The organism is Glaciimonas sp. GNP009 (genome assembly GCF_054343755.1).
The window spans coordinates 460899-576241 of the sequence record NZ_JBTGUV010000004.1 but is presented as its reverse complement, the minus strand read 5'-3'; the positions used below and the strand labels follow the sequence as shown (position 1 = coordinate 576241).

General features: G+C 49.5%; 99 protein-coding genes, 1 tRNA gene and 2 pseudogenes (1 of these 102 only partly in view). 61 read left to right on the top strand and 41 right to left on the bottom strand.

Annotation, left to right across the window (positions count from 1 at the left end):
• Window positions 1–4189, top strand: the 3' portion of a protein-coding gene (locus ACXX82_RS03640; protein ID WP_458562439.1) for a hypothetical protein. The gene continues 857 nt to the left of window position 1, outside the view; the window shows 4189 of its 5046 coding nt (coding positions 858–5046); the start codon falls outside the window, past its left edge; the stop codon is at window positions 4187–4189.
• Window positions 4190–4443: 254 nt separating this feature from the next.
• Here the strand turns inward: ACXX82_RS03640 and ACXX82_RS03635 are convergent, their stop codons facing one another.
• Entirely contained in the window at window positions 4444–4794 is a 351-nt protein-coding gene (locus ACXX82_RS03635) for a hypothetical protein (RefSeq protein WP_458562438.1), read from the bottom strand.
• An 841-nt stretch (window positions 4795–5635) separates the two neighbouring features.
• Here ACXX82_RS03635 and ACXX82_RS03630 point away from each other — a divergent pair.
• A complete protein-coding gene (locus tag ACXX82_RS03630) occupies window positions 5636–6403 on the top strand; it encodes a PEP-CTERM sorting domain-containing protein (RefSeq protein WP_322232267.1) in 768 nt (255 codons plus the stop codon).
• Window positions 6404–6601: 198 nt separating this feature from the next.
• Here the strand turns inward: ACXX82_RS03630 and katG are convergent, their stop codons facing one another.
• Complete coding sequence (katG, locus tag ACXX82_RS03625; RefSeq protein ID WP_322232266.1) at window positions 6602–8797, bottom strand: catalase/peroxidase HPI; 2196 nt, start codon at window positions 8795–8797, stop codon at window positions 6602–6604.
• Between the two features lie 334 nt (window positions 8798–9131).
• On the opposite strand from katG, the gene ACXX82_RS03620 reads away from it, so the two are divergent.
• The gene (locus ACXX82_RS03620; protein WP_323507291.1) at window positions 9132–9764 is read left to right on the top strand and encodes a DUF642 domain-containing protein; all 633 of its coding nucleotides are present in this window, start codon (window positions 9132–9134) and stop codon (window positions 9762–9764) included.
• A 411-nt stretch (window positions 9765–10175) separates the two neighbouring features.
• Here ACXX82_RS03620 and ACXX82_RS03615 read toward each other — a convergent pair whose 3' ends face one another.
• The 3 genes from ACXX82_RS03615 to ACXX82_RS03605 all read right to left on the bottom strand — a co-directional run bounded on the left by ACXX82_RS03615 (window position 10176) and on the right by ACXX82_RS03605 (window position 13732).
• Entirely contained in the window at window positions 10176–11315 is a 1140-nt protein-coding gene (locus ACXX82_RS03615) for a porin (protein WP_458562437.1), read from the bottom strand.
• A gap of 331 nt (window positions 11316–11646) precedes the next feature.
• On the bottom strand, window positions 11647–13071 hold the full coding sequence (locus tag ACXX82_RS03610) for a sensor histidine kinase (protein WP_323507412.1): 1425 nt from the start codon (window positions 13069–13071) through the stop codon (window positions 11647–11649).
• Window positions 13058–13732: a response regulator gene (locus ACXX82_RS03605; protein ID WP_322232262.1), complete on the bottom strand. Its 675-nt coding sequence runs from the start codon at window positions 13730–13732 to the stop codon at window positions 13058–13060. The genes ACXX82_RS03610 and ACXX82_RS03605 overlap by 14 nt, the downstream gene beginning before the upstream one ends.
• A gap of 245 nt (window positions 13733–13977) precedes the next feature.
• Here ACXX82_RS03605 and ACXX82_RS03600 point away from each other — a divergent pair, with 245 nt between their 5' ends.
• From ACXX82_RS03600 to ACXX82_RS03590, 3 genes are all read left to right on the top strand, one after another.
• Window positions 13978–14958, top strand: coding sequence for an ABC transporter substrate-binding protein (locus ACXX82_RS03600; RefSeq protein WP_322240126.1), 981 nt, complete (start codon window positions 13978–13980; stop codon window positions 14956–14958).
• Between the two features lie 247 nt (window positions 14959–15205).
• Window positions 15206–16045 carry an ABC transporter ATP-binding protein gene (locus ACXX82_RS03595; protein ID WP_416186768.1) on the top strand — a complete coding sequence of 280 codons (840 nt, stop codon included), beginning with the start codon at window positions 15206–15208 and terminating at the stop codon, window positions 16043–16045.
• A gap of 195 nt (window positions 16046–16240) precedes the next feature.
• Window positions 16241–17095 carry an ABC transporter permease gene (locus tag ACXX82_RS03590; RefSeq protein ID WP_322232260.1) on the top strand — a complete coding sequence of 285 codons (855 nt, stop codon included), beginning with the start codon at window positions 16241–16243 and terminating at the stop codon, window positions 17093–17095.
• A gap of 118 nt (window positions 17096–17213) precedes the next feature.
• On the opposite strand, the gene ACXX82_RS03585 is transcribed toward ACXX82_RS03590, so the two are convergent.
• Genes ACXX82_RS03585 through ACXX82_RS03575 form a run of 3 tightly spaced genes read right to left on the bottom strand, consistent with a single transcriptional unit; the run spans window position 17214 to window position 22737 of the window.
• Window positions 17214–20258, bottom strand: coding sequence for an efflux RND transporter permease subunit (locus ACXX82_RS03585; protein ID WP_322232259.1), 3045 nt, complete (start codon window positions 20256–20258; stop codon window positions 17214–17216).
• Window positions 20255–21325, bottom strand: coding sequence for an efflux RND transporter periplasmic adaptor subunit (locus ACXX82_RS03580; protein ID WP_458562436.1), 1071 nt, complete (start codon window positions 21323–21325; stop codon window positions 20255–20257). Before ACXX82_RS03580 ends, ACXX82_RS03585 begins: the two co-directional genes overlap by 4 nt.
• On the bottom strand, window positions 21322–22737 hold the full coding sequence (locus tag ACXX82_RS03575; protein ID WP_458562435.1) for a TolC family protein: 1416 nt from the start codon (window positions 22735–22737) through the stop codon (window positions 21322–21324). The genes ACXX82_RS03580 and ACXX82_RS03575 overlap by 4 nt, the downstream gene beginning before the upstream one ends.
• A gap of 277 nt (window positions 22738–23014) precedes the next feature.
• Here ACXX82_RS03575 and ACXX82_RS03570 point away from each other — a divergent pair, with 277 nt between their 5' ends.
• Entirely contained in the window at window positions 23015–24055 is a 1041-nt protein-coding gene (locus ACXX82_RS03570) for an NAD(P)H-dependent flavin oxidoreductase (protein WP_458562434.1), read from the top strand.
• Between the two features lie 91 nt (window positions 24056–24146).
• Here the strand turns inward: ACXX82_RS03570 and ACXX82_RS03565 are convergent, their stop codons facing one another.
• Window positions 24147–25052, bottom strand: coding sequence for an AraC family transcriptional regulator (locus ACXX82_RS03565; RefSeq protein WP_322232255.1), 906 nt, complete (start codon window positions 25050–25052; stop codon window positions 24147–24149).
• 99 nt (window positions 25053–25151) lie between these two features.
• Between ACXX82_RS03565 and ACXX82_RS03560 the strand changes: the two genes are divergently transcribed.
• Window positions 25152–25895 carry an SDR family oxidoreductase gene (locus ACXX82_RS03560; protein WP_322232254.1) on the top strand — a complete coding sequence of 248 codons (744 nt, stop codon included), beginning with the start codon at window positions 25152–25154 and terminating at the stop codon, window positions 25893–25895.
• 192 nt (window positions 25896–26087) lie between these two features.
• Here ACXX82_RS03560 and ACXX82_RS03555 read toward each other — a convergent pair whose 3' ends face one another.
• On the bottom strand, window positions 26088–26540 hold the full coding sequence (locus ACXX82_RS03555; RefSeq protein ID WP_322232253.1) for a nuclear transport factor 2 family protein: 453 nt from the start codon (window positions 26538–26540) through the stop codon (window positions 26088–26090).
• A gap of 653 nt (window positions 26541–27193) precedes the next feature.
• On the opposite strand from ACXX82_RS03555, the gene ACXX82_RS03550 reads away from it, so the two are divergent.
• Window positions 27194–27766, top strand: coding sequence for a PEP-CTERM sorting domain-containing protein (locus tag ACXX82_RS03550; protein ID WP_322232252.1), 573 nt, complete (start codon window positions 27194–27196; stop codon window positions 27764–27766).
• Between the two features lie 1024 nt (window positions 27767–28790).
• Here ACXX82_RS03550 and ACXX82_RS03545 read toward each other — a convergent pair.
• Together ACXX82_RS03545 and ACXX82_RS03540 are read right to left on the bottom strand one after the other, a co-directional pair.
• The gene (locus ACXX82_RS03545; protein ID WP_458562433.1) at window positions 28791–30434 is read right to left on the bottom strand and encodes a 3-(methylthio)propionyl-CoA ligase; all 1644 of its coding nucleotides are present in this window, start codon (window positions 30432–30434) and stop codon (window positions 28791–28793) included.
• A 121-nt stretch (window positions 30435–30555) separates the two neighbouring features.
• On the bottom strand, window positions 30556–31452 hold the full coding sequence (locus tag ACXX82_RS03540; protein ID WP_322232250.1) for a LysR family transcriptional regulator: 897 nt from the start codon (window positions 31450–31452) through the stop codon (window positions 30556–30558).
• Between the two features lie 106 nt (window positions 31453–31558).
• Between ACXX82_RS03540 and ACXX82_RS03535 the strand changes: the two genes are divergently transcribed.
• Together ACXX82_RS03535 and ACXX82_RS03530 are read left to right on the top strand one after the other, a co-directional pair.
• A complete protein-coding gene (locus ACXX82_RS03535) occupies window positions 31559–32638 on the top strand; it encodes an amidohydrolase family protein (RefSeq protein ID WP_458562432.1) in 1080 nt (359 codons plus the stop codon).
• A gap of 179 nt (window positions 32639–32817) precedes the next feature.
• Window positions 32818–33588: an alpha/beta fold hydrolase gene (locus tag ACXX82_RS03530; RefSeq protein WP_458562431.1), complete on the top strand. Its 771-nt coding sequence runs from the start codon at window positions 32818–32820 to the stop codon at window positions 33586–33588.
• Here ACXX82_RS03530 and ACXX82_RS03525 read toward each other — a convergent pair.
• Together ACXX82_RS03525 and ACXX82_RS03520 are read right to left on the bottom strand one after the other, a co-directional pair.
• Window positions 33577–33783 (bottom strand): hypothetical protein, encoded by a 207-nt coding sequence (locus ACXX82_RS03525; protein WP_458562430.1) that lies wholly within the window; start codon window positions 33781–33783, stop codon window positions 33577–33579. The two genes, ACXX82_RS03530 and ACXX82_RS03525, sit on opposite strands and share 12 nt — an antisense overlap.
• Window positions 33784–34130: 347 nt before the next feature.
• Window positions 34131–34424: pseudogene (locus ACXX82_RS03520) on the bottom strand (PLP-dependent aminotransferase family protein); the annotation flags it as partial.
• 172 nt (window positions 34425–34596) lie between these two features.
• Between ACXX82_RS03520 and ACXX82_RS03515 the strand changes: the two are divergent.
• The 5 genes and pseudogenes from ACXX82_RS03515 (at window position 34597) to gmtX (ending at window position 36604) form a co-directional block, all read left to right on the top strand.
• Window positions 34597–34767: a hypothetical protein gene (locus ACXX82_RS03515; RefSeq protein ID WP_322232246.1), complete on the top strand. Its 171-nt coding sequence runs from the start codon at window positions 34597–34599 to the stop codon at window positions 34765–34767.
• A gap of 78 nt (window positions 34768–34845) precedes the next feature.
• A complete protein-coding gene (locus ACXX82_RS03510; RefSeq protein ID WP_322232245.1) occupies window positions 34846–35076 on the top strand; it encodes a hypothetical protein in 231 nt (76 codons plus the stop codon).
• A 191-nt stretch (window positions 35077–35267) separates the two neighbouring features.
• A complete protein-coding gene (locus ACXX82_RS03505) occupies window positions 35268–35441 on the top strand; it encodes a Na+/H+ antiporter NhaA (RefSeq protein ID WP_416186767.1) in 174 nt (57 codons plus the stop codon).
• Between the two features lie 144 nt (window positions 35442–35585).
• Window positions 35586–35898 (top strand): annotated as a pseudogene (locus ACXX82_RS03500) (helix-turn-helix domain-containing protein); the annotation flags it as partial.
• Window positions 35899–36016: 118 nt separating this feature from the next.
• Complete coding sequence (gene gmtX, locus ACXX82_RS03495) at window positions 36017–36604, top strand: gamma-mobile-trio protein GmtX (protein ID WP_322232244.1); 588 nt, start codon at window positions 36017–36019, stop codon at window positions 36602–36604.
• An 83-nt stretch (window positions 36605–36687) separates the two neighbouring features.
• Here the strand turns inward: gmtX and ACXX82_RS03490 are convergent, their stop codons facing one another.
• From ACXX82_RS03490 to ACXX82_RS03460, 7 genes are all read right to left on the bottom strand, one after another.
• Complete coding sequence (locus tag ACXX82_RS03490; protein ID WP_322232243.1) at window positions 36688–37464, bottom strand: sulfite exporter TauE/SafE family protein; 777 nt, start codon at window positions 37462–37464, stop codon at window positions 36688–36690.
• The gene (locus ACXX82_RS03485) at window positions 37461–38879 is read right to left on the bottom strand and encodes an allophanate hydrolase (protein WP_458562429.1); all 1419 of its coding nucleotides are present in this window, start codon (window positions 38877–38879) and stop codon (window positions 37461–37463) included. Before ACXX82_RS03485 ends, ACXX82_RS03490 begins: the two co-directional genes overlap by 4 nt.
• A gap of 89 nt (window positions 38880–38968) precedes the next feature.
• The gene (locus ACXX82_RS03480; RefSeq protein ID WP_322232241.1) at window positions 38969–39754 is read right to left on the bottom strand and encodes a GntR family transcriptional regulator; all 786 of its coding nucleotides are present in this window, start codon (window positions 39752–39754) and stop codon (window positions 38969–38971) included.
• Window positions 39755–39778: 24 nt separating this feature from the next.
• Window positions 39779–40573 (bottom strand): ABC transporter permease, encoded by a 795-nt coding sequence (locus ACXX82_RS03475; protein WP_458562428.1) that lies wholly within the window; start codon window positions 40571–40573, stop codon window positions 39779–39781.
• Window positions 40574–40589: 16 nt separating this feature from the next.
• Entirely contained in the window at window positions 40590–41411 is an 822-nt protein-coding gene (locus tag ACXX82_RS03470; RefSeq protein WP_458562427.1) for an ABC transporter ATP-binding protein, read from the bottom strand.
• Window positions 41412–41437: 26 nt separating this feature from the next.
• Window positions 41438–42745, bottom strand: a complete 1308-nt coding sequence (locus ACXX82_RS03465) for a M20 family metallopeptidase (RefSeq protein WP_458562426.1) — start codon at window positions 42743–42745, stop codon at window positions 41438–41440.
• A gap of 75 nt (window positions 42746–42820) precedes the next feature.
• Window positions 42821–43828, bottom strand: coding sequence for a taurine ABC transporter substrate-binding protein (locus ACXX82_RS03460; protein ID WP_458562425.1), 1008 nt, complete (start codon window positions 43826–43828; stop codon window positions 42821–42823).
• Between the two features lie 1008 nt (window positions 43829–44836).
• Between ACXX82_RS03460 and ACXX82_RS03455 the strand changes: the two genes are divergently transcribed.
• Both ACXX82_RS03455 and ACXX82_RS03450 read left to right on the top strand, forming a co-directional pair.
• Entirely contained in the window at window positions 44837–45466 is a 630-nt protein-coding gene (locus ACXX82_RS03455; protein WP_458562424.1) for a Rha family transcriptional regulator, read from the top strand.
• 154 nt (window positions 45467–45620) lie between these two features.
• Window positions 45621–46079 carry a tyrosine-type recombinase/integrase gene (locus tag ACXX82_RS03450; protein WP_458562423.1) on the top strand — a complete coding sequence of 153 codons (459 nt, stop codon included), beginning with the start codon at window positions 45621–45623 and terminating at the stop codon, window positions 46077–46079.
• 286 nt (window positions 46080–46365) lie between these two features.
• Here the strand turns inward: ACXX82_RS03450 and ACXX82_RS03445 are convergent, their stop codons facing one another.
• Together ACXX82_RS03445 and ACXX82_RS03440 are read right to left on the bottom strand one after the other, a co-directional pair.
• A complete protein-coding gene (locus tag ACXX82_RS03445) occupies window positions 46366–46677 on the bottom strand; it encodes a helix-turn-helix domain-containing protein (RefSeq protein WP_416186766.1) in 312 nt (103 codons plus the stop codon).
• Window positions 46667–46996 carry a type II toxin-antitoxin system RelE/ParE family toxin gene (locus ACXX82_RS03440; RefSeq protein WP_458562422.1) on the bottom strand — a complete coding sequence of 110 codons (330 nt, stop codon included), beginning with the start codon at window positions 46994–46996 and terminating at the stop codon, window positions 46667–46669. The genes ACXX82_RS03445 and ACXX82_RS03440 overlap by 11 nt, the downstream gene beginning before the upstream one ends.
• Before the next feature lie 240 nt (window positions 46997–47236).
• Between ACXX82_RS03440 and ACXX82_RS03435 the strand changes: the two genes are divergently transcribed.
• Entirely contained in the window at window positions 47237–47821 is a 585-nt protein-coding gene (locus tag ACXX82_RS03435; protein WP_458562421.1) for a hypothetical protein, read from the top strand.
• 191 nt (window positions 47822–48012) lie between these two features.
• Here ACXX82_RS03435 and ACXX82_RS03430 read toward each other — a convergent pair.
• Both ACXX82_RS03430 and ACXX82_RS03425 read right to left on the bottom strand, forming a co-directional pair.
• Window positions 48013–48088, bottom strand: a tRNA-Asn gene (locus tag ACXX82_RS03430).
• A gap of 128 nt (window positions 48089–48216) precedes the next feature.
• Window positions 48217–49434, bottom strand: coding sequence for an amino acid aminotransferase (locus ACXX82_RS03425; RefSeq protein WP_458562420.1), 1218 nt, complete (start codon window positions 49432–49434; stop codon window positions 48217–48219).
• A 278-nt stretch (window positions 49435–49712) separates the two neighbouring features.
• Between ACXX82_RS03425 and uvrB the strand changes: the two genes are divergently transcribed.
• Both uvrB and ACXX82_RS03415 read left to right on the top strand, forming a co-directional pair.
• Window positions 49713–51806: an excinuclease ABC subunit UvrB gene (gene uvrB, locus ACXX82_RS03420; RefSeq protein WP_458562419.1), complete on the top strand. Its 2094-nt coding sequence runs from the start codon at window positions 49713–49715 to the stop codon at window positions 51804–51806.
• 215 nt (window positions 51807–52021) lie between these two features.
• Complete coding sequence (locus ACXX82_RS03415; RefSeq protein WP_458562418.1) at window positions 52022–52828, top strand: uracil-DNA glycosylase family protein; 807 nt, start codon at window positions 52022–52024, stop codon at window positions 52826–52828.
• A 41-nt stretch (window positions 52829–52869) separates the two neighbouring features.
• Here the strand turns inward: ACXX82_RS03415 and ACXX82_RS03410 are convergent, their stop codons facing one another.
• Entirely contained in the window at window positions 52870–53751 is an 882-nt protein-coding gene (locus tag ACXX82_RS03410; protein WP_322240042.1) for a TetR/AcrR family transcriptional regulator, read from the bottom strand.
• A gap of 354 nt (window positions 53752–54105) precedes the next feature.
• On the opposite strand from ACXX82_RS03410, the gene iscR reads away from it, so the two are divergent.
• The 9 genes from iscR to iscX all read left to right on the top strand — a co-directional run bounded on the left by iscR (window position 54106) and on the right by iscX (window position 60880).
• Window positions 54106–54600 (top strand): Fe-S cluster assembly transcriptional regulator IscR, encoded by a 495-nt coding sequence (gene iscR, locus ACXX82_RS03405; RefSeq protein WP_322240040.1) that lies wholly within the window; start codon window positions 54106–54108, stop codon window positions 54598–54600.
• An 18-nt stretch (window positions 54601–54618) separates the two neighbouring features.
• Complete coding sequence (locus ACXX82_RS03400; RefSeq protein ID WP_322240038.1) at window positions 54619–55872, top strand: IscS subfamily cysteine desulfurase; 1254 nt, start codon at window positions 54619–54621, stop codon at window positions 55870–55872.
• 81 nt (window positions 55873–55953) lie between these two features.
• The gene (iscU, locus tag ACXX82_RS03395; protein WP_322240036.1) at window positions 55954–56358 is read left to right on the top strand and encodes a Fe-S cluster assembly scaffold IscU; all 405 of its coding nucleotides are present in this window, start codon (window positions 55954–55956) and stop codon (window positions 56356–56358) included.
• Between the two features lie 214 nt (window positions 56359–56572).
• Window positions 56573–56896 (top strand): iron-sulfur cluster assembly protein IscA, encoded by a 324-nt coding sequence (iscA, locus tag ACXX82_RS03390; protein WP_108442383.1) that lies wholly within the window; start codon window positions 56573–56575, stop codon window positions 56894–56896.
• 164 nt (window positions 56897–57060) lie between these two features.
• Complete coding sequence (hscB, locus tag ACXX82_RS03385; protein WP_322240034.1) at window positions 57061–57576, top strand: Fe-S protein assembly co-chaperone HscB; 516 nt, start codon at window positions 57061–57063, stop codon at window positions 57574–57576.
• A 36-nt stretch (window positions 57577–57612) separates the two neighbouring features.
• Window positions 57613–58227, top strand: coding sequence for a LysE family translocator (locus ACXX82_RS03380; RefSeq protein WP_458562417.1), 615 nt, complete (start codon window positions 57613–57615; stop codon window positions 58225–58227).
• Between the two features lie 4 nt (window positions 58228–58231).
• The gene (gene hscA, locus ACXX82_RS03375) at window positions 58232–60097 is read left to right on the top strand and encodes a Fe-S protein assembly chaperone HscA (protein WP_322240030.1); all 1866 of its coding nucleotides are present in this window, start codon (window positions 58232–58234) and stop codon (window positions 60095–60097) included.
• Between the two features lie 60 nt (window positions 60098–60157).
• Entirely contained in the window at window positions 60158–60496 is a 339-nt protein-coding gene (fdx, locus tag ACXX82_RS03370) for an ISC system 2Fe-2S type ferredoxin (RefSeq protein WP_322240028.1), read from the top strand.
• 189 nt (window positions 60497–60685) lie between these two features.
• Window positions 60686–60880: a Fe-S cluster assembly protein IscX gene (iscX, locus tag ACXX82_RS03365; protein ID WP_322240026.1), complete on the top strand. Its 195-nt coding sequence runs from the start codon at window positions 60686–60688 to the stop codon at window positions 60878–60880.
• Between the two features lie 167 nt (window positions 60881–61047).
• On the opposite strand, the gene ACXX82_RS03360 is transcribed toward iscX, so the two are convergent.
• The 3 genes from ACXX82_RS03360 to prfB all read right to left on the bottom strand — a co-directional run bounded on the left by ACXX82_RS03360 (window position 61048) and on the right by prfB (window position 64979).
• On the bottom strand, window positions 61048–61722 hold the full coding sequence (locus ACXX82_RS03360) for a glycine zipper 2TM domain-containing protein (protein WP_322240024.1): 675 nt from the start codon (window positions 61720–61722) through the stop codon (window positions 61048–61050).
• 410 nt (window positions 61723–62132) lie between these two features.
• The gene (gene lysS / locus ACXX82_RS03355) at window positions 62133–63659 is read right to left on the bottom strand and encodes a lysine--tRNA ligase (protein ID WP_322240022.1); all 1527 of its coding nucleotides are present in this window, start codon (window positions 63657–63659) and stop codon (window positions 62133–62135) included.
• 215 nt (window positions 63660–63874) lie between these two features.
• A protein-coding gene (prfB, locus tag ACXX82_RS03350) for a peptide chain release factor 2 (RefSeq protein ID WP_322240020.1) occupies window positions 63875–64979 on the bottom strand; the annotation gives its coding sequence in 2 pieces (ribosomal slippage) (window positions 63875–64897 and window positions 64899–64979; 1104 coding nt in all).
• Between the two features lie 223 nt (window positions 64980–65202).
• Here prfB and ACXX82_RS03345 point away from each other — a divergent pair.
• A complete protein-coding gene (locus tag ACXX82_RS03345) occupies window positions 65203–65955 on the top strand; it encodes a hypothetical protein (protein ID WP_458562416.1) in 753 nt (250 codons plus the stop codon).
• Window positions 65956–66054: 99 nt separating this feature from the next.
• Here ACXX82_RS03345 and ACXX82_RS03340 read toward each other — a convergent pair whose 3' ends face one another.
• From ACXX82_RS03340 to ACXX82_RS03330, 3 genes are all read right to left on the bottom strand, one after another.
• The gene (locus ACXX82_RS03340) at window positions 66055–67440 is read right to left on the bottom strand and encodes a TAXI family TRAP transporter solute-binding subunit (protein WP_458562415.1); all 1386 of its coding nucleotides are present in this window, start codon (window positions 67438–67440) and stop codon (window positions 66055–66057) included.
• A gap of 200 nt (window positions 67441–67640) precedes the next feature.
• Window positions 67641–69338, bottom strand: coding sequence for a single-stranded-DNA-specific exonuclease RecJ (gene recJ / locus ACXX82_RS03335; RefSeq protein WP_458562414.1), 1698 nt, complete (start codon window positions 69336–69338; stop codon window positions 67641–67643).
• Entirely contained in the window at window positions 69335–70453 is a 1119-nt protein-coding gene (locus ACXX82_RS03330) for a hypothetical protein (protein ID WP_322240013.1), read from the bottom strand. The genes recJ and ACXX82_RS03330 overlap by 4 nt, the downstream gene beginning before the upstream one ends.
• 139 nt (window positions 70454–70592) lie before the next feature.
• On the opposite strand from ACXX82_RS03330, the gene ACXX82_RS03325 reads away from it, so the two are divergent.
• From ACXX82_RS03325 to lolD, 3 genes are all read left to right on the top strand, one after another.
• Entirely contained in the window at window positions 70593–70952 is a 360-nt protein-coding gene (locus ACXX82_RS03325) for a hypothetical protein (RefSeq protein WP_458562413.1), read from the top strand.
• 237 nt (window positions 70953–71189) lie between these two features.
• Window positions 71190–72455: a lipoprotein-releasing ABC transporter permease subunit gene (locus ACXX82_RS03320; protein ID WP_322240010.1), complete on the top strand. Its 1266-nt coding sequence runs from the start codon at window positions 71190–71192 to the stop codon at window positions 72453–72455.
• Complete coding sequence (gene lolD, locus ACXX82_RS03315; RefSeq protein WP_322240008.1) at window positions 72448–73173, top strand: lipoprotein-releasing ABC transporter ATP-binding protein LolD; 726 nt, start codon at window positions 72448–72450, stop codon at window positions 73171–73173. Before ACXX82_RS03320 ends, lolD begins: the two co-directional genes overlap by 8 nt.
• 21 nt (window positions 73174–73194) lie before the next feature.
• Here the strand turns inward: lolD and ACXX82_RS03310 are convergent, their stop codons facing one another.
• Both ACXX82_RS03310 and bamE read right to left on the bottom strand, forming a co-directional pair.
• On the bottom strand, window positions 73195–74136 hold the full coding sequence (locus tag ACXX82_RS03310; RefSeq protein WP_323506438.1) for a YihY/virulence factor BrkB family protein: 942 nt from the start codon (window positions 74134–74136) through the stop codon (window positions 73195–73197).
• Between the two features lie 132 nt (window positions 74137–74268).
• Window positions 74269–74751 (bottom strand): outer membrane protein assembly factor BamE domain-containing protein, encoded by a 483-nt coding sequence (bamE, locus tag ACXX82_RS03305; protein ID WP_323506437.1) that lies wholly within the window; start codon window positions 74749–74751, stop codon window positions 74269–74271.
• Window positions 74752–75063: 312 nt separating this feature from the next.
• On the opposite strand from bamE, the gene rpsO reads away from it, so the two are divergent.
• Together rpsO and pnp are read left to right on the top strand one after the other, a co-directional pair.
• The gene (gene rpsO, locus ACXX82_RS03300; RefSeq protein ID WP_205320164.1) at window positions 75064–75333 is read left to right on the top strand and encodes a 30S ribosomal protein S15; all 270 of its coding nucleotides are present in this window, start codon (window positions 75064–75066) and stop codon (window positions 75331–75333) included.
• Between the two features lie 333 nt (window positions 75334–75666).
• Window positions 75667–77832 carry a polyribonucleotide nucleotidyltransferase gene (pnp, locus tag ACXX82_RS03295; protein WP_322240002.1) on the top strand — a complete coding sequence of 722 codons (2166 nt, stop codon included), beginning with the start codon at window positions 75667–75669 and terminating at the stop codon, window positions 77830–77832.
• 436 nt (window positions 77833–78268) lie between these two features.
• On the opposite strand, the gene ACXX82_RS03290 is transcribed toward pnp, so the two are convergent.
• Together ACXX82_RS03290 and fdxA are read right to left on the bottom strand one after the other, a co-directional pair.
• Complete coding sequence (locus ACXX82_RS03290) at window positions 78269–79369, bottom strand: NAD(P)/FAD-dependent oxidoreductase (RefSeq protein ID WP_416186894.1); 1101 nt, start codon at window positions 79367–79369, stop codon at window positions 78269–78271.
• Window positions 79370–79617: 248 nt separating this feature from the next.
• Window positions 79618–79941: a ferredoxin FdxA gene (gene fdxA / locus ACXX82_RS03285; RefSeq protein ID WP_322239998.1), complete on the bottom strand. Its 324-nt coding sequence runs from the start codon at window positions 79939–79941 to the stop codon at window positions 79618–79620.
• 396 nt (window positions 79942–80337) lie between these two features.
• Between fdxA and ACXX82_RS03280 the strand changes: the two genes are divergently transcribed.
• The 4 genes from ACXX82_RS03280 (at window position 80338) to ACXX82_RS03265 (ending at window position 85215) form a co-directional block, all read left to right on the top strand.
• The gene (locus tag ACXX82_RS03280; protein WP_323506435.1) at window positions 80338–81291 is read left to right on the top strand and encodes a cation diffusion facilitator family transporter; all 954 of its coding nucleotides are present in this window, start codon (window positions 80338–80340) and stop codon (window positions 81289–81291) included.
• Window positions 81292–81427: 136 nt separating this feature from the next.
• A complete protein-coding gene (pncB, locus tag ACXX82_RS03275) occupies window positions 81428–82618 on the top strand; it encodes a nicotinate phosphoribosyltransferase (RefSeq protein ID WP_322239994.1) in 1191 nt (396 codons plus the stop codon).
• Between the two features lie 111 nt (window positions 82619–82729).
• Complete coding sequence (locus ACXX82_RS03270) at window positions 82730–84148, top strand: sodium:proton antiporter (protein ID WP_322239992.1); 1419 nt, start codon at window positions 82730–82732, stop codon at window positions 84146–84148.
• A gap of 50 nt (window positions 84149–84198) precedes the next feature.
• Window positions 84199–85215 (top strand): 2-hydroxyacid dehydrogenase, encoded by a 1017-nt coding sequence (locus tag ACXX82_RS03265; RefSeq protein ID WP_322239990.1) that lies wholly within the window; start codon window positions 84199–84201, stop codon window positions 85213–85215.
• A gap of 136 nt (window positions 85216–85351) precedes the next feature.
• Here ACXX82_RS03265 and ACXX82_RS03260 read toward each other — a convergent pair whose 3' ends face one another.
• From ACXX82_RS03260 to ACXX82_RS03250, 3 genes are all read right to left on the bottom strand, one after another.
• The gene (locus tag ACXX82_RS03260; protein WP_322239988.1) at window positions 85352–85606 is read right to left on the bottom strand and encodes an acyl-CoA-binding protein; all 255 of its coding nucleotides are present in this window, start codon (window positions 85604–85606) and stop codon (window positions 85352–85354) included.
• A gap of 183 nt (window positions 85607–85789) precedes the next feature.
• Complete coding sequence (locus ACXX82_RS03255) at window positions 85790–86002, bottom strand: hypothetical protein (RefSeq protein WP_458562412.1); 213 nt, start codon at window positions 86000–86002, stop codon at window positions 85790–85792.
• Window positions 86003–86053: 51 nt separating this feature from the next.
• Window positions 86054–86407, bottom strand: a complete 354-nt coding sequence (locus ACXX82_RS03250) for an FKBP-type peptidyl-prolyl cis-trans isomerase (protein WP_205320177.1) — start codon at window positions 86405–86407, stop codon at window positions 86054–86056.
• Window positions 86408–86678: 271 nt separating this feature from the next.
• Here ACXX82_RS03250 and ACXX82_RS03245 point away from each other — a divergent pair, with 271 nt between their 5' ends.
• The 6 genes from ACXX82_RS03245 (at window position 86679) to ACXX82_RS03220 (ending at window position 94401) form a co-directional block, all read left to right on the top strand.
• On the top strand, window positions 86679–87731 hold the full coding sequence (locus ACXX82_RS03245) for a YVTN family beta-propeller repeat protein (protein ID WP_458562411.1): 1053 nt from the start codon (window positions 86679–86681) through the stop codon (window positions 87729–87731).
• 53 nt (window positions 87732–87784) lie between these two features.
• Window positions 87785–88636 (top strand): polysaccharide deacetylase family protein, encoded by an 852-nt coding sequence (locus tag ACXX82_RS03240; protein ID WP_323518977.1) that lies wholly within the window; start codon window positions 87785–87787, stop codon window positions 88634–88636.
• A complete protein-coding gene (locus ACXX82_RS03235; RefSeq protein WP_323506432.1) occupies window positions 88633–89619 on the top strand; it encodes a sterol desaturase family protein in 987 nt (328 codons plus the stop codon). Before ACXX82_RS03240 ends, ACXX82_RS03235 begins: the two co-directional genes overlap by 4 nt.
• Window positions 89619–90533: an EI24 domain-containing protein gene (locus ACXX82_RS03230; RefSeq protein WP_458562410.1), complete on the top strand. Its 915-nt coding sequence runs from the start codon at window positions 89619–89621 to the stop codon at window positions 90531–90533. The genes ACXX82_RS03235 and ACXX82_RS03230 overlap by 1 nt, the downstream gene beginning before the upstream one ends.
• 93 nt (window positions 90534–90626) lie before the next feature.
• On the top strand, window positions 90627–91448 hold the full coding sequence (locus ACXX82_RS03225) for a competence/damage-inducible protein A (protein WP_322239975.1): 822 nt from the start codon (window positions 90627–90629) through the stop codon (window positions 91446–91448).
• A gap of 532 nt (window positions 91449–91980) precedes the next feature.
• Entirely contained in the window at window positions 91981–94401 is a 2421-nt protein-coding gene (locus ACXX82_RS03220) for a DUF349 domain-containing protein (RefSeq protein WP_458563954.1), read from the top strand.
• A 175-nt stretch (window positions 94402–94576) separates the two neighbouring features.
• On the opposite strand, the gene ACXX82_RS03215 is transcribed toward ACXX82_RS03220, so the two are convergent.
• Window positions 94577–95143, bottom strand: coding sequence for a phasin family protein (locus tag ACXX82_RS03215; protein ID WP_322239971.1), 567 nt, complete (start codon window positions 95141–95143; stop codon window positions 94577–94579).
• A 327-nt stretch (window positions 95144–95470) separates the two neighbouring features.
• Here ACXX82_RS03215 and ACXX82_RS03210 point away from each other — a divergent pair, with 327 nt between their 5' ends.
• From ACXX82_RS03210 to ACXX82_RS03180, 7 genes are all read left to right on the top strand, one after another.
• Window positions 95471–96436: a histone deacetylase family protein gene (locus ACXX82_RS03210; protein ID WP_323506429.1), complete on the top strand. Its 966-nt coding sequence runs from the start codon at window positions 95471–95473 to the stop codon at window positions 96434–96436.
• 111 nt (window positions 96437–96547) lie between these two features.
• Complete coding sequence (locus tag ACXX82_RS03205) at window positions 96548–97393, top strand: DMT family transporter (RefSeq protein ID WP_322240741.1); 846 nt, start codon at window positions 96548–96550, stop codon at window positions 97391–97393.
• 131 nt (window positions 97394–97524) lie between these two features.
• The gene (locus ACXX82_RS03200) at window positions 97525–98283 is read left to right on the top strand and encodes a class I SAM-dependent methyltransferase (protein WP_322240739.1); all 759 of its coding nucleotides are present in this window, start codon (window positions 97525–97527) and stop codon (window positions 98281–98283) included.
• 190 nt (window positions 98284–98473) lie between these two features.
• Window positions 98474–99694 (top strand): D-alanyl-D-alanine endopeptidase, encoded by a 1221-nt coding sequence (gene pbpG / locus ACXX82_RS03195; RefSeq protein ID WP_458562409.1) that lies wholly within the window; start codon window positions 98474–98476, stop codon window positions 99692–99694.
• A 231-nt stretch (window positions 99695–99925) separates the two neighbouring features.
• Window positions 99926–101332 carry an MFS transporter gene (locus ACXX82_RS03190; protein WP_323506428.1) on the top strand — a complete coding sequence of 469 codons (1407 nt, stop codon included), beginning with the start codon at window positions 99926–99928 and terminating at the stop codon, window positions 101330–101332.
• A gap of 434 nt (window positions 101333–101766) precedes the next feature.
• Window positions 101767–103065 carry a cation:proton antiporter gene (locus ACXX82_RS03185; RefSeq protein WP_416186841.1) on the top strand — a complete coding sequence of 433 codons (1299 nt, stop codon included), beginning with the start codon at window positions 101767–101769 and terminating at the stop codon, window positions 103063–103065.
• A 404-nt stretch (window positions 103066–103469) separates the two neighbouring features.
• A complete protein-coding gene (locus ACXX82_RS03180) occupies window positions 103470–105233 on the top strand; it encodes a cation:proton antiporter (RefSeq protein ID WP_458562408.1) in 1764 nt (587 codons plus the stop codon).
• Between the two features lie 167 nt (window positions 105234–105400).
• Here the strand turns inward: ACXX82_RS03180 and ACXX82_RS03175 are convergent, their stop codons facing one another.
• Window positions 105401–106186 (bottom strand): IclR family transcriptional regulator, encoded by a 786-nt coding sequence (locus tag ACXX82_RS03175; RefSeq protein ID WP_322239960.1) that lies wholly within the window; start codon window positions 106184–106186, stop codon window positions 105401–105403.
• A gap of 504 nt (window positions 106187–106690) precedes the next feature.
• Here ACXX82_RS03175 and ACXX82_RS03170 point away from each other — a divergent pair.
• The 8 genes from ACXX82_RS03170 to ssuD all read left to right on the top strand — a co-directional run bounded on the left by ACXX82_RS03170 (window position 106691) and on the right by ssuD (window position 115263).
• Window positions 106691–108514 (top strand): glycoside hydrolase family 15 protein, encoded by a 1824-nt coding sequence (locus ACXX82_RS03170; protein WP_458562407.1) that lies wholly within the window; start codon window positions 106691–106693, stop codon window positions 108512–108514.
• Window positions 108511–109299: an ROK family protein gene (locus ACXX82_RS03165; protein WP_322239956.1), complete on the top strand. Its 789-nt coding sequence runs from the start codon at window positions 108511–108513 to the stop codon at window positions 109297–109299. The genes ACXX82_RS03170 and ACXX82_RS03165 overlap by 4 nt, the downstream gene beginning before the upstream one ends.
• Before the next feature lie 227 nt (window positions 109300–109526).
• Window positions 109527–109952, top strand: coding sequence for a diacylglycerol kinase (locus ACXX82_RS03160; protein ID WP_322240737.1), 426 nt, complete (start codon window positions 109527–109529; stop codon window positions 109950–109952).
• 144 nt (window positions 109953–110096) lie between these two features.
• A complete protein-coding gene (locus ACXX82_RS03155; RefSeq protein WP_322239954.1) occupies window positions 110097–111122 on the top strand; it encodes a sulfate ABC transporter substrate-binding protein in 1026 nt (341 codons plus the stop codon).
• A gap of 116 nt (window positions 111123–111238) precedes the next feature.
• A complete protein-coding gene (gene ssuE / locus ACXX82_RS03150; protein WP_458562406.1) occupies window positions 111239–111829 on the top strand; it encodes an NADPH-dependent FMN reductase in 591 nt (196 codons plus the stop codon).
• A 164-nt stretch (window positions 111830–111993) separates the two neighbouring features.
• Window positions 111994–112998, top strand: a complete 1005-nt coding sequence (locus ACXX82_RS03145; protein WP_458562405.1) for a sulfonate ABC transporter substrate-binding protein — start codon at window positions 111994–111996, stop codon at window positions 112996–112998.
• Between the two features lie 12 nt (window positions 112999–113010).
• A complete protein-coding gene (locus ACXX82_RS03140) occupies window positions 113011–114021 on the top strand; it encodes a sulfonate ABC transporter substrate-binding protein (RefSeq protein WP_458562404.1) in 1011 nt (336 codons plus the stop codon).
• A gap of 57 nt (window positions 114022–114078) precedes the next feature.
• Complete coding sequence (gene ssuD / locus ACXX82_RS03135; RefSeq protein WP_322239946.1) at window positions 114079–115263, top strand: FMNH2-dependent alkanesulfonate monooxygenase; 1185 nt, start codon at window positions 114079–114081, stop codon at window positions 115261–115263.
• The last annotated feature ends 80 nt before the right edge of the window (window positions 115264–115343 follow it).

The window sequence follows — 115343 nt, the reverse complement described above, 5'->3', positions numbered from 1 at the left end:
TGATAATCATGTTTCTGCGTATGATCCCGCGGAACCCCAGGCGGCCAGACCGCAAGCAGAATTGCGGAACGAGGTTGCGCAGTTATTCTTCAATGCTTTAGCGCAGATAAATGGGCCATCAGGCGATCAGGCCTTAGAAAATTTCATACACAGTAGCGTGACCACCGAACTGGCAACTAACCCAACGCTGGATGCATTGTCCAAGCTTACTGTGCGTACCGAAGCAGCGATTCGTAAGCGGCTAGAGCTGCACGTACCCTTACTCAATACCGCCGATCGTCACTGGTTGAACACGCTCTCAAAGTGGTTTGTCGAGGCGGCATTGCGTGCGATTGATCCTTTGCTCAGCGCGCAACTTAATATTGATGACCCGGACTTTCGTGACACGACCTACTTAAGTTACGATGGCACATTAATGAGCATAGGCGCGGGTTTTATTAATCAATTCCCACCAAAATTCAGGTCAGCTCTTACTCCCGCCGCTCTGCGTGAAGCGGGACTGCATAGTTTGATCGATTTGTCTCCTGCGGCATGGCCTTTGACAACAGCGCCTGCACTGATACGTTTCTGTAATTCGCTTACAAAAAATACGCCAAATGAACGTCTTGGAAGTCATGTTGAGCGGATGAAATCCGGACTAGCTTCTCTGATGACACCCTTACTTCCAAAGATCCGGCTCATGCAGGCAGTCCAGGAAAAGGGGGAGCATTTCTCGTGGATTATTAATGATCGGAGTACTGAAAATGTGCTTCACAAACAGCAATCGAAGAATGCGTTAGAAGAACTTTTACTCAGTAAATATAATTTATATAATTTTGGCTTGGCGCAATTGCCAATAACCGATCGTAATAATTTAATTCGTTCAGGTAAGGTTGCTCATTTGGAAGTGTTTTTACCAAGAGTAATTTTATATGACGCGCAACACGCTGATATCTCTTATAAAGCTGCATTTACTGCAACATCTGGCTTGATCATACGAACCGGATCGATAAACGACGCGGTATCTTCCGACTATTATTTGTTTTCCGAAGAGCGCTCATGGGGGGCACCCGTTGTTTCCAAAATTACGGAGCAAATACAGCAAGCTGGTGGGGTCACGGAGTATGTGAACAAGCATCATGCCAGCTTCACAAGCGGCATTCGGTTCCCTCCTTCCGATCACACCAGCTTCGAGGCTCCCTCGATCTTTGGTTTTGCAACAAATCTAGACGAAATCGCCTTCGTGGTGAGTGAATTACAGATATTTCCCGCAGCAATTCATAAAAGAATTCCACAGACGTCGCCCTCGCAACCGCATCCTCAGACCTGGACTGAAGAAATCTTTCATTCTAATATTTATGCGCTTGGAAAATTCATTATTGGATTGATTCCAGAGGGTAATTGCGTGATCGCCATCCTTGATACAGCTGAAATGATCGCGCTGCCCGCAAAAACCGATGAGGGACGAGCGGAACAAGGAATGGCGATAGGAACAGATGCACTATTTTGTTTCACCGGATTGATTAAAATAAACGAGGCGCAGTACCTTATACCGTCTGTTCGAGCTGCTTTTAACTACGGAAGTGCAGACGAATTTGCGACATCTCAGGTCGAAAAGCATTTATCAGAGCAAATGCCAAAAACAGGCCCAGTGGCCGATCTGGCGGATGAAAAAATTAAACCGGGGGAGCGCGCGCACGTCGCTACAAAGCCTGAAGATTTACACTTTAGAACTGGTATTTCCGAATTTTTCGATACCGCGCCCGTCATAGTCGAGGCGCTCCCGAACAAAATTTCAGTTCAGGGAAATACCCTCAATGTGCCGCACAACTTATCTCCCAAAGGGCTCATCCAGAAGTCTGATGGTGGGCCGATATATCTGGTTATGGCGTTAGATCATTCAGGAAAAAGAGTGAGTTACCTCTGGAATGAATCGGAAGAAAAATTGGAATTGCAGACTGAGCAATGGCTTCAGGGATATGGACATTTGATCGATGAAGATCCACAAATTTTGTGGATGTTCATAAAAAACTTTCCAAAACGCGTATCTTCGGCAGGCATAGCTGAGATGCTGTATGACAACAAACGTCTCAACGGGGTACGCAAAGTTGAGTATCAGAGTTTTTTTGATCATACGCCGGAGCAGGTAGAGCGCGGTGTCTACAGCATAGGAGACCGCGAGTATATACAGCTTAAAGGCGAATTCTATTTGCTGGAGAAGGAAATCAAAGCCGACGGGGAGCGTCGTATTATGGGAGAAGGTATTCCAAAAGACTTACGCCTTGATATGAAATATGACGGCGTTAACTGGCACGTAACAAATAATCATTTGATTACCCCTGTCACCAGTCTTCCTGAGACTATTGTCTCTTTTAACGAAGCCTTGGAACAAGGATTCAACTTACCAGAAGGTTGGTCAACATCGACGATGTACATTGATAACTCTAACCCTGATCAATTTGTCCTCAGCTTTCAGGATAAGAGCGGTAAGACCCAATATCGTTATGGCCCAGACAGAAAAAATGCATTCGAAGAACTTTCTGCTGGTGAATTTGAAGAAAAACAATGCAGGGCGAGGCGAGCGCCACCCGAAGGTCCCAAAGCAAGTTGCAGTGCGCTAAACTTTAATATCGCCCCCCTACCGCGAGAGTCCGCGCGTACAAAGGCAATAAACCAGCTTGTTGCAATGGATGTTGAAACGCGTCCTTATTATGAGCGTCCGTTACTGCGACTGGAAATGAGTCGCGACGTTGAAAAAATTCGAAAATTGTTTCACAATAATCCGCACATTACACAACTTTTTTTCATTTTAACCACGAGAATGAATAAAGGGGAAAAATTAATGTCGCCGAGGGTAATCAACGAAATGAAGACGTTTAAATGGGGAGGTGATGGCATACCAAAAGATCGGTTACTAAGCCTAACGAATTTTTGGGACGAAATGAAGTTACGGCTCGCACGTGAGCCCAATGATGATTTTGGAGGGCAGGCCGCGGTGTTGCAAGATATCTGTGAGTCGAGCCTAAGACTTTGCAATAACCAGCGGACCTTTAGTGAACTGAAAGATATTTACAACACAAAAGTAAACACGTTGAATCAGTTAAGTGACGAATACGAAATCAATTATGTCAAACCGCAACAAAGAATCACAACGCGCTTATGGAAAAGGGTATTTGGTCCTCCTTTAACCTCAGAGGTTACCAGGGCTGCGGGCTGGACATTCGAGATACGCGCGAAAGGTTTGTCCGAAATACGTCATACTTTTGGACCATACTTTGCCGATGATATTAGCGCCGCATATGCCAACAGCCATGAACTTACGGGACAGTTGCTGGACTGGTCAAAGATTGCGCCTGAATCATTTTGGGAGCAAGTTGCTGCGTATTTTCACGTTGCCCCGGAAAAGATAACGTCAGGGTACAAAGATGAAATCATACGAATACTCTCAAAATTTAAGGGTTACGCTGCCCCAGTGCGTATCGATAAATTACGCATTATCTCGCCGTTGGTCAGCCCAGAGGGAATACGGTATCGATATAACATGCAAAAACACATAGAAGGCATTCCTCAAGAAACGGCACTCTTTGCCGACGAGGTTTTAGCCTACACGCACGAAAATGGCCTGAAACGGGGTGAGCTTTATCTAACGACTACAACATTTTTATCACCAATCAATCACCCCACTGCCTTACAGGAAACCTTACAACATGAGATATCACATTTAGCAATACCCGACGGTAAACAGGAAATTTATCTAACTGGCGACAGATCAAAATATGGGTACTGCTCAGAAAACGGGCTACGTCGGCAAGCAGACGTGTTACTCAGTTCGCCGGCCGCATTTCTGAGATATGTGAAAGGACTATCTCACGCAAAAAGGAGTTTTCTGAGGCATTTCCAGAAAGTATTGCCATCCAGCTTCAGTCAGTATTTACCTGAGGGTGTCAATACGCATATTAGTCATGAACGCTTTAGGGGCTTTATAAAAAAAGTGTTCGAAGGGCCAGCTGATGAAAAAATTAAAGCATTCATGATGCCAGATCTATTTGTCGCATGGCTTCAGCATATGTCAAAAGCTTTACCCAAAACAGGTGCTGAACAAGCAGAATTGAGACATAAGCGCGACGCTTCACCTGACGATATGAATGCTCGAGTCACAAAACTTCTGGTACGTGAATTGTTTGAAACTAGTAGCGATACCACACCCTAAACAACAAGTTTAATATTCTGAGATATATCGCTTGGGTTTAACCCACGAGGTCACCGCAGAATTATTTGACGGCTGCGCAAAAGGGCGGCGACATTGCTGACCTTTTGTTTGTGTACAGAATGATTTCTGAAGCTCAGACTAACTTGATCTGGCTGTGCTGGACGCGCAGGCACCCCACGGCCTAAACGTCAGCGCCATCGCGTGATGGCCAGTAAATAAAACGCCCCGATCACAACTATGATCGGAGCGTCAAATCAAGAAGCTAAGGGAGAGCCTGATGCCGCTGGCACGTTAGCACGATCGCTCATTCCATCAATCCGACGCGCAGCCATCTCCGTGAGCATCTGCGATGACATCAACGCGAGCCGCAACAAGCGCTCCGTGGCAATGATATCGAGCGTCGGTGCCGTATCGGTATCTCTATCCGAATTGCTTGAATGCGCCAAATCAATACAGGTCGAGATACCTTCGCAGACGTCCACCTTCATGGCAAAAAACTGCGCGTGCGGATTTGTTTGATGGTGAGAAGGCAGCCATGAAAATGGCTTGTGATAAGCCTCCGGAAATTCCGCTTCGTCGGATGGCGTGATTGGCGGCTTGCTCATGATTGTGCCGCCGTGACGAATTGCGGGTGGGCGAGGTTAGACGTGGTGGTGCGAGACATTGCGGACTCCTTGGATAGGATGAAACCGCGCCCCGCTGCTAAACGGGGTGGGCGGCAAATGGCAGGGTTAGCAGACCAGTATCCAAAGCAACCGGCAGGCCGAAGCCTCCCCACCATTGCCCCCCAAAAAGGCGCAACAAAGGTGAGTGCACAAAAAAACGGCAGTGCGCCGTTTTTTTGTGCACTTTGGATAAGTCAGGCTGCTAAACCCGTTCCCTTTTTTGTAGGGACGAAAACAGTATAGAGCATTGGTGTGATTTTGCGAAGATTTGATTGTTTGGCGGCAGGGCGGTACGTTGATCGACTTATTTATCCAATGGCGTCTTTATAAGGCCTGACAATTTCGGTAAAGCTTTGGCTGCGATGTCTTATATTTTGATGGCATGACTTTAATCAATCCTGTGTTTATCTCGCAAAAATGACGACGTGTTGTATTTGGATTCGTCTTAGTTGCGCGTCATCGACAGTTCTGGTGATTAAAGACATTGATATATTGATCAATCACTTAGCGGGGAAGGGCGTGCAGGGCGCTACGAACAACGTGTCGGAATTTTTTACATTCGGCGTCAGGCTTGTCCAGACATCTCAATCGCGCTGATGTAGAGGTTATAGATAAGTAGATGATTCTTAAAGAGAATCACCCAAAAAACGCTCCGTACTCAGAGTTTTGGCATAGTTCTTCCTATTTTTCTGAATATCGGCATGTGAAGCCAATATCCTCGTTGAATAAGATAAGACGTGGATTTATTCGGAGTTGAGTTTATATTTTGAGGGAATGAAAAGTGAAAATTTTTTTGAAAAGAACGCTTGAAGTACTCGGAGCTGCGGCGTTAATGAGTGTCCTGCTAGTTGGCACTGCCAGCGCATCCGTTATTGGATATCGCTCGGGTGTTGGTGGTTTTGGTGGCCTCGGTGGTGGTTCGGGCTTTGACGCCCTTTTTGCAGCAGCTGGTGACACGGTTGCTTTAACAGATTTCAACAGTGCAAGCGCTGTGAGTTCTGCGACTGGGCTATGGATGAATGGCGGTACAAATGTTTTAAATGGCACGGAACAAAGCAACCTGCTCAGTTTTTTGAACTCTGGTGGGCGTGCCGTGTATGTGACTGATCGTTCTGATTCTGGGCCGTGGTCAGTGTCGACAGCCTCCATTCTGGGATTATTTGGCGCTGCAGATATCCATACCGGCGGTGATAACGGAACTTATGCAACTATAGGGAGCAACGCATTGGTGGCCGGTGTCACAAATATAAAGTTCAATACCTGGTCAGCTGTCGATCCAACGAAAGCGAGCCCGACGTTGCTAACGGCAAATGGTATGGCGGCCGTTTATAACGTTGGCCTTGGACAGCTTCTGTTCATTGGTGATACTAACTGGCAGAATGGTTCTATTGGTGCAGACGGTACTAGCGGCGCAGACGATGCAGCGTTCGCTAACAATATAGTTTCGTGGCTTGGCACTGAAAGAACCGCTGTTCCCGAGCCAGGCTCGATCGCACTTTTTGGTGTTGCGTTAGCAGGTTTAGTATTTGTCCGTCGTCGTAAAGTATAGTCGATTGCAATTTGCAATTTAGATGAAAGGATTCAGCACAACCGGTTGAGTCCTTTTACTCTTCTTTCAGCGACAGTCGGTATAATTTTCTGTTCCCACCGCACAAAAAAAGCCCCGAATTTCGGGGCTTTTTAATCATAGCTGCATAGCCAACTATCGCGCGATTAGTCAGTGAAATCGCAGGACTTTTATCTGCAATCAAGCAAGATCGTAACGATCCAGGTTCATCACCTTAGTCCAGGCTGCAACAAAGTCATGCACCATTGCTTGCTGCGCGTCGCTGCTGGCATACACTTCGGCGATAGCGCGCAGTTGGGAGTTGGAGCCGAACACGAGATCAGCCACCGTACCTGTCCATTTGGGTTCGCCTGTTGCCCGATCAAGCCCTTCCAATACGCCTTCAGACGTAGTTGACTTCTGCCACTTCGTGCTCATGTCGAGCAAGTTCACGAAGAAATCATTGGTCAATGTTTCGGACTGTTTGGTCAACACCCCGTGCTTGGTTTGTCCGAAGTTTGTATTCAACGCGCGCATGCCACCGATCAGTACTGTCATCTCGGGAGCACTGAGCGTCATCAAGTTAGCCCGATCCACCAGTAGTTCAGCCGCTGATCCTTCAAGTCCCTTGCGGAGGTAGTTGCGAAACCCATCTGCTACTGGTTCCAGTGGCGCGAATGAGTGCGCATCGGTCTGCTCTTGTGAAGCATCTGTGCGCCCTGGCGAGAAGGGAACCGTGATGTCGTGGCCGCCCTTTTTTGCCGCTGCCTCAACGGCAGCGCTGCCGCCCAAAACGATTAAATCCGCGAGAGAAATCTTTTTGCCGCCCGATTGCGCGCCATTGAAATTCTTCTGGATTACTTCCAGGGCCTGAAGCACCTTGGCCAATTCAACCGGTTGATTCACCTCCCAGTCCTTCTGCGGCGCAAGGCGAATGCGCGCACCGTTGGCACCGCCGCGCTTGTCACTTCCGCGGAACGTTGCCGCCGACGCCCAGGCAGTCGTGACCAGTTGAGAGATGGACAGTCCTGATGCGAGGACGGCAGCTTTCAGTGCCGCAATGTCCTGCTCACCGACCAATTCATGATCGACTGACGGAAGCGGGTCTTGCCACAGCAACTGTCCCTTCGGAACAAGCGCACCAAGGTAACGCGCGACCGGGCCCATATCGCGATGGGTCAGCTTGTACCAGGCCTTGGCAAACACTTCTGCGAATTCTTGTGGATTCTGGTGAAAGCGGCGAGAAATCTTTTCATAGGCAGGGTCGATCCGCAACGAGAGGTCGGTGGTCAACATAAATGGCGCATTCCGCTTCGTTGAATCGTGGGCATCCGGTACAGTCCCGGCTCCCGCACCATTCTTGGGAGTCCACTGGTGGGCACCGGCGGGGCTCTTGGTCAGCTCCCATTCATAACCGAACAGAGTGTCAAAGTAGCTGTTGTCCCACGTAGTTGGTGTGGCAGTCCATGCGCCTTCGAGACCGCTGGTGAACGTGTCGACGCCTTTGCCGCTACCGAAGGAATTTTTCCAGCCTAAGCCTTGCTCTTCGATTTCGGCGCCTTCGGGTTCGCGGCCGACGTGGTCCTCTGACGCTGCGCCATGGCATTTGCCGAAGGTGTGACCGCCCGCGCAGAGCGCGACTGTTTCTTCGTCATTCATGGCCATGCGGGCGAATGTTTCGCGGATATCGCGTGCGGCCAAGAGTGGGTCGGGGTTGCCATTTGGCCCTTGCGGGTTGACGTAAATCAGGCCCATCTGCACCGCACCAAGAGGCTGTTCGAGTTCGCGGTCGCCGCTATAACGTTTGTCGCCAAGCCACGTATCTTCAGAACCCCAATTAATGTCTTCTTGTGGTTCCCATACGTCCTCGCGCCCACCGGCGAAACCGAAGGTCTTGAATCCCATCGACTCCATGGCGACATTTCCCGTGAGAACTATCAGGTCGGCCCATGAGATTTTTTTGCCATACTTTTGCTTGATCGGCCACAGCAAACGTCGTGCTTTGTCGAGGCTGGCGTTATCCGGCCAACTATTGAGGGGCGCAAATCGCTGCGTGCCAAAGCCAGAGCCGCCACGACCATCGGCGATGCGGTATGTGCCTGCGCTGTGCCACGCCATACGGACAAAGAGCGGTCCGTAGTGACCGTAATCCGCAGGCCACCAGTCTTGTGAGTCTGTCATCAACGCATGCAGGTCGTTGACCACCGCCTTCAGGTCGAGACTTTTGAATTCCTCAGCGTAATTGAACGCCTTGCCCATCGGGTCGGAGACGGGCGAATTGTGATGCAGAGTCTTGAGGTTCAGTTGATTTGGCCACCAGTCAGCGTTTGTTCTAGCGCCAGCCATTGGGGATTTGCTGGGACCGCTCGTGAAAGGGCATTGTGGTTCAGTTGACAAGGTTTTCTCCTGAGTTTATTAGCAGTTTGGTACCTGAGGGAGTGTAGACCGTTGATCCCAATTTACATACGTAATATTTTCAATCGGATCGATAGGTAAAGCCGACGGACGAAAGCTGCCGTTAAAGATTCATTGGTCGTTGGGATCAAGAAGCCGTTCGTCAATAGTCTCTCGCTATTTGTCGACTTTTTTTACAGTTATGTTTATAAAAAATTAGTTTGCCTTGTAACACATTGTTTTTTATAGCTAAAAGTTCTTGGCACGAAAAATGCCTAATAGCCGTCGAAGCACCATGAGCAATTACATGACGATTTATATTTTTTAGAGGAATGCGATGAAAACGGGTCTTTTGATAAAAATTTCTGCGCTGGTGCTACTTGCAGCAGCAGGAAGTGCGAACGCTACGGCACAACTGGTTACTAACGGCGGTTTCGAAAATGGGCAATCTGGTTGGAATTTCAATGGAAATGTAAAGGTAACCTCTGGGAATGTTTATGCGCAGTATGGCTGGACCGATGCTAACTATCCTAACGGAAACGTCGCTTTATTTGGTGCCGGCGATATGGCTGGCGGGTCGATCAAACAAGATCTCATTACGGTAGCTGGACAAACGTATGCGCTAAGTTTTGATTATGGAGCAATCACTGGAGGTGGGAGACCTCAAAATTTGAACGTAAGCGTAAATGATATATCGGGACCATCGATCTTCACTTCGCAATACACCGCATATGGTACTGGAAGCCTCGCGCAGTTAATGACCGCGTACGCATTTGACTTCACAGCAATCTCAAACGAAACGGTTATCAATTTCGCTGATGCAAATATTGCGAACGGCAATTCCATTGACGCTACGCTAGATAATGTTTCAGTGACGCCAACTGCTGTGCCGGAACCAGAAACCTATCCGCTATTGCTGACCGGTTTGGTACTGATGGGATTAACTTTGCGTACGCGTCAACGCAAGTAAATAGGTTATCAACAGGACATCGCGGCTTTTTTCTTAAGGAAGAAGTCGATCCTGTTGATCGCACAGCGAATCGAAAAAAATCAGAAGAACAAGAACTGGCGCAAGTTGAATGAGATATCCAATGAAGTGGAATCGGTGACAGACCCTCAGGCGCTCAGCAAAAATTGCAAAACATACTATGCAATGTTGGATCAAGAGATGGGTGGTATAGATATCAACGCGGGAGGAGGGCGCGGTCTGATGCAGATTGCAGATCGATGGGTATTAAAGATTATTATCGGAACGCACTTTTAGTCTGTTCACGTCAACTTGCCGGGTTTTAGACGCTTAAGCAGGTTCGATGCGGCAGGGTTTTGCCGCATCGAACAGGCATATCAGACATCGATAATGTTGACTACATCGTTGTATGAATTAGAAACGGGTACGCATACCGACAGCGAGTTCAGTTTGATTTTTGAACCCATTTGCAGAGGCCACCCGATAGCCATCTGTGAGCTTCATGTAATCCGCAGCTAAGTACAATTCAGTGCGCTTGGACAAATGATAGAAAGCGGAGCCGAAGACGGTAGATTTTTTCCCGCTTCCTGCCGTAGTAGAAAAGCTTGCGTTGGAATAGGCGTTTAAGGTACCTGTCCCTGACACATTATAGGCAGCGTTGTGAGCCTTCATTGACTGGTAGCCGACTTCATAGTCGAACGGGCCTTGTGGTGTCAACTTGGCAGATACGGTGTAAGCATCATCCTTACGCTTTCCCAGTGCGCCTTGTTCTGCCGTGTAATGGAAGTAACCGGTATTCAAGCGAATTAGGCTATTCACGAAATAACTGCCACCGAGGGAATACGATTTGTGTTGTTCCGTTGAGCGGTCAAGTGAGTTGCCGACAGTGGCTTCATTGTAAAAACTGGACAATACAAAATTGCTGCCGTTGTATCCGAGTGCGACAGATTTTGTGCTGTTGTTCGCGAATGATCCCGCCACTACGCCAAATTGATAGCCTAAGCCTGCGACGAGTCCATTGTCGAATACCTTTTTCCACACGAGGCCATTATCGTAGCGCGTTCCGGTTGCGCTACCTGCATAAAAAATCATTTGCTTGAAGTTATTATTATTGGTGAAGCCCCCTTCTTCCAGGCCAAGTTTGTCGGAGCCGTATGCGTCCCCATAAACTTGAGCAAAATCACGTGCAAGTGTATTTTGACGACCGAGCGTTATGCGGCCCAAGGCGTCACTTTGCATACCGACCCAAGCGTCGCGGTTGAACAAGACACCAGGGGTATCCATTGCACCGGTACCGACAACATATTCTGCCTCTAATTTAAATAGTGCTTTGAGGCCACTGCCCAAGTCTTCCTGACCTCTAAATCCGATACGGTTCCCACTGAACCATGCGACGGGAATTTGCGTCAGGCGATCGCCTTTGCTATCGGCGTTATTGGTGGTGCTGATGGTGGCGTCAATCAAACCATAAATAGTGACATTGGACTGTGCAAGTACAGTGCCAGAACATCCTAGTGCGGCTAGGGCAGCTAGTGCAAATACTGTTTTTTTCAAAATTGTCTCCTGATGGCTAAAGTTTTTTTTGCTTGTTTTGCAGATGATTTAAATTGATCTCTCAAGTAGGTCTCTTGAGTCGCTCAATATCAATACATCGCGATGCCGAGTATAAAAGCGCCAAGCTTTCTTCTAGCTTTCGAAACCTGCGTTTTATGGTGGTTTGTGCGCGATTGCAACACGTATCGGTGATTCTCTTTTTATAAACGGCGCCGTGTTGTGTGGTATTCGGCAATGGCGGACTATCTGTCTGGCAGACATTCTGGAAGAGGGGCGTGGTATGTGTGAAAAGTATTTTTTTCCTGAAGATAACTCTTTTGCAAAACGGATCTCAACGCAGTGTTTGAGGCGTTCCAAGTGGCAATTGCACCAGTACTGCCAACCCTTTATTCATTAGTCCTGTCTCAAGCGTGACTGCGCCGTGCGCTGCCAGCACAATCTCTTTAACGATGGCTAGCCCAAGTCCTGTACCTTGTTGTCCGGGCGCTGCATTGCGATAAAATCGTTCAAATACGCGGTCGCGTATTTCGGCAGGAATGCCGGGGCCGTTATCCGCCACGACCAATTGTGCCATTGGTGTTTTTATTGCCGTATGCGTCGTTGCGGGGGGGCTGACGCCGACGGTGACGGTGACCTTACCATTCTGCGGTGTATAGCGGATGGCGTTATCCACCAAATTCATGATCATCGCGGAGAACAGCGCTTCGTTGCCGACCACATGTACTTCCGCACATTGACTTTCCATGCCAAGATCAATATTTTTCCGTTGCGCTAACGGTACGATATCTTCCAGCACTGCGGTGATGAGTTTTACCAAATCAACCGGTTGTCGCAGCACAGCGTGGCTAGCGGCGCTTTCTGCTTGCGATAACAAAAGTAGTTTATCCGTAAGAGCCCCCATGCTGCGACTGCTTTCCTGCATCGCTTCCAGCACTTCGCTACGACGGGCCGGATCGGTTATCTTGCGAGCGAACTGGATTTGAGAATCGATCAATGTCAATGGTGTACGAAGTTGATGCGCGGCATCTGCAATAAAACGTCTTTGGGCGGCAACCTGAGTATTATGGCGTTGGATGTACTGGTTAAAGGCGGTGGCAATGGGACGCAACTCTCCTTGGAGTTGTGCGACTTTGATCGGTGACAAAGACATGGGGTCACGGCCCGCGAGGTCGTCTTTCAACCGCATAATCGGGCGCAGTTCAATGGTCAGGCCGACTACCACTAGTGCGATAGCCAGAATTAACATCGTGATCTGACGATGCAAAGACGGCCGCCACAAGTCGGCTACCATCAGGTCGTGGCCTTGCATCGTTTGAGCAACCCGAACCGCAACATTTAGTTGGGTGCCAGCGTCATACAATGGGCGAATTTGCGTGGCAACGCGAATGGTTTGCTGGTCATATTGCTGCGTGCTAAATTGCGGACCGGTGCCGTTAAAATCGACCGGCCCTGGTAAATCCGGATGGCCTGCCATGAGCAAACCTTGATTGGTAATAACCTGATAGTAGACATGATCCTGTTGGGGTGAAGAAAATAACTCAAGGGCTGCCGGGTCGACGCTCACTTGGGGTATCCCATCGAGCCAAACAATATCGCTGGCGATCACCTGGGCCGACGTCAGCAATGCTCGGTCCTGGATCAGGTCGGCCGTCTGCTGAGCACTGCGGTAAGACAAACTTGCACTCAGGATGATGAATATCGCCAGTGGAATAAGTAGCCACAGCAATAGACGAAAACGTAGACTAATTATCATCATTCTTTTTAAGTAAGTAACCTAATCCCCGCAACGTCATGATGCTGGCCTGAGAATTTTCCAACTTTTTGCGTAATCGATGCACATAGATTTCTATTGCATCTGGGCTAGGATCGTCTGCTAGTGAAAAAATGCCATTGACCAGCGCATTCTTAGACACTGTTTTCCCTTGTTTGAGCATTAAAATTTCCAGCACATCATGCTCGCGCGCCGGTAGTAGAAGATTTTTATCGTTAATTGAAAATTGACGCGTGTTGCTGTTGTATATCAAATTACCACAGTGTATTTCCGTTGATTTGTCCGGGCTTTGCCGTCGAATAAGCGCCTTAATCCGCGCCACCAGTTCGCGTATTTCAAATGGCTTAACTAGATAATCATCGGCACCGATACCAAGACAATCGACCTTCTCGTCGATTGAACCGCTTGCTGTCAAAATCATCACCGGCACGTTGTTATGGCGTTCGCGTAATCGACGTAGTACGTTTTTTCCCGTCATTTTAGGTAGCATCAGATCGAGTAGCACAGCATCATAGTTTTCATTTTGCAGCACCTGATCTGCCTCGACGCCGTCGACGGCTACGTCAATGGTGAATTTTTCTTCTCTGAGTATTTTGGTTAGCCATAGCGCTAAAGGCGGGTTATCTTCGATTAGCAGGAGTTTCATGGAACTGTGTCCTATTTTAATTTTTTTTGCTGCACTGCAAAATAAAAAACGTGGAATTGGTAAGCTGGATGAAAGTTTAGGACACCTAGAATACGTTTGCTTCTGAAAGAAGTCTAATAAAGGAAGATCACAGCGATTATATAATTTGCGGTAGATCTAATCCCAAAAATAATGGAGACATAATAATGCGTAAGTTTGTTAGCGGCGCGATGTATTTGACAAAAATTTCAACAGCAGTAGTGCTGATGTCGGCAAGTGTGACACTGGCGCTGCCGACTACGGTGATGGCGGCCGAGTCGTCCAAAATAATTATCATGGTTGGCGGCATTACCAAGATGATCTATTTGCCCGCAAAACTGACCGAGCAGTTAGGTTATTTTAAGGACGAGGGACTGGATGTTGAATTGCAATCGCAACCAGCCGGAGTCGATGCAGAAAACGAGCTATTGGCAGGCGCAGTGCAGGCTGTTGTGGGATTTTATGATCACTCAATCGACCTGCAAAGCAAGGGGAAAGAAGTAACCGCCATCGTCGTGTTTGGTCAGGTGCCGGGCGAAGCTGAAATGGTTGCGACCAAATCAGCAGGAACCATTAAGAGCATGGCCGACGTGAAGGGCAAAACACTGGGCGTCACTGGATTGGGCTCGTCAACCAACTTCCTTACCCAATATCTGGCCGCAAAACAGGGCATTAGCTCTAATCAATATTCTGTGCTGCCGGTTGGTGCTGACAATACTTTTATTGCTGCTATCAAGCAGGGCAGGATTGATGCCGGCATGACCACTGAACCAACGATTTCTCAGTTGCTGAAAACCGGCGAAGCATCTGTACTGGTGGATATGCGTACGGTGGAGGGAACCGTAAAAGCGCTTGGCGGTCTTTACCCAGCTTCAAGTTTATACGTCCAGCGCTCATGGCTGAATACGCATAAAGCAGAAGCAACCAAATTAGCCCGCGCGTTTAGTAAAACGCTTAAATACATCAAAACACATGATGCTGCGGAGATCGCCAGCAAGATGCCGAAGGATTATCAAGGCAAGGATAAGGCAGTCTATTTGCAAGCCATGCAAAATTCGCTGCCGATGTTTTCAGCGGATGGTCGGATGCCTGTTGGCGGCCCCGAAACCGTGCTGCAAGTGCTCTCGGGATTTAATCCGAACGTCAAAGGTAAACACATCGATTTATCTAAGACCTATACCAATGAATTTATCCCACCAAGCAAATAAATAGTCACCGGGAGCATCACGCCAATGGGGAGCATCTCGGATGCATCCAGCTTACTCGCAAGCACGCCATGATCGTGATGTTTTCTGGTTGAAGATCAGATTACCATTTTTGTCCGCGCTTTTTATTACCTGCGAGCCTGTCAATGCTGGTGAAGCCGAGCGTAGAAAAATAGGTCACGGTGGCAGAGGGTGAGGGCCGTCACCTTTTTCACGTGCACACAACCTGCCTTAAACGAAAGAAATGGAAATGAATTTATCCTCAAATGCACCTGCTCCGGTACTGGTGCAAGCGGCAGAGACGTTGACGCGCGACACCCCGGCGATTGACATCCGAAATGTCTCTTGCCGCTTTATTTCGCCGGATGGCAAGGCGACGGTGGCGTTGCGCGACTTTAGCATGAGTGTTGCCCGTGGCGAGTTTTGTGCGATCGTCGGTCCTACGGGTTGCGGCAAGTCCACGACGCTGAGCTTAATCACGGGGCTTCTGAAACCGACGGTTGGCGAGGTGAGGATCATGGGCGAACGCGTGACGGGTATCGATCCTCGCATCGGTTTTGTATTCCAGAGCGACGCGGTGTTCCCATGGCGCAGCGTGCTACACAATGTGGCCGCGGGGCCGTTGTTCCGCGGTAAGCCAAAAGAAGCAGCTTACGCGCTGGCCGAAGAATGGATACGGAGAGTTGGACTCAATAAGTTCAGTAATCATTATCCGCACCAACTTTCCGGCGGTATGCGAAAGCGCGTTGCGCTGGCACAAACGTTTATTAATAGCCCGGAAATTCTATTAATGGACGAGCCTTTTAGCGCGCTGGACATGCAGACCAGAACCTTAATGCAGGATGAGTTGCTGCAACTTTGGTCCTCTCAGTCTGGGTCGGTTGTTTTTGTTACGCATGATCTGGAAGAGGCAATTGCCCTGGCCGATAAGGTCTACGTGTTGACTGCGCGTCCAGCAACATTGAAGAGTGTCTACGCAATCGATTTGCCACGTCCTCGCGTGATGTCAGAGGTCCGCTATGAACAGCGCTTTATCGATATTTCACGCAAGATATGGTCCGATTTAAGGGAAGAAGTAAATATTAGCTGATGCGAACTTCTGATCTGATTTTCGCCTGATTTTATGTCAATGCTGCGCCTTATGGCCGGAATACTGATTGTCATTTTTAAATCTTATATCCGAACCGATAGTCAAGAGCCATAAAGAGGAGCAGCCATCAGCATTTCCCTTTTTCTTTGGCGGTCATTGATCGTTACAAGTAGCAATTATTTACAAGGTATTGAAATGACTCAAGCACATTCACTCGATCAGCTAAGCGTGGCCAGCCTGGCGATTGTCGAACAAGCGGCCAAGCGAAAAATAAAGATGCGCTATTGGTTGGTAATTTCTTTACGGATCGCCATACTAGTCATTGTGCTCGGTGGCTGGGAGTTGGGCGCAACGTTACATTGGATAGACCCGTTTTTCTTCTCGCAACCGTCATTGATCGTCATCCAGATTTATGACTGGATAGTGGAAGGAACATCACAGGGTCCTTTATGGGTGCAGGTGTTGGTGACCTTGGAAGAAACAGTATTGGGTTTTTTGATCGGTGCAGTAGCTGGCGTAATTTGCGGCATTCTGTTGGGACGTAACAAACTATTGTCCGATGTGTTTAGCATCTATATTCAAATTGCAAATTCAATTCCCCGGGTAGTACTGGGATCAATTTTTGTGATTTCTTTAGGTTTGGGTATGGCTTCCAAGGTGGCGTTGGCGGTCGTCATGGTGTTCTTCGTCGTATTTGCAAATGCCTTCCAGGGTGTGAGGGAAGCGGACCGTTATATGATTGCTAATGCACAGATTTTAGGTGCCTCGTCCCGTCAGGTGACGATGTCGGTTGTGATCCCATCTGCACTTAGCTGGATTCTGGCGAGTCTGCATGTCAGTTTTGGTTTTGCGTTGGTCGGGGCTGTGGTGGGCGAGTTCCTTGGCTCCAAGCAGGGAATTGGTTTGTTAATCTCCACCGCTCAGGGCGCATTCAATGCCAGTGGCGTATTTGCTGCGATGATCGTATTGGCAGTGGTTGCACTGGCGGCAGATTATCTTTTGCTTCGTGTGGAAAAGCGCTTGCTTAAATGGCGCCCTGCAGCTTTCTAAATTGGTGTTGCTTAAGGTTTATGGCGTATTTCGGTGCGCCATTTTTTTTCTTTATCGCCGATGGCTCAGGCGCGCTAGCCCTCACGTGTAGTTTGATGGCGGGGTGCAGCATGCGGCGTCATTTTTTACGGCCAATGACGCTATATAAAACCGGCATCACCAAGAGCACCAGCGGCAATTGCACGATTAATCCTGAAATAATGGCGATGGCTAACGGCTGTTGCATTTCAGATCCTTTTCCTAATGCGAAGGCCAGCGGCAACAAGGTTAGAATGGCCGTTATGGTGGTCATCACGATGGGGCGCATGCGATTTTTACCAGCTTGTATTAATGCGCTGTGCCAGGTCAATGGCGGTTCCGCATCAAGCAACTCTTGCTGTTCAGAAAAGTAGAAAATTGCTACCTCCGTGACAATCCCGATGATCATTGTCATACCCATCATTGCAGAGATATTCAGGTCAATGCCAGTTAACGATAAACCGACAAACACGGCAGAAACCGATGTCAGCGACGTAAAGAGAATTACCCCGGCAAGTCGAAAACTTTCGTACATAAAGAGCAGCAGCAAAAATACCAACACCGATGCAGCAGCAAATACAGTCATCAACCCTTGAAATGCAATTCGCTGCTGCTCGTATAAACCGCCCAATTCAAAATAAGCACCTTGCGGAAACAGGCCGGGTTTCGCCAGCGCAAGCTTGACATCAGCGATCACCGAGCCCAGGTCACGTCCGCTAATACGTCCGGTCACGGCGATCATCGGCTTCAGGTTTTCACGGCTGATTTCTGCTTGTCCGGTCAATGGCGTGATGGTGGCAATTTTTTCTAACGGTACCAGATGACCATCCGGCGCACGGACTGTGAGTAAGCGCAAATCCTTGTCGTTATTGCGTAGACTTTGCGGCAGCCAGACCCGTACCCCGACGGCTTTCACACCGGATAACATCTGCGTAGCGACGTTGCCGCTCAGGCTATCGGATAACATCTTGGAGACGGCTGCGGGATCAAGACCTTCCTGGATCGCCTTTGCTGGATCGACGTGAACGCGTAGCGCATCACCAGATGGATTGATGCCATTTTTGACGTCCACTAACCCATTGATCTTGCTGATACGTGCAGCGATTTTTTTTGCAATGTCACTTAAATTTTTGGGATTGGCGGAAAATATTTTAATTTCTACCGGTTGCGGAACTGCGGTTAAGTCGCCGATCAAGTCCTCCATCAACTGCGCCATTTCTATATGTAGACCCGGTACTTCATGTTCTACGTGGGTTCGTACCTGATCCATTACCAGGTCAACTGGCTGTCGCTGACCACTCTTCAATTTTACAAAAAAATCACCATGATTAGGTTCACCCAAGCCACCGCCTAAACCAGTTCCGGTGCGACGAGAATAGGTGAGTACATTTGGATTGGCCTGGATGATGGTTTCGACTTGACGGACAAGTCGGTCCGTCTCCGTCACGGCGGTGCCCGGTTCGCTATAATAATCGAGCACAAAGCCGCCTTCATCCATGGCTGGCATAAAGCCTGAGCCAACATGCTGGTAGCCGAGAAAACCGATTCCGATTAAAGGCAGTATCAGCAGCAATATTAACGCTGGTCGGTTGAGTAACCGCATCATCAGGCGTTCGTATTTTTTATGTATCCATAAAGTAAGGCGACCGTCGTGCTCCTGATTGATATCTTTTTCGCTTAGAAAATGGGCTGCTAATATTGGCACCGCCAACCATGTAATGAGAAACGAAATAAATAATCCCGCAGCCATGGTCAATGATAAGGCTTTAAAAAAAGCACCAGTGACGCCGCTTAAAAATGCCAGCGGTATAAAAATGACCAGTGTGGATGCACTGGAACCTAACAAAGGCCTGAAAAACTCTAGCGCTGCGTCCGTGACCGTTTTTTCTATACTATCGGGAAGGTTGGCCTTCGCATGCAAGCGACGCACGATATGCTCGATCATGACGATCGCATCATCAATGATCAGGCCAACCGCCGCCGCCATGCCACCGAGCGTCATGATGTTAAAGCTCATGTCTAATAGCCATAACAGGACGACAGTGGTGGCTAATACGGCTGGCACGACGATAATGGCGATAAGCGTAATCTTGACGTTACGCAGGAAGATAAACAACACCATTGCCGCCAGCCCGATGCCAATCAGGATGGCATCTCGTACGCTGGTGGCGGAAGCGGTAACCAATTCACTTTGGTCATACCAATTAGCCAGGTGGACGCCCGCTGGCAATTTATAGTCTGCCAGCTTGCTCTTGATATCGTTGGCAATTTGCACGCTGTTGCTGCCGGGCTGCTGATACACCGACAACAATACTGCATCCTTGCCGTCTGCAGTTACCCGTATCCATTGGGGAACGGCTGCATGACGGATGTCCGCGACATCAGCAACTCTCACGACACCGTTGCTGCCGCTGGAAACAATCGTTTGACCTATTTGCTCTATGTTGACAAGTCTGGAATCAGCCATCACCAGAAATAATTTATAGTGATCTTCTAGCCGACCGACGACATTGATGACATTGTTCGAGGCCAGAGCGCGTGATACATCATCCTGTGACAGACCGCGCGCAAGTAATTTTTGCGGGTCAATATTGACATGGTATTCCTCCATTGCACCGCCGGTGGCTTGCACCTGCGCCACGCCATTTACACCAGTGAGCAAAGGTCTTAACTGATATTCGGCAAGGTCACGCAATTGCGTAGGTGAGATTGTTTTGGAGGTCAGGCTGTAAGCAATGATAGGAAATACCGTCGGATCCATGCGCCGCGTTTGCATGACCGTTCCAGCCGGTAGTTGCGACATGATTTGTGCAGTGGCAGCGTTGACTTGTAATGTCGCCGACGCCATGTCTAAACCCCAATCAAAATTGATGGATACTTCCGCCGTGCCACGCGCCGTCGTAGAGCGTACGGTGCGCACACCTGGCACCCGCCGCACGGCTTCTTCGACGGGCCGTGTCACCAACATCTCCATTTGTTCAGGTGGCTGATCGCCCGCATCAAGTGAAATCACGACGCGCGGAAAATCGACAGTAGGGAATAGTGAAATCGGCAGCTTGAATGCAGCCAGCATTCCACCCAACGCCAGAATAGCAAGTAAAAATAAGATCGATCGACGATGATTTTGTGTCCAGAGACCGATCATGGCTTGGTCTCCCGCACCAGCATCTGATTTTTTAATTCATAGTTTCCCAACACCACTAACGGTGCAGCAGGGTCGAGGTTTCCGCTTACGCCCAGCGTTGCGCCGTTATCGATCAAATTACGGACCTCAACTCGCACCGCTTTACCTTGTTTGACCTGAAACAAATAGCTACCCTGATCGTCGCTGAGCACCGCCTGACGCGGCACTTCATACACCTGTTGCTGTCCCGTAGCAATCTCGGCATGAACACGCATACCTGGAATAAATCGTTTAGCAGCGGTATCGCTCAACGTCACCACAACGTTAATCAGTTGGGTCTTAGGATCGAGCAGATTTTGTATCTCGCTCACGCTGGCCTGTTCGGTTTGGGCTGGATTCGATAACGGTGCCAGCGTTACACGGCTACCTTTATGGATTGTTGCGCGATGGGAAGGATCAATCCCTAGCAATACTTTCAGACTATCAGTATTGCCAAATTGCATCATCGATGCGCCTGCCGCCAGACGATCACCCTGTGCTGCGGTTAACGTCAACACCACACCACTGCTGGGCGCCAACAACGTGTTGCTGGGATTGCCGCCTCCAAGTTTTTGTTGGGCCATCAAAGTTGCTTGCGTATCTTGCCAATTTTTTTGCGCCGTATCCAGTTGTGATTGCGTTGCCATTTGCAATCCCAGTAGTTCTTTGGTGCGCTTTAATTCGGCCTGCGCCAGAGTGTTGGCGCTCTGCGCTTGTTGATAGCTCAAGACAGCTGACGGATCACTCTGCACTACCGCCAATGGCGTACCTTTGCTGACACTTTGTCCCTGCACGACAAATAATTTCGTAATTTGAACTGGATAAGCGCTACTGACAGCAACCGTATGTTCCGGTGTAACGTCGCCGTAGGCGCTTAGCATACTAGTCAACATGCCTTGCTTAAGTGGCTGCGTCACCACCTGCGCCGAGATGGGTGTTTCTGCATCCGCTGCATTAGCTGGCGAGCGGCTGCTATAGATAACGTAGGTCAATCCTGCTATCAAAAAGAGCGTGCTCGCGACCGACGCGTAGATTATTTTCTTTTTCATGGTTTACGACTTTCTTGGAGTTCGGGCGGCAACCGGGTAGGCAATTCGCCACCAATCAGCGTTTGCAAAGCGACGCGTTGCTCCAGCATGGCTTGCTCTAAAGTGACTTGCTCGGTTTGTTTGGCCAGCCACGCAGTATCAATATTGGAGAGCACCAACGCATCGACGTTACCCGCTGCCAATGCCCCCTGAACCTTTTTTCGTTGCGCCGACAGTTGTTGCAGAGTGCTGTTTATTTCGCACATTTGTTGCGTATTGATCGTCTGCTCGGTCAAAATTCGGTCGATATCGCTGTTAGCAACATTGATGCGCTGTTGATATTCATCATGCAGCTTTTGCCGGGTCGACTGTTCGATCACGATATTTCCCTGGTTTTGATTGAAAATGGGGAGTGATACAGAAATATTGAAACCTTGCGATGAGACGTTGCTGTTGTCGCGTGATCGCGTCAACCCGATTACCAGCGATGGAAACTGCGCGATAATCGCTGCCCGATAACGTTGGTCCTGCGCAGCGTATCCATACTTCAGCGCAATCAGATCAGGGCGGCGTTGCGCCAGATGGGGCAAGGTGGCAGCTATCTGAGCACGGTCCAGAGGCGGTAGCTGCGCGGAGCCCTGCAATGGCACCGGCACATCGGGAGCCAATCCCAGCAACGCATTTAAATCGTGTCTGGCTTGGTTCTGTTGGCGTTGTCCCTCGTTGATTTGACGCTGGACATCCTGCAGCGAGGTCAATGCGATGGTCGCCGTCTCGATAGTGATCAAACCACGCTGCAAGGCCAGCTGATACCGTTGTGAGCGTTGCGCAAAATCATCCCGTTGCTGTTGTAATATATGCATCAACTTCTGACCCTGTGTCAGCTTAATAAACAGCATGCGGGCTTGTGCAATCACTTGCCACTCTTGCCATAGCAGACTCAAATCCGTTTTACTCGCGTCGGCATCGGCCGCTTTGCGCAATGCCGAATGGGTCAAAAGCGCGCCGAAATCATAGGTAGGCCCGATACCGTAAGCCGGCGTCGAGCCCGATATAGGATTGCGCATAAAATCACCCGACATCGCTAGCTGAGGGTTAGGTAATAAGGAAGCGGAAAAGGCCTGGGCGTGCGCAATATGGGCATCATTGCGTGCTAACTTAAGATCGGGGTTGTTAAGTACAGCTAATATCGCAACGTCGGTCATATCCAGGCCGTCAGGCGTTGACGCAAAAGAGTGCGTGGCCAATTCCGGCAAGGACAGCTGTTTAGCGTCAATGTTCAGCGCAGGGAGATGCGTGAGTAAACTGGACTGATCGTTTAACGGCAATGCTTGATAACTGGCACAGCCTCCCAAATTGAACACAATGGGTGCTATTACTAGCAATAAAATCAAGTTTGAATGGATTTTTTTCTTGGCGCGGCCTAGCATCATCGTGAATACCTTGCTTTCCTTAACTTATTAGAGAAGCAGCTTAACGAAAAATAATTAGCTAAGAATTAGGAGCGGAGTCGATTGCATCAGGGATGTTAAATCGCGATATGTCGATGTTGCAATACGTTTTGGATCAAGGCATGATCCAACATGAAAATTGTGGTCATTAAAGTCATGAACGCGCTGGATTGAGGTGGCATTGCTTTACGCTAAACTAATATCAAACATCGTGTACAGCGCACGCTAACAAACGCATTAGAACAATATCGGAGAGAAGATGGGAACCTTACAAACGCTATTGGGGGTCACGCTACCAATAATCCAGGCGCCAATGGCGGGAGTGCAAGATCACAAACTAACGATTGCCGTATCCAATGCAGGCGGTTTGGGTTCGCTCCCGTGCGCCATGTTAAGCCCCGACGCGCTACGCAAGGAACTGACAGAGATCCGGGCGCAAACCACCAAGCCATACAATGTAAACTTCTTTTGCCATACGCCCACCGCGCCGATTGCGGAGAGAGAGGCGCTGTGGAGGGCGACGCTTTCTTCTTATTACCAAGAGCTTGGACTTGACCCGAATGCTATTCAGGCCGGCCCGGGACGGTTGCCCTTCAGTGCCGAAGCTGCCGACGTATTGAGCGAATTCAAGCCCGCTGTTGTGAGCTTTCATTTTGGTTTGCCCTCGGCCGAATTGCTGGCACGGGTGCGGTCCTGGGGCGGCAGAATACTGTCTTCGGCGACGACTGTTGAGGAGGCGCTTTGGCTTGAGGCGCACGGAGCCGATGCCATCATTGCACAAGGTCTTGAAGCGGGTGGTCATCGCGGGATGTTTTTATCGGATGACCTCAATACACAGATCGGTACGTTCGCTTTGTTGCCGCAAATCGTGCGTGCAGTGAAGGTTCCCGTCATTGCGGCCGGTGGTATTGTGGATGCCAAAGGTGTTGCCGCTGCGATGGCACTTGGCGCTGCGGGGGTGCAAATTGGTACAGCGTACATGCTATGTCCCGAAGCCACTACCAGCGCGTTACATCGGGCTGCACTCAAAAGCGTGGCTGCGCGTCATACCGCGCTCACCAATCTTTTTAGCGGGCGACCTGCACGCGGCATCATTAACCGGCTCATGACGGAGCTCGGCCCCATCAGCACCGCACCGCCTGCGTTCCCGCTTGCCACTGCTGCAATCGCTCCTTTGCGTGCTAAGGCTGAAAGTCAGGGAAGCAGTGATTTTTCAACCTTATGGTCTGGGCAGAATGCCAGTGGTTGCAAGGAAATATCGGCCGCCGATCTTACGCGGGAGTTGGCTGCGGGGCTTTAGTATTCTGCGTTGTTCATCGTTGCTTGAGAATGGATGAACTGCGCAATCTGGTGACGTCTTAGAAAAAGAAAAAACGCCCGCGTTATGCTTGTTACGCTGCCATTTTCTCGCGCGCGTAACGGGTAGGCGGCAAGCCGACATGGCGGGTGAATGCAACGCTGAACGCGCTTGCGGAACCGTAGCCGACGCGTTCGGCAACTTCGGCGACGCCGGTCTCTTTTTGCCGCAGCAGCTTCTTCGCCATAGCCATGCGCCAACGGAGCAGATACTCCATCGGGGCGACGCCCATTGCGCGGCTGAACCGCTCGAAGAATGCCGAGCGGGAGAGGGCGGCCTCTTTCGCCAATTGTCCGACCGTCCAGGACTGCGTCATGTTTTCGTGCATTCGTCGTATTGCGATAGCGAGGCGCTCGTCGGCAAGCCCGCGCAAGAGGCCCGGTGACGCTGCAGTCCCAGCCGTGGATCGAAGGGCTTCGATGAGAAGAACCTCCAAAAGGCGGGTAAGGATGACATCGCGCCCGGGACGTTGCGCGCGCGATTCGTCACTGACAAGCTGCACGATAGTGGCCAGCCTCTTCTCGCCGCGAACGTGCACGAGTTGTGGGAGGAGCGACACCAGCAAGGCCGCGTCCGGCGAGCCAAACGCGCAGTGACCCACCAGCAATAAAACGTCGGGCGGCCCGCTTTGAGCGCCAAGTCTGAACTCGCCATGGAGCAGCGCGACAGGCACGGTATTGAGGTCGTCCGTTGTCGTCGGATCGAGGCTGGACATAGTGAAGCCGTACGCCGCTGGAATCAGAACAAAGTCACCTTCCTCAAGGTTAATCATCGCGTGTCCGTCGACTGCGAGGTGGCATGAACCGTTGAGGATCACGCTGTAGAAGGGTTGACCGTCTTCCGAGCGGCGCACACGCCAAGGGCCTGCGCCGCTGACGACTTTTGAGAATGCCGCTTGCGGTTGTAGTAGTGTGACAACTTCCGTGAGTGGATCGGTCATGATTGGACTCTTGCAAATGAAATGTGGACTATCGATTATAGCAAGTCTTGTTTCGGAGCGATATAGTCTAGTCTCTGCTAACCCATTACAGGAGTTCTTATGAAAACCGTCCTCATTACCGGATGTTCATCCGGTTTCGGCCTCGCCACCGCCCAATACTTTCTGGATCGCGATTGGAAGGTCATCGCCACCATGCGCACGCCGCGCGCGGACGTTTTGCCGCGTTCTGAGCATCTTCGGGTAATTGGCCTCGATATCACTGATCCCGAAAGCGTCCGTCAGGCAGTAGAGGCCGCGGGGCCGATCGATGTTCTGGTCAACAACGCCGGGATCGGCATGCTGGGCGCTGCTGAAGGTACCTCGATGGAAACAGCCCGCGAGATATTCGAAACCAATACGCTTGGCACAATAGCAATGACCCAAGCTGTGATGCCCCAGTTTAGGCAAAACAAGGCTGGCGTCATCGTGAACGTCACTTCAAGTGTGACATTGAGGGCGCTCCCTTTGCTCTCCGTGTACACCGCGAGCAAAGCCGCGATCAACGCGTACACCGAATCTCTTGCGCTGGAACTTCAGCAATTTAATGTGCGAGTCAATCTGGTCTTGCCGGGACGCGCACCCGAGACTCGCTTCGGTCAAAATGCACAGCCTCGGATACAGTATGGCATCCCTGAGGCTTATGCAGATTTGGCGCAAAGTGTCTTCGCCGGATGGCAGCAATCCACTGAGGTTACTCTAGCTTCTGATGTAGCTGAAGCGGTGTGGCGTGCGGCTAATGATCCATCGTGTCCGATTCGGATTGCGGCTGGCGCTGACGCCGTAGCTTTGAGTGGCGCGGTCTAAATCTTCGGACCACGCCGATAAGTCGGTAGTTATCATCAAGCAGCAAAATATTAACGCTACACCTAAGCCGGAAGACTGGCCCAGTCACAAAGCCGCGGCTTGGGTGCCTCGCTTGATATTACCGTCATGCCGATTGCGTCTTGGCGCATACCAATCTTTATGACATTGTTGACCGGTGTTTTTTAAGTCACACTAATTGTGTTTAGTGATGTTTTGTGTTTTCTTTTGCTGCGTAGAAGTCTGTGACGGTCTATAAGCGGCCTCTACCGCGGCCGTATCATTATATTGCTGGAATTTGGCCACTTTTCCATCCCGAAGTGTAAAGATATGGACCCAAGGATTTTCATATCGTTGACCAGTTGATTTTACTAACCATATGGATTGGCCTGTCACGATGACTTTGTCATTTTCAGCGATAAAAGCTTGTGGTTCAAACTGAATGGCTTCCTGTGCCTGATCCATTTTAGTGAAAAATTGTGCTACCTGATTCTTACCCTTATAAGTGCCAAAGAACGGAACATATTCAGAATCGGCTCCTTTCCATTCGATGTCATCGGTATACAGTTCGAGTAATCCGTTGATGTCATTATTTTTGAATAACTGATAGCCTCGCATCACTAATTGCTTGTTTTCCTGGCTGCTCATTGTGATCTCCTTAAGTAAACAACGCACTGCTTACGGACAACACTTCTTTGAAGTGCAGGGCGTTGCGTATTGAGTTTTAGTGCGCGTTCCGACACAAGTCAATGGCAATTTAAGGGAGTTACTTTATTGAAATATACGGGCTGGTGGTGTCGATACTGAGCTTTCCAAGCTAGTCTCAGGCATGTATGACATTGTCGGGAATGATGGTGCTGGATTAGCTGATAAGTAACCTAAAAAGTCAAACTTAAAAAGGGAAAAATTTTTTAATTGCGCTTCTACGGTGTGTAGATTTTTTCAGTTATTGTGATAGCGACCATCGATACGACAAGCTATATTTTCAGCTGTGGAGACGTCGTTACTCAAGTCGTTCGTTGTCACGGTCACTTAGTCCTTCAATAGTGACTTTCAAGACGATCTGATGAAAAATCAACTGTTCATGAGCCTTTGATTAATCTGGCAATCAATTGCTCATGTGACCATTATTTCACAATGGCACTGTTGCATTATTTTACATATCACAACCAATATTTTTTACGTTTTCGTTAAGTGTTTGTTTACAAAAGACATAAAATTAATGGCATATAAATTGCTTCTTTCTAGGTTGAATAATTAATTATTTTTTATTAATTTGATTCCATTTCTTAGGGGAAAGAATGAGCATTATTAAATCATTGGCTTTGGCTGCTGTTACCGTTGCGGCATTGTCGAGCGTTGTTGCACATGCATCTGTCATTGGCACTTTAGGTAGCAATCAGGGCGGCAGCGCTTTTGTGCTAACAAGCGGCAACGTCACTGGCGGTCTATTGACAGCTGGTCTCTCGGCAGATGCTTCTAGACCGTCCAATACCATTGGGCAATGGTTGGCAGGTGAACCAAATCAATATTTGGGCTCTGCGATCGTTTCATTTGGCATCGGCGTATCTGATGTGAGCTTTGAATGGGGAACACCTGACGGGTACAACACGCTGATAGTCAAAGAGGCAAATGGAGCGACAACCAATTTCACGACTGCAAATTTAGGCATTAACGGCGAAACCTACGTCAACTTTGTGGATACCGGATCGGCTATTACGTCGCTGACGTTCGACTCTCAGGCTTATCGTTCTTTTGAAGCAGCAAACTTCACCACAACGGCAGTCCCAGAACCAGCAACTATCGCGCTACTCGGCTTCGGACTTCTCGGTTTTGCTTCAGCACGTCGCAAATCAGCTAATAACAACGCATAAACGTTTTTTACGCTTAATTTTAGCCCGCCTTATGCGGGCTTTTTTGCTTTTATCGTGAGACTCGGCCAATGACTTATTTTTATATAAATACGAATGAAGCGCAACATTGATCAAATAGGAATGACACCGTAAAAAATTGAGATTCCAATTATCAATCATTTACAAGTTTATTTCGGCGTCAATGCAATTGGTTTACCGATGATGTACACAGGAACAGTGAAGCACTTGCCGCTGTGGCAAGCGTCCAGCCAAGCTGACGTGGGATCTGTCTGGCGTACCATAACTGCGCTGCGGAGATGGTTGTTTGTAAGGCGATCCTGTACTTAAAAACGGCGCGCCCTTTCAGAAGCCAAAGCGGCAAGGGCAGTAAAGTCAGCGGCGATCGTTTTATCAGTTGGATGAGCACTTCAACGAGCGTATCGGTTGGCGTCAATGTTCCATCGAAATCGACTACTAATGGGCAAATAGTTGCTAAACTCTTTGCGTCTGGATCGACGGTTTTTGTTCTTTTTTTTGCTCTTTATGCTGATCGGTGTTCATTAGATTGCTTGATGTAGGCGGGTTAACTGAGAAGTTCCAAACGGGCGATTTGCAACCGTCGCTTGTGTGGATTCTTCACTTAGATCCTATGAATGCGGAGAACTCAAGCTATTAGCTTGAACAACAAACCCTTATTGGCTGGCAGATGAAGACCCAATGTGGGTGAATGTAATAAATTCAATAATTTTTTGAGATTGCATGAAAATTGCCGTTATGTCATCTATTGTTTTGCGTGGGACTCTCTCGGTCTGAGCAGGGATGCAGACGCGGTAAGGGCTGAATAGAAAAAGCCTTACATGGTTGTAAGGCTTTTGATGGTTGAATTCGATGATTTGAATCGAACCGAGTATGATTTTCGGTCGCGTATGTATTAACGAGCGCAACATCCAACTTATCTTTGGAAGTGATTAAGCGCTAAGCTCATCCTTTGAACGGATTCTTCACCCTTATTTTTAAAAAAATAGAGCGCGTCTTTAATCGATTCTTATATCGTCGGTAGTACGTAATCTGCAAATTCTTCGCGCAATTTCTTTTTGAGGATCTTTCCAGTTGCGCCCATCGGAAGCGCGTCGACGAATACCACATCGTCCGGCGTCCACCACTTGGCGATCTTACCTTCGTAAAAGGTGAGCAATGCATCGCGATCCAGGTCAGTATCGGGCTTCTTGACGACCACCAACAGCGGACGCTCGTCCCATTTGGGATGCTTGACGGCGATGCATGCCGCCATGAAAACAGCGGGATGTGCCATCGCGATGTTTTCGAGATCGATTGAGCCGATCCATTCGCCACCGGACTTGATGACATCTTTGTCGCGGTCGGTAATTTGCAGATAGCCATCGGCATCAATATTAGCAATATCACCAGTCGGAAACCAACCACGGCCATCGGCGTCCATTTCAAGTTCAGCCTCGTTTTCACTCCTGTAATAATGACTGACGACCCAAGGGCCGCGCACCATTAATTTCCCGGAGGATTTGCCATCCCAAGGCAGTTCGTGGCCATCCTCGTCGACAATCTTCATGTCCACGCCAAACACGGCGCGCCCCTGTTTCGCCTGTACTGCGTAGCGTTCCTCCGGACTGTTTTTTAATAGTTTGGATTTAAATGCACATACGGTGCCGAGCGGACTCAGTTCGGTCATGCCCCAGGCGTGTAAAACATGCACGCCGAATACTTCCTGGAACTTGCGCAACATGGCGGGCGGACAGGCAGATCCACCGATCACCGTGCGCGTCATCGTCGAAAATTTTAAGTCGTTGGTTTCCATGTAGTTTAGTAAACCTTGCCAGATTGTCGGCACACCTGCGGCGAGCGTGACCTGTTCCGTTTCGAGTAGTTCATGGATTGATTTGCCATCCATTCCCGCTCCGGGAAAAACGAGCTTGGCGCCGACCATGCAGGCAACGTAGGGAAGTCCCCACGCGTTCACGTGAAACATTGGCACAACCGGCAAAATGACGTCGCGTGCGGAGCAGTTTAACGTGTCGGGCAGGGCAGCTGCATATGTGTGCAGGAGCGTTGAGCGATGACTGTAGAGGACGCCCTTTGGATTGCCTGTCGTACCCGAGGTATAACACAAGGCAGATGCAGTTTCCTCATCAAAAGTGGGCCATGAATAGTCATCAGAAGCGGCATCCATCAAATCTTCATAACACAACAGGTTATCAATACCCGTGTCTTGCGGCATGTGCGCGCGGTCGGTCATGGCGATGAAGGCCTTGGTGGTGTTACAGTGGGCCGCCATCAATTTAATTGTCGGCAAGAATGTGAGGTCGAAGAAGAGATACTGATCTTCGGCGTGATTGGCAATATAGGCCACCTGCTCGGGATGCAGGCGCGGATTGATGGTGTGCATGACCGCGCCCATGCCGGAAATCGCATAGTAAAGCTCCAGATGCCGATACCCGTTCCACGCCAGCGTCGCCACGCGTTCTCCGTCTTTGACACCTAGTTCGGTGAGTATGTTGGCCAGTTGCCGCGCACGGCGGTGACAGTCTCGATAGGTGTAGCGATGAATATCTCCTTCGACCCGACGTGACACAATTTCAGTATCGCCATGGTGGCGGTCAGCATGCACAATTAACGAGGAAATGAGCAATTTTCCGGACATCATCAAGCCATTCATCTCTTTTCCTTTTTTTATAATAAAACCCACGGAGTAGGGATATCTTATAGATCAATAGATCAATTTGCTATTTTTTTAACAGGGCAAGCCAGTGCTTCGGGTAAATATTGATCCTGTTTGACTATTCGTTGCCTAGGGTATCGGCCACCAGATTACGAAACCATTTGTGCGCGATATCGTCGTGAAAGCGCGCGTGCCAAAACTGCTTCACGGTTAAATCCGGTAATTCGACTGGCAGCTCAAACACTTCGATATCGGCAATGTGAGAAAACAGTTCGGCCAGTTCACTAGGCACGCACGCGATGAAATCGGACGTGGCAACAATACTGGGGACGGTGAGTAAATAAGGTACTTCGACCGCAATCAGCAGACGGGCACCATGCTGACGTAATTCTTCCGCGAGTAGTTGATTGGTGAGCGCCAGCGTTCCTGCTAAAACATGTTTGCTATTAATAAATTGTTCTAAGGTAATTGCCTTTTTTCTTCTTCTGCGGTTACGGATAATACCTACTAACGACCGACGAAATAACGCTTGTTGATAAAGAGTGTCTCCCATCTTCCCGAGATAGCCGATGGCTAAGTCGATAGCACCGTCTTGCAGCACCGAAGCCAATTCCAGAGAGGGTACTTGAATCGGTTTTAAGGTTGCCTCGGGTGCATGTTGCCGGAGTGCCCCGAGCAGACGTGGCAATAAGACGATCATCCCCATATCACTCAGGCAGACAGAGAAGGTTCGGGTCGTGGTAAGCGGATCAAATGCGCGTGCGTCCCAGATGTCTTGCTTGATTAGTGTGAGCACCCGTATGGCGCCCATAGCCACGCGTTCGCCAGTTGGTGTCGGTGCCATGACCGATCCTGCTCGCACAAATAGATCATCCTGAAATAGAGTTCGCAGTCGCGCAAGGGCGTGACTGACTGCGGGCTGGGTTAACCCCAAGCGCTCCGCAGCCCGAGACACTGTCTTTTCTTCGAATAACGCTTGTACAACGTACAAGAAATTTAAATCAGGGACGTTCATGTATGCGCCATATTCATGATTAGTATGAACTTAATTATATATATTTATATTGGGTAGAGGCTTACCATTTAGGCATAGCTGAACGCAGCCGCATAAAGGAAAAAATATGAAGAACATGGAGAGTGGTCTTGATATTCACAAAAACGGGCCGGCAGGGTCGAATGATAAGCCCAACGAGGGTGCGATCATGCGTCTTGCATCGGGGTGTGCAGAGCGGTGCGAGTGTGGGTTAATCGATGTGCACTCTCATTACTTACCTCCATGTTACGCGCATGCATTAAGTGATGCCGGTCTTATCACACTTGATGGCGGATTTCCGGTGCCATCCTGGTCCGAAGCGGGGGCGATTGCGCATATGGATAAACATAATATTGACACGTCAATATTATCGATATCATCGCCAAGTGTGGGGTTTCTTAACGATGCGCCAGCGCGGCAAAGGCTGGCGCGCGAGGTGAACGTATTTGCGGCGGATCTGACACAACGTAATCCACAACGTTTTGGCGCCTTTGGGACATTACCTCTTCCTGATATTCAGTCATCTCTTGCAGAAATTGCTTATGCACTTGACCATTTGCGCCTCGACGGCGTTGTCATGGAAACCAATGTCCATGGGATTTATCTCGGCGACCAGCGCCTTGATCCTATTTTCTCTGAACTCAATCGGCGCAAGGCAACGTTATTCTTGCATCCCACCTCGCCAGCGTGCTTTGAGGCAGTGGGATTAGGAAGGCCAGCACCGATTTTGGAATTTCCGATGGATACGGCGCGCACCGTTACCGATCTGATATTTGCTGGCACGCTTACGCGTTACCCGGATATTCGCATGATCATTCCACATGCAGGTGGCGCATTAACTGCAGTAGCAGACAGAATAGCGTCATTCTCTTCGTTACCGTTTCTGGCGCAGCGACCTGCTGGTGGTGCCGCAGAGGTGCGTAAGGTACTTGCTTCACTTTATTACGATCTTGCAGGATCGGCCAGCGACAGCATGATCGACGGTCTGCGCCACCTGACGTCGCTCACGCATATACTTTTCGGCAGCGATTATCCTTTCACGCCGGAGGAGGGCATTAATGCCAATGTCGAAGCGTTTCGTACTCTCAGCAGCTTAAAAAATGTAGAGCATGAAGCCATCGCCCGTAAAAATGCCTTGGCATTGTTTCCACGTTTACGGGCGATATAAAGGTGCGCAAGCGAGTGGCTGGATATTCACTACAATGCGTTTTACATAGACTTAAAATACGCTCACATGTGGTGCGAGGTGGTTCCGGGTTAAGTATTACAGGTAATTTAAATCGCTTATATCGATGGCGTTTTCCAACGCTTATGTAAAACATAATTGGTGAATAAGAGGAATATAGAATGGATGAAATGCGATATGTGGGTCCAGGAGGAATGATCGTAGAAGAGCGCGGCAAAGGTCCCCGCATCATTTTTGTTCACGGCGGTGGAGCCGGTGGAGCAATGGCTTGGGAGGCGCAATGGCCTATGTCAGACAACTGGCGTCTGGTTATGCCAGCGCGTCCTGGGTATGGTGGAAGTCCCTGGCTCGGCAGCGAGGATTTCGAGCGTGACAGCATTTATATCGCAGAACTTATTGAGGAGGGTGATCATATTGTGGCGCACTCATATGGTGCCGCAGTTGCCATGTTAGCAGTGGTTAAACATCCTGCAAAGATCGCCTCTTTGACCATCATTGAGTCCGGCACTAGTAGCATCGCCATCGATCATCCTGATGTAACGGCTTTCCATTATGCGATTTTAGGTCTCGCAGCCCATCTGCCTGATGACGATGAGAACGCGCTGCGGTCTCTTTTTCGCATCATTCAACCAAATCAACCATTACCCGATCCCTTGCCGCCGCCGCTAAAAGTATTTGCCAGTCACTTAAAGAATTTTCGCTTTCCTGCCGAGGCTATCGTCCCTGAGCTTCTTTTGAAAAAAGCCCTGTTTCCAATGCTTCATATTTCCGGTGGTCACAGTGCCGCGTACGAAGCCATTACCGATCGTCTCGCTCAGAGATTGGGCGGGGAGCGTCTTATTATCTCGGGAGGAGGGCACATGCCACAAAGGACCGGTGCCCCTTTTAATACGGCTTTACAACGGTTCCTTACTACGCATTCAGCAACTTAACTTATCGAGACTTTCCCGCTTCGCAACCTTTCGGCTGACCGTGGTGTAGTTGCGTCCCATACGAGCGGGCAGATCAACGACGCCGATGACGCCGAGTCGGTCCACCAAAACCAGTAGCGGGAACAGCGCACGCTCGAAAGATATTCCCGCTTCCAGAACCATTATTTTGTCGCACGAACTTATACGGGATGGCACCGTAGGCATTGTCGTGCAATGCGCTAATTGCGGAGTACGCACGAAAAAAAGAGTTACCAGCTTAAGCTGGCAACTCTTTTTTTTCTGCTACTAATGTTCTGGCTCCCCGACCTGTACTCGCATCGGGGACCTGCGGATTAACGGGTGATCGCTGTCCAATAAAAATGCATTTTTGATTTTATTATTAGCCCCGTAATCAATGGGATTTCGACCTTTACTTAGACAATTTTTTTAAAAATATCTTCTGGAAATAGTGATGTTTATATAAGGTAGTTACGACTTGAACCTGTCATTCTATTTATGAAACTTCGTCCAGAAACGACCGATAGCCGACGTTGTGCTACACGGCTATTCATGCTCAGGTCGAGGTTCGAGGTCAATTCGACTTTCGGCGCGGCGACATAAGTGCCTCGAGCGCCGCGGCCCTCCAACAAGGTGCGGCATCTGGCTTCGTATGCGGGCGTAATCGTCGTCAGGTAGATGTCCAGCTGTGCTGCCAACAAGCGCTGCGGAGCTGGACGGTCGCCCGGTTTCAGCGATCTGTTTAACACCGCAGCCTTCAACGCATCCGCAATGTGCAAAAAATGTGAACGCCGCACGGCCAATCGCGGCAACAAGATTGGCAAATTTTCATCTTGCATGGTTATCAACTGGGACATTTTGTCTCAATGTATGGAAATTACTTTCAAGTAGAATACCTTAGAATGGTAGTAAGACCATCCTTGCATGGCAGTCGCTGACGTTTTCTCCTCACTCATCTGCATTCGGCAAATCACCCCGCTGGATGCCATTGTTATTTGAAAGGTAGATGGTATGAAAGATTCAAACAGGATGCTTGGGAGCTTTGCCCTACCGGCTGATCTGGAACGCGTGATGGCACTCGACGATATCGGTCTGATAAAGCGCGTCTGCACCTACGCCATACACATAACGGGACTTGGTTTTGACCTCGTTCGTCATGACTTTCCCTTTGCCCAAAAATGAAGCTGCGGAAGCAGCGTTTTGAGGTAGTACTCCTCACGATAGATAGTGTCAAGTAATAGCCTGGAAATACTGAAAATCATGGATTGGATCCCTATAGTCTTAGTTGCGTTCAAGGTTCTCGTGTTGGGCGCGGGCATGTTCTTCGCCATCAAGTGGCATTACGATCAAGGGACGAAGGAGAGGGACATACCCGCAGTGCTACGTGCGGGCGGCAAGGTAGCCGCAGTCTTCGTGCTATCGCTACTTGGCCTGGGCTTCGTCACCTTCGTCCTTAGCAGGATGCTTGGTTTGGACTTGACCTGGCCATGATGGCAAAGAATAGTCGGCCGATATCCAGTGGTGCGGCAGCAATTCCCCGATGCGGCTATTGGTTAGCATCGGCAGGCGGGTCAGAGCTTGCTCCGATAAATAGCATCGGCATCGCTGCGGGACTATTAATAGTCAAGTGATAAGGCATTACCTTGATGTGCTTCACAGCCTTTGCTCTGGGTATTTGAAAATTGCCGCTAGATGGGAGTTGGCATCATATTTTCGGAGCGGGTCTGCTCGGTGGGATTGGATTTACGATGCCTGTCTTCCTTACGAACCTTGCGTTCGTCGGACAACCAGAACTTGTCACTTCATTAAAGATGGCAATCTCCCTCGCGTCGCTGACAGCAGGTGTTGCAGGCTAACTTTGGCGCTAAGCATTCGGGAAACCACTTGTTCCAGATCACGATGTCGAAATCGTGGATTTCGAACAGCAACCTTGACGTGGGGTAGATGTCCGCTTTTGGCGGCGGATTCAACCGGTCGATACAACACTTTAGAAGTTGCAAATGAAGCAAAGACCGCGAATCTGTTATTCAGAAAGTCAAAAAGAATTGATGTGGAAGCGCTGTCTGGAAGGTTACACTACTCCAGAGTGTTGGTGAGCTATTTAAACGAAACCATTCGTCCGTAATTAATGTACTGGCACCGACGGGCGGAAGAAGTCCGGCAATACGCAGTCGATCCAGGCTGGCGCTGAGTCTGGCTGAACGCGAAGAAATATCACGAGCATTAGTAGCAGGAGAAACGCGCCGCTCGATGACACGTTCTCTTGGGAGAGCACCGTCGACTATTAGCCGTGAGATCAATCGTAATGGTGGTGACGTCAGTCCGCCCAAGGTCAGCAGAATCGATCTGTTCGTGGATTTTGCATTGTCCGTGGAGTTGGAAAGTTGGAGTTGTTCTGCCTAGGTCACCAAAGCCAGTGGAGTGAGTCAATATGCGCAGGATCAAACCTCAGCGCATTACAGCAGCTACGTACCCGCGTCTTATGGCAGAGGTTGAGCGGCGCCTTGAAGTGATTGGCGGCCCAAAGACGCAAAGTCTCCGCAATGCTCAGGGCGTCCACTTTCGGGAAATCATCACGGCATATGCCAATGCAGCAAGTGGCTCGACGCGTTATGTGGCAAAAACAAAGTCCAATGTGGAGCAAGCTCTGGATATGATTACCGATCCGGGTATTCGGGCGACATTGCGCATGGCGCTGGAGGAAGGTAAGTGGCTCAAGGTTGTAAATGACAACTTGCACGCAGCATTTAAGAACATCCAAGTTGGGGCTTCACTGGGCGGGCGAACTACTTCGCCGCCAGTCGCTACTCACCAGACGTCAGCCGTCATCCCGATCGACGTCGGCAGGGCATTGTCACCTCGGCTGCTTCGAGCGCTCAAGAAAGGCATTGACAGCACCTGGCTTGCGCAAAAAGGGCTTCGTATCAATACGGACGGCAGTATCAAAAATGAGCTCGAAATAAATTGTTTCCGCCGTCTTTTTGTGACGGCCATCAAATCCGTCTTGGGTGATGAGTAGTGAAAATGGCGACTTTTGAATAGCTGATAATTATTTATTGTGAATAATTTTGCCGACGGCTTATTGGCTATCCTCGACATCAATTAGTGGATGATCGCTTGTGCTATCGCTCTATATCCAATGACACATGCCATCACGTACAGAAACAAATTAAGGGCGCATCTGAATCCGGCTTCAGAAAATCGCCCCGCCATCCGTGCGCCCGCAAGATAGGCGACAAGTGAAGCCAATATCCCCCAACTCAGGTACGCGATTGTGATCGGCATCGGCGTTGCGGCAGTGGTCAACGTCACCTGGATTGTTTTTCCAATTGCGAAACACAAATTCAATGCCAGCAGTTGCTGCAAGCGATTGAGCTTATTCAACCCGCCATAGAGAACAATAAAGGGAGCGCCTACGTTCAGTGCCGTATCGGTCAAACCTGCGAAGGCACCGAACAGCATTGGTGACGTGTTGGCGCTCTTTCGCCGCAGCGCCAGCGAACGTTGCAAAATGGTCGGAAGCGCAGCACTTCCTGCCAGCAATATCGCCAGCAATGCGAGGGCAGCGTACTGGGGAAGCGAGGTTTGAACCCATACCCCTAGAACACTTCCACATATCAGGCCCGGGGTAATGCCTCTTGTAAGCGGCTCTGATATGACCTGCCGCCACTGCACGATCAGATATGAAACCGCAACGAACAACAGCGGAACCGCTGCCAGAAAAACCGCACCGCGATAATCAAGCGTCAGCGCCAGCAACGGTGTCGCAATCATGGCAAATCCAAGACCGAACGTACCCTGGGCGAAGCCTGCGATCGCCAGAACTACCAAACAGTAAGAAAATTGTCCCAGGTTTGCCACAAAGAAAAACGCATTCATCGGGTCTGCCTGTCCATCCCGACAACCGGCCAGCTCTTCTGGTCGACGCCGGGCTTCAGACCCACCTGCCTTTGAAACCGCTCGCCAAGGGTGCGCAAGACCCCATCTCTGCCCGCCGTTGCCAACAGTGAAATACCAAACGGAATGCCGTCATCCCGTATGCTGGCTGGCAGCGCAAGCGCACAAAGATCTAGCGGGCTGACTGAGTAGGTGTAATAGCCGATGTTATTGTTGAGCCCGATCGGATCAGCCTCAAGCTCTATGCAAGTGTATGCGCGGCCAACCGTAGGCGTCATCAGCACATCGAATTCCTGGAACAATTTTCTGGCCTTGCCGCGCAAGCTGTTCATCTTGTAGATGGCCCGCACGGTCTCGGTACCGGAGTACGCCAGACCCGTGCGTATCATCGCGGCGACTGCCGGATGTACCGTTTCCGGTCTTGCAGCCACGACGTCTCCATAACTTACCGCACGTTCAGCCAACAATCCGCTGTCAAAGGGCAAGTGTGCAGCCTCGATGAATAGCGAGAAATCAATCTCGACCGGCCGACCACCGATCATCTTCATTGTTTCAATCGCCATTGCAAACGCTGCCTCAGCGTGAGAATCTCCGAAAAATTCCAGCTGCTTCGCATCGGGTATCGCAAAGTTGAAGTTGTCGGACAATTCGACTTTCAGCGAAAAGGCATCGGCATCGCTGCGGCTGAAGTCATCTGTTTCATCGAAACCGCGGATCGTTTCCAAAACTGCGTATCCATCCTCAACCGTGCGGGCAAACACCGGCACACAATCGAAGAAGCGATTGTTATAGACTAGCCCTGTACTACTGACCAAGCCCAAAGTCGGCTTGACGCCGACAATATTATTCATCGCGGCAGGCACCCTCCCTGAACCACCGGTATCGGACCCGAGTGAAAACGACACCAAGGCCGCCGCAACCGCGACACCGGAACCTGAACTCGAACCGCCCGGAATATAGCGCTCGTCAAATACGTTGCGACAGTAGCCGCCCATCGTCCGCGTGCCGTTCAATCCGGTGGCAAACTGATCAAGCGTATTCTTGCCGATCAGGATGGCGCCTGCTGCTATTGCCTTCGAGACGCTGGTTGCCGTTATCTCAGGAAAACGATCAAATCCGTCACAACCGCAAGTGGTGCGCATGCCAGCCACATCCAGATTGTCCTTTACAGAAAATGGAATGCCGAATAGCGGTGGCGCTTTGCCGAAACGCACGTCGGCAAACATGCGTTCTGCTTCGCTGATCGCTGCCTGCTCACTGACAAGCTCGGTCCATACATGGTCGTTGCCGCGTTCGCGAATGCGGCGAAATACTTCGCGCACCACGTCCATAGGCGTGAACAAGTGCTCCTTATAACCGTTTTGCAACGACGAAAATCCAAGATCAATACGATTCATGTCCACTTTGATGTGCCTTAATTCATTCATCATTCATTCAAACAGCGCTATTTACAACGAGAACACCAAGAACAGCGCGAGACAGGAGATTATTTTTTGACTTTGCTTGGGCTACGTTCGACCCTGACCTTGTATTTAAAGGAATCCCCGTGATGGTAAAGATGCTCATAGCTAACTGGTTGACCATTTGCCGCAGAGGTCAATCGCTCGATGTGCAACATCGGGAACCCGCTTTCCATGCCCAGCAGGCGGGCTTGCAAGTCATCCGCCAAGTACGCGCCGACCACCAGCTCGGCGTCCCCAAGGACAATGCCGTAATCATTTTCAAGAATCAGAAAAATGTCTTTTGAGGTCAGGTCTTCCTTGATCAAACGGCGCCCGATTGCCTCCGGAAAGTAGCTTGTCTCGATAGAAACCGGGTCGCGGTTCAAATAGCGTACTCGCTTGATCTCACTCACCTTCGCGTTCTTTGCCACCTTTAGCTTTTCTGCGACATGATCGCTAGCACGCAATTCTTTCAGACTGATGACCTTGGAAAATGTCTCGTATCCATGGGCCTGCATCGCCTCGCCAAAGCTTTGCAGGTGCGTGAGGTTCTGAAATGCCTTGGGCTTTGAAACGAACGTCCCCTTTCCACTCACGCCAAATATCAAGCCCTCATTTTCGAGTTCATGCAGCGCCCGGCGAATAGTGATGCGGCTCACGCCGAAGGTTTCAATCATCTGGCTTTCCGACGCCATTTTTTGATGCGGCTTCAGTGCGCCGTCCAGAATTTTCTGTCGCAGCGCATCCCGCACCTGTGCATAAAACGGAATCGGCGAGGTCTTCAGATCAATCAATTTTTTGGTTTCAAGTTTTTTAAGATGCGACGGCATGACGACTCCCGTTTCGAATAGTTTTCATCGACGACCTTCCCAATGGACAACGCGACGACCGGCATACGCCAGGATGCGATCGAATATAAACCCGACAATTCCGATCACGATAATTCCGGCAAAAACATAAGTGGTACGGAAAAAGTTCGCGGCATCCAGCACGATGAAGCCGAGACCGCGATCACCCCCCAACAATTCCGACGCGACTAGAATCGACAATGCCGTTCCCAACGCGACCCGCAATCCGGTCATGATCTGCGGAAGAGCCGACGGAAACACGACGAACCGAAAGACTTGATAGCGGCCGGCGCCGCAGGTTTGCGCGGCCCGAATGGCATCCGCCTGGCAGCTTCTTGTCCCGGCTTGCGCGCTTACCATCATGATCAGGAATACGGAGACTAAAATGAGCAGCACTTTCGACAGTTCACCGATACCGAACCACAGGATGAACAAGGGAATCAGGCCGAGCGGCGGGACCGGCCGCAGCATCTCGCTTGGCACCAGAAATACCGCGTCGACGTTGTTGATTCGTCCGCGCAGCATGCCGATGGCAATGCCCGATACCGATCCGAGCAAGAATGCTGTTCCCACTCTAGTCAGGCTTGCCAGCAAATGAATGAAAAGGCTCACGCCAGAATAACCATTCACTACCATGTCATAAAAGCTGGTTGCAACTTCAGCAGGTGTAGGCAACAGGATCGGACGCACCCATCCGGCTTTCGATACGATCAACCACAATATGAAGATCAACAACGGCGATGCGATCACGAGCATCCAGTATTGCCGTTTTGATTTGAAACTTTCCTTGGCTTTCAACATATTCTCCTAGCAGGCTTCAGGATGCATCCGCACGCATTGTGCGATAAATTTTTTCACGGATCGACAGGAATTCCGGATGCAGCCTGTTTTCCGCGGAACCGCGCGGTTCCGGCAGATCGACCACAAATTCGTCGAATGCGCCCAGTCGCCCTTTGCGCATCAGGAATACGCGATCCGCCAAGAAGACCGCTTCATCGATACTGTGCGTGATGAAGATGATCGTGCATTTGGTTTCCGTCTTGATGCGCAGGATCTCTTCCTGCAGCGTTTCGCGGGTTTGCACGTCGACCGCAGCAAATGGCTCGTCCATGAGCATCACGCTGGGGTGGGCGGCCAATACCCTGGCCAGTCCACAACGCTGGCGCATGCCGCCGGACAGTTGATACGGGAAGCTTTTTTCAAATCCCTGCAGGCCGACAAGCGCCGCCATTTCCGTGGCCACCGCTAATTGTTCCTGCTTGCTCTTGCCCCCGCACCGCAGGCTGAATGCGATGTTATCTTCTACGCTCATCCAGTCAAACAATGCATAAGACTGGAAGACCACGCCTCGGTCAGGACCTGGTCCGGCAATTTCACGGTCGTTCACCAGTGCGAGACCGCTGCTTGGCTGCAGGAAGCCAGCGACGATATTGAGCATCGTCGTCTTCCCGCATCCGGATGGCCCCAATATGGTAATGACTTCTCCGCGATTGACGGAAAAGCTCAAATCTTTTAATACGTCGCGACCGTCATACTCAAGTCCGACCTGATCGAACCGCAGAATCGGCTTGGCAGATCGTGCAACATCTGCTGCCTTTTGCGAAAGCGATTGTGGAGAGAGCGCAAGGGAACTGGACATGTCCATTTGTGACCTATCTGCTTTGGTTATTCAGCTTCGCCGAGGATGCGCAGCATCGCGATTGCAAGAATCTGCGTGGCTGGGACCGCCTTGGGCGTGTGGATATATTCGTTGACCGGTGGCCATCCATCCTCACCGGGACCGAAGGTCACCGAGGGAATGCCTGCATGAGAAAAACGGATCGTGTCGCAATACGCATTTTTTCGATAGTAGACCGGAGCCTCTCCCAGGATTTTTTGATAGGCATCCGTGAGTGCGGCGACAGGTTCGGACTTTTCCGGCACTTCTTCCGTGGCGGGCACAAACAGCGAATTGGGGAACTGGCGGACCGACGCAGTAAATGATGGGTCTTCCTTTGCCAGCCGATCGATAACGGATTGAATATCCACCATGACCGAATCCAGCGTCATACCGGGAACGATGCCGACGACGGCGATGACGGCTTTGCATTCCGCCGGCGTAAATTGCATCTCGCGCGGCACGCCGGCAGCGATTCTGGTTGGGCAAATCATCGGCATGGTGCCACCGTAGTAGGTGGGTGCCTGGTGTTTAAATTGGATCGATTCAAGGGCAGCGAGAAGCTTGCTCATCTTGGTGATCGCATTGATGCCGGTGTCCGGACGCCAGAGATGCGATTTCGTACCCTCCGTCTTAATTTCCAGGATGCAGTTACCCGAGTGCGCGACTGCAATGCCGATGCCCCAGTCGTTGGGGCCGCGCGTCCAGCCGGACGGTTCCGCCGTAATCTCGTAATCCGCCCGAATGCCCAATTCATCGAGCAGATACATCGCTCCATTCGGGCCGTGCTTCTCTTCGTCGACGGTATAGATGCACTTCAACGTGCCCTTGAACTGTGCCCCACTGTCACGCAGCGCCTTGACTGCCAGCAGCGTGCAGGCTAGGTTTCCCCGGGTATCGGACGTGCCTCTTGAGTACAATTTGTCGCCCGATACGGTTGGGTTATACGGATTGCCGTTCGTCATATGCCATGCGCTTGGGTCACCCGCCGGATAGACGTCGAGGTGGTCATTGAGGATCAAGGTCGGGCCGTCGCCCTTGCCGACCCAGGTGCCGATTACATTGGGGCGGCCCGGCACTTTCTCATGCAGTTCGACATCCAGGCCCAGGGCGCGCAGTTTGGCCGCCACGCATAGGGCGATTTTTTCCTCCGAGCCGGATGGCAGGTCAGGATCCAGTGGATTTTCGGAATCCGGTTGCCCGGTCGTCACCAGCTCCGACGTCAACGCTAGCCAGTCTTCGTAGTGAATGGCATTGACGATCTTTTGTTCAAGGTCGCTCATGGTGAGCTGTTTAATATTGGTCATGTCATTCATATTGGATGCTCGTCAGGTTGATTGCTGTAAGTAAAGCGATTGTGGCCAGGATTATTTTGCGAATCGGACGCAGTGTTACTTGGCTTTTTCCGATGCGATGATTTTCTGGATCGGTGCGGTGTTGAACAGCGATGCCCAGTCTTTTGGCTCTTCCTTGATACGATGTTCCGATACCAAGAATGCACCGATGCCCTGCAAGTGCTTCATCAATCTTGAATCGAGTTCCTTACCCGGCGCTCCCATGAAGTCAGCTGTGAGAAGTTCTTCGAAACTTGGATTGCTAACCGACTGTCGCGCAATGAGGGCGTCAAATTCTTCGGGAGTTTGTCCGATCCGCTTGGCTTCGTATTGGCGCACTGCCTTGGGGTTGGCGACATAATCACGTTGCGCTTGCCGCCATGCGCGGAGGAAGGCCTGCAATACTTCAGCATTCTTGCGGCTCAGGTCCTTTTGCCCGACCCAGACACCGCCGGTGATCATGCCCAGTGAGCGTGTCGTGGCAATTGTATGCGCGCCGGCTTTTTCCATGACGCCGACGCTCGGCTCCCAAGTGACTGCCGCATCTATTTGCCCCGCGATGTAGGCAGGCGGCATGTTTGCTGGAGAAAGGTTGACTATCGTGACATCTGACTGTTTCAGGCCCGCTTGGGTAAGTGCCTGCACCAAATGATAGTGGCTCGAAGAACCGACTGAGACGCCAACTTTTTTCCCTTTGAGATCAGCGACGCTCTTGATACCGGCAGCCGGATTCCCGACCACGCGTATATTTGTATAGTCGAGCCGTTCCATCGACAAAATCTCGATTGGCATGCCATTGGAATATCCCGTGACGCTCGGGAATTCGCCCATCCATGCCAGATCGATTTCCTTGGACGCCAACGCGGGTAGCATCGCGGGGCCTGCCGGGAAGGGGATCAATTTGACGTCAAGCTTCTGCTTCTCGAACAGCCCGGCTTTGGCTGCATAGGTCAAGAGCACATTTACTTCGCCTGTTTGATAGCCGACGCGTAATTGATTTTGCTGTGCCGATGCTGACGAGGAGAGCATTATGAGGAAGGCCAGAATGAATAGAAAAATACGCACGATATATGTTCCTTTCAGTGAATATAAAGGGAAACCCGATAACTGACATAACTTGTTATAACAGCTTATGCTAGCAATCATCATGCCATCGTCCTGTGACTAGCCGCCCAATTGATCACTACAGCTCGTAAGTCATTGATTCATAATAAATTTATTCTGCGTTGCATGATGCAATCGAGTCTCAACGCGATGGGTACAGGGTGATGCTGGTCACCCCAAGATGACGCGAAAATACTGCAGTCGCACTGTTGCAGTGCGAATGTGGTGCCCGTAATGGTGAGTTTATTGTCCTTGCGTGCGCGTCTCCCGAAAGCCAACTTAACTGACGCGGAATGCTTGTTTGGTGGCGCAGCTATTGGAAGGATAAAAATCACATTACGGTCATGGGGTTATAAACCCAATACTGGGATACCAGTCAAAACTTCAAATCTTCCAAGCGTTCCAACGCATTGTTTTGACGATCAGAAATATCAAAGCTAACAACTTTCACTATTAATTTCCCTTGTTTGTTAAATAGCTTCTGAGGAATTGCGGCCGCGCGGTTTCACTGCTGGTAAATAGCGGATAGAGAGGCTCATGCGGGAGAATGGCATCCGTGCGCTAGGCGGTAGATACAACGACTAACCTGGTGCATTTCGCTGCTAATAAGCGTTGCAGGATCACAGGCATTTCTCGCGCAGCAGCCATCGTCATTTTTGAATGATCACAGCTTTCAGGAAGGTGAATCCATTTCCATCACCAAATGTGAACTGCATTTGACAAGCAGCAAAGACCCGGCGTATATTTCAGTTAAGTGCGTAGAAACACGAATAAAGAGCGGAATGTCACCCCGTCAGTCAGTGGCATTTTTTACGTCTATAGCTTCTATGGGCGCGGTGGAGCAGAAATACAAGACCCGCAAGGGGAATACTGCTCGCTTGGCTCTTTACAAGTTTCTAACACTCGCGCCCACCAATTCTCTTAGAAAAGAATTGCTGGACTTTCATAAGTCTCAAAGAGGAGCACTTCATGGCTAATTTCGCCGCCATTCCGTTCGTCCCCAACTTAACGGTCATCCGCGGCAAAGTCACCGCAACTAGTACGCAAGTTGCGAAACATTTTCGTCAACGTCACGACAAGGTACTCAGTGCAATTGCATCTTTAAAAGAAGATTGCCCCCAAGATTGGCATGACCTCAACTTTGAGGAGAGGTTAATTGAGGTCGCAATCGGTCATGGTGCCACTCGCAAAGAGCGCGCATTTCAGATCGCCAGAGACGGCTTTACTTTATTGACGATGGGCTTCACCGGCAAAAAAGCGCTGCAATCTAAACGGGCCTACATCGACGCATTCAATCGCATGGAAGCGGGGCTGGCATCGCCCCCTCATCCACTCGCGCCTTCGAATGTCGAATTAAGAAGCCGTATCAATCGCCATGCGTGGTCATTATCAAAAGGTATGTACGCGCAGTTTAAAACCGACATGCTGGAAAGTGCCATCCGTTTCGATGCAACCTATCCGGTCGAAAAATGGAAGCCAAAATACGCGCAAAAAGAAGCCCTGATCGATATTGAATGCATTGCCCATTTGATGGACAAGTTTAGCCAGCGCTTGCGTGAGGACGGTAGGACACTCGCCAGCCTATTTGGTGAAGATTAGGATGAAATTTTCGCCTGCATGTACTTCACTAACGCCAACGCCAACGTTTGTACGAAGGAAGCAATCGAATGCAACCTCAGCGCATTACAGCACCCGCGTGCCCGCGTCTTCTGCCAGTGTGTTGTACGTGGGTTTGATTCGGCATACCGCGTAGTTGAATCTCACAAAAAATGGCACGTCGCAAGGGGTGCCACTGAATCACGATGCAGTGGCCGTGTTACAGAAACAAATTGGTGAGTATCCGCAGTCCTGCTTTACGTATCGTGGCAAACCTATCCGACGGGATGTGACCAACACCGCATGGCATAACGCGCTAAAGAGAGTAGAGATAGAAGATTTCAGGTTTCATGATCCCCGGAATACATGGGCATCATGGCATCGTCAGCCGGTAACGTCTTGTGAGGAACTGGAGTATTTGGGAAGCCGGAAATCGCGTGTGATGGTGGATCGGTACGCGAAACTGGCAACTGAGCATTTACAAGCCGCAGCAGCAAGGATCGAGGAAGGGCGACAGGGAATTCTCAGTGAACGAGGTGGCTGTGATCCGTTCTGGAAATACCTCGCTTTGATAAGGGCTCACCATGTCTTCGATGTGCACTTTACATCCTTCTAAACGGCGTTACATGATGGCGTATCACCATGGCAAGTGAACGATACCTCTTGTAGTAGCCGTTGTCCATATGACAATCTGGTAGGGGAGGTAAACGTCTAAAGCAAGTTTTAATCGTTATATCACTTTCGATGGCTATGTATGGTCGATTTCGGTTGCTCATTGGACGACTCGAAATATATTTCGCCTTATAAATTATGTTAATCAATTTTGAGCTAGCAGTTCGCACAACATAAATCCGACGTTATAGTCGGATTTATGCTTTATGTTTTGTGTATTGCGATGAGTTTTACACGAGATGTACTTCCAGACGTTTGCCTAGCGCCGTGGCGTATTTACGTAAGGTACTGAGGCTCGGGGAGTGCTTTCCTGAGGCCAGTGCACTTTCTAATCTGGCGACCGCTGGCGCTTTGGTTCCCATGCGCTCAGCAATCTGCGCTTGGGTCAGTCCTGCCGCTTTGCGGGCAGCGAGAATCTCATCCAAGATAGCGAATTCTTCTCGATTCAGCCGTTCGTATTCCGCACGAACGGCAGGGTTCTCAAGGGCTTTGGCTTTGAGTTGTGCGTGAGTCATAGGTGATAGTGAATGATTAGATGCCATTTTTAAACTCCTTCATGCGATTTTCTGCAATACGTTTTTCTTTCAGGGGTGTTTTTTGTGTCTTTTTTACGAAGCTATGCAACATAACAATTTCGCGGCCAATTACAGTACAGTAGAAGACGCGAGCGATACCTTCAGCGCCTTTCAAGCGCAACTCAAAGAGACCATCACCGAAGGCTTTAGTATGGGGTTCACCTAAGTTAGAGCCATAGGTCTCCATACGATCAGTCAGACTAAAATACCGAGCTAACAGGGTTTCGGGTAGTTCCAGGATGTTGAGTTCAACTTCTTGACTATAGTAGGTGATCGTGTAATTCATGTTCTGCATTATAACATATATGTTATTAAAAATGATTTGTTAACCTACGGTTGCGATTAAGATTGATCATATGAGGTCCATCAAACCACGAATTTGACGAACTGCTAATTTGCGTGCCGCTTGAAATTCGCCGTGCTCCACATAGCGCTCTCGTGGCGTTTCTTTGTTTCGACGCACACCAGAACAGGGATTTAATTTAACACCGCCTTCGCCCGTGCGAATTAACCACGTAAAACACGCATGCCTTTTCTCTATTGGCGTGAACTGGACGATCATTTTCGGCACCAAGATCAAGGTACTGCGCAATATGTTTTGGCTCTATTCCCAGCGGCGCCATTTTTCCAAAAAATATTTTTAGCTTTTCGACGTTACGCTATAGCGGCAGAGTTTCGTCGCTGGGTGCTTGATGTTTTTGATAAGAGGAATAATAAAATATTGCCAGCGGATGAAGTTGATGTTCGTGCCACTATGACTGAAGGCTTATTAGTACTTTCCTTTCCACTACACCAGCAAATCAATCGTAATGTATGGTCAATGGTGTCTGAGGTCTATGAGGTGCTGCGTGAGCACATTGAGGGACAAATTGCTCATCGTGCCCTCATTGGGTTCCCGCGTGAACTTGACTTGGCCAGAGCGCAGCTCGTTGTGAATAATTGTGATCTTGGTAGGGCGCTTGAGCAGCGGCAGCCAGTAGCGCTGGAGCAAATTAACAGCGCTGCTGTTTGCAACTGGAGGTCACAAAATTTACTGACCCAGTTACCACCAACTCTCAACTTTGAGCGTGATAGTCTGGAACTCGATTTGTCCACCCCATCCACGGCATGATGTCTAATAATCCGCTTTGCGAGTAAAGCCATTATTAGTTTCATCTACAGATGTTTCTATGAACGCAAAATGGGTATTGCGGAACAAGTTTGAGGGGCTGTATTTGGAAGGAGTATTAGACACTGTCTAACAAACAGTCTAAAAGGACAAACGAAAAGGGCCTGCAATTGCTTGCAGGCCCTTATGTGTTCTGGCTCCCCGACCTGGACTCGAACCAGGGACCTGCGGATTAACAGTCCGTCGCTCTACCAACTGAGCTATCAGGGAAAAGAAAGAAGCAGAATTATAGTCTCGAAAGATTCAAACTGTCAAATTTTTCGTCATTTAATTTGCAATCTTTTTTGGCCGAAAACGTTTTAAACTCAATATCGTCTTCGTCCAAAAGAGCCCGTATATTAAAGGACTTTTGCGATTGACGCTACAACATAATCAATATTTTTCGTATTTAATGCAGCAACACAAATACGACCGGTATCGATGGTGTGGATTGAGTACTCGTCGCGCAGTTTTTCTACCTGTGCTTTGGTGAGGCCTGTGTATGAAAACATGCCGCGCTGTTTGGTGACGAAGCTGAAATCGTGGGCGGGTGCTTGTTCTTTTAATTTCTTGGCGAGCAGTTCGCGCATTTCGCGGATACGTACGCGCATGCCTGCCAGTTCTTCTTCCCATAATGCACGCAGCTCTGGCGATGCCAGTGCGGTGGCGACTACCTGACCGCCGTGAATCGGTGGGTTGGAGTAGTTGGTGCGGATGACGCGCTTGAGTTGCGACATGATGCGACCGGCTTCTTCTGCGGATGTGGCGACGATGCTCAATGCACCTACGCGTTCGCCGTACAGTGAAAACGATTTAGAGAACGAGTTCGAGATGAACAGCGGGCCGCCAGCGTCAGTGAAGCGACGTACGACTTCGCCGTCAGCGTCAATGCCGTCGCCAAATCCTTGATAGGCCATATCGAGGAAAGGAACTAATCCATTTTGCGTGACAACCTGAATGACTTCGGTCCATTGGTCGCTGCTTAGATCGGCGCCAGTTGGGTTGTGGCAGCAAGCGTGCAACAAGACAATCGATCCGCGTGGCATTGCCTTCAATGCGTCGAGCATGGCCGCAAAATTGACGCCGCGTGTAGCCGCGTCGTAGTACGGATAGTTGTTGACCGTGAAGCCTGCAAATTCAAACAATGCGCGGTGGTTTTCCCAGCTTGGATCGCTGATCCATACCTGCGTATCTTCTGCAGAAAAGCGTTTGAGAAAATCTGCACCTAGCTTCAACGCGCCAGTGCCGCCGATGGCTTGCACGGTGATGGCGCGCTTCTCTTTAATTACGGCACTGTCGGCCCCAAATACTAGTTCTTGGACAGCTTTGTCGTACGCGGCTAAACCGTCGATAGGCAAGTAAGTACGCGGTGACAGTTTTTCTATCAGTTGCGCCTCGGCTTTGCGTACGCATTGCAGTAGCGGTACTTTGCTATCGTCGTCGGAGTACACACCAACGCCGAGGTTGATTTTGTTCGGATTTTTGTCAGAGTTGAAGCCGTCAGTGACGCCAAGGATAGGATCGCGTGGCGCCATTTCGATGGCGGTGAAGAGGGAGGCTGAAAGAGGAGCGTTCATCGTGATAACATAAAAAGTTGGCTGCCAACAGGAGGTTTGCAGCTAGGAGTTTGCCGGACTATGGAAATCGGCTACAAAATGACCTGAGCGGTCCGTATTTCACCAGTTTCTTGACCAATAGCATGCTATTGGCGCTGTGAATCCGGCAAAATCTATCCTCGCCCAGCCCATTTCTCGCTTCGACTCCCACAGTCCGACAGACTCCAGGTTGAATGCTGTGCCGGATCACAATCGAGGCGGCGCGAAATAACATCATATTCTACCAAAGGTCGACGCTCATGGCTGACAAATCACAAGTTGCACAGGTTTCTAACAAGATTGATGATTCGAAGATCGTCACGTTTCCCAATTCGCCTTATAAATTGTTCCAGCCATTTTTGCCGGCTGGTGATCAACCAGCGGCGATCGATAAGTTGTCTGAGGGCATTGAAGACGGACTGTTTTACCAGACTTTGCTGGGTGTAACGGGCTCGGGTAAGACTTATACGATGGCTAATGTGATTGCACGGATGGGGCGTCCGGCGATCATATTTGCGCCTAATAAGACGCTTGCGGCGCAACTATATAGCGAGTTCCGAGAATTCTTTCCGCAGAACGCGGTGGAATACTTCGTTAGTTACTACGATTATTACCAGCCCGAGGCATACGTGCCGCAGCGGGACTTGTTTATTGAGAAAGATTCATCCATCAATGAGCATATTGAGCAAATGCGATTGTCTTGCACAAAATCGTTGATGGAGCGGCGTGATGTTGTAATCGTTGCAACTGTATCGGCTATTTACGGTATTGGTAACCCGAGCGAATACCATCAGATGATTTTGACCCTGCGCGTGAGGGATAAGGTGAGCCAGCGGGATCTGATTGCGCGGTTGATTCAGATGCAATACACCCGCAATGAAATCGATTTTGGGCGCGGTACGTTCCGCGTGCGTGGCGACACGGTAGATGTGTTTCCGGCTGAGCATGCGGAGTTGGCGTTGCGCATTGAGATGTTCGATGACGAAATCGACAGTCTTCAACTATTTGATCCGTTGACCGGGCGCGTGAAGCAAAAGATTCCACGCTTTACGGTTTATCCAGGTTCGCATTATGTGACGCCACGCGGTACGGTGTTGCGCGCCATTGAGACTATCAAGGATGAGTTGCGCGAGCGGCTGGATTTCTTCCGGCGTGAAAACAAGCTGATCGAAGAGCAGCGTATTGAGCAGCGCACCCGATTCGATCTGGAGATGATGCAGGAAATTGGGTTCACTAAAGGAATCGAAAATTATTCGCGCCACCTAAGCGGTGCGAAAGCGGGTGATCCGCCGCCGACTTTAGTTGATTATTTACCAAAAGATGCGTTGATGTTTCTGGATGAGTCACATGTGCTGATTGGGCAACTTAACGGCATGTATAACGGCGATCGCGCACGAAAGACCAATCTGGTCGATTATGGATTTCGTTTGCCATCCGCGTTGGATAATCGGCCGCTGAGGTTCGATGAGTTTGAAGGCAAGATGCGGCAGACGATTTTTGTTTCGGCGACACCCGCCGATTACGAAAAACAGCATGCTGATCAGGTGGTGGAGCAGGTGGTGCGTCCGACCGGTTTGGTCGATCCGTTGATCGAGGTGCGCCCAGCGTTGAGTCAGGTGGATGATCTGATGACTGAAGCGAACGCTCGCATTAAAAAAGGCGAGCGTGTGCTGGTGACAACGCTGACCAAGCGTATGGCGGAGCAGTTGACTGACTTCTTGAGTGATAACGGTATCAAGGTGCGTTATTTGCACAGTGATATTGAAACGGTCGAGCGCGTTGAAATTATCCGTGATTTGCGTTTGGGTACGTTTGATGTGCTGGTTGGGATTAACTTGTTGCGCGAGGGTCTGGATATTCCAGAGGTATCGTTGGTGGCTATTCTGGATGCGGATAAGGAGGGATTCTTGCGCTCTGAACGAAGCCTCATTCAAACAATTGGTCGCGCCGCCCGTAACCTGAATGGTACGGCGATTTTGTACGCGGATCGGATGACGGATTCAATGCGCCGTGCAATAGATGAGACCGAACGACGTCGTGCCAAGCAGGTTGCTTTCAATCTTGAAAATGGGATTACGCCGGTTGGTATTCGGAAGGAAATTCGTGACCTGATCGATGGTGTGTACAGTCCTTCGGGCGCGCGGGAGGAGTTGCATGCGGCACAAGATCGCGTGAAGTATGAGTCGATGAGTGAAAAGCAAATGAGTAAAGAAATCAAGCGACTGGAGAAGCAGATGAGTGATCATGCGAAAAATTTGGAGTTTGAAAAGGCGGCGCAGGTGCGGGATCAAATGCATCAGTTGAAGCAGCAGTTGTTTGGTGCGCCGGGAGTGGATAATGTGGTGCCAACTTGATATGCTTTATGTTTAAATTGCGTCGATATTTGAGTTTGAATCAGATTGTAAAAAGACTGAATATAAATTTGATCATTCATTCAAAAATTAGAGTGAAAAATTGTTATTTAAAATAATTTTTATGCATTATTAGGCATGTTATTAAGCGCAATATTAAGGCACCTTATTGGGCCTTAATATTGTCTCGTTAGGCAACTTGATGAAATTGATTTTAAATGATGAAGCTTGATCCATCTGATGCTGTTATTCCTTCGGATATCCATGTAGCGTTAGAGGTTGCTGATCCCTCCTGGCGTCCAATTTTGTTGGAGGGTTTGTCGGCGATGGCGGCGCTATATCCTGACTATCTGCCTGATTTGGTAAGGTCTGACTTTTTGCCGACGCAAGGGCGTTTGTTTGCTGCTTTTGCGCTGCCTTTGGATGAGGTTGAGTATGTGTTGGTCGGCGAAGGGCCTTATCCGCGGGATGCGAGTGCAACGGGGGTCTGTTTTATGGATGGTGCGGTTGGTGCGTTGTGGTCTGAAAAGGGCCTGTCAAAGCCCGTCAATCGTGCAACGTCGCTGCGTAACTTTATGAAAATGTTGCTGGTCGCGGACGGTCAGTTAAATATTGAGAGGACCGCGGGTGATGCGATGGTGGGGGTTGCATTGCAAGCGCAAAATAGTGCTTCTGCGACAATTCAGACTCTGGCTGAGCTACAAAAAAATCTGACTGCAAAGGGATTTCTGTTGCTCAACGCGACCTTGGTGTTTCGATCTTCTGTGCCGCCGGTTAAGGAGGCTAAGCCGTGGTTGCCGTTTTTGCAAGTTGTTTTGTGCGGACTGGCAGATCATAGTGTGAATGCGTCGCCTGAATTACCGACGCTGGTGTTGTGGGGAAAGATTGCCGAGCAAGTCAATGCGCTGGCTGTGGCTGCGCAATTCCCGAAGATGATGGCAGAGCATCCTTATAATCTGAGCTTTATCGGAAATGCGCGTATGCAGGGCCTGTTTGGGCCGATGCACTTGTTGCGGAAGGCTTGATTACGTTCTTGTTTTAGGTAGCCTTAATATTGAATGATCATTCAAATTAGACTCATTTGGCGAAGGTCTAATTCAACCGTATTTTCGTCGGTTTCTGATGTGTCGTCTGGCTCTGGGAACATTGATGGCAAAGCTGGCAACCCTTCTGGTTCGCTAGATTTTTTTCCGGCTTTCTTTTTTTCTGGTTTGAACAGATTGGATTGGCGGAGATCGTCTTCGGCTTTTTGGGCTGCTTTTTCCGTCACGGGACGCGCAACCGGTAGTTTGGTTTTTTGGTCTGTTGTTGTTTTAGGTGATTTGTCCTGGCTTGGGTCGCGGGTCAGCCAGCTTGTGAGCATATTGTCAAACAGGGCTAATAACGCTTCTGGCGGGTTTGGTGTGTAGGCTTGCCGTATAACAAGGCCGTCCCACATGGCAGTCAACAGTAGTGCGACTTGCCCTGCATCAAGTTTGCGATCAATTTGTTTGCGTTTTTGTGCCGTGCGCAACATGTCAGCGAGGCCGTCGACCCATTCTGATTCTGCTTTTTTAATGATGGCGCCGACTTTTTTGTTGCGCAGTCCTTCGGCGTAGATTTCTGTCATCAACCCCGCGTCGCTGGTTGCCGCGTAGCGTAAGGCAAAGGCTTGGGTAATGGCAGATAGCGCTTGCGGCAAATTATCGGTGTCATGAAATTCGCTCAGCATCGTGCGTGCCTGACGTCGTTCGTCCTCGGCCATGGCGGCGATAATTGCGTCTTTGCCGGTGAAGTAGCGATAGACGGCACCCGGTCCAAGGCCGACCTCGTTGCAAATTTCTTGCATGGAGGTTTGATGGAAGCCAGTTTTGCGGAAGCATTTTCCGGCCGATTTTAAAATATCGGCGCGTTTCTTCTCAGCTCTATGGGTCGGTGACTGCGGTGTTTTGGATTTGCGGGTGGCCATGCGTCTGTGCTTCTAAATATTTATACCGGAAGGGGCGATATTATAGTGCTATCGATGGCTTGCTTGCGGCCTCGTTTAAAAGAAATGCTGATCTTTTTTGTCTTGCCCGGCGGTATCCTGTGAATGTGATCATTGCAAGGCAGAATAATCCGAGTGACTGAAAGAAATATCGTCAAATAGTGCGCAAATTAGAATAGATTTTGCTATAGAAATATCGTGCAAGTGATTGAAGTTTATATGAATTTTTGAAAATAGGGTAATACCTGACGGATTCACTCAAGTTTGTTATACTAGACAAAATTATTCAGGTATTCCGAATAAAGAATGAAAGAGTGTTCTACGAACGGAGATTCCATGCGGTTGACTACGAAAGGCCGATTTGCAGTAACAGCAATGATCGACCTGGCATCGCGCCAAGGTAACGGCCCTGTCACATTGTCAGCGATCAGCGAGAGGCAAGAAATTTCGTTATCCTATCTGGAGCAGCTGTTCGGAAAGTTACGACGCCACAAAATAGTGGAGTCGGTACGTGGACCTGGTGGTGGCTATAATCTGGCCCGACCAGCAAAAGACGTTACAGTCGCCGACATTATTATCGCCGTCGATGAACCGCTGGATGCAACACAATGCGGCGGGAAAGAAAATTGTCACAGCTCTGATCAAGGCGGTGGTCGATGTATGACACATGATCTGTGGTCGACGTTGAATGCAAAAATGGTTGAATATCTGGATTCGGTTTCGTTGAAAGACTTGGTGGATCAGCAAGAAGCGCACCAAAAAGCGCACCAAAAACCGAAAAACCCTGAACAAAATGTGGTGGTAATGCATCGTTCCCACCTGGTTGCTTGATTGGAGCTTGGAAAAAGTATGAACGCACCCCTGGAAAAAAGCCTGATAGATACATTGAAGGCACCGCACTTCCCTATATATATGGATTACTCAGCAACGACGCCGATTGATCCGCGTGTTGCCGATAAAATGATTCCGTACCTGCGCGAGCAATTCGGTAATCCAGCCTCACGCAGCCATATGTATGGCTGGACTGCAGAGAAAGCAGTTGAAGATGCGCGTGCGCAAGTTGCTGCGCTGGTGAAGGCTGACCCACGTGAAATCATCTGGACATCCGGTGCGACCGAAGGTAATAACCTTGCGCTAAAAGGTGCCGCGAATTTTTACAAAACTAAAGGCAAGCACATCATCACGGTCAAGACCGAGCACAAAGCGGTGCTGGATACCGTCCGTGAACTCGAGCGCCAGGGATTTGAAGCAACTTATTTGCAACCGCAAGATAATGGCTTGATCACCATCGAGCAATTGGAAGCGGCGATTCGCCCAGATACCATTTTGATATCGGTCATGCTGGTGAATAATGAAATTGGCGTGATTCAGCCAATTCAGGAAATCGGCGAATTGTGTCGCAAGAAAGGTATTATTTTCCATTGCGATGCGGCTCAGGCAACCGGCAAGCTTGAAATTGATCTGGAAAACTGGAAAGTCGATCTGATGACTTTCACAGCACACAAAACTTACGGTCCTAAAGGGATTGGCGCGTTGTACGTACGCCGCAAGCCGCGTGTCCGTCTGGAAGCGCAAATGCACGGTGGCGGTCATGAGCGTGGTTTGCGTTCGGGTACATTGCCTACACACCAAATTGTGGGTATGGGTGAAGCGTTCCAGATTGCACAGGAAGAAATGGCGACTGAGCTGGTGCGTATCCGCGCTCTGCGTGATCGTCTGGCGACTGGTTTGCAAACGATGGAAGAAGTGTATGTGAATGGCGACATGGATCATCGTGTTCCGCACAACCTGAACATCAGCTTCAATTACGTCGAAGGCGAATCGCTGGTCATGGCGATCAAAGATATTGCAGTGTCGTCGGGTTCAGCTTGTACTTCAGCTAGTCTGGAACCATCGTATGTTTTGCGTGCACTTGGCCGTAACGACGAATTGGCGCATAGCTCGATCCGTTTCACTATCGGTCGTTTTACGACTGAAGAAGAGATTGATTTCACGATTGATCTCATTAAAGGAAAAGTCGCTAAGCTGCGTGATTTGTCGCCGCTGTGGGATATGTATAAAGACGGGATCGATATTAGTTCGATCCAGTGGGCAGCTCACTAAAAGTTAGCTGATTCTAGTATTTTTTTCGGCTCGTAGTTGACTGACTACTATGCTGCAAGATCCATAACAAGGAGTAGCAAAATGTCCTATTCAGAAAAAGTTCTCGATCATTACGAAAACCCGCGCAATGTTGGTGCCTTCGAAAAGGGCGATGACACTGTCGGTACCGGTATGGTCGGCGCGCCAGCATGCGGCGACGTAATGAAGTTGCAAATCAAGGTCGGCGCAGATGGCGTGATTTTGGATGCAAAGTTTAAAACCTACGGCTGCGGTTCAGCGATTGCATCATCATCGCTGGTCACCGAATGGGTCAAAGGCAAAACGCTCGATCAGGCAATGTCGATCAAAAACACGCAAATTGCCGAAGAGTTGGCACTGCCGCCAGTCAAAATTCACTGCTCAATTTTGGCAGAAGATGCGATTAAAGCGGCAGTTGAAGACTACAAAGCGAAGCATGGAATCGTAGAACACAAACAAGCAGCCTAATTTTCGGACTTACGCAAAGTCGCCCCAGCGGCGTTGTGCTTTCCTTGCCGCACTCACGTGCTGTCTGCGTCGGCACGCCTTGCTGGGACGGCTTTGCGTAAGTCCGAGTTAGTCGTTGATGTTGATCTGGCTGAGAGCAGCTTCTCCGTGTAGTTGTAGTTGCCGGAACAATGACAACAACTAGCTAAAAAGTAACAGAAAGAGATGACAGGTTATGGCAATTACTCTCACTGAAAAAGCTGCAAAGCATATCAATCGCTACATCGAAAGACGTGGCAAGGGTATCGGCTTGCGTTTTGGTGTGCGCACGACCGGGTGTTCGGGACTGGCTTATAAGCTGGAATACGTTGACGAGAAGACGACTGAAGATGCGGTTTTTGAATCGCACGGGATTCAGGTTTTTGTTGATCCTAAAAGTTTGCCTTACATTGACGGTACTGAACTTGATTTCGCCCGTGAAGGATTGAATGAAGGTTTCAAGTTTTATAATCCGAATGTTAAGGATGAGTGCGGTTGCGGCGAAAGCTTTACCATTTGATGTGACCGGTCGGGTATCAGGCCAAGCAGATTGTGTTGCTGCTCGTTAGGCTTATTTTGAAGCCATAGCGAGTGCAGATGGTTAATTAATAAGTCTGTCGTGTTGTATCCCTCATGGACTAACTAAGCCTGTTGCAGTAGAACAGGCTTTTGTTTTAAGTAAATATGCAAAATCACTTCGATCTGTTCCATCTTCAGCAGCAATTTTCGCTTGATCTTACGGCGCTAGAGCAGGCGTATCACGAGGTTCAGAATCAGATCCATCCGGATCGGTTTGCGAATGCCACCGGCGCTGAAAAACGCGTCGCGATGCAGTGGGCGACGCGTGCCAATGAAGCCTATCAGACTCTCAAAAATCCGTTTAAACGTGCTGCCTATATGTGCGAGCTAAACGGCGTTGACTTGCAGGCTGAATCGAACACGGCAATGCCGGGTAGTTTTTTGATGCAGCAGATGGAGTGGCGCGAGGCCTTGGAAGATGCGCGGGACGCCAAGGACATTGAAGCCTTGGATCGGCTCGATAAGGCATTACGTTTAGCTCGAACCAAAGATTTGATTCAGATTGCCGCAACGCTGGATGCACAAGATTTTGAAAAGGCCGCGCAATACGTGAGGCAATTAATGTTTCTGGAGAAGTTTGGGGAAGAAATTGGTAATACGTTCTCGCTTCTCGAGTCCTGAAATTCACCATGTCTATAACGCAAACAGAAAGCAAGTATGCCTGAAGTCTGGTTGTTTTTACTTGCAGCAATGACGTTGACGCTGGCTCCCGGTCCGGACAATATCTACGTTCTAACGCGTGGTATTGCGCAGGGTAGAAAAGCTGGTTTGGTCGCAGCATTGGGATTTAGCTCTGGTTTGATTTTTCATACGATGTTGGCGGTATTCGGATTTGCGGCATTGATTAAAGCGTCGCCGTCTGCTTACGCATTGCTGCGATATGCAGGTGCTGGCTATTTGATTTATTTGGGAATTCGTACGCTACTGTCGACCGCCGCGATCCAGACCGAGGGTGTATCCAGCGCAATCAAGCTGTCCCGTATTTATTGGCAGAGCGTGATCGCGAATATGTTAAATCCTAAAGTTACCTTATTTTTTATCGCCTTTTTACCGCAGTTTGTGAATGCACGTGCCGGCCATATTCCGGCGCAGATGCTGTTGCTTGCGGTTGTGTTTATATTGCAGGCACTCGCTATTTTTAGCGTGATTGCTTGTTTCTCTGGAATGGTCGGCGCTTTTTTTCAACGCAAAGCATCGGCCGCCACTTACCTGAATCGATTGGCCGGCTCGGCGTTTATCGCCCTCGGTATCCGCATCGCTCTCCCGGAATAAAACTATGGCTCTCCTTCAAATCTCTGAACCTGGCATGTCCACCGCACCGCATCAGCATCGTCTGGCGGTGGGGATTGATCTTGGTACCACCAATTCGCTCGTGGCGACGGTACGTAACAGCATTCCAGAAGTATTGAACGACGAAGAAGGGCGGCCTTTGATGCCGTCAATCGTACGTTACTTGCCTAACGGCCACGCGCACATCGGCTATAAGGCACAGGCCGCGCAAACCAGCGATCCAAAAAATACGATTCTGTCGGTCAAACGCTTTATGGGACGCGGCCTCAAAGATATCGCCTATGTTGAAAATCTGCCTTATGATTTTCAGGATATGCCGGGCATGGTGCAAATCAAAACGATTGCGGGTATCAAAAGTCCGGTTGAAATTTCTGCGCAGATTCTGGCGACGTTACGTCAGCAAGCGGAAGATGCATTGGGCGACGATTTAGTTGGGGCGGTGATTACCGTGCCCGCATACTTCGATGATGCGCAACGTCAGGCGACTAAAGATGCGGCGCAATTGGCGGGTATTAATGTTCTGCGATTGCTCAACGAGCCGACTGCAGCTGCGATTGCTTACGGTCTGGATAACGCGTCGGAAGGTATTTATGTTGTCTACGATTTGGGCGGCGGTACTTTCGACATATCCATCCTGAAATTGACCAAAGGTGTGTTCGAGGTCTTGGCAACTGGTGGCGATTCGGCACTTGGCGGTGATGATTTTGACCATCGTATTTTCTGCTGGATCAGTCAGGAGTCTCAACTCGCACCTCTCTCCGATAGCGACACGCGGGTCTTGATGGTCAAAGCCCGCGAAGCCAAAGAATTACTCTCGTCAAAAACAGAAGTCACCATTGATGCTGCATTGAGTTCTGGTGAGCAAGTACATTTGACGTTGACCGCGGGCATCTTCGGCGAGCTGACTGCACACCTTGTTGCCAAAACATTGACGCCCACCAGAAAAGCGTTGCGCGATGCGGACCTCACTGCGGATGATATCGATGGCGTCGTGCTCGTCGGCGGCGCAACGCGCATGCCAGCGATCCGCAAGGCGGTGGGCGATTTTTTCAAGACGATCCCTTTGGCGAATATCGATCCCGACAAAGTCGTGGCGTTGGGCGCTGCTATTCAAGCTAATTTGTTGGCTGGCAATCGCGCTCCCGGCGATGACTGGTTGTTGCTTGATGTGATTCCCTTGTCGCTTGGAATTGAAACAATGGGTGGATTAGCTGAAAAAGTCATCCCGCGTAATTCAACGATTCCGTGCGCGCGTGCTCAAGAATTCACCACATTTAAAGATGGTCAAACCGCGTTGGCGGTACATATTGTGCAGGGCGAACGTGAGCTTGTGAGCGATTGTCGTTCCCTCGCACGTTTCGAATTGCGTGGTATTCCGCCAATGGCCGCGGGTGCAGCGCGGATTCGAGTGACGTATCAAGTCGATGCAGATGGCTTGCTATCTGTTTCTGCGCGTGAGTTGCGATCCGGTGTTGAAGCGTCGATCAACGTGAAACCGTCATATGGGCTGGAAGATGATCAGGTTGCAAAAATGTTGCAGGATTCGTTCACCTCGGCCGACGTTGACATGCAGTTACGGGCGCTGAGAGAGGAGCAGGTAGAAGCTGAGCGAATCGTGCTGGCGACCGAGTCGGCACTGACTAGCGATGCTGCCTTGTTGTCCGAGCAGGAAAATGTGGCGATCGCAGCGTTGATCGTCGAGGTGCGCGCCAAGGCGCAAGGTGATGATCATCTTGCGATCAAGGCGGCGGTCGATGCGTTAGCGCGTGGGACCGAAGAGTTCGCGGCGCGGCGCATGGATCGTAGCGTTCACGATGCGCTTACTGGTAAGACGCTCGATCAGATTTCATAATTTTTTGCCGTTAAGTTTTGAATTAGTCCATAACACCCAAATATTGTAGAGGTAATTACCGTGACTCAAATTGTCGTACTGCCCCATCCTACTTACTGTCCTGACGGCGCTGTGTTGCAGACTGTTGCTGGCAAAACGGTGTGTGACGTCCTTCTCGCAAATGATATTGACATCGAACACGCCTGTGAAAAATCGTGTGCTTGCACTACCTGCCACATCGTCGTGCGTGAAGGCTTCGCTTCACTCAATGCGCTTGATGATAAAGAAGAAGATTTGCTTGATATGGCTTGGGGACTGGAAGCAACATCGCGTCTATCGTGTCAGGCGATTGTCGGCGAAGAAGATCTGGTGGTCGAGATACCAAAGTATACGATCAATCATGCGAGCGAAAATCACTAATAGGTTGATGTCGGTGATTGATGCGCTTATCGATGTTCGGCGTTGACCAAGGACATTGGTAAGGTTATGGTTGAAAGTCGATGAGTGAAGAGTGACAATCGGCTGTTCAGGCAACGGATTAAATGCCCAACGTGTGATTGAAATAATATTTCGACGCCGCCGGTTTGCAGTTTTAAAAGGATGAGCGTAATGAAATGGATTGATACACTGCTAATTGCAGAGTCTTTGTATGACAAGTTTCCAGATGTTGATCCGACGACGATTCGCTTTACCGATTTGCACCGTTGGGTCTGCGAACTGGATGGATTCGACGATGATCCTAATCGGTCAGGCGAGAAAATTCTGGAAGCTATTCAGTTGGCGTGGATAGACGAGGCTAAGTAAGTACGGCAAATAAGTACGCTTTATTCCTGAGGTAATAGAACCAAGTTCAAAAATGGTTTGATCGGCCCATGTTAGCGCAGGCTGATAAGTTGGTAAGGCATTAAAAAAACCGCTGTCACTACATTTTGTAGTGACAGCGGTTTTTTTTGTAGCAATCTTTTAAGCGTTTAGCCGCGTCCTTCCAGGTGACCATCCACAACACGTACCGGATCGCCAACGCGCCATTCTTGTGCCGACTGTGGAAAACTCCGCAATTTACCGTTTTCCATCCGCACTTCTACGCGGTAGCTGGTTGTGGTGCGGGTCCGACTTTCGACCTCATTACCAGCAAAACCGCCGCCGACTGCACCGGCAACAGTCGCCAGTGTGTTGCCGTTTCCGTGGCCAACCTGATGCCCGAGGACGCCGCCTAATATTGCACCAGCGGCGATACCTAAGCCACTTGGTTTAGCTGCCTGTTGAATCGCTTGTATCGATTCAACGCGGCCACAACTATAACAAACGGGCGCGGGAGGAGGAGATTGTTGCTCGTTCGCATAACGTTGCGATGGAGGCGGTGCATGGCGTTGCTCAGCAACATAATTAGATTGTGATGAGGGTGCCGGATTGTTGTTTTGATTCGCCGCTAGTGCGGGTGTGGGTGCAATATTCGAATTGTTCATGGATGGTTGATTGTCGACCCCAGGCGCTGGTGCAGACATCGCTGCTACCGGTGGCGCACTGCTATTAGAGGTGGGAATCAAGCCGGTGATGGCCGCAACGCCCACCAGGCAAACCAGCGTGACAGCAACCGCGGCGGTTGCGACAAGGGGATGAATACGGCGCTTGATTGGATCAGACATTTTTATCTCCTCTAACAGTTTTTATTCAGTGGTTTCATTATCTATGATTCTTTCATGCAATTTTAGCAGCAGAATGTTTCAGATGTAATTGCTTGTAACACATTGTACAAATATGTTGGATTTTGACCAAAAAGTGATTTTTATAGTTATGTAGGGCAATATTTTAGATATTTATGGCGCTATCTGACGCCAATTCACGATCGATGTGGTTTCGAACAGAAAAATAACGAATCACCATGGCGTGAGGCGCACAGTTGATGACCGACTCCAAGCCTGAGCCCAGCAGGTGCTTTGCTAAATAGTAAAATACAGGTGTCGTCAGTGCAGATGTAAACGCAAATTGCCACCAGCGTGAAGCTGGCGGCAATTGGTTGATACGCCGGTTTAATCGGTCTGCTTATTACTAAGGACTAATCTTCCCGACGCAGATGTGGGAACAAAATAACATCACGAATGTTCGGCGAATCGGTGATGAGCATCATCAGGCGATCGATGCCAATTCCGCAACCGCCAGTCGGTGGCAAGCCGTATTCCAGCGCACGAATATAGTCGGCGTCGTAATACATGGCTTCTTCATCGCCCGCATCTTTGGCGGCAACTTGCGCCTGGAAACGCGCTGCCTGATCTTCGGAGTCGTTCAACTCCGAGAAGCCATTGGCGATTTCGCGGCCTGTCATGAATAGTTCGAAACGCTCGGTGATACCCGGTACAGTGTCCGATGCGCGGGCCAACGGTGACACTTCGACCGGATAGTCGATAATGTAAGTTGGGTCCCACAATTGGGCTTCTGCGGTTTCTTCGAATAGCGCCAGCTGCAACGCACCGAGTCCGGCGGTGGCGAATGGCTTGACGCCGAATTTTGCCAATTCAGTTTTGATGAAGTCAGCATCGTGCAGCTGTGCATCTTCGTAATGTGGGGCATATTTGTTGATCGCACCAACAATTGTCAGCCGTTCAAACGGCTTGCTCAAATCCAGTTCGCGGCCTTGATAGGTCAGGGTTGCGGTACCGTGGGCATCGATTGCAGCTTGTCGGATGACTTGTTCGGTGAAGGTCATCAACCATTGGTAGTCGACATATGCGGCATAGAATTCCATCATCGTGAATTCCGGATTGTGGCGCGGCGACACGCCTTCGTTACGGAAGTTACGATTGACTTCGAACACGCGTTCAAAACCGCCGACTACCAAACGCTTCAGATATAGTTCTGGTGCGATACGCAGAAACATTTGCATGTCGAGCGCGTTGTGATGGGTAATAAACGGCTTCGCGGCAGCACCGCCGGGAATCGTGTGCAACATCGGTGTTTCGACTTCCATGAAGTCATTTTTTTCCATGAAGCGACGGATCGATGACATCGTGGCAGTGCGTGCCTTGAATGTGCGACGGGTTTCTTCGCTCATGATCAGGTCAACGTAACGCTGGCGATACTTGGTTTCCTGATTGGACAGTCCGTGAAACTTGTCTGGCAAAGGGCGCAAGGATTTGGTCAACAAACGCAGGACGCTAATCTTGATCGATAACTCACCGGTTTTGGTCTTGAACAATGTGCCTTCTGCACCAAGAATGTCGCCCAGATCGTAATGCTTAAAAGCTTCATATTCCGCTTCACCAGCGAGCTCTTTGGTGATGAATAATTGGATACGGCCATCGGCTTTTGGACCTGATGCATCTTGCAAGGTCGCGAAGGAGGCTTTGCCCATGACACGTTTCAGCATCATGCGTCCGGCGACGACAACCTTGACCTCGGCGGCGTCCAGCGCTTCTTTATCGAGTTCGGCGTATTGCGCGTGCAGATCGGCGGCTTTATGGATGGGGCGGAAATCGTTTGGAAATGCGACGCCTTGTGCGCGTAGGGCAGTTAATTTGGCGCGGCGTTCGGCGATGATTTTGTTTTCGTCTTGTGGGACAGGTTGCTGCTGATTATCTGTCGTCATGTCAGGCTCTTTTTGATAAATACGATGAAATAACGGGTACTGATTGTTGGTGTTGAATGCGCTCGTGAGAACGTGGACATTGCGCACAATAAGCACGTTGCGCCAAATAGTTACTGGCTTCTGGCGCAACGTCGGCGCTTATCATGTTGCTGTTAAGTCTTTAATTGCTCTGTTCGCAATCTCAGCATCTCAGCATAATTAGCGCATTGAACATGTTAAACGCCTTGTTTCAGCGATGCCGCAATGAAGTCATCCAGATCGCCGTCGAGAATCGCCTTGGTATTGCCGCTCTCGAAGTTGGTGCGCAGATCCTTGATACGGGATTGGTCCAGTACGTACGAGCGAATCTGGTGACCCCAACCAACGTCGGTTTTGGAATCTTCCAGTTTTTGCTGCTCGGTCATACGATTGCGCAACTCCAGCTCATACAACTTGGCTTTCAGCATGTCCCACGCTTCGGCGCGGTTACGGTGTTGGCTGCGGTCGTTTTGACATTGAACAACGATACCGGACGGGCCATGCGTCAAACGCACCGCTGAGTCGGTCTTGTTAATATGCTGACCACCGGCACCGGAGGCGCGATAAGTATCGACGCGCACATCTGCCGGATTGACGTCAATATCAATAGAGTCGTCTACTTCTGGGTAAACGAACAGGCTTGAGAAGGACGTGTGACGGCCATTGGCTGAGTCAAACGGCGATTTTCGCACCAGGCGATGGACGCCAGTTTCTGTACGCAAAAAGCCATAGGCATAGTCGCCTTCTACTTTCAAGGTTGCAGTTTTAATCCCGGCAACCTCGCCGTCAGACTGCTCCATGATCTCAACTTTGAAGCCTTTACGTTCGCAATAGCGCAAATACTGACGCAACAACATCGATGCCCAATCCTGTGCTTCAGTTCCACCAGCGCCGGCCTGGATATCAATGAAGCAGTTATTCGGGTCCATCGGATTGTTGAACATACGGCGGAATTCCATACCTTCGACCAGCTTTTTGAGCTCTTCGGTATCGGCTTCCACGGCTTCTACCGTTTCTTCGTCCTGCTCGTCGCGCGCCATCTGGAACAGATCGCTGGTATCGCGCAGGTCGGCTTCAATCTTGGTCAAGGTGACGACGATTGATTCTAATGATTTCTTTTCTTTCCCGAGTTCCTGGGCGCGTTTCTGGTCACTCCAGACGTCCGGGTCTTCGAGTTCGCCATTGACTTGATCGAGTTTCTCTACCTTGGTATCGAAGTCAAAGATACCTCCGTAATTCAATCTCACGTGACGTGAGGTCTGAGAGGAGGGCTTGCAGGGAATTTAAGCGTTCGGCTTCCATGATGATGTCTCTTGCAATAAACCCTAAATTATACGCGAGCCATTGGTTATCGAATGCAAAACGATGAAGGGGAGTCGATTTGTAGGCGCGATTTCATCCCGATTCGTTGGGTCAAGGTGAACTTTTGTTAAATCGCCAGTCTCTGAGCATCAGCAAATTACAATCAGAACGGCTCCTGAATGCTTTCTCCGCATCTTTACTGTTATTTAAGTTGAATAGAATCATGTCAAAACAATCATCAAAACTGGCTGCCCGTAGTGTGGCGCTCAGCGTTGGACTAGCCATATCACTGAGCGGATGCGGACTTTTTGCGCCGATCCCCGCGCCGCGCGGAGAGGTGCAAGGCGCATCGGTCAGCGCGGGCGAGTTAGCACAGTCGGACGTTAACCGCGTGGCAACATTGGCGATGCGCGACAATCTTGACAGCTTATATCGCTTATTGGATAAGTTGTATCGACGCAACCCAGCCGAGTGGAAAAAGACGGCAACTAGTCGGGACGATGCAATCAAACGTGTACGGGTTGCGATAGAGGCGCGCCAGCCTTGGGCAGAGTTGCAGGGGAAGCATGATATTGCGGCATTGTCGTTGGCCCTTGATCCAAGCTTTCAGGGCGATCGCGCAGCGGCGTTTATTTATGCCACGGCCGACATGATCATTACCGCGCATGGTGGTAAAACCACTTTTTATCTTATTGATGGCCTTAACGCCCAGTTTTTATACAACGCGGCCCGCAACCTCGAAGTTGCTTCATGGATACTTGGCACGCGACGAAATCCTGCTGGCCAGCTATTGCTACTGTCTAACGATATATCTGAAGGTGAGCACAATCTAAGCTTTGAACGGGAGTTCGGCAAGATCATTGGTCGTATTGATTTGTTGGCGGTGGTGATCGCCGAAAAATACCGGCGTGCCGGAATCAGCTATGTACAGAATTTGCTCGGCGGGACATTCCTGCAATTTTTACCTGTGCGATAAAATATTTTTTTCCGTCTTCATTTGAGTACTTCGCTTCCGGCTTGCTTGTCACGATTACTTTCTTGGAAGCTGGCAACAAACCATGCACTTGTACACGCATTAGATTTGATCGGTAGCGACCGCATCAGCTGGGTTTGGCGGATCGCGGCGAACGGTTGTTGCCACGCTCATGATACGGGCGCGGACCACGCTGATGGCTTGTTTCAGGGCGTAAACGTCGCCAAAGTATTGTTGTGGAATACTGATTTGATTGGCATTGGCGTCAATTTCTTCGATCTCATCGCGCCATTGATTGACACTTTCAACAGTCGGATTTTTGGTCGCCCATATTTCATCTTCAAGCGATTTTATTTCTCGGTACCACACCACCAACCGCTTTCTCATCGTGGCCGCATAGATTCTTGGTATCACTTGTAGCAAGCCAAATAGCAGCGCCATAAAAGGCAGCAAAATAATAAATCGGCGCTCTATGAAGTTAGCTAACCAAAACGGTAAGTAGCGCTGCAAGAAAGGACGGCCAGATTTGAAATAACGTTTGGTTTCGTCAGAAATAGGAAAATCTTCGGCGTTTTGATTGGGGAAATATCCGCGTGGTGTGAAGTAATCTTGCGCGCCGTGAATTTCATTGGCACCGTCCAGTAACAAATAAGCCAATGCCGGATGCAATGTGTCTTTCGATACGAGTAACGCCGTGGCCGCCAATAAGGTCACGTCGGTGTGTGGCAGATCGTCGGCAAGACTGGTTGAAGCACGTGGAAAGGTGACTTTGGATAGCGATGGAAATTGACGTACCAATGCATCGGCTTGAACAAAATTCATCAGCTTAAGATCGCTTTTGAGCAACCTCTGCATCATTTCGGAATCTGGTCGTCCTATGAAGAAAGCGGCATCGAGTGTACCGTTTTTTAATGCCTCATACGCTTTAGCCGAACCCAGTTCTTGTAGCTTGGTGTTTTGTTTGTTAAGCCCATTTTGCTTTAGCAGATCAGCCGCCACGATACGTAACCCGCTGCCGGGAACGCCGATGGAGACCCGCTTCCCCTGCAGTTGGGATAAACGCTCAATGGTGGTGGATGCCTGGTAAAAGACCCAGATCGGCTCGTAGGATACGGCGGCAATCGTTTGTAGATTTGGCGCGCGGTTAGCGTCACCAATACCAGACTGAATCAAGCCTACTTCATATGCGCTATCGGGGTTCTTCAACCGATCAAAATTTTCTACAGCTCCGGATGAACTGCGTATATCAAGCGTAATTCCTTCACGTTTTAAAATTTTGGCATAGCGCTCGGCAAAACCACGATAAATGCCGCCATCTGCACCGGTGGTGATCACGATGGTGCGTTGAACCGCTGGCTGCACAATGGTAATTGCAAGCCAGACTAAGCCAGCCAGTAACACGACACTGCCGATGATAATGAACCGCAACCGGCTACTCGTCATCAACGGTTTTTGAATGCGGTGGAGTGGCGGGCGTGTACGGGACATAGGATGTGATTTGGTCCGTTAGTATCAAAACACTGTCGCTGGCCTGACTAGCCTTACCAGCTAACGAAAAATCACCGCAGCTAACTGTGTGATAGAAGCGCAGCGGTAATCCCCAGAATTGCCATGATATTAACAGAGGTTTTTATCCAAAATTCGAACCGGCTAAATGTCGACAGATCGACTATCTACTAAGTAAGCTATTAAGTAAGCGCCTCCGCATGCTCCACCATTAATTGTACTTTGGTAACGCCGTTGTATTCATTGGCATCAAGACGGAAGGCTACCTTGGCTTTGCCACCGAGTGCGTCGGTGTGCCCAAACCAGATTGCATCGTATCGTGTGCCATTTCTTTCTAACAAGAGTTTTAAATGTTTCTCTTTGAGAATACGCTGGCTGATGACCTTGAATTCGTCGCAGAATACCGGTGGTGCAAAGCCTTGGCCCCACACCTGGCCTTCCATCTGCTCGATGAATTGCGTGGTGTAATAGGCGTCTTCTAAAGGGCCATCGGTTTCGATGATTCGTTCAAGTTGATGTTTGCCGAGCCAAGCGCTGCCGACTTTTTCGAACGCTGCTGAGAAGGTCTCGAATGCATCCGCACGTATTGTTAATCCGGCAGCCATGGCGTGACCACCGAATTTTTCAATCAGACTTGGGGCATGCTTAGATACCAGATCCAGCGCGTCGCGCAAATGGAAACCGGGGATCGATCTGCCTGAGCCTTTGATCATGCCATCGCTGCCAGGGGCAAAGGTGATAGTTGGTCGAAAAAATTTATCTTTTAGTCGCGAGGCAACAATCCCGATGACACCTTGATGCCACGAAGCATCAAATACACTGATCGTATTACTGTCAGCCGGACTGAAATTATCGAGTAATGCGAGTGCGGTGTCTTGCATTCCAGCTTCGATTTCTCGACGTTCTTTATTGATGGTATCGAGTTGTTGGGCAATGACCCAGGCGCGGCCTTCATCGTCGGTGGTCAGGCATTCGATGCCTAGCGCCATATCGGCCAATCGTCCTGCAGCGTTCAGGCGTGGACCCACGGCAAATCCGAGATCGAACGGCGTGGCGCGGCGCGCCTCACGTCCTGCGGCCCGAAATAGGGCGGCAATCCCGGGGTGCATTCTGCCTGCACGCATCCGTTTTAAACCTTGGGCGACCAGAATCCGATTATTTGCATCCAGTTTAACGACGTCGGCAACGGTACCAAGTGCAACCAGATCGAGCAACACATCTAGTTTAGGCTGGGTTTGTGCATCGAATATGCCACGCTTGCGCATCTCTGCGCGCAACGCCAGCAACACATAAAACATCACGCCGACGCCTGCCAGATTTTTGCTGGGGAAACCACATTCGGACTGATTTGGATTCACGATCACGCGTGCTGCGGGTAATGTATCGGCAGGCAAGTGATGATCGGTGACGACAACTTCGATGCCACGCCGATTGGCTTCGGCCACGCCATCAATGCTGGCGATACCGTTGTCGACGGTGACGATAATGTCAGGCGACTTTTCTCGTGCAGTCAGTTCAACGATTTCCGGCGTCAGGCCGTAGCCGTATTCAAAACGATTCGGCACGATGAAGTCGACGTTGGCACCCAGCAACCGCAATCCGCGCAGACCGACCGCACAGGCGGTCGCGCCATCGCAGTCGTAGTCGGCAACGATGACCATTTTCTTTTTCGCTGCAATGGAATCAGCTAAAAAGATGGCGGCGTCACCAATATGCAACAACCCGCTCGGTGCAATCAAAGAGCTTAATTCGCTTTCAAGTTCTTTTACGTCGAGCAGACCGCGTGCCGCATAGACGCGGGCCAGGACTGGATGAACGCCACTTTGACGTAAGCGCTCGGAGTCGCGAAATGGATAGGGCCGAGTAGTGATGCGCGTCATTGCACTGGCTCTTCCGCAGTCGTGGTGAAGGCCTCGTTCAACGAAGGCTTTATCCAGAATTTTTTAAGGGAGAGAGGCGTGGTGGTCAATTCGGTGATCCGGGTATTGTCGGTAAATGTGAGTGTCAATTGTTTCAGTTTGCCTTGTTGCACGGCGTTTAAGAGCGGGGCAAACCAGTCACGTTCCATCGCTTGAAATGCCTGTATCCATTCTGACCATTCGCCGGTCAGCGCAGGAGCGATTAAATCATCCAGTAACAGCAAGCCACGCTCGCCGCTAGTGGCGATAAGCTTTTCCGCATCGCCCATCACGTTGGCGTTAGGCTGGCTATCTTGCCCAAAAGCGCGCGACCAACCGTGCAAATTAAAGGTGTGGCTATAAAAAGGTAAGGCGCTTGACCCATCAACGGGCTGTGCGCTGGCGCCGCCCCACATCCATAAGGCATTCACAGCTTGCTGACGCGTTGCAGCGCGTTGTTCGTTGACGCTGTTTTCAAACCATTGCATTTGTACTTCATTTTGCAATTTGCGCCACGGGCGTGCACCTTCTCCGTGCGGCATCCAGATATCGACGTTATGGCCGCATGCCGCATCCGGTGTTGAGGTATTTAATTGCTGCCAGTCATCGGCGCGCATAAACCATGTATTGGCATCGCCATACAGCAAGATGCGGTTCTCGCCATCGAAAAGGGATTTAGCCTCTTCAAATAATGCGCGAGAATCCTTTTCGGACAGGCTTACCTGTCGAATATCGGTCAATACCAGATGGTCGCGCGCAATGTGAATGTGGGCCGGGTGAAGCATGAACCAGTAACCGTCGTCTACGGTCAGACCACATGCGCGCATGGCAGCGACTGCGACTGGAGGGCTTGTCGGTGCGTTGTTCGAATTATGCGGCTGAATGTTTTGGTTGGTGCTTAAACCGAAGTGTTGCGATAACCACCCTTCATGCGGCAGCGCCCTGGCAAATTCATCTAGAATCTGTTGTTGTTTACTGCCGCCTTTGGCGCGAGCAACAAGCGTGCTCAGCGCAGGCAGTTTTATTTCACGCAATATGTCGCGTGTCAGTTCAGCGGGCGGTAGGCTGAATGGTAGAAGAATGTCGAGATGTTTCATGCCCGAATTGTATGGCATCTCTGTAGCGGAAGTGGAAAAACCGTTATCTTTAGATTGCTTTACCTTTTTAAGGTAAGTGCATCTCCGCAGTTCTTTGACAAAAGAGCTTAGATCCATCTCCCAACATCTCGAGATGTAAATGGTATTTTTAATCGATAGTGCCGGTTGTTTTTATGGGTTTATCTGCCCGTTAACATCACTGGCGAATTCTGTGAAGTTTCCTATACTGTTTATTTTCAAGGAGAAAACCATGGGGCCAGAGCTGATAATGGATATGTGGGGCAATACCAGTCGGCAAATACCGCGTCCTACTTTTGAAGACTTAGTGGAAATGTTAGCGACAGAAATTGCTAAAATTTCCGATAAGTTATCAGAAGATGAACTTTATCGCATCATCGCCATTGGCGCGCTTTTTTACCAGCGCGGTTTTAAGGAAACGGGCGGATTCAGTACCGAAGATTTGCTCATTAAGACGTTATATGAAGGTGGCAGAGCATGACTGCGCTATCGAACTGGGTTCTGGTCTAGGGACGCCGCATTTAGGTGCATGTGTCAGATATCGCTAACTCGGCATTTAATAATTCATCTTTCATTATTTATCGCTGGTTGATTCAATTGACTTATTAAATTTGCACCAAATACTTTGGCAAACGCCTTTAAGTGTTTGAATTCGTTACAAAACGTTATAAGACTTCTGAATTATGGCAAACTGCTTGCTGATTTCAGGAGCCTTGCATTGAGCATTTTTAAAAATATACCGTTTGAGTGGTTGGTCGGCATACGCTACACCCGCGCTGGCAAGCGGAGTGGCCGTAATAGTTTTATTTCCTTCATATCGTTAATATCGATGGCTGGGATCGCGCTTGGTGTGGCGGCGCTGATCGTGGTGTTGTCGGTGATGAATGGTTTTCAAAAAGAGGTGCGGGACCGCATGCTGTCGGTTTTGGCGCACATCGAAGTATTCGATGGCTCCGGTGAAATGCCAAATTGGGAAGAGGTCGCCAGGCAGGCTTTCAATAACAAAGAGGTCATTGGCGCTGCGCCATACGTCGAGGCGCAAGCCATGTTAACGCGTGATGGTGAAGTGCGCGGGGTTGGCATCCGTGGTGTGATGCCTTCAGAAGAGCCAAAAGTCTCGGATGTCACCAAGCAAATCAAACAGGGCGATTTCAATGCATTGAAGCCGGGTGAGTTTAATATCGTGCTCGGTAGTGAATTGGCGCGTGGGTTGCACGCAGGTATCGGTGACAAAGTTACTATGCTGGCTCCGCAAGGGCAGGTGACGCCCGCTGGCGTAGTGCCGCGTCTGAAGCAATTCAATGTCGTCGGGATATTTGAAGCCGGTCATTATGAGTTTGACTCGTCGCTGGCTTTTATCCAGATGGAAGATGCAGAAAAAATGTTTCGTCTGACTGCACCGTCCGGTTTGCGTCTCAAGATTACAGATATGTTGCGGGCGCCAGAAGTCGCGCAGCAGTTGGCGAAGACAATGCCAGCTAATTTGTATTTACGTGACTGGTCGCAGCAAAACAGTAACTGGTTCGCCGCGGTTAAAACCGAGAAGCGCATGATGTTTATTATACTCACGCTGATTATTGCGGTCGCGGCCTTTAACCTGGTTTCGACGCTGGTAATGACAGTTACCGAGAAGCAGGCGGATATTGCTATTTTGCGCACGCTGGGTGCTTCACCGGGTTCGATTATGAAAATTTTCATGATTCAAGGCGCGTTGGTGGGATTGATCGGCACCGCGCTCGGGGTGGGGTTTGGGGTGTTGATTGCGTTGAATATCGATGTCATCGTCCCGGCGATAGAACACGCGCTGCATGTCCAGTTTTTACCGAAAAGTATTTATGTGATCAGCGAGTTGCCATCTGATTTGCGCTGGCCTGACGTCTATACCATTGGCGGTGTTGCGGTAATATTGGCGTTTGTTGCCACCTTATATCCAAGTTGGTGGGCCGCACGGGTGAAACCAGCGGAGGCGCTGCGCTATGAATAACTCACTGAAATCCAACAATGACGGTAACAGCATGAACGAAATTATCTTGTCGAGCCGCGGCTTGGGAAAAACCTTTACCCAAGGCAGCTACTCCGTCAAGGTGCTAAATGGTATCGATATCGACGTCGTTAAGGGTGAGCAAGTCGCGATCGTCGGTGCGTCTGGCTCGGGTAAGTCAACTTTGCTACACCTTTTAGGCGGTCTTGATACACCGACGACCGGTGGCGTCACGTTGCTAGGTAAAGATTTGAGTAATTTGGGTGAAAAAGCGCGGGGCGATTTGCGCAATACTGCGCTTGGCTTTGTTTATCAGTTTCATCATTTGTTGCCGGAGTTTTCGGCATTAGACAACGTAGCCATGCCATTGATGATTCGACGCCTGAGTCGCAAGGACGCCCAAGAGCAAGCGCATGCAGTGTTGTCACGTGTGGGTTTGGCAAATCGTGTGATCCATGTTCCGGGTGAGTTGTCCGGTGGTGAACGCCAGCGCGTGGCGTTAGCGCGGGCTTTGGTCACGCAACCGGCATGTGTGCTTGCAGATGAGCCGACGGGGAACCTTGATCGGGCCACGGCACAGATGACATTCGATCTGATGCTGGAATTGTCGCAAACAATGGGGACCGCATTTGTGATCGTCACCCACGATATCGAACTGGCGCGACGTTGCGGTCGTATTTTGCGTTTGTCCGACAATGGCCTGGAGCCTTACGTCGACTAAGGTCTTATCAGTGGTCTGGGCTTAACGGTCTGGATCTACGACTAAATGATCAGCGCGCCCGGCACCATTAGCTTGATCGGGGCTGGGGACTTGCTGATCACGAAGGCTGCCGAAATACAGCGCATATTGGCGTGTGAACTGCGCCCCAAAAAAGAAAATCTGCGCTGAATAGTAAATCCACAGAAGTAACGCCATCACCGATCCGGCTGCGCCATAGCTCGACGCCGTGCCACTGTTACCCAGATAAATTCCGATCAACATCTTTCCTACGATAAACAGTGCGGCAGTGCCAATTGCGCCAATGCAGACATCGCGCCAAGGTAACTTGGTTTGTGGCAACAGCCGATAAATAGACGCGAACAGCGCCGCAATGACGGCAAACGAAAATAGCGAGGATATGAACGGCAGGACGATAGGGATATCGCCAAAAAAACCACTCCAATATTTTTGCAAGACCGCCAGCGCCGCGCTAATTACCAAAGAGACCAGCAACAAAAACGCCAGGACCAGTACTAGCCCGAATGAAAGTAAGCGGGTTTGTATCAGCGTCATGAGTCCCGATGACTGATTGCGTTTCACGTACCATATTTCATCCAGACTATCCTTGAGTTCAGAAAATACGGTGGTTGCGCCGACGATTAAAGCAAGGGACGCAATAGTGGTCGCAATCACACCTGACTGACTGCTATGCACGGCGGCTAGTAACAGTTGAATCGCGCTTGCGCCAGTGGGGCCGATCAAGCCGGATAGTTGACCGACAATCTCTCCTTGCGCCGCTTGTTGTCCAAATACGGCACCAGCGATGGCTATTACCAAAACCAGGACCGGTGCCATGGAAAATAGTGTGTAAAAGGCTAATGCGGCACCTTTGCTGCCCGACCGTTGATTTAGCCATTCTTGAACCGTGCTGATAAGCATGGCGCGAATGCGAGGCGGAATCAGAAATTTTGGATTCATTTTCATGGTTTTTTGCCTAAGGGAATGCCTTCCATTGGGTGTGTTTATTTATTACCAGAGTCAAGTCCTCACGAAAAGAGCCTATCAAATTCTACAATTTGGCTTACCGAGTGCTTTCACCCTACTTAAAGTTGACAGTTATAGCCCAAAACGTGAGTGTTCAAAGCGTGGATCTGGCCCATTTTCAAGCTTTTTGACGATACCAGCCTCATCAAAGTACACCGTCATCAAGGAGTTCCAAACACCGCTTTCTTTAAAGCCGTAGTTCCAGCCTTCCAGTTTGACACGGCTATAAAAGATGGTATCAAGCGGATGTCCGACGAGGCGCAGGACGTCGTTCTTTGATTGACCGACCTTGATTTTGGCGAATTGCTCCAGGGTTAAGACTTGCGTATAGGAAATCAGGCGTCCATCCGGGCTAATCCGCGCCATATGGGTTTCCTGCCCGAACGCACCCTGATCGTATTCAAGCAGGCGTTCATTGCCGTCTTGATATGTAGCAGTGGGCTTGCCGAGGCGACTGATGACTTGGGTTTCAGGGTCGCCCGGATTTACTGGAACAGCGCAGCCTGCCAGAATGACTGCCAGGCTGATAATAAGGGCGCTTGCGAGGTTTTTCATAATGATTCCTTATTGATAAAAGTACGGAATGACCTCTAAAGGAGCGAGCAAGGACTACCTTGCTAGGACTGCATTTAGGAGGCTTAATTCCGTACGCGATGCAATCATTTGGATCCGGTTAAAGTAGTTTGGCAATAACCATATGATAATACCGGTCTTATAATATATAGGCAGACGTGATAACGGCGTCAAGTGATTGAATCCGTAGAAGTTTTGCTATATACTGCGCCTTTGGTCTATGTGGGCCATTTTTAATTATGTAATCACGGTATATGGGGTTTCCACTCTGTGTACCGCTTGTGAAAGGTAAGTATGACTATCGAAAAAACAGCTAAAGCCGCTATTGTCGCTGACAATGCACGCGCGCAAAATGATACTGGTTCGCCAGAAGTGCAAGTCGCTTTGTTGACAGCACGTATCAACGACCTTAATGGTCACTTTAAAGCACACGCTAAAGATCACCATTCACGTCGCGGTCTGATTATGATGGTTAACCGTCGTAAGAGCCTGTTGTCATACCTGAAAAGTAAAGATCTTGGCCGTTATCGTTCGCTGATCGAAAAACTCGGTTTGCGTAAGTAATAGGCTTGTTGATAGGCTTGTCATTGATCTCCAATACTTTGTCTCGATATTTCGTGACTGTATTGTTGCTTAATCGATAGGTAAAATGCCTGCGTCAGTCTCTGATGCAGGCATTTTTGCTTTTTGCGAAGCGTATTTGTTCATAAGTGCAATTGTAAGAAACCGGATTTAGCGCCTAAATTAGTGCAACGCATTGGTTGACTGACGTGTCTTATCCGGAAGTATTTCGTAAGGAGACGATTTTTTTACTTCAATATGAAGTGATCAAACCGTCTGTGGTGAGGTGAACGACAGCCCCTGAAAATCTGTCGGTAAAATTAGAGAGGAAATATCGTGTTTAATAAAGTTACTAAGACTTTCCAGTACGGCCAGCATCAAGTCACGTTGGAAACAGGCGAAATCGCTCGTCAAGCTTCTGGCGCAGTATTGGTATCGATTGAAGATACCGTTGTTCTGGCTACCGTGGTTGCACGTAAAGATGCTAAACCAGGTCAAGATTTTTTCCCATTGACTGTAGATTATGTTGAAAAAACTTACGCTGCTGGTCGTATACCAGGCGGTTTCTTCAAGCGCGAAGGTCGTCCTTCGGAAAAAGAAACACTGACATCGCGTCTGATCGATCGTCCGATCCGTCCGTTGTTCCCAGAGGGTTACATGAACGAAGTGCAAGTGATCATTCACGTGCTGTCGGTCAATCCTGAAATCGATCCAGATATCGCTGCGATGATCGGTGCATCTGCTGCATTGTCAGTCTCTGGCGTGCCATTTTCTGGTCCGGTCGGCGCTGCCCGTGTTGGTTACATCGACGGTCAATACGTCCTGAACCCGACCACGACACAATTGAAAACATCGTTGCTGGATCTGGTTGTTGCCGGTACTGAAGCAGCAGTGTTAATGGTTGAGTCCGAAGCCAAGCAATTGTCTGAAGAAGTCATGTTGGGTGCAGTTGTCTACGGTCACGATCAAATGAAAGCGGTTATCAACGCGATTCATGATCTGGTACGTGACGGTGGCAAACCAGAAATCCAATGGAGCCCAGCGCCAAAGAACGATGCGCTGATCGCTCGCGTTGCGCATTTTGCAGAAGCTAAATTGCGTGAAGCATATCAAACTAAAGACAAGCAAGCGCGTACCGCCAAGCTAAAAGATGCGACTAGCGAAGTCATCGCTGCGTTGGCTGCTGAAGCATTGTCGATGAACGCTGCGGCACCGGATAGCTCCGAAGTCGGCAATATCTTGTTTGATCTGGAAGCCAAGATCGTTCGTTCGCAAATTCTGGATGGCGAGCCACGTATTGACGGGCGCGATACACGCACTGTGCGTCCAATCAGCATCCGTACTGGTGTTTTACCACGTACGCACGGTTCAGCCTTGTTCACACGCGGCGAGACACAGGCATTGGTGATTGCTACCTTGGGTACTGCCCGCGACGAGCAAAAAATTGATGCATTGATGGGGGAGTACTCGGATCGCTTCATGCTGCATTACAACATGCCTCCGTTCGCTACTGGCGAAACAGGTCGTGTCGGTACACCAAAGCGTCGCGAAATCGGCCATGGTCGTCTGGCTAAGCGTGCGCTGTTGGCAGCATTGCCAGCACCGGAAGATTTCAGCTACTCCGTCCGTTTGGTATCGGAAATCACCGAATCTAACGGTTCATCGTCAATGGCTTCGGTCTGTGGCGGTTGCCTGGCATTGATGGACGCTGGCGTGCCGATGCAAGGACACGTTGCTGGTATCGCTATGGGTTTGATCAAAGACGGCGGTAAGTTTGCGGTGTTGACAGACATTTTGGGTGATGAAGATCACCTTGGCGACATGGACTTTAAAGTCGCTGGTACTGCAAACGGCATCACTGCGTTGCAAATGGATATCAAAATCCAGGGTATCACCAAGGAAATCATGCAAGTCGCTTTGGCGCAGGCTAAAGTCGGCCGTATCCACATTTTGGGCGAGATGGAAAAAGCTGTTCCGAGCGGCACTCAATCGGAATTGTCTGACTTCGCTCCACGTCTGATCACCGTTAAGATCAATCCGGAAAAAATCCGTGACGTGATCGGTAAAGGCGGCGCTGTGATTCGTGCGCTGACTGAAGAGACAGGCACACAGATCGATATCAGCGATGAAGGTGTTGTCACCATCGCTTCTGTCGACGCAGCTGCCGGTCAAGAAGCGAAGCGTCGTATCGAAGAACTGACAGCTTCCGTTGAAGTGGGCAAGATCTACGAAGGTACAGTATTGAAGTTGCTGGACTTCGGCGCGATTGTGCAAGTGTTGCCAGGCAAAGACGGTTTGTTGCACATCAGCCAGATTGCCAACGAGCGCGTCAATGCGGTCGCCGACTATCTGAAAGAAGGCCAGCAAGTCAAAGTCAAAGTGTTGGAAACCGATGACCGTGGTCGCTTGAAACTGTCAATGAAAGCTGCACAAGAAGCCGGTGATGTTGCTCCGGTTGCGCATGTTGCTGCATCGACTCCAGCTGCGCCTGCCGCACAATAAGCTGATTTAATTTAGCTTTGAACAAACCGTCCGAGATGCTGATTGCATGTCGGACGGTTTTTTTATTGTCTGGTGAGAGAATAATGGCGCGATTTTCTCGTTTCAATCATTGACGATCCTCGCGCACTGTCACCTGCTGATCTCCATCAATGATCAATGGTGCGGAATGAAGGCTGTTTTAGCCCTCTCGATTTTCAACCGTTAACTTTCGGCGATGCCTGTGAATCAGCTAAAGTGACACAAGCCCAGTCAAAGTAGTAAGAGTTAAAAATAAAAAATAAAAAATAAAAAATAAAAAATAAAAAATAAAAAATAAAAAATAAAAAACCGTCAAGGTAAACTACCTTGACGGTTTTTTTATATCTCGAAGAGAAGGGCTATAAAGCCAGAATTCACCCCAGTTATTGCGCTATATCAACGAGTAATCAACTAATAATCAATCAAAGACTGGTGACTCAACACCCAGAATTTTGTGCAATTTAGGCGAAGTAGTGGTGTATTGCATGTGAATCTTCTTGTCAGGGAAAATGTACGGTGCAGCACCAAACGCAGCTAACGCGGCTTCATGGAAACCAGACAAAATAAGCTTTTTCTTGCCCGGATAAGTGTTGATATCTCCGACCGCAAAAATCCCAGGGATATTGGTTTCGAACTTCTCAGTATCGACGACCTTTAATTGTTTGCGTTCGATATCCAGGCTCCACTCGGCGATAGGGCCAAGTTTTGGCGACAGGCCAAAGAAAACCAATAACGTATCCAATGGCAGACGACGGGTTACGCCATCAGGACCGGTTACCTTGATCTCTGATAGCTTGCCGTCTTTAACTTCGTGCCCAGTGACCTGACCGACCAGAAATTGCATTTCAAATTCTTCACACAACTGCTTCATTTTAGCAACCGAGGCAGGCGCAGCGCGGAAGTCTTCACGGCGATGCAACAGCACGACTGATTCTGCTTTGCCGACCAGATTTAAGGCCCAATCCAGTGCGGAGTCACCGCCGCCGCAAATGACTAAATTTTTGCCGTGAAACTGGAGTGGATCTTTGACCCGATAAAACAATTGAGAATTGTTGAACTGGTCAATACCTTCGCTTTTGATCGTCCTTGGTTGGAATGACCCGACACCGGCCGCAATAAAGATGGTTTTGGTGATGAAGCGGGTGCCGACCGATGTTTCGACATTAAAGCGATTGTCTTCACGACGCTCGACCACAGTGACTTCCTGGCTAAGATGGAAGGTCGGATCGAAAGGAGCAATTTGCTTTAACAGGTTGTCGGTTAGCTCTTGTCCGGTACAGACAGGCACAGCCGGGATGTCGTAAATCGGCTTGTCGGGATAGAGTTCGACGCATTGGCCGCCAACAACTGGCAGTGAGTCGATCACGTGAGCTTTAATCTCAAGCAGACCCAGTTCGAATACCTGGAACAGACCGACTGGACCAGCGCCGATAATGACGGCGTCCGCTTCTATCGGTGCGTTGTTGCTATTGTTGATAACGGGGAGAGTAGATGCATCAATCTTGGCGCTGGTTTCCATACGACTATCTGATTCCTGTTTGGTTTGGGTCCCCCAATCGTTACTGCGAGCAATAACGAATGGCATTGACCTGTTTGCGGCACAAGCGACGCTGAGTTGCTTGCGACGTATATCGATCACATTTTTTTGGCTAGCAATCAGCTACGAGGACTTTTTCTTCGTACCTGAGCGCATTTGGCGAAAAATGCGGAAAACACTTTAGGGCGTTCATTTGCAATACTTCGCAATACTATTAATGCTATTTAAATTTAACGCTGAAGAAGATGCAACTTCTCCGTAACGTCTTTAAAGTCGTCAGCGTCGGGCAACGGTGGAATTGTCTTGGTGATCGACGGCCAGAAGCGCGACAGGTCTTCATTTAATTTAATGAATTGCTGTTGATCAGCGGGAACGTCTTCTTCTGCGTAAATCGCATTAACAGGACATTCAGCGACACAAACGGCGCAATCAATGCACTCATCCGGATCGATTGATAAAAAATTCGGGCCTTGGCGGAAGCAATCAACCGGGCAAACATCTACGCAATCGGTATAGCGACAGCTGATGCAAGATTCGGTCACAACGTGGGTCATAACAACAGTCCAATCTGTAAGTATTACTTGAAGCGGCAACGAGTCAAAGGTCAGGCTAGATGGCGGTGTTAGCCACCAGAGCATAATCTTGGCGCGCTCTTAGTTGCAAAGCACTGTATTTTAAGGTAATTCGGTATTTCCTACAAACGGCGGTTATATAGAATTCATATAAGCAAATTCACAATTCTGCTTAAGACGGCGTTGGCGGGTCTTTTCCATAGCGAGATATGCCGTTATGCTGCAACTTATCGGGTTTTAAGTGTTGAACTTCTCTCTGTCGATGCCTTGACGGAGCATAACAATAAAATCCAATCGCGTTTGCGTGAGGGCAAAAAATTAGCTAGTGTGTCAACTTTTGCAGCACCTTTAACCGTTAACCCATGGCGTCAAAAAAATATGGCATCCCATAACGAAGGTTCAACCAAGGCGATTTTTTACGCTTTAGGGGCTAATGGCGGTATTGCTCTCGCCAAATTTGTCGCGGCTATATTGACTGGCTCCGGAGCGATGCTGGCGGAAGCAATTCATTCGCTCGCTGATTGCACCAATCAGGTTTTTCTCCTGATAGGATTGAAAGAGGCCAAAAAGCCGGCGAATGACTCTCACCCGATGGGATACGCGCGGGTGGTGTATTTCTGGGCGATGATGGTGGCGATATTGTTGTTTTTTGTCGGTGGCGCGTTCTCGGTTGTGGAGGGAATCAAGCATCTGAGAAGCCCCGAGCCAATTAATAATCCCTGGGTTGCTTTAGGGGTATTAGGCATTTCGGTCGTATTGGAAGCTTTTTCCCTGCGTGGCGCGATGATTGAAATCCGTAAAATTTCACACGGGAAGTCTTTTTTTAGATGGTTCCGTGAAACGCGCCAGTCTGAACTCATGGTGGTAGCGGGTGAAGACATTGCCGCGCTGGCTGGGTTGGCATTAGCATTTGTCGCAGTGGTCCTGACGGTCTTGACCGGGAATCCATTATGGGATGCCTGCGGTTCGATTGCGGTCGGATTATTGCTGATGATCGTCGCGGTCATCGTGATGCGGGAAGTTAAGGCGATGGTGACCGGAGAGTCAGCCGCCCCCGAACTGCATGCTGCGATTGAAACGCATATCGCAGCGCATCCGGAAATCGATCATGTAATGAACCTGATATCGATGCAATGGGGTCACCAAATAATGATCGCAGTCCAGGCCGAAATGCGGCCGCAGACATCGGATATCGCGCTGGTCGATGCTATCAATGCTATTGAAGCTGACATCCAGTCACGCTGGCCGCAAGTGGTCTGGTGCTTTTTTGAGCCGGACCGGAAGAAGCCGCCTGCAGCGGTAACGGAGACCGAATTGTCCAGCTATCCGTAGCGTGCCGAAAATGATGTTAAAAAAACTCCTTAAGCCTTAAGCCATTAACTATTAACCGTAATATCGAAGTGATATTAGCAAAGTCGATACTACGAGTTGTCCCGATGGCTCACACACTATTTATATTTGGCACACCATGATCATTCGCTCCCTTCTCGATACCGATCTGTATAAATTCACCATGATGCAAGTGGTATTGCATCATTTCCCCGCAGCAGAAGTTGAGTATCGGTATAAATGTCGTAATGACGGGATTGATCTGACGCCGTATGTCGACGAAATTCGGGATGAAATTGCCGGATTGTGCCGACTGCGTTTTCAAGACGAAGAACTGAAATATTTGCTGAGTCTGCGCTTTATCAAAAGTGACTTTGTCGATTTTCTAAGTTTATTTCATCTGCAACAAAAATATATTACGGTGCAACCTTCGCCATTGAACAACGGCGAAATTGATATCTTGGTAAAAGGTCCATGGCTGCACACGATATTGTTTGAAGTGCCGGTCCTTGCGATTGTCAATGAGGTGTATTTCCGCGCTACTCAAAAAAATCCTGACGTTGAAGAAGGGCGAAAGCGTTTGCACAACAAAATGGCGCTCATCCGCGACGATCCTGCCATGTCTGGTTGTAAGGTGGCGGACTATGGAACCAGACGCCGGTTTTCACGGAGTTGGCACGAAGAAGTGGTGCAGACCATGCAACGCGATTTTGTTGAGCATCTGGCCGGTACATCGAACGTCCATTTCGCGATGAAATTCGGATTGATTCCGCTTGGAACGATGGCGCATGAATACTTGCAAGCGTGTCAGGCACTTGGGCCGAGACTGCGTGATTCGCAAATATATGCCTTTGAAATGTGGAGTAAAGAATATCGCGGAGATTTGGGTATTGCTTTGTCCGACGTCTATGGAATGACTGCTTTTCTTCGCGATTTTGATATGTATTTTTGCAAACTCTTCGATGGTGCGCGCCACGATTCTGGCGATCCGTTTGATTGGGGAGAGCGCTTGATCCAACAGTTTAAAGATAATCGTGTTGATCCTGCGACGAAGACCTTGGTGTTTTCGGACAGTCTTGATTTTGGCAAAGTGACAGCTTTGTATTTACGCTTCAAGGACAGGACGCGGATTGCGTTTGGGGTTGGTACCAATTTGACTAATGATTTGGGTTATACCCCGCTGCAAATTGTCATGAAGATGGTGCGTTGTAATGGGCAACCTGTCGCTAAATTGTCGGATACTCCATCAAAAAACATGTGCGATGATGCGGCGTATGTGAACTATTTGCGGCAAGTATTTGAAATTCCCGACGTTGCTAAAAATTCATAATTGTTATTTATAATAATGAATTAAGTTAATGTCAGACAATGTTATTTTAATCACAAATTTTTGTGTAATTTAAACCCGCTTAAAATAGTGCACTTTTATCTGATTCGAAAGATGCAATTGCTCAAAAAGATCCTCATCACGCTTGCCAGTTTTCTTCCTATTGCAGCCCACGCCGCCGAACTTGATGGCGCTCAATTATCCGTATGGTGGGGGATTCCCTTCATGGGCTTATTGGTCTCAATTGCCATGGGGCCGCTACTGATACCAGGATTTTGGCATCACCATTTTGGCAAAATCGCGTTGGGTTGGTCAGCGGCATTTTTGATTCCCTGCGCTATCTGGTTCGGTGTCCCATTGGCGGCGGCAGGCGTGGTGCATGCTTTTATGGCCGAGTATTTACCTTTTATCATTTTGCTGACCGCGTTATTTGTGGTGGCGGGTGGTATTTGTTTGCGGGGCAATTTGCACGGCACGCCCGCCCTTAATACCGGATTGTTGGCACTAGGAACCGTGCTGGCGAGTCTGATGGGGACCACAGGCGCTTCGATGTTGTTGATTCGGCCGTTGATTCGAGCGAACGACAATCGTAAGCATGCTGTCCACATTATTGTATTTTTTATTTTTTTGGTCGCAAACGCTGGTGGCGCACTGACACCATTAGGCGATCCACCGCTATTCCTCGGATTTTTGAAGGGCGTCGACTTTACCTGGACCTTTAAAAATATATTTTCCGAAACCATTTTCATGTGGGTTGCTCTGCTGGTGATTTTTTATTTTCTGGATCGTCATTATTTCAACAATCGCGAAGAACAATTGCCGCCGGTCCAAGATCCAACGCCTGACAATCCGAAATTGCGTTTCGAGGGGAAATTTAATTTTATATTGTTGATCGTTGTGATTGGTCTGGTATTGATGAGTGGGTTGTGGAAGTCGGGTATTACGTACGACATTTACGGCACGCCGGTAGAATTGCAAAATTTGTTGCGCGATGGATTGTTGCTGGTCGTGATTGTCGCGTCGTTGTGGCTAACCCCGAAAATTGCCAGAGAAGGTAATAATTTCACATGGGAGCCAATGTTGGAAGTTGGTAAGCTATTTGCTGCGATTTTTATTACGATTGCGCCAGTCATCGCCATGTTACGGGTTGGCGTACAAGGCCCATTTGGCGCGATTGTGGCGGCGGTGACGGGACCGGACGGACAGCCCAATAACATGATGTATTTTTGGGTCACAGGAATATTGTCATCATTCCTCGACAACGCGCCGACCTATCTCGTATTCTTTAATACGGCGTCTGGCGATGCTATCGAATTGATGGGTAAATTGGCCGGCACTTTAGCGGCAATATCTTGCGGTGCAGTGTTTATGGGCGCCAATAGTTATATCGGTAATGCACCTAACCTGATGGTCAAGGCGATTGCCGAAGAACGTGGTATCCGTATGCCTTCCTTCTTCGGTTATATGGCATGGGCATGTGTCGTGCTGTTGCCACTTTTCGCTATTATGAGTTTTATTTTCTTCCGCGCATAAAACTATGCGCGACCAAGCATTGAAACCGAACAAACATTAAGGACGTTGTCATGGGGAATACATTGAATGCATTAAATAAGCCAAAAATTTTGCTGGCCCGTGCCATTTTTCCGGAAATCATCACGCATCTGGAGCAATATTTTGAAGTCGAATCGAACCAGATCGATCGTATTTTTTCTCCTGCAGAACTGATTGAAAAACTGCAGGATAAGGATGGTTTGATCGCTACCGGCAGCGAACCTGTTTCGGCTGCGGTACTAAGCGCCTGTCCCCGCCTCAAGGCAGTGTGTAATCAGGCGGTTGGCTATAACAATATCGACGTAGCAGCGGCTACCAAAGCTGGTGTCATGGTGACTAATACACCGGACGTGCTGAACGAAACGACCGCCGATTTTGGTTGGGCGTTATTGATGGCGACGGCGCGTCGCATTACAGAATCGGAGCATTGGTTAAGAGCTGGTAACTGGAAGCAATGGCGCTTCGACAGTTTCCTAGGCGCTGACGTGCATGGTGCGACACTCGGCGTCATTGGAATGGGACGGATTGGTCAAGCCATAGCCCGGCGCTCAATCGGTTTTGACATGCAAGTGCTTTATCATAATCGCTCCCGCGTAACGCCGGAATTGGAAGCGCGTGCCAACAATGCCCGTTTTGTCAGTAAGGAAGAATTACTACGTCAGGCCGATCATGTGGTTCTGGTGCTACCGTACTCGAAAGAGTCGCACCACACTATTGGCGCTAAGGAACTGGAGATGATGAAACCCGGCGCTACGTTGGTCAACCTGGCGCGTGGCGGGATTGTGGACGACGTGGCACTGATCGCGGCATTACGCGCCCAAAAAATTGCGGCGGCTGGACTGGACGTGTTTGAGAACGAACCGGCCTTGCATCCCGACTTTCTTACGCTGTCTAATGTTGTACTCACCCCGCACATCGCCAGCGCCTCAGAACCAACGCGGCGCGCAATGGCGCTATGCGCAGCGGCCAATTTACTGGCAGCATTGTTGCCAGCCACGGTTGGGGCTTTGCCACCGAATTTGCTTAACCCAGAGGTAAGAAGGGGTTAAACAAGAAGGGGTTGAAACCTGCACTACCGAAATAAAAAAAAGGCCGCACTACTTTTATAGTCGTACGGCCTTTTTTCTGCATGATCGGTTTGCGTGGGAATTAACCCAATAAACTGTCAGAAGATGGGAGGCATGGTTACGCTTGCAAGTCTTTTACAAAATCAATATATTGTTGTTTTGCAACTTCTTGGGATGTGCCTTTCAATGCATTCCAGGCATCCCATTTTGCGCGACCAACAAAGTCTGTCATGCCGGGACGATCTCCAGTTGCATCGCCCAGGCTACCTTGCTTGTAAATGGCGTACATCTTTAGCAAAGTCATATTATCAGGACGTTCAGCGAGGTTCTTGGAGTCGGCTAATGCCTGGTCGAATTCAGTTTGCAGAGTCATAGGATAGTTGGGTAAAAAATGGAAATGCCTGAAGCAGGCAGATTGATGAGAATGTAAACGGTGGATGGGTCGCAGGACGCATAGGCTGTGCCATGGATTGTTTTTGAGATAGCCTGGTCTACTGATTGGCTAAATTAAAGTTACCATTTTAGGCATATTTTTTGCTCTACGGCGTGCAAACACTTAATCAACAACTGCACCTACCACTGCGCTGCCAGCTTTCACTGTGCCACTCACAACCGTACTTGCCACGCTAACGGCAGCAGATCCAACTGCCACCGTCGCGCCAACGACAGTTGTTGCCACACTGACCACAGTACATCCGCTCAACGTAATTGCCGCAAATAGGCCCGACGCTAAAATAGCGCTAAACGCAATACCAGACGTATGTTGCATAAGTGGAATAAGTGGATTCGATACGATGTAGGCAGTGGCCTAGCGTATTATTTATACGCCGAGCAGTTCTACTTCAAAAATCAGCGTTGCGTTTGGTGGAATCGCACCGCCAGCTCCACGGGCACCGTAGCCGATTGCCGCAGGAATCACCAGTTTGCGAACACCACCGATTTTCATGCCTTGTACGCCTTCGTCCCAACCTTTAATGACATGGCCAGCGCCCAGCGGAAACTCAAACGGATCGCCGCGATCTTTGCTTGAATCAAATTTTTTGCCTGCGCTGCCGTCGCTATTTTGTAACCAGCCGGTGTAATGAACGCTGACGTGGTCGCCAGCTTTGGCTTCTGCGCCTGTGCCGACAGTGGTATCTTCGTATTGCAAGCCAGAAACGGTAGTAGTTGACATTGCTTTCCTCTTTGATTGGTTAATATGGATGGTAGTGTAAACCAAAATCAACGGTTTAACAGAACGAAGTATTGTAGTAGTAGTCTACAAATAGGTGTACCAGGGTTTGATATTTAGTCTGGTTGCCACGCTTTGGTATGTCACCTTGAGATCAGGCTGAGTATTCAAGCTTTGTTTTGTAACGTTCTTTATATTGTGATTTAAGTCAAAGGGCGCAGCATCGTTACGGCTTGCGCGGTAAAATATCTTTTTTGCTCTTCTGAATGTTGCCATGTCCGATTTTGCTGGCCTTACCACGCGTTCTACATTTTCTATCCGGTCACTAGCCACCGCCTGCGGATTGCTGACAGTATTGTTTGCATTGCCCGCACTTGCGGTGCCACCGGGCGCTGTTTCCCCCATTGTTCCACTCGCAACTGCTCCTACTGTCGTTGTTGTCCTGAATTCGCGTGATGCGACTATTAGTTTGATCGATCAGAATACATTTAAGGAAATCGGATCGTTTCCGGTTGGTAAGGAGCCACACCACCTGATGCCGACGCCAGACAATAAGTCACTGATCGTGGCTGCTGCTACCGGTAATGAATTGTATTTTTTGGACCCTAAAACGGGGAAAATACAGAGTCTCGTAAAAGATATTGCTGATCCTTATCAAATCGGTTTTTCGCCCAATCAAAAATGGTTTATCTCTAACGGTTTACGTCTGGATCGCATTGATATTTATGGCTTCGATGGTAAAACGCTAAAGCTGGCCAAGCGTCTGCCGCTGCCTAAAATGCCAAGTCATATGACCTTCAGTGCGGATAGTACGTTGGCTTTCATTACACTACAGGGCACGGATGAGATTGCAGCCGTTGACCTGGCCACCCAAACGGTCAAGTGGACCATGCCAATTGGAAAGCAACCGGCTGGTATCTACATGACGCCTGACAATAAGTATCTGTTGGTGGGTGTCATGGGTAGCGATTATGTCGCCGTAGTGGATTGGCGTACGCAAAAAATTGTCAAGAAAATCAAGACCGGCGATGGCGCGCATAACTTCCGCCCACAAGGCGATAAGCGTCACGTGTTTGTATCGAACCGGGTTGCCGGTACGATCAATATTCTGGATTTAGAGACACTTGAAAATGTTGGTGTGATTAACGTGCCAGGCGGTCCGGATTGCATGGAAGTGACGGCTGATGGCAAGACGATGTGGGTCACGCAGCGCTGGGTCAAGCAGGTTTCGGTGGTGGATATTGCTAGCCGTAAAGTGATTAAAACGGTCCCGGTAGGTCGGTCACCGCATGGTATTTATTTTACCAACCGCGCTTCGGAATTGTGATGACCCGTTCTTCGATAAAGTCCGGCAGGCCTCGTACCCGGTTGGCTACCATAATGACGGTGGCAAGTTGTGCTGGCCTTCTGTTCTTGTCACAAGCGCAAGCGCAGGGGACCATTCCTGCCACCGCCTGCAAGGGTACGTTGTACCTGACCTTTGATACCGGTAGCCAATCGCAGGCAGAATTTATCGCCCAGACATTGCGTCGTCATCACATTAAAGCCACTTTCTTTATGGCAAATGAAAAAACCATCAACGGCGACTATTCTCTTGATCCATCGTGGGCACCTTTTTGGAAGTCATTGGTAGCGGATGGTCATGCCTTCGGCAGCCATACTTTCGATCATGTGTACGCGAAGCGTGACTTGGCAGATGGAAACATTGAAATGAAGCCCCAGTTTGGCGCTAATGGTGGCAAATTGTTATCATGGACGCCTCAGCAATATTGCGAAGAAATCAATCGTGTTGAGCAGCGTTTTCATAGTTTGACGGGTGCCCATCTTGATCCATTCTGGCGCGCTCCTGGCGGCCACCTGACGCCACACACCTTGGCTGCGGGACAAGCTTGTGGTTATTCGCACGTGGCCTGGGCCGATGCCGGATTTTCAGGCGACGAACTCCCCAGCGACAGATGGCCCAATAAACTGTTGTTGGAGCGTGAGTTAAAAAACGTCAAGGACGGAGACATCCTTATAGCGCATCTGGGTATCTGGTCGCGCAAAGATCCATGGGCACCCGCGGTCCTCGAACCACTTATTACTGGATTAGAGAAAAAAGGGTTTTGTTTTGCTACCTTAAGAGAGCATCCTGCCTATAAAATTTCAGCAGAAAAAGCGAGAGGCAAAAGCCCCGGTCCTTATGACATTGCCGCAAGCGCTAGTATCGGTAGAAAGCAGCCAGCATCATGATTGATAGTCTGATTAATCTGTTTTCCAATGTGCAGGCATGGATATTTCAGGTTGCCGTGCAACCGTTGATGTTTCATCTAGGTTTCAGTGAATACATTGAAGACGCGTTTGATGGCGTCGAGTGGTTTTTGATCGGGGTGTGCGAATTGATTGTCTTATTCATCATTTTGCGGCCATTGGAATCTGCTATCCCGGTCCATCCAATAAGCGACAAACGGGCTCGTCGGATTGATTTTTTGTACACCGTGATTCAGCGTCTGGGCGCATTTTCAGTTCTAATATTTTTTCTGATCGATCCGGTTGTTGCGCAGGTGACCGAGTGGTTCCATCTGGAAGGCATACATCCTTTCAATTTAGAGAATCTGTGGCCTGGCATCACTGATCGACCATTGGTCACTTTTTTGGTGTATTTGGTTGTTCTCGACTTTTTCGATTACTGGTACCACAGGGCTCAGCATAGTTTTGGCTGGATGTGGGGTTTGCATAGTTTGCACCACAGTCAGCAAAACATGAACCTTTGGTCGGATGATCGTAACCATCTGTTAGACGACTTAATTCGCGATATTTTCATGGCCCTGATCGCCATCGCGATTGGCGTCGAGCCATCGCAATATGTGCTCTTGGTGGCCGCGTCCCGCATGCTTCAAAGTTTGCAACATGCCAACGTCAGGATTCATTTCGGCAAGTTGGGCGATGCTATCGTAGTTTCACCACGCTTTCATCGTTGGCATCATGCGATTGGAATCGGTCATGAAAGTAAAGGTAAAGGATCATTAGGCGGTCATAATTTTGGTGTCTTATTCTCCTTTTGGGATGTGCTATTTCGCACTGCTTTTTTTGGAAAAACGTTCGAACGCACCGGCATCCGGGATCAGTTGCCAATTCCGCTCGGCAAAGAACGTAACTATGGCAGCGGTTTTTGGGAGCAGCAATGGCTGGGATTAAAACATATGGTTGAATTTGGCAGAAAGCCCCGTCGCTGATGCGGCCCGTCATCGTCGCATTCGGTCGGGCGCTGCTGTCGCAACTGCATTTTCGGATGTTGATACTGACTTTTTTACCATTTTTGCTATCCGTGATAATTTGGGGTTTGGCATTGTGGCTGGGTTTGCAACCTTTGCTTGACTGGCTGCAAAGTTATTTGGTTGGTAGTACCGGGATGAATGCCGCGGGCGGCGCCTTGAGTTGGCTTGGTCTTGGTGCCTTAAAGGCAGTTATTGTGCCTTGGGTAGCATTGTGGTTGCTGTTGCCGATGATGATTCTGACCGCGCTGGTATTTGTTGGATTGTTCGCATTGCCAGCTGTTGCCCGCCATGTCGGTGGCCGTCACTACGCCACATTGTCACAGCGCAAGGGCGGCTCTTTGTTCGGCAGTCTTTGGATTTCAGGCTCATCGTTTTTATTATTCTGCGTCTTGTGGCTGATCACCCTGCCATTGTGGTTGATTCCCCCATTGGCTTTCATTATTCCGGCGCTTTTGTGGGGTTGGCTGACTTATCGGGTGATTGCTTACGATGCACTTTCTGATTACGCCGATAAAGATGAACTAAAGGCGATTTTGAAGATTCATCGTTGGCCACTCCTGACAATCGGTATTATTACAGGCATGCTGGGCGCTGCACCGACTTTGTTATGGTTGGGAGGAGCGCTTTGGTTGGTTATCCTTCCTTTTATGGCTGCCGGATCAATCTGGTTATACGTACTGGTGTTTGTGTTTACTGGTTTGTGGTTTGAGTATTATTGTCTAGAAGCGCTGAGCAAGTATCGCGCTGGCAAGTTGGCTACAATTATCATTGCCGAGCGTGGAACTGATGCCGTCGATAGCGATGCTGCAAGTGGAAATGGCGCTAACAGCGGACTTTCGATCGGCGATGAAGAGCCGCGTCGTTTAATGTGAATTTCAGGAAACTTCAGTGGGCTTCGGTAAACCTCGGTAAATTTTCATCGATTTCGGTAATTTCCCCCCTTACTCATCGTAAAAGAACCTCTTATGGCAATCGGACTAATCATCATCGGCGACGAAATTCTGTCTGGCAAACGGATTGACAAGCACTTTCCAAAAGTGCTCGAAATGTTGACTGCGCGAGGCCTGACCCTGAGTTGGGCCGAGTATCTTGGAGACGATCCGGCCCGCATCATCGCCACATTGCAACGTACATTTTCTAGTAACGACATAGTGTTTTGTACAGGCGGCATCGGTGCTACCCCCGACGATCATACGCGTCAATGTGCCGCCGCTGCGCTTGGTGTTCCACTGGTTTTGCATCCTGAAGCACGTGAAAAAATTCGTGAACGGGTCGCCGATACTGCACGTGAAGCGGGTCTCGAGCCAGACTATGAGACGCCCGATAACCTGCATCGTCTTAAAATGGGTGAGTTCCCATTGGGTGCCGACATTATCCCTAACCCGTATAACAAAATTCCTGGATTTTCATTCAAAAACAAGGGAAAAGCGCCAGGCCAAGCGCAAGGTATACACCATTTTGCACCGGGGTTTCCGGTTATGGCATGGCCTATGTTTGAGTGGGTGCTCGATACCTATCACGCAGACTTATTCCATCAAAATCCGCAACTTGAGCAGTCGGTATTTGTGTACGGTGCGATGGAATCTGTTCTGACGCCTTTGATGGAGGCGATTGAAATTGAATTTCCATTGGTAAAGGTGTTTAGTCTTCCGCACGTAGGCGACGCTGAGACGCAGCGCCACATCGATCTCGGTGTCAAGGGCGAGCCAACCCAAAGTGCTGCGGCGTTTATTAAGATGTTGGCAGGACTGGATCAGCTGCACATAGCTTATCGGTTAATTGGCTAGTTGACTCGGGTTCTTGCGGATGAGGTTTATTGTACGAAGCTAACAATTCTTAAGCCGATTGGTGCTCGATCATTTAAACTGCTGCTGGGCATGCTTGACGGTAAATTAAGCGCTTTGAAGGCTAGTTAATAGCGCTTAATGCTTAAACTAATTATAGTTAAGCGCTGATTATCGGCGCCGTACTTATTTTCTTATTTTCTTTTTTCGGATTTCAGACTGTGTCAGAAATCAGTTGCGCCTCTATTTGATTGGTATCTATTTTATGTTCGGTTTTCTTTTTAAGCGTGCAGGTCGTTCTGCCGCCGCGGCACAATCAATGGTGGTACAGAAAGCACTTCAGCAAACGGAACTTCGCGTTGCCAGTGCGCAAGCCATCGATAGTGCGCGCCAACAGGCATTAAAACAAGCGGCTAGTTTGACGGAAGAGTCTTCGGCGGTGGTCTTTATCCTGAAAGCCGAATTTGCCGATGCGCGATTGCAAGCTGCGCAATGGGTGCATAGCGCTAACGGCCTGGAGCAAGTGTTGAAAGCGATGCGGAACGTCGATCGTCGTGTCGTAAAATTGATGCTATCCAGACTCGATGTATTGCGTCGTCAGCAACAAACCTCGGCGCAAGCAGTTCTTTGCCTGCAAACCGCGCAAGAATTGCTGAATCAAGAGCAGCTATTGCCGAATCAAGTCGCAGAACTGGATCGCGCCTGGCAGCAAATCGAAAACCCGCTTGAGATGCAACAGCAAGAATTCCGACAAATCAGTGCGGCTTTGGCGAGTCGGTTATCCGCGCAAGCTGAATTACAGCGGGCCGTGCTGGGTTTGCTAGCGCGTTTACGGCAATTAAATCAGCAAATTAACGACGATCCGTTGGCACACACTGCAGATGAGGTCGCATTCCAAGCGGCCCAAATAGCCGAGCACATGCAGCAGCATCAGACCAATGTTGAGGCAATAACTTTACCGAAACAACTGGCGTCAGAATATGCGGTCGCCTTCCAAGTCTTGCAACAGCGCCTCCAGACGTTGCTGAAATCGCAGGAAACACTCAATGCACGGCTCGCATTGTTGACGCAATGGGAGTCAATGGCAGCCGAGACCTTGAAGCCTGAACTGTTGCGCCGCAGTTGGACTAGCTTGGGTGTTCTTTCAGCAAGTCAAGCATCTGATCAGATTGCTGAGCAACGTTACGAAGCGTTATTGAAACTGAGTATTGCTTCAGCTCAGCCAGTAGTTTTACCTAAAAGCGCACAGCCACTTGTCGGTGTTGAGCAGCCGACTGATACGGATAAAGTCGCCTCGCATCAGCAGTTTGTTGCTGCGTTAGAGGGCTTGGAGGCCGCGCTGGAAGAGGGTGCTTTGCAAGTCGCAATGGATTGCGACAAGACGTTACGCGCGATGGATTTCAAAGCGCTAAAAATCACGCCACCACAAAATGCACGATTAGTGCAGGCACGTGGTGAGTTAGGACGCTTGCAAGGCTGGGCGCGTTGGGGCGGTAATGTCTCGCGCGAGGAGCTGATGAAGGCTGCGCAGGAGTTGTCTGATCAAGGTTTAGCGGTGATCGAATTAGCCAAAAAAATTGGCAGTTTGCGGGCACGCTGGAAGTCACTTGATAGTTCGGCCGGCTCCGCGCCAAAAGTGCTATGGGATGGTTTTGATGCAGCGTGTACAGCCGCCTATTTACCGGTAGCGGCACATTTTCAGCTGCTGGCTGAAGAGCGTCAACGTAATCAGATCAAGGCGCTGCTGTTGATTGATGAGATACAACAATATGCGGCGGTAGCACTGAACAATACTGATTCGTATCGCAGCACCGGTTCTGTTGCTGGACTGCCGGATTGGAAGGCCATTGCACAATTCTGTCAGCAGAAGCAGCAAGCCTGGAGAGGTCTCGGAGCAATTAACCGGAGTGAAAAGAAGTCACTCGATAAGTCGTTCGCCAACGCAAGTCAACAACTGCTGGCGCCGTTGTTGGTGCAACAGCAGCGAGAGATTACCAATCGCGAAAAGCTGATTACTGAAGCCTCTGAACTGCCGGTAAATCAGCGTGATACTGCCGAACGTCTGCGCGAATTGCAGCTACGTTGGCAAGAGCAGGCCAAGGCGCTGCCATTGTCGCGACAGGATGAACAATTGTTGTGGCAGCGCTTCCGTATTGCTTGCGATACGATTTTTACGCAGCGTAAAGAGGCCGCGTCGACCGCCGATGCTGAGCGTCGACAAAATTTGCAAGTCAAAGAAGAGTTGTGTACCAGCCTTGAAGCGGCAATCAGCCAAATAGAAGTTGCCGTGCCGAGTGTTTTAACCGGAATGTTGCGTCAGACACAGCAAGACTGGAGCCGGACTGGCGCGGTCCCACGCGGTGCAGAAGCGCAAATAGAAGCGCGCCATAGCGCTGCGGTTGCCAGCTTGCAGGCGCACATCGATCAAGCTAGACATAATGCCGTGATCGCCGAGGCGCATGCACTGTGTGACAAATTGGCGCTTTGCCAGTTGGTCGAGGTTAGTTTGGGGTTGGATGGCGATGCCGAACCGGAAGGCAATCCAGATCGTTGGGATGCCAATTGGCAAGCGATGCCGACGTTACCGAGTGTGTTTGAAAAAACAATGCGGAGCCGTTTTGATACCGCTCTTCAATTACATCGGGTTGCGGAGCGGCCCGCGATAGATGCCTATCTCATGACGCTTGAAAACAATCGCGAAAAACTCTTGCAAGAGCTATTGCGGGCAGAAATTATTACCGGTGTTGATAGTCCTGCGACGCTGACGCGCGAACGTTTGCAGGTGCAGGTAGAAGTACTGCAAGCAGCATTGAAAGCCGGTACTTCAGGGCTGAGTAGCAGCGATCAGCTATTGCGTGCATGTGGTTTGCCAGCATTAATGGATTATGTAACGCGGGAACGGGCCGAGCATCTGATTATGTCAGTCAAAGGACGGGCAGAAGTGGCAAAGGCTTAAAACTGGTTACGCCGTTTGGGAACGGCGTAACCGCGACTTGATGAACATAACAAATGAGGAGGGCCGGGCTTTCACCTGGCACCTCCTCATTTTTCATTTTCATTTACATTTATTGCCATTCATTCGCGCTTTTTACGTTTCCCCTTGGTGCCATTCGCTACTTTAACTGTGGGACTTATTTCTTGATATTGACGGCAGATGCTTTGGCTGCGGTTTGTGATAGCTGATCGACTGCGGTATTGACATTACTTTCCATCGTGTCCATCGCTTGCTTTGCGCTTTTAGTGAATTGTTCGTATCCGGCGCTGGCATTTCCGATCGCAGTTGTAATGAAAGCAATCGCGCTTTCACTGCCTGCCGGAGCACTTTTCGATGCTTGTTCAAATAACTCCATGACCTTACGCTTGGTTTCGGCAACTTGTGCGTCTGCCGTTTTGCTAAGTTCAGCTTTAGTTGACGCAGCTATAGTCGCTAAATGACGGCTGTACGCAATGACTTTTTCAGTATTGGGTTGTGCATGAGCCAGGCTCAACGACAAAAATTCCTGAGGATCTTTCGCTGAAAATAGTTTTTTTGTCGCAGCACTCGAATCCTCAAAAGATGCTTTTGCAGCAGTCACATTGAGTTCTACCAGTTTTTCCATGCCACCAAATGCTTTAGCTGTGAAATCAGTAAAGAGTGCCAGATTGGCTTCAAAATTGGCTTTAGCTGCGGAGGAAAATTGTTCGGCGGGTGTAGACATAAGAGCTTCTCCAGAGATGCTATACAGTGTGAGTGAGGAACAAATGGATATTGCAAGCGCTATTGACTGATGCGTAGTAACCACCGTGTGTGCCGGAGCAAAATACGCCTTGTGCGATGCAATAATTAAATTTATTCTCATTGCATTTGCCTGTCAAGTAATTGTTGGTGCGACGCAGCAAATGGATGGAAAGTTTGAAATAGGGGAGTCATCACGCAATGTGGTACAAGGCATTTCTCACGTGAAATCTTCTCATGGTTTTGAATCTGAAGAGCATCGCTTAAGCTGATAAACTGAATGCCTTATTGTTACGGCCATGGTTTAAACGTGAAAGCCTTTTACAGCGACCATTTCGTATTGCCTCTGCCGGTTGGACATCGCTTTCCAATGCAGAAATATCGATTGATACATGAAGGTGTACAGGCAACTAGTGCTAGCGGGGGTGGCATTACGTTGCACGAAGCGCCATCCACCACTGATGGCGTTCTTGCGCTGGCGCATCATCCCGATTATATCGAGGCCGTTTCTGCAGGTAGTTTATCCACGGCAGCACAAAAGGAAATAGGTTTCCCCTGGTCAGCAAAAATGGTTGAACGTTCTCGACGCTCGGTCGGTGCGACGATTGCTGCTTGTCGTGCTGCGCTAAGCTCCAGTGATCAGATTGCGGTGAATTTGGCTGGTGGAACGCATCACGCCTATGCCGATCATGGCGGTGGTTTTTGCGTGTTTAACGATTCAGCAATAGCGGCGCGCCTGATGCAGGCTGAGCGCCATGTTCAGCGGGTGGCTATTGTTGATCTGGATGTGCATCAAGGCAACGGTACTGCGTCAATCCTGGCACGTGACGACTCCATATTTACCTTGTCGCTTCACGGCGCGGCTAACTATCCGTTTAGTAAAGAGTGCAGCGATCTGGATGTCGGATTGCCGGACGGTACAGGAGACATTGAATATTTACAAGTATTACAGGATGCGCTTGATCAGATGTTTCGTCTTTTTATGCCGCAATTAATCATTTACCTCGCTGGCGCAGATCCCCATGAGGGCGATCGGTTGGGACGTTTAAAACTCACTTTAAATGGCTTGGCGCGACGCGATCAAATGGTATTTTCCGCAGCCGGTCAGCGCGCAATTCCACTAGCGGTCACAATGGCTGGCGGTTATGGCAAAAACATACAGGACACGGTAGCAGTTCATTTACAAACGGTCGCTCTGGCGGCGCAGCATGCGAGTCGCCAGGTCACTTATCTGGCGATGCCCTCGGACAATGCATCGCCCTTTACTTCAGGATAGATATTTCTTTTTATGCAGCCAGTTAATCCTCCCTCTTTAGCGACTTCTACGGTGGTGCAATCAACAAATCTTAAATCTGGAAGTGGCTTATTACGAGGCTTACTTTTTGTGATGCCGATGGTGTTTGTGCTGCTGTGGAGTACCGGTTTTATTGTCGCCAAATTTGGCTTGCCTTACGCACCGCCACTCACTTTTTTATTAATGCGGTTTGCGGGCGTCCTGATAGTGTTAGTGCCGCTGGTACTCATCCTGAAAGCACCGTGGCCAGTCGGGACAATTAGGCATATCGCTGTGGCAGGAATATTGCTACAGGCCGGTTATCTTGCTGGCGTCTGGTGCGCGATCAAATTAGGCATGCCAGCGGGATTATCGGCACTTATTGTTGGCATGCAACCAATACTGACTGCCGTTGCCGCAAGATGGATTGGAGAGTCGGTCAGTCCACGCCAATGGATCGGTCTGTTACTTGGACTTGGCGGTGTCGGTTTAGTCGTGGCGGCCAAAATCAGTCTGGTGGGATTGTCTTTGTCCAGCATTGCCTTCGCTGTCATGGCGCTTATATCTATAACGATGGGAACGCTTTACCAAAAACATCACTGCCCGCATTTTGATTTGCGCACCGGCACCATCATTCAGTTTAGCGCTTCATTCATTGTGATCTTGCCGTTTGCTATTTTTTATGAACATCTTTCGCCAGGATTGTCCTCGGTGCAATGGACTCCCAGTTTTATCGGGGCGCTGTTGTGGTCAATATTTGCGCTATCAATTGGGGCGATCTTTTTACTCTTTACGTTAATTCGTAATAGCGCTGCCACTAGCGTGACCAGTCTGCTATATCTGACCCCGCCGACGACCGCCGTAATGGCGTGGTTGATGTTTGGTGAGGCGTTTAATTTGTTAGGAATTATTGGTATGTTGGTGGCCATTGCTGGGGTCGTCTTTGTAGTGAAAAAATAATCTCGGGACCGCGGCTATTTTGGAAAAGAATTTGTAGCCGTTAAGCGTATATCGCGTACATCGATGTTATTACCTTCTTTTCAAGAGAGATAAGAATGAAAAGTGTTGACACCAACAGCCCTTACGCAACTCTGCGTAAACACGATCAATTGGTTACCGAACAGTTTGGCAGCACGGCCACGGCCTATTTAACGAGCACCGTTCATTCGCAAGGTGTCGATTTGCAGGATATTGCTGCTTACGCGCAAGCATTCCATCAACCAGTTGCGCTTGACATTGGCTGCGGTGGCGGCCACGCCAGCTTTGCGCTGGCACCCCACGTTGCAAAAGTGATCGCTTACGACTTGGCGGAAGAAATGTTGCGCGTGGTTGCTGGCGCTGCCCGCGAGCGCGGTTTGGAGAATCTTGAGGTGCAACAGGGCAGTGCCGATCTTCTGCCTTTCGCTGATGCGACATTTGACTTAGTGTGTACTCGCTACAGCGCTCATCATTGGACAAATCTGCCGCAAGCACTAGCCGAGATGGCGCGTGTTTTAAAGCAGGGCGGAAAGTGCATTGTTGTTGATACCGCTTCGCCGGATAACGTGTTGGCTGACACTTACCTGCAATCTATCGAGTTGCTGCGCGACGCTTCGCATGTGCGCAATCGCAGTTTGCCAGCCTGGCGAGAATTGTTAAGCCAGGCAGGCTTCAAAGTCATGTCCGATAAAGGTTGGAAGTTGCCTTTGCAATTCGATAGTTGGGTTGCCAGAATGCGAACGCCAAGTGAGCGCGTAGTTGCTATTAAGTCATTGTGGGACAGCGCGCCGTCAGAAGTGTGCAGCTACTTTCAGCGGGAAGCTGATTATTCATTTTCGATAGATTCCGTGATGATTGTAGTTGAAAAATAGACAAGTTTACATAAAATACAACTAATGGGTGGTTATGTTGACAACTATTCAAGAGGATTTTGAGTGCTGTCGATATGCGCAATGAGAAAAGTGTTTAAATACGACTGCTAACTCCTTAATTCTCTTGCGATTTTTGCTTGATATGCCTACACTTTGACAGATTATTTGCTTGTTGAATCAGGAGCCGTCCATGGCCAAATCCGCGCTTGTCATTTTATTATCATTATTCTTTGCAGTTGCAACAGCATCTGCGGCGCCGGATAACGATTCGACCACATCCAAAGCAGGAAAGGCCTCCTCTGCTAAAAGCTTGAAGAGCAAAAACGCCAAGGCTGCATCGAAAAAAACAATTGCGACCAAATCTCATCGGTCTAAAAATACCAAAGGTGATGTCGCCAGCGCCCCAAATAAACGTGAGCGTATCGCTAACCGTGCATCCGGCAAAAAATCAGGCCAGCATAATCTCGCCTCACTTGAGCAGCGCGAAGGTTTGGTCCGAAAAGTGGTGTATGTCAAAGGCCATCGGAAGGTTGTCTTTCAACGGACCGCTTACACTCCGCCAGCCGTCATCATCCCGCCGATATTAACAGCCGGTGAAATCGCAGGTTTAAATTTAACGCACGACCCGCTTGAGTTGAAGTCGAACGTTGCATTGGTGATTGATCAAACCACCGGTCAGGTTCTGTTTGACAAAAATTCGCAAGTGTCCTTGCCGATTGCCTCGTTGACCAAGCTCATGATGAGTATGGTCGTGGTCGAAGCGCGGCAGGATATGAATGAGATCATCACCGTCACGGATGATGATATCGATCGCGAAAAGCATAGCAGTTCACGTTTGCGTATTGGCTCCCAACTGAGTCGCACGGATATGCTGCATATCGCGTTGATGAGTTCTGAAAATCGGGCTGCGTCGGCATTGGGACGTAACTATCCCGGTGGATTGCCAGCATTTGTCGTCGCAATGAATGCCAAGGCCAAACAACTGGGCATGACTGGCGCTCATTACGTTGATTCCACTGGCTTATCGCATCTTAACGTGGCAAGCGCGCGTGATTTGGCCAAGTTGGTGATTGCGGCTTATCAGCATCCCATTATTCGTCAATATTCTACCGATTCCAAATACCTCGTAGAGCCGGGTGGTCGTCCATTGCAATACAATACGTCGAACCATCTGGTTGAAAATCCAGGATGGCAAATTGGCCTTCAGAAAACCGGCTACATTAACGAAGCTGGTCGTTGCATGGTCATGCAAACAAATATCGAAGGTCGCTCTATGGTGATGGTATTTCTCGATGGACGTGGAAAATATTCGCGTCAGGGGGATGCCGATCGGATCAAAAAATGGTTAGCAGAAAATAATTCCCCGCTACCTACATTGACAGGCTCCAAGATTGCATCAGGTCAAAGCTAAGTAATAGAATTTTGGAGAAAGCGCTCTTTGCACAGAGCGCTTTTTTATGTGTGGTTCTCATACGCGCTTGTTCTTGTTCGTATTCTTCTTGGCGCGACTGTCTATAAAATATAGTTGTGATTGTTTGTGAGTTTTAATATGCGCCCTTACATTACATCTTGTGATATTTGGCGACATTAACAGAATGCTTTATTTTTTTTAATCAGCTTTATTAAATAGCCTCTTTCTACCTTGATTGCAGTGCGCCGTACCTTTCTTATTCCACTTATCGTAGCCTGTGCGTTGTTCATGGAAAACATGGACGCGACTGTGATTACGACGTCATTACCGGTACTCGCCCATGATCTCGGGCAGCAACCCATTACACTCAAACTGGCACTCACTGCCTATGTGGTTGGACTCGGTGTCTTTATTCCCATTTGTGGTTGGGTGGCAGATCGTTTCGGGGCGCGGACCGTATTTCGTGCCGCCATTGGCGTCTTTATGGCCGGATCGTTGTTGTGCGCCGCATCGAGTTCCTTATTAGCATTTGTCGCTGCACGCTTCTTGCAGGGAATAGGAGGTGCGATGATGGTACCAGTTGGGCGGATTGTGATTTTCCGGTCCGTGCCACGTTCGGATCTGGTGACGGCCATCAGTTACCTGACCATACCGTCATTGCTTGGACCGGTAATCGGTCCACCGTTGGGCGGCTTTATTACAACGTATTTTCACTGGCGCTGGATTTTCATTATTAACGTGCCGATTAGCCTTCTCGGCATTTATCTGGCGGGTCGTTTCATCGAAAATTTTCGGGCTGATGAACAACAACCGTTGGACGTAAAAGGTTTTATTTTGTCTGCTATCGGCAGTACGCTGTTGATGCTGGGGTTGTCGCTGATTGATGGCGAGTTGGTCTCGGCAAAACTTGCGGGCGGCATGTGCGTGATTGGCATCATCTTTTTATTGCTGTACTTACGTCATGCGCGTACTGCACCATTCCCGCTGCTGGATTTGAGTTTGCTCAGAATTCCTACCTTCCGTGTCAGTGTGCTGGCCGGTTCATTGTTCCGGATTGGTCTTGGAGCGGTGCCATTTTTGTTACCGCTATCATTACAAATCGGTTTGGGAATGACAGCTTTTCATGCCGGCACGATCACGTGCGCATCGGCTTTTGGTGCCATTTTCATGAAAGCGATAGGCGGCTCGGTGTTGCGTCGTTTTGGGTTCCGTTCGGTACTGATCTGGAATGCATTCCTTGCCGCATTAGCACTGGCGTCCTACGGCCTATTCACGCCAACAACCCCCTATTTGGTAATGGTTGCCGTGGTGTTGTTGGGCGGTTTTTTTCCGTCAATGCAATTTACCTGTTTCAACTCGATGGCATACGCCGATCTCGACAGCGCTGACGTCAGTCGCGCTACAAGCTTGTCGAGTGTGGTACAGCAAATTTCTCTGGGTCTTGGCGTCACTATTGGTGGGCTAGCGATCATTTTTTCAAGCCGTCTGCAAGGACATGCGACAGTTGTCGCTGCCGATTTTTGGCCTGCATTTATCGTCATTGCCTTATTCTCGCTGGCATCGATACCCATCGCTCGTCGCTTGCCGCTGGATGCCGGAAACGCGTTGACTGGTCATGTCAGGCCTAAAACACAGTAACTATTGTCACTCATGAAGCTTGCGGTTGTGATTCCCGATGCGCTGAACTTCGTCTGACAAATCGACTCTACGTTATAGAGCCAGTTTTTATCTGATAGCCTGATATTTGCTAAACGCGGCCCGTACACGCTGAAGATCAACGCTGACAATAAATTGTACTCGTCATCTTCACGGTCCCAAGACCATGAAGATGTTTCGCGTCGTCGTTCGACTAAATGCGTCAAAGTTGGTGGCGCTGATGCTGCAGATACTCAATGGGTTCTAGTCTATCGCTTCGCAAACATGGTTTGATACGTTCTATAAACCCTTGTTGAGTCGTTTTCCTTATCTGATATATTGATAAAATTATCAGGAGGTCACGCTAATTACGAGGAGTTATTGCTATCGATTACTCTCTTATCTGGTACCTGATCGTCGGCACCTTGTTACTGTCAATGGGATTATTGGCATCGCTTTTAGAGCGTTTGCCAGTCAGTCCTGCGATGTTTTATTTGCCGGTTGGTTATATTTTAGGGCCCGCCGTCAGCGGTTTGATTAACTTCGTCCCGACTGAACACGCTTTGTTGCTGACAACGGTGGCCAAAATCGCCTTGCTTCTATCGTTATTTACTGTCGGCCTTAAGTTACGCATGCCTTTTCGTGACAGCATTTGGCGCTTACCGATGCGTTTAGGCGTACTGGCAATGTTGGTCACTATTCCGCTCGTGGCGGTGGTGGGACTTTTTTTATGTGATTTGCCATTGGGTGCGGCGATTTTGCTGGGCGCAATTTTGGCGCCGACTGATCCTGTATTGGCTTCGGACGTCCAGATCAAAGATATCGGTGATCGAGATCGAATTCGATTCAGTCTCACCGGCGAAGGTGGTCTCAATGACGGTACCGCTTTTCCCTTTGTGATGCTTGGGCTGGCCTTGCTTGGCGTACCGTCTGCCGCCTCTTTTGCGAATGCCTATACGGTCCCGCATGTGCTGTGGAGTATTGTTGTCGGGCTTGGTGGTGGTTGGATTTTGGGATGGTTGGTGGGGCGATTGGTGATTGGGCTACGTCGACGCTTTCGTTTGGCTTTGGGTATGGAAGAATTTCTCGGGATTGGGTTAATCGCGCTGGCTTATGGTGCTACCGAACTGATTCACGGCATTGGTTTTTTGGCCGTCTTTGCAGCCGGCTTGGCGATGCGCCGCATTGAGTCTACCAATAGCGGTCAACGTAGTGCTGATCGCGAGCAAGGTGAGGCGCTGGATGAGGCACTTGGTAAAGGCGACGAAGAACTTGCCACGCATCCAGTAAAAGCGTCTGCGTACATGACTGAAACGGTATTAGGCTTTAATCAGCAACTCGAAAATTTTGCAGAATTTTTGATGGTAATACTCACCGGCATTCTGTTATCGCACATCGGCTTTTCAGCAGTCGGCGTCGTGTTGGCGTTACTCCTCTTTTTTGTCATTCGACCGCTATCGGTCGCCATCGCTTTAACAGGTGCCAAGGTCACAACCTTGCAGCGACGTCTGATGGCATGGTTTGGTATAAAGGGAATCGGTTCTATTTACTATCTTGCATTTGCACTGCAATATAAATGGATTGCCCCAGCCGGTTATCAGGCGGCAGCATTAGTCCCGCACGTCAGTTCTATCGTGTTGACGGTAGTAGCAATGTCTATCGTCATGCATGGCATTTCCGCAACACCATTGATGGAAATGTATCAACGCCGACGTCGGCGTCAAAATCAAGGTTGAGGTAGAACTCTGCTGAGTTATTCGGAGTGAAGCCGAATTTATCATCCGCTTTTCACATTACCAAGATGCCGCTTAACGCTTGCTGGATCATTGGAATGATCGCGTCTCGGGGCGCCGAAATCATCGTTTAGCCAGCATTTAAATGCATTTTCGATTGAATCCACAGTGGTCGATACGTTATTATGCGGAATCTACAGTTGGTTTTAGGAAAGTACCGCTAATCTCTACTGAAAGGCCTCTCTTTCTTCGTTGGTAGCGATGCATGAAGCAGCTCGGCAGCATGGTCAAGTTGGTTGATAGTTGGATCATCCCAAGCTTGATTACATCCGAATGGATGCCGAATGGTCGCGCCATTACCTCAGCGCAACTCATCCCATAGCAATTTTTTTTAGGAGACTATCAACATGCCGGCAGTAGAGTTGTTCATCCAGGATTTGGCAGTGATCATGTTGATCGCAGGAGTGGTCACGGTGGTATTCAACCGCTTCAAGCAGCCGGTCGTTCTCGGCTATATCGTGGCCGGGATTATCATCGGGCCTTACACTCCGCCTTTCCAGTTAATTCAGGATGAGCACACGATTCATATCCTGTCAGAGCTTGGCGTGATTTTCTTGCTGTTTTCTTTAGGGCTTGAGTTCAGTCTCAAAAAGCTTGGCAAAGTCGGTGCAACCGCCTTTTTAGTGGCACTGGCAGAAATTAGTCTGATGCTCTGGGTCGGTTACGAGATCGGTATGTATTTCGGCTGGAAGACAATGGATGCAGTTTTTCTCGGTGCGATGTTGGCGGTCTCATCAACCACGATCATCGTCAAGGCATTGACCGAGCTGAAGATGAAAGAGGAGAAATTTGCGCAGTTGATCTTCGGTATTCTGATCATCGAAGATATCCTCGCGATCGGCATGATTGCCTTGTTGTCGGGAATTGCGGCAACAGGTTCCGTGAATGCAATCGATGTCGCAGGAACGGTTGGGCGTCTTTTATTATTCATGATTGTAGCGTTGGTATTAGGCATTTTGATCGTGCCACGCCTGTTGGCTTATGTCGCGCAATTCCGAAACAAAGAAGTTTTTTTAGTCACTGTCCTCGGTCTTTGCTTTGGTTTTTGTCTGCTCGTGATGAAGCTTAATTATAGCGTCGCGTTGGGTGCCTTTATTATTGGCGCAGTCATGGCCGAATCCCGGCATTTGCCACAGATTGAGCGCCTGATTGAACCGATACGGGATATGTTTAGCGCGATCTTTTTTGTTGCCATCGGATTGTTGGTCAATCCAACGGTTCTGGTGAAATATTGGTTGCCTATCCTGGTGATTACGATTGCCGTAGTATTGGGTAAACTGGTTAGTTGTGGCATCGCTACTTTTTTGTCCGGTCACAACGGCAGGACTTCCATGCGGGTCGGCATGGGTCTGGCCCAGATTGGTGAGTTCTCGTTCATTATTGCGGCGTTAGGCGTCAGTCTGAAAGTGACCAGTGATTTTCTGTATCCGACGGTCGTCGCCGTATCGGTCATGACGACGTTGCTTACGCCGTATCTGATTAAGCTGGCAGACCCACTGTCAACACGCTTGGCCAAGTCGATGCCGGTCAAATTGTCAGCAGTCTTCGGTATGTATTCAACCTGGTTGGAGAGTCTGCAACCGCAAGGTGATCGCGCCGAGCTGTCAAAAATTATTCGACGTATTTTGTTACAGGTAACGGTCAATTTGGCGATGGTTGCGGCAATTTTCATTATCAGCGGCTACTTTTCCGACACGTTGGGTAGCGCTATGTCTGCCTGGATTGCGGACTTGCAAATTCAAAAAGCAGTCGTTTGGGGCGGCGCACTGCTCATCTCGTTACCATTTTTGATTGCGACGTATCGTAAATTACAGGCGCTCAGTATGTTGTTAGCCGAAATGGCAGTACGACCAGAGCACGCCGGTTTGCATACATACGCGGTCCGGCGTGTGATCGCCGAGGTGATTCCAGCATTATCGATCATCGGCATTATGTTATTGATCGTGATCTTGAGCAGTAGAATTTTGCCGACAACCAATTTACTTATTTTAGTATTGATTGCTGCAGCTGGATTGGCGTTTCTATTGTGGCAGCGGTTTGTGAAACTTCACTCGAAATTGCAGATTGCATTGTTTGAGACATTGGATGAGCAACCAGACGAAAAGCACTAAGGCCCGGAGCTGCGAAAAATCGCCCCAGCTGCGTTGTGCTTTCCTTGCCGCCAACGTGGCTCGACGTACGCGGCTCCGCACATTCGTACTGTCTTCGTCGGCACGCTTTGCTGGGACGGTTTTTTGCAACTCCGGTGGATACGTATTTGAATCTTGCGAAGCGCAGTTTACGGGACCGTTGCGGCGTAGCCTAATACTGCTGAAATCTGTTGCGCGGTGGTCATCAAATCTTCTACCCATTCCTCTTGCAGACGATCGGCTGGGGCTGAGATCGACAGGCCGGCTATTAGTTTGCCTGAATCATCACGGATACCGGCGGCCATGCAGCGCACACCGAGTTCGAGCTCTTCGTTATCACGTGCATAGCCGAGCGAGCGTACTAATCCTAGTTCGCGTTCGAGTTTGCTCAGATCGGTTATCGAGTTTTTATTATGACCTGCTAAACCTGTCCGTGTCGCATAGGCACGCACCAGTTTCGGATCATCTATCGACAAAAAAAGCTTACCGGTTGAGGTCAGATGCAATGGTGCGCGGCCTCCGATTGCACGAACTACTTGCATTCCTGAACGCTCCGAAAATGCTCGGTCGATATACACAATTTCGTCACTTTGACGTACCGAAAGATTGACGGTTTGATTGGTTTTGCGATGAAGAGTACGCATAAAATCAAGCGCTGCTTCGCGCACGTTTAGACGGCTTTTGACCACGTTTCCAAGTTCCAGCAATCGCATGCCGAGTCGATAGGTTCCCGGTTCGGAGCGATCAACAAAACGCTTCAGGACCAAGTCATTCAGAATGCGATGTGCGGTCGAAGGATGCAGGTTGGTTGCCGCCGACAGTTCTTTCAGGCTAACCGGATCGGGATAAAGCGCGAGCGTATCCAGCAATGACATCATGCGTTCAATGACCTGAATCGAGGTCTTGCCAAGGTCGTCTGCGGAAGCTGGTTTCATCGGGATTTCTGGTTTCGGGTGAGTAGTTAAAATATTGCACTGCAATGATACGTTATATCACAATGTGAAAAACTGAGAAATGCTATTCTCATATTCACAACAGTTACCCGTAATGTTGCCATAGTAAAAAATGGCTAATCAGGCTTTTTAAGGGCTTGCTGCCTTGTACTGCCTATCTTTAAACAATCGAACGATTGATTTTACTTTTGGATTATTGAATCTTCCGGAGTTTTTTTTAGATTACCTATTTTTTCCCCTGGCCACTTGATTACCCTCCGATATGTTGGATGGTTCAGCACCTATTAAACGACACTGTTCACTACTTGTCAGATCGTCACTGTCGAGTTTGTCCTACCCGAGTAATGATGCCGTTTTTGAAACCGGCGTATCATGAAATGAGCTTGCCTCCGACCATCACCACCTAGCCGGGCTGTCATAGAAGCAGGCCCACGCAACAGAATGATGCCCGCAGCGAAGGCTGCTAAACCAACATGAAGGTTGCTGATGCCACTTCCTATTGAAGAATATGCAATGATTGGTGACTGCCATACCGCTGCCTTGGTCGGTCGTGACGGTTCCATTGATTGGCTTTGTTTGCCGCGCTTCGATTCCGGCGCTTGCTTTGCAGCGTTGCTGGGCGCGCCGGAACACGGTCGCTGGCTGATTGCACCAAAAGCGGAGATTCGGTCCACCCAACGACAGTATCGCGACGGTACCCTGATTTTAGAAACCGAGTTCGAGACCGTTGAAGGCATTGTTCGCATTGTCGATTGCATGCCGGTGTCGGATGAACGCTGGGATGTGTTGCGTATCGTTCAAGGCGTGAGTGGACGGGTGGCGATGTCCATGGAGCTCATCATTCGGTTCGACTACGGGTCTATCGTGCCTTGGGTGCAACAAGTCGATGATCTATTGTTAGCAACAGCTGGACCACACACGTTGGAACTGCGAACGAAAATCCCGGTCCATGGCGAAAATATGAAAACAGTCGCTGAGTTTTACGTGAGCGAGGGCGAGTGTGTGCCGTTCTCGCTCAACTATCGACCTTCCTACGAAGCGACGCAAAAGGTGGTTGATCCGGAACTTGCGCTAAAGGCAACCGAAAACGGATGGCGAGAGTGGTCCGGACGCTGCACTTACGAGGGGCGCTGGCATGATGAGGTGGTGCGGTCCTTGATTACGCTGAAGGCGCTTATTTACGAGCCTACTGGTGGAATCATTGCAGCGCCTACGACTTCGTTACCCGAACAACTGGGCGGCGTGCGCAACTGGGATTATCGCTATTGCTGGTTGCGTGACGCGACCTTCACGTTAAACGCGCTTTTATTGGCCGGTTACCATGAAGAGGCGATTGCCTGGCGTGAATGGTTGCTGCGCGCTGCTGCCGGCAGTCCCGAAGACTTACAAATACTGTATAGCGTTACCGGTGAGCGGCGGCTCGATGAAACGGAGTTGGATTGGCTACCCGGATATGGCAATGCGGCACCAGTGCGCGTCGGCAACGCGGCGTCCAGGCAATTTCAGCTGGATGTTTATGGTGAAGTGATGGACACGCTGCATCTGGCAAGATCGGTAGGGATGGAGTCGGATCTTGCAGCATGGGGAATACAAGTCAGTTTGCTTCACTATCTGGAATCGAACTGGTATTTGCCGGACGAGGGTATTTGGGAGATTCGTGGACCGCGCCTGCATTTCACGCACTCTAAGGTGATGGCTTGGGTAGCCTTTGATCGCGCAATTAAGGACGTTGAAGTGTTTGGTCTGGAAGGCCCGGTTGCGCGTTGGCGCGAGGTGCGCGACGCAATCCATGCACAGGTTTGCGCCGAGGGATACGACGCGCAAAATAATACATTTGTTCAGTCTTATGGCGCGTCAAATCTTGATGCAAGTTTACTGCTGATGGTGCAGGTTGGATTTTTGCCTTGCGACGATCCGCGCGTGCGTGGAACAGTGGAAGCGATTGAGCGCAACCTTTTAGTGGACGGGTTAGTGCTGCGCTATTCAACAGGTAGTAATGTAGATGCACTGCCACCGGGCGAAGGTGTGTTTCTACCTTGCTCATTTTGGCTAGCTGACTGTCTTGTTTTGCTGGGCCGCCGTGAAGAGGGTGAGGCATTGTTTGAGCGCTTGCTGGCCTTGCGCAACGATGTTGGATTGCTATCCGAGGAATACGACGTGCACGGTCAACATATGCTGGGTAATTTCCCGCAGGCGCTGACCCACATGGCGTTGATTAATACCGCCAGATTGCTCTCGATACCAGTACAACAAGCTACCCGCGTCGGCGAGAAAGCGGAGCGTCCCGGGGCCGTTACGCGGACATCATGAGTACCAAAAAACTGTTAAAGGACAAACCGATGAAAATACTTGTCATTGACGTTGGCGGCTCTCACGTTAAATGTGTTTCTACTGATCATAAAACGCCCGTTCGATTTGAGTCTGGCCCTAAGATGACGCCCGAACAAATGGTGGAAAATGTCCTGAAGATCACAAAGGGCTGGAAATTCGATGCGGTCTCGATGGGTTATCCCGGCGTGGTCCGACGTGGTCGCGTGGTGCGAGAGCCAGAGAATCTTGGTCCGTGCTGGGTTGGCTTCGATTTTCAAGCCGCGTTCGGGTTGCCGGTGAAGGTCATCAATGATGCTGCAATGCAAGCATTGGGCGGCTATGAAGGCGGGAAAATGCTATTTCTTGGCCTGGGAACGGGTCTGGGTTCAGCATTCATCGTCGATGGCGTCATAGCGGCAATGGAACTGGGACATTTGCCCTACACGGATGGACAAACGTACGAGGATTATCTAGGTGAATTGGGACGTGAAAAGATGGGAAACAAGAAATGGCGTCGCATGGTCGAGGATGTCGTGAAGGGTTTTCGCAAAGCATTGTTGCCCGATTACGTGGTGTTGGGTGGCGGCAATATCGCGCACCTGAAGCGACTGCCGCCGCACACACGCCGCGGAGACAACGCATTTGCCTTTCTTGGCGGATTTCGACTGTGGGAGAGAAAAGATCAGAACGCGCCTGGGAAAGTACAGATTGACTGGACCGTCGCCGATGAAGGTGACTGGCACGAACCGGTGACCAATCCTTCGCCGGTTGAAACGGCGAATTGAGGTTATTCGATCTGGTCGCCTCGTTTTGCCAAGGTGCTGATCTTTCGATCTCAAAGCCGATGTTTTCGTAGGCTAAAGGTTAAGCTTGTCATATGAGGCTGTTAAAATTCGTCAGCAGCACCAAAACGCCTATTAATGTCATCGGCAACCTTTTCCGAAAAATCAGATTTGAAGCGAAGTTCAGCATGCGTAAAAAATCCCAGATCCGACCACCCACTTCGCGAGAAATGCCTAAATCCAAACCGCTCGGTCAAAGAACATCAGCGACTGCAGAACAACCTATCAGCGAATTTAAGAGCACCAAGGGTCTCAAGCGAATATTTTCCGCGCTCTTTTATTCTTTTGATGGATTGAAATCCGCCTGGAAAAACGAGAACGCATTCCGGCAAGAACTGATGGTGGTCATTCCAGGCATTATCATCGCCTTTTTTTTGCCGGTCTCAGCCATTCAAAAATTGCTGCTGATTGCCGTTCTGGTCTGGATCATTATCATTGAGCTGATCAACTCAGCTATCGAAGCGGTTGTAGATCGGGTCTCATTAGAGCGAAATCCCTTATCAAAAAATGCAAAAGATTTTGGTAGTGCGGCGGTTTTGCTGACTTGCATTGTCGCCGTCGCGACGTGGGTCGTGATCCTTTATCCTTTATTGTAGTAGTAACGGCCCTCCCTTATTCATTAGGGTTGTCCATGCATATCTGTTTTTCGCATAACGAGAGAAGAAAGAATTCGTTCTTTTTTCTTTCCACTCTGATTAATCTGTCTTCTCCAAAACAAAAAAAGCTCAGGGAAGCAGATCATGTTGAAACAAATCGTCCGGTCAGTCATCACTATCGCATTGGTCGCGCAAGTGGGCATCGTCGCTCCTATCGCCCATGCAGCAGATTTTTCGATCTTGAACGTCTCCTACGACCCGACCCGCGAGCTTTATCAGGAATATAACAAAGCGTTTGCCAAATACTGGAAAGAAAAAACCGGCGATAACGTCACGATCAAAGCGTCCCACGGTGGCTCTGGCAAGCAAGGACGTTCCGTCATTGACGGTCTGGATGCAGACGTCGTGACGCTGGCGCTGGCCTATGATATTGACGAAATTTCAGCTAAAGCCAAACTGCTTCCGCCCGACTGGCAAAAGCGTCTCGCACACAACAGCACACCTTATACCTCGACTATCGTCCTGCTTGTACGCAAGGGAAATCCGAAAGGCATTAAGGATTGGGATGATATCGCCAAGCCCGGCGTATCAGTAATCGTCGCCAATCCAAAGACATCCGGGGGTGCACGTTGGGCTTATCTGGCAGCTTACGGCTACGCACTCAAAAAGAACAATAATGACGATGCCAAAGCACGTGATTTCATTAGCCGCGTGTATAAAAACGTTCCCGTGCTGGATTCTGGCGCACGCGGATCAACCGTCACCTTCGCTGAACGTGGCGTAGGCGATGTCTTGTTATCGTGGGAAAACGAGGCTTATCTTGTGCAAGCGGAGTTTGGCAAAGACAAGTTTGACGTGGTGTTTCCGTCCAGCAGTATTTTGGCAGAACCTCCGGTTGCCGTCGTGGATAAAGTGGTAGACAAGCGCGGTACTCGCAAGATTGCGGAGGCTTATTTGCAATATTTATATTCGCCTGAAGGTCAGGAAATCGCCGCGCACAATTTTTATCGTCCTACTGATCCAAAGGTCGCGGCCAAGTACGCATCAAGATTTCCGAAGTTGAATTTATTCACTATCGATACGGTTTTTGGTGGATGGCAAAAAGCGCAGAAAACACACTTTAGCGATGGTGGCGTATTCGATCAAATTTATCAGCCAAGTGCTAAGTAAAGTCTATTTTTCTTATCGCTGATAGCGTTACGGACCGCAGCGGCATACGATTTTTTTAGCTGCTGTCAGTCACGTCTTCCCTGTTTTAGAACATCGTTTAAAAAGTACGATTAAAAATGACTATCTTGTTATTGGCCGGTAGCCCCTCGGCACCTTCTCGCTCGACCCGGGTTTTGCATCACATTGGACAGAAACTGGCATTGTTGGGACATCGGTATACGAAGCTCGATGTGCGGGATTTGCCGGGCGATGCGGTAATGCGCGCCGATTTTGGAAATGTGGCAATTCAAACCGCACTGGCACAAGTTGCGGCCGCTACTGCGGTGGTGGTTTCAACCCCTGTGTACAAAGCGGCTTATAGTGGCGTATTAAAGGCATTTTTGGATTTGTTGCCGCAATTCGGGTTGCAAGACAAGTTGGTGTTGCCTTTGGCCACGGGCGGCGGTCAGTCACATATGCTGGCCTTGGATTATGCGTTGCGTCCGGTCTTGTCATCGCTGGGACCACGGCACGTATTGCAAAGTATTTATGCGACAGAAGCACAGGTCGCTTGGTCGGAAGAGGGCGGTCTGGTGCTGGCAGAAGAAATCGTCAGTCGAATTAACGAGGGTGTTGATCAGTTGTCTAACAGCCTGCTGGCGCTGCATGCATTAAACGGGAACCGCTTCACCCCCATTCCATTTTCTCAGATTCGATGTAGCGTTTAAACGGCGTGAAGGTTATGAGGGCAGACTTTTCACAGATGATGCCTTCCCCGAACCTAATTAACATAGACATTATTTTCCTGACCGCATCGTACGGCGATGCTTATAAGCACGCGTGATCGTGGTGGGGGGCGTTTTTTTTTAAAATAGATATTTCAGGATGCGTTATGACCGAATTCAAGCAAAAAACACTTACGCGTCGTCATGCGCTGGCAATGTTATCTGCCGCCGGAGCCGGAGTTCTCACCAGCTTTGTTCCGCAATTTGCACTTGCACTGGACAAGAAAGCCAATCAAGGTCTACTGCGGATCGGGTATCAGAAAGCAGCCAGCACACTCGTATTATTGAAAGCGCACGGGACGTTGGAAAAACGTCTGGCGCCGCTGGGTATCGAGGTTAAATGGGCGGAGTTTTCAGCCGGTCCGCAATTGTTGGAGGCTTTGAACGTCGGCTCGGTCGATTTTGGTTATGTCGGCGAAGCCCCGCCGATTATCGCGCAGGCGGCAGGTGCCGATTTTGTGTATAGCGGCTATGAAATTCCAACACCATTAGCAGAAAGTATATTGGTCCAGCAACATTCGCCGATCAAAACCGTCGCTGAATTAAAAGGTAAGAAAATTGCCTTTAATAAAGGATCGGACGTGCACTGGCTAGTCATTAGTTTATTGAAAAAAGCCGGTATTACTTATTCAGAATTTCAGCCCATCTACCTTGCACCTGCGGATGCACGTGCAGCATTTGAGCGTGGTGCGGTTGACGCGTGGGCTATATGGGACCCGTTTCAGACTGCTGCCATCAAACAGCTAAACGCCCGTGTTTTAGCCAGCGGTGCAGGCGTGGTAAGTCATCATCAGTTCTTTTTGAGCGCACGAAAATACGCAGAAAAAAATCCAGCGATCATTAGTGCCATCCTTGAAGAAGTGAGCAAAGAAGGACAATGGATACGCGCTAATTTGACAGATGCGGCGGTACAACTAGCGCCGATTCAAGGATTGGATAAGGATGTTATTGAAATCGGTTTGAAAAATTACGCGCATATTTACAAGCCTATCGATAGCAAAGTACTTGATGAACAGCAGAAGATTGCGGATACTTTTTTTGAATTGAAGCTGATTCCTAAAAAAATCACGACGCGCGATGCGATGCTGGCTACTCCGGCGCCGAAGGGTTAGATGAAAACGACCATGAAAAAATTCATTCTTCAGCAGCGCTTCGACCATTCCGCAGCTTTTAACGTGTTGCGCGCTGTTGCTTTGTTCGCGATTTTGTCGTTCTTTGGTGCGTCGGCAATGGCGGCGGTGGATAAAAAAGAGCCAGAGCAAATTCGTATTGGATTTCAAAAAAGTGCTGTCAATCTGGTGATTTTGAAGCAGCGTAATATTTTGGAGCAGCGCTTTAAGAACAGCAAAATTGTCTGGCTCGAATTTCCAGCCGGCCCGCAATTGCTGGAAGCGTTATCAGTTGGTAGCCTGGACTTTGGTTTGACTGGTGACAGTCCGCCTGTCTTTGCACAAGCTGCCAATAAAGACTTGCTCTATGTCGGCGCAGAACCACCAAAACCAGAAAGCTCGGCCATTATTGTGCCGTCCAACTCCACCATTAAGACGTTGGCGGATTTGAAAGGCAAAAAAATCGCACTGCAAAAGGGTTCCAGTGCGCATTTTCTTTTGGTGCAAGCCGTAAAAAAAGCAGGATTGGCGTGGACGGATATCCAGCCGATTTATCTCGCGCCAGCGGATGCACGTGCAGCATTTGAACGCGGCGCTGTGGACGCGTGGTCTATTTGGGACCCTTATTATGGTGCTGCCGAATTGGCGCTGAAGCCGCGCGTACTGACTACCGGCAATGGCCTGACGAATAATAATTCTTTCTATCTGGCATCGCGTTCCTTTACCCAAAGTTATCCGAATACTGTATTGCGCTTATTGGATGAGCTGACGAAAGCAGATCAGTACGTGCAAGCAAATCGAAAAGAAGTAGCGCAACTTATTTCTGATCTAAGTGGTTTGAATCTGGCGACGGTTCATCTGTTTTTGGCACGGCGGCCCGGACCATCGCCGACCACGGTGTTGCATGCAGCCATGGTGACAGATCAACAGCGTGTCGCAGACAGTTTTAAAGAAATTGGCCTCATACCTAAGGCGATCAAAGTTGCCGATATCGTTTGGCAGCCGCCTGTGCTGCGCCCGCGATAGCTAAATAAAGTAACAAATCTCATCAATTTGATTCACATTTTTAATACGGAATCTGCAATGAATGTTTTCTGGTTTATCCCAACGCATGGCGACAGTCGCTATTTAGGCACCTCGCAAGGTGCTCGCCCGGTTAATTACGACTATATGAAACAGGTCGCTGTGGCTGCCGATACGCTTGGCTATGACGGCGTGTTGTTGCCGACTGGACGTTCGTGCGAAGACGCATGGGTGGTTGCATCCAGTCTTATCGGTGCAACCCAAAAGCTCAAATTTCTAGTTGCCATTCGCCCCGGTCTCAGCAGTCCAGGTTTGGCGGTTCGGATGGCTTCGACATTTGACCGGCTGTCCAATGGGCGGCTTCTGATAAATGTCGTGACGGGTGGCGATCAAGGTGAATTGGAAGCTGATGGGGTATTTGCCGAACATAGCGAACGGTACGAAATTTCGGACGAATTTCTGCGTGTCTGGCGTGCCACGATGGCTGGCGAGGGCGGCGCTGCCGGTTACAGTTTTAGCGGAAAACATATCACCGTAAAAGGCGCAAAAACGCTTTATCCACCAATCCAGAAACCTTATCCTCCACTGTATTTTGGCGGATCGTCGGGACCCGCGCATGAACTGGCGGCCGAACAGGTTGACGTTTATCTGACGTGGGGTGAACCACCGGCAGCGGTAGCCGAAAAAATCGCCGATATGCGCGCCCGAGCAGCTAAATATGGGCGCACCGTTCGGTTTGGTATTCGCTTGCATGTGATTGTGCGTGAGACCAATGAAGCCGCCTGGAAAGCCGCTGAAGAGTTAATTAGCTATGTCGACGACGATATTATTGCGCGGGCGCAGGCCGCGTTTTCGAAGATGGACTCAGAAGGTCAGCGCCGTATGGCGGCCTTGCATGGTGGCAAGCGCGACAAGCTGGAAGTATCACCCAATTTATGGGCTGGTGTCGGGCTGGTTCGCGGCGGTGCAGGAACAGCGCTGGTGGGTGACGCTGCCATAGTGGTAGAGCGGATGAAAGAGTATGAAGCACTTGGGATCGATACGTTTATCTTGTCCGGTTACCCGCATCTCGAAGAATCATATCGCTTTGCTGAACTCGTTTTTCCATTGTTGGGCAAGGGTCATGCCGCTGATGGTGCGCATTCCTTAAGTGGTCCGTTTGGTGAAGTGATGGCAAACAATATATTGCCCCAGGCGGTAGCTGACCAAGAAACGGCCACCCTTACAGCAACTAGTGTTGATTAACTACTGCGGGCAATGTGATCGAACAAAAAAGGATTATCAGGTCTCCCACGACAGGTAATCAGCACTATTTTATGAGCACT

Coding starts and splice junctions, on each gene's coding strand:
- ACXX82_RS03540 (WP_322232250.1), bottom strand. CDS start 31,452: ATGAACGTCCCTGATTTAAATTTCTTGTACGTTGTACAAGCGTTATTC.
- uvrB (WP_458562419.1), top strand. CDS start 49,713: ATGGCTGACAAATCACAAGTTGCACAGGTTTCTAACAAGATTGATGAT.
- ACXX82_RS03510 (WP_322232245.1), top strand. CDS start 34,846: ATGGATTGGATCCCTATAGTCTTAGTTGCGTTCAAGGTTCTCGTGTTG.
- ACXX82_RS03555 (WP_322232253.1), bottom strand. CDS start 26,540: ATGAGCAGCCAGGAAAACAAGCAATTAGTGATGCGAGGCTATCAGTTA.
- ACXX82_RS03250 (WP_205320177.1), bottom strand. CDS start 86,407: ATGTCAACTACTACCGTTTCTGGCTTGCAATACGAAGATACCACTGTC.
- rpsO (WP_205320164.1), top strand. CDS start 75,064: ATGACTATCGAAAAAACAGCTAAAGCCGCTATTGTCGCTGACAATGCA.
- ACXX82_RS03435 (WP_458562421.1), top strand. CDS start 47,237: ATGCCTTTTCTCTATTGGCGTGAACTGGACGATCATTTTCGGCACCAA.
- recJ (WP_458562414.1), bottom strand. CDS start 69,338: ATGACGCGCATCACTACTCGGCCCTATCCATTTCGCGACTCCGAGCGC.
- ACXX82_RS03485 (WP_458562429.1), bottom strand. CDS start 38,879: ATGAATCGTATTGATCTTGGATTTTCGTCGTTGCAAAACGGTTATAAG.
- ACXX82_RS03310 (WP_323506438.1), bottom strand. CDS start 74,136: ATGAAAATGAATCCAAAATTTCTGATTCCGCCTCGCATTCGCGCCATG.
- ACXX82_RS03270 (WP_322239992.1), top strand. CDS start 82,730: ATGCAATTGCTCAAAAAGATCCTCATCACGCTTGCCAGTTTTCTTCCT.
- ACXX82_RS03535 (WP_458562432.1), top strand. CDS start 31,559: ATGAAGAACATGGAGAGTGGTCTTGATATTCACAAAAACGGGCCGGCA.
- ACXX82_RS03570 (WP_458562434.1), top strand. CDS start 23,015: ATGGGAACCTTACAAACGCTATTGGGGGTCACGCTACCAATAATCCAG.
- ACXX82_RS03455 (WP_458562424.1), top strand. CDS start 44,837: ATGGCTAATTTCGCCGCCATTCCGTTCGTCCCCAACTTAACGGTCATC.
- ACXX82_RS03400 (WP_322240038.1), top strand. CDS start 54,619: ATGAACGCACCCCTGGAAAAAAGCCTGATAGATACATTGAAGGCACCG.
- ACXX82_RS03445 (WP_416186766.1), bottom strand. CDS start 46,677: ATGGCATCTAATCATTCACTATCACCTATGACTCACGCACAACTCAAA.
- ACXX82_RS03340 (WP_458562415.1), bottom strand. CDS start 67,440: ATGTCCCGTACACGCCCGCCACTCCACCGCATTCAAAAACCGTTGATG.
- ACXX82_RS03480 (WP_322232241.1), bottom strand. CDS start 39,754: ATGCCGTCGCATCTTAAAAAACTTGAAACCAAAAAATTGATTGATCTG.
- pbpG (WP_458562409.1), top strand. CDS start 98,474: ATGGCCAAATCCGCGCTTGTCATTTTATTATCATTATTCTTTGCAGTT.
- ACXX82_RS03415 (WP_458562418.1), top strand. CDS start 52,022: ATGATGAAGCTTGATCCATCTGATGCTGTTATTCCTTCGGATATCCAT.
- ACXX82_RS03560 (WP_322232254.1), top strand. CDS start 25,152: ATGAAAACCGTCCTCATTACCGGATGTTCATCCGGTTTCGGCCTCGCC.
- fdxA (WP_322239998.1), bottom strand. CDS start 79,941: ATGACCCACGTTGTGACCGAATCTTGCATCAGCTGTCGCTATACCGAT.
- ACXX82_RS03470 (WP_458562427.1), bottom strand. CDS start 41,411: ATGTCCAGTTCCCTTGCGCTCTCTCCACAATCGCTTTCGCAAAAGGCA.
- ACXX82_RS03425 (WP_458562420.1), bottom strand. CDS start 49,434: ATGAACGCTCCTCTTTCAGCCTCCCTCTTCACCGCCATCGAAATGGCG.
- ACXX82_RS03345 (WP_458562416.1), top strand. CDS start 65,203: ATGTCAAAACAATCATCAAAACTGGCTGCCCGTAGTGTGGCGCTCAGC.
- ACXX82_RS03140 (WP_458562404.1), top strand. CDS start 113,011: ATGAAAAAATTCATTCTTCAGCAGCGCTTCGACCATTCCGCAGCTTTT.
- ACXX82_RS03360 (WP_322240024.1), bottom strand. CDS start 61,722: ATGTCTGATCCAATCAAGCGCCGTATTCATCCCCTTGTCGCAACCGCC.
- ACXX82_RS03280 (WP_323506435.1), top strand. CDS start 80,338: ATGGCATCCCATAACGAAGGTTCAACCAAGGCGATTTTTTACGCTTTA.
- bamE (WP_323506437.1), bottom strand. CDS start 74,751: ATGAAAAACCTCGCAAGCGCCCTTATTATCAGCCTGGCAGTCATTCTG.
- ACXX82_RS03175 (WP_322239960.1), bottom strand. CDS start 106,186: ATGAAACCAGCTTCCGCAGACGACCTTGGCAAGACCTCGATTCAGGTC.
- ACXX82_RS03330 (WP_322240013.1), bottom strand. CDS start 70,453: ATGAAACATCTCGACATTCTTCTACCATTCAGCCTACCGCCCGCTGAA.
- ACXX82_RS03410 (WP_322240042.1), bottom strand. CDS start 53,751: ATGGCCACCCGCAAATCCAAAACACCGCAGTCACCGACCCATAGAGCT.
- ACXX82_RS03440 (WP_458562422.1), bottom strand. CDS start 46,996: ATGAATTACACGATCACCTACTATAGTCAAGAAGTTGAACTCAACATC.
- ACXX82_RS03225 (WP_322239975.1), top strand. CDS start 90,627: ATGGCAATCGGACTAATCATCATCGGCGACGAAATTCTGTCTGGCAAA.
- ACXX82_RS03605 (WP_322232262.1), bottom strand. CDS start 13,732: ATGAAACTCCTGCTAATCGAAGATAACCCGCCTTTAGCGCTATGGCTA.
- ACXX82_RS03215 (WP_322239971.1), bottom strand. CDS start 95,143: ATGTCTACACCCGCCGAACAATTTTCCTCCGCAGCTAAAGCCAATTTT.
- ACXX82_RS03170 (WP_458562407.1), top strand. CDS start 106,691: ATGCCACTTCCTATTGAAGAATATGCAATGATTGGTGACTGCCATACC.
- ACXX82_RS03475 (WP_458562428.1), bottom strand. CDS start 40,573: ATGTTGAAAGCCAAGGAAAGTTTCAAATCAAAACGGCAATACTGGATG.
- ACXX82_RS03290 (WP_416186894.1), bottom strand. CDS start 79,369: ATGGAAACCAGCGCCAAGATTGATGCATCTACTCTCCCCGTTATCAAC.
- ACXX82_RS03220 (WP_458563954.1), top strand. CDS start 91,981: ATGCGGAACGTCGATCGTCGTGTCGTAAAATTGATGCTATCCAGACTC.
- ACXX82_RS03490 (WP_322232243.1), bottom strand. CDS start 37,464: ATGAATGCGTTTTTCTTTGTGGCAAACCTGGGACAATTTTCTTACTGT.
- ACXX82_RS03325 (WP_458562413.1), top strand. CDS start 70,593: ATGGTATTTTTAATCGATAGTGCCGGTTGTTTTTATGGGTTTATCTGC.
- iscX (WP_322240026.1), top strand. CDS start 60,686: ATGAAATGGATTGATACACTGCTAATTGCAGAGTCTTTGTATGACAAG.
- ssuD (WP_322239946.1), top strand. CDS start 114,079: ATGAATGTTTTCTGGTTTATCCCAACGCATGGCGACAGTCGCTATTTA.
- ACXX82_RS03255 (WP_458562412.1), bottom strand. CDS start 86,002: ATGCAACATACGTCTGGTATTGCGTTTAGCGCTATTTTAGCGTCGGGC.
- hscA (WP_322240030.1), top strand. CDS start 58,232: ATGGCTCTCCTTCAAATCTCTGAACCTGGCATGTCCACCGCACCGCAT.
- ACXX82_RS03585 (WP_322232259.1), bottom strand. CDS start 20,258: ATGATCGGTCTCTGGACACAAAATCATCGTCGATCGATCTTATTTTTA.
- ACXX82_RS03260 (WP_322239988.1), bottom strand. CDS start 85,606: ATGACTCTGCAAACTGAATTCGACCAGGCATTAGCCGACTCCAAGAAC.
- ACXX82_RS03590 (WP_322232260.1), top strand. CDS start 16,241: ATGACTCAAGCACATTCACTCGATCAGCTAAGCGTGGCCAGCCTGGCG.
- ACXX82_RS03160 (WP_322240737.1), top strand. CDS start 109,527: ATGCCTAAATCCAAACCGCTCGGTCAAAGAACATCAGCGACTGCAGAA.
- ssuE (WP_458562406.1), top strand. CDS start 111,239: ATGACTATCTTGTTATTGGCCGGTAGCCCCTCGGCACCTTCTCGCTCG.
- ACXX82_RS03620 (WP_323507291.1), top strand. CDS start 9,132: ATGAAAACGGGTCTTTTGATAAAAATTTCTGCGCTGGTGCTACTTGCA.
- ACXX82_RS03155 (WP_322239954.1), top strand. CDS start 110,097: ATGTTGAAACAAATCGTCCGGTCAGTCATCACTATCGCATTGGTCGCG.
- ACXX82_RS03600 (WP_322240126.1), top strand. CDS start 13,978: ATGTCGGCAAGTGTGACACTGGCGCTGCCGACTACGGTGATGGCGGCC.
- pncB (WP_322239994.1), top strand. CDS start 81,428: ATGATCATTCGCTCCCTTCTCGATACCGATCTGTATAAATTCACCATG.
- ACXX82_RS03205 (WP_322240741.1), top strand. CDS start 96,548: ATGCCGATGGTGTTTGTGCTGCTGTGGAGTACCGGTTTTATTGTCGCC.
- ACXX82_RS03185 (WP_416186841.1), top strand. CDS start 101,767: ATGGGATTATTGGCATCGCTTTTAGAGCGTTTGCCAGTCAGTCCTGCG.
- ACXX82_RS03240 (WP_323518977.1), top strand. CDS start 87,785: ATGACGGTGGCAAGTTGTGCTGGCCTTCTGTTCTTGTCACAAGCGCAA.
- ACXX82_RS03245 (WP_458562411.1), top strand. CDS start 86,679: ATGTCCGATTTTGCTGGCCTTACCACGCGTTCTACATTTTCTATCCGG.
- ACXX82_RS03230 (WP_458562410.1), top strand. CDS start 89,619: ATGCGGCCCGTCATCGTCGCATTCGGTCGGGCGCTGCTGTCGCAACTG.
- lolD (WP_322240008.1), top strand. CDS start 72,448: ATGAATAACTCACTGAAATCCAACAATGACGGTAACAGCATGAACGAA.
- ACXX82_RS03595 (WP_416186768.1), top strand. CDS start 15,206: ATGAATTTATCCTCAAATGCACCTGCTCCGGTACTGGTGCAAGCGGCA.
- ACXX82_RS03530 (WP_458562431.1), top strand. CDS start 32,818: ATGGATGAAATGCGATATGTGGGTCCAGGAGGAATGATCGTAGAAGAG.
- lysS (WP_322240022.1), bottom strand. CDS start 63,659: ATGACGACAGATAATCAGCAGCAACCTGTCCCACAAGACGAAAACAAA.
- ACXX82_RS03265 (WP_322239990.1), top strand. CDS start 84,199: ATGGGGAATACATTGAATGCATTAAATAAGCCAAAAATTTTGCTGGCC.
- ACXX82_RS03465 (WP_458562426.1), bottom strand. CDS start 42,745: ATGAATGACATGACCAATATTAAACAGCTCACCATGAGCGACCTTGAA.
- ACXX82_RS03545 (WP_458562433.1), bottom strand. CDS start 30,434: ATGAATGGCTTGATGATGTCCGGAAAATTGCTCATTTCCTCGTTAATT.
- ACXX82_RS03565 (WP_322232255.1), bottom strand. CDS start 25,052: ATGACCGATCCACTCACGGAAGTTGTCACACTACTACAACCGCAAGCG.
- ACXX82_RS03235 (WP_323506432.1), top strand. CDS start 88,633: ATGATTGATAGTCTGATTAATCTGTTTTCCAATGTGCAGGCATGGATA.
- ACXX82_RS03610 (WP_323507412.1), bottom strand. CDS start 13,071: ATGATGATAATTAGTCTACGTTTTCGTCTATTGCTGTGGCTACTTATT.
- iscU (WP_322240036.1), top strand. CDS start 55,954: ATGTCCTATTCAGAAAAAGTTCTCGATCATTACGAAAACCCGCGCAAT.
- hscB (WP_322240034.1), top strand. CDS start 57,061: ATGCAAAATCACTTCGATCTGTTCCATCTTCAGCAGCAATTTTCGCTT.
- iscA (WP_108442383.1), top strand. CDS start 56,573: ATGGCAATTACTCTCACTGAAAAAGCTGCAAAGCATATCAATCGCTAC.
- ACXX82_RS03165 (WP_322239956.1), top strand. CDS start 108,511: ATGAGTACCAAAAAACTGTTAAAGGACAAACCGATGAAAATACTTGTC.
- ACXX82_RS03575 (WP_458562435.1), bottom strand. CDS start 22,737: ATGATGCTAGGCCGCGCCAAGAAAAAAATCCATTCAAACTTGATTTTA.
- ACXX82_RS03515 (WP_322232246.1), top strand. CDS start 34,597: ATGAAAGATTCAAACAGGATGCTTGGGAGCTTTGCCCTACCGGCTGAT.
- ACXX82_RS03580 (WP_458562436.1), bottom strand. CDS start 21,325: ATGAAAAAGAAAATAATCTACGCGTCGGTCGCGAGCACGCTCTTTTTG.
- ACXX82_RS03635 (WP_458562438.1), bottom strand. CDS start 4,794: ATGAGCAAGCCGCCAATCACGCCATCCGACGAAGCGGAATTTCCGGAG.
- ACXX82_RS03180 (WP_458562408.1), top strand. CDS start 103,470: ATGCCGGCAGTAGAGTTGTTCATCCAGGATTTGGCAGTGATCATGTTG.
- ACXX82_RS03145 (WP_458562405.1), top strand. CDS start 111,994: ATGACCGAATTCAAGCAAAAAACACTTACGCGTCGTCATGCGCTGGCA.
- iscR (WP_322240040.1), top strand. CDS start 54,106: ATGCGGTTGACTACGAAAGGCCGATTTGCAGTAACAGCAATGATCGAC.
- gmtX (WP_322232244.1), top strand. CDS start 36,017: ATGCGCAGGATCAAACCTCAGCGCATTACAGCAGCTACGTACCCGCGT.
- ACXX82_RS03380 (WP_458562417.1), top strand. CDS start 57,613: ATGCCTGAAGTCTGGTTGTTTTTACTTGCAGCAATGACGTTGACGCTG.
- ACXX82_RS03550 (WP_322232252.1), top strand. CDS start 27,194: ATGAGCATTATTAAATCATTGGCTTTGGCTGCTGTTACCGTTGCGGCA.